Annotated in this window: 92 protein-coding genes and 2 pseudogenes (1 of these 94 cut by a window edge); 45 read left to right on the forward strand and 49 right to left on the reverse strand. The window is 62.0% G+C overall.

Translation table 11 applies throughout. From position 1 onward, the window contains the following. The first annotated feature begins 1114 nt into the window (after positions 1-1114). Positions 1115-1246 carry a hypothetical protein gene (locus G8767_RS36295; protein WP_277346868.1) on the forward strand — a complete coding sequence of 44 codons (132 nt, stop codon included), beginning with the start codon at positions 1115-1117 and terminating at the stop codon, positions 1244-1246. Positions 1247-1691: 445 nt separating this feature from the next. Then, positions 1692-2042, forward strand: coding sequence for a hypothetical protein (locus G8767_RS09745; RefSeq protein WP_206029135.1), 351 nt, complete (start codon positions 1692-1694; stop codon positions 2040-2042). 256 nt (positions 2043-2298) lie between these two features. Here G8767_RS09745 and G8767_RS09750 read toward each other — a convergent pair whose 3' ends face one another. Both G8767_RS09750 and G8767_RS09755 read right to left on the reverse strand, forming a co-directional pair. Further along, positions 2299-3198 (reverse strand): ABC transporter permease, encoded by a 900-nt coding sequence (locus tag G8767_RS09750; RefSeq protein WP_206029136.1) that lies wholly within the window; start codon positions 3196-3198, stop codon positions 2299-2301. 92 nt (positions 3199-3290) lie between these two features. Continuing rightward, on the reverse strand, positions 3291-4871 hold the full coding sequence (locus G8767_RS09755) for a sugar ABC transporter ATP-binding protein (RefSeq protein ID WP_166810008.1): 1581 nt from the start codon (positions 4869-4871) through the stop codon (positions 3291-3293). A 237-nt stretch (positions 4872-5108) separates the two neighbouring features. Between G8767_RS09755 and G8767_RS09760 the strand changes: the two genes are divergently transcribed. Then, a complete protein-coding gene (locus G8767_RS09760) occupies positions 5109-5807 on the forward strand; it encodes a TetR/AcrR family transcriptional regulator (protein WP_166810009.1) in 699 nt (232 codons plus the stop codon). A gap of 371 nt (positions 5808-6178) precedes the next feature. Here the strand turns inward: G8767_RS09760 and G8767_RS36520 are convergent, their stop codons facing one another. The 6 genes from G8767_RS36520 to G8767_RS09790 all read right to left on the reverse strand — a co-directional run bounded on the left by G8767_RS36520 (position 6179) and on the right by G8767_RS09790 (position 15908). Then, positions 6179-6952 (reverse strand): VOC family protein, encoded by a 774-nt coding sequence (locus tag G8767_RS36520; protein ID WP_346842973.1) that lies wholly within the window; start codon positions 6950-6952, stop codon positions 6179-6181. Beyond that, positions 6940-8022: an amidohydrolase family protein gene (locus G8767_RS09770; RefSeq protein ID WP_346842975.1), complete on the reverse strand. Its 1083-nt coding sequence runs from the start codon at positions 8020-8022 to the stop codon at positions 6940-6942. The genes G8767_RS36520 and G8767_RS09770 overlap by 13 nt, the downstream gene beginning before the upstream one ends. 158 nt (positions 8023-8180) lie before the next feature. Further along, positions 8181-9917, reverse strand: coding sequence for a hydantoinase B/oxoprolinase family protein (locus G8767_RS09775; protein WP_166810012.1), 1737 nt, complete (start codon positions 9915-9917; stop codon positions 8181-8183). Between the two features lie 20 nt (positions 9918-9937). Next, complete coding sequence (locus G8767_RS09780; protein WP_166810013.1) at positions 9938-11992, reverse strand: hydantoinase/oxoprolinase family protein; 2055 nt, start codon at positions 11990-11992, stop codon at positions 9938-9940. Continuing rightward, positions 11992-12972, reverse strand: coding sequence for a sugar ABC transporter substrate-binding protein (locus G8767_RS09785; protein WP_166810014.1), 981 nt, complete (start codon positions 12970-12972; stop codon positions 11992-11994). The genes G8767_RS09780 and G8767_RS09785 overlap by 1 nt, the downstream gene beginning before the upstream one ends. 1190 nt (positions 12973-14162) lie before the next feature. After that, positions 14163-15908, reverse strand: coding sequence for an MOSC domain-containing protein (locus G8767_RS09790; protein ID WP_166810015.1), 1746 nt, complete (start codon positions 15906-15908; stop codon positions 14163-14165). 486 nt (positions 15909-16394) lie between these two features. Between G8767_RS09790 and G8767_RS09795 the strand changes: the two genes are divergently transcribed. The 4 genes and pseudogenes from G8767_RS09795 (at position 16395) to G8767_RS09810 (ending at position 18527) form a co-directional block, all read left to right on the forward strand. Beyond that, positions 16395-16733, forward strand: a complete 339-nt coding sequence (locus tag G8767_RS09795) for a hypothetical protein (protein WP_166810016.1) — start codon at positions 16395-16397, stop codon at positions 16731-16733. After that, positions 16730-17875 carry a DUF917 domain-containing protein gene (locus G8767_RS09800; RefSeq protein WP_166810017.1) on the forward strand — a complete coding sequence of 382 codons (1146 nt, stop codon included), beginning with the start codon at positions 16730-16732 and terminating at the stop codon, positions 17873-17875. Before G8767_RS09795 ends, G8767_RS09800 begins: the two co-directional genes overlap by 4 nt. A gap of 53 nt (positions 17876-17928) precedes the next feature. After that, positions 17929-18255: pseudogene (locus tag G8767_RS35735) on the forward strand (aromatic amino acid lyase); the annotation flags it as partial. A gap of 86 nt (positions 18256-18341) precedes the next feature. Beyond that, complete coding sequence (locus G8767_RS09810) at positions 18342-18527, forward strand: hypothetical protein (protein WP_166810019.1); 186 nt, start codon at positions 18342-18344, stop codon at positions 18525-18527. A gap of 1348 nt (positions 18528-19875) precedes the next feature. On the opposite strand, the gene G8767_RS09815 is transcribed toward G8767_RS09810, so the two are convergent. From G8767_RS09815 to rpsF, 6 genes are all read right to left on the reverse strand, one after another. Then, positions 19876-20472 carry a TnsA-like heteromeric transposase endonuclease subunit gene (locus G8767_RS09815; RefSeq protein WP_346842974.1) on the reverse strand — a complete coding sequence of 199 codons (597 nt, stop codon included), beginning with the start codon at positions 20470-20472 and terminating at the stop codon, positions 19876-19878. A gap of 719 nt (positions 20473-21191) precedes the next feature. Beyond that, complete coding sequence (dnaB, locus tag G8767_RS09820; RefSeq protein WP_166810021.1) at positions 21192-23429, reverse strand: replicative DNA helicase; 2238 nt, start codon at positions 23427-23429, stop codon at positions 21192-21194. Between the two features lie 508 nt (positions 23430-23937). After that, on the reverse strand, positions 23938-24393 hold the full coding sequence (gene rplI / locus G8767_RS09825) for a 50S ribosomal protein L9 (RefSeq protein ID WP_007735531.1): 456 nt from the start codon (positions 24391-24393) through the stop codon (positions 23938-23940). An 18-nt stretch (positions 24394-24411) separates the two neighbouring features. Further along, positions 24412-24654: a 30S ribosomal protein S18 gene (rpsR, locus tag G8767_RS09830; protein ID WP_003941245.1), complete on the reverse strand. Its 243-nt coding sequence runs from the start codon at positions 24652-24654 to the stop codon at positions 24412-24414. 39 nt (positions 24655-24693) lie between these two features. Continuing rightward, a complete protein-coding gene (locus G8767_RS09835; RefSeq protein ID WP_003941248.1) occupies positions 24694-25218 on the reverse strand; it encodes a single-stranded DNA-binding protein in 525 nt (174 codons plus the stop codon). Between the two features lie 64 nt (positions 25219-25282). Continuing rightward, on the reverse strand, positions 25283-25570 hold the full coding sequence (gene rpsF / locus G8767_RS09840; RefSeq protein ID WP_003941237.1) for a 30S ribosomal protein S6: 288 nt from the start codon (positions 25568-25570) through the stop codon (positions 25283-25285). A 210-nt stretch (positions 25571-25780) separates the two neighbouring features. Here rpsF and G8767_RS09845 point away from each other — a divergent pair, with 210 nt between their 5' ends. The 3 genes from G8767_RS09845 to G8767_RS09855 are packed head-to-tail and all read left to right on the forward strand — an operon-like array spanning position 25781 to position 28545. Continuing rightward, a complete protein-coding gene (locus G8767_RS09845; protein ID WP_166810022.1) occupies positions 25781-27136 on the forward strand; it encodes a hypothetical protein in 1356 nt (451 codons plus the stop codon). Beyond that, a complete protein-coding gene (locus tag G8767_RS09850; protein ID WP_166810023.1) occupies positions 27136-27720 on the forward strand; it encodes a GNAT family protein in 585 nt (194 codons plus the stop codon). The genes G8767_RS09845 and G8767_RS09850 overlap by 1 nt, the downstream gene beginning before the upstream one ends. Positions 27721-27765: 45 nt before the next feature. Beyond that, on the forward strand, positions 27766-28545 hold the full coding sequence (locus G8767_RS09855; RefSeq protein WP_124567269.1) for a DUF4190 domain-containing protein: 780 nt from the start codon (positions 27766-27768) through the stop codon (positions 28543-28545). 6 nt (positions 28546-28551) lie between these two features. Here G8767_RS09855 and G8767_RS09860 read toward each other — a convergent pair whose 3' ends face one another. Beyond that, on the reverse strand, positions 28552-32394 hold the full coding sequence (locus G8767_RS09860; RefSeq protein WP_166810024.1) for a helix-turn-helix domain-containing protein: 3843 nt from the start codon (positions 32392-32394) through the stop codon (positions 28552-28554). 187 nt (positions 32395-32581) lie between these two features. On the opposite strand from G8767_RS09860, the gene G8767_RS09865 reads away from it, so the two are divergent. Beyond that, positions 32582-32881 carry a LuxR C-terminal-related transcriptional regulator gene (locus G8767_RS09865; protein WP_166810025.1) on the forward strand — a complete coding sequence of 100 codons (300 nt, stop codon included), beginning with the start codon at positions 32582-32584 and terminating at the stop codon, positions 32879-32881. A gap of 2 nt (positions 32882-32883) precedes the next feature. On the opposite strand, the gene G8767_RS09870 is transcribed toward G8767_RS09865, so the two are convergent. From G8767_RS09870 to G8767_RS09880, 3 genes are all read right to left on the reverse strand, one after another. After that, positions 32884-34461, reverse strand: a complete 1578-nt coding sequence (locus G8767_RS09870) for a glycosyltransferase 87 family protein (protein WP_166810026.1) — start codon at positions 34459-34461, stop codon at positions 32884-32886. Positions 34462-34500: 39 nt separating this feature from the next. After that, positions 34501-36651 carry a transglycosylase domain-containing protein gene (locus G8767_RS09875; protein WP_124567301.1) on the reverse strand — a complete coding sequence of 717 codons (2151 nt, stop codon included), beginning with the start codon at positions 36649-36651 and terminating at the stop codon, positions 34501-34503. Between the two features lie 562 nt (positions 36652-37213). Next, complete coding sequence (locus G8767_RS09880) at positions 37214-37633, reverse strand: DUF5318 family protein (RefSeq protein WP_042448217.1); 420 nt, start codon at positions 37631-37633, stop codon at positions 37214-37216. Positions 37634-37761: 128 nt separating this feature from the next. Between G8767_RS09880 and G8767_RS09885 the strand changes: the two genes are divergently transcribed. From G8767_RS09885 to G8767_RS09910, 6 genes are all read left to right on the forward strand, one after another. Further along, a complete protein-coding gene (locus G8767_RS09885; RefSeq protein ID WP_166810027.1) occupies positions 37762-38601 on the forward strand; it encodes a DUF1707 domain-containing protein in 840 nt (279 codons plus the stop codon). A gap of 9 nt (positions 38602-38610) precedes the next feature. Then, positions 38611-39432 (forward strand): DUF1707 domain-containing protein, encoded by an 822-nt coding sequence (locus tag G8767_RS09890; RefSeq protein ID WP_166810028.1) that lies wholly within the window; start codon positions 38611-38613, stop codon positions 39430-39432. Positions 39433-39441: 9 nt separating this feature from the next. Further along, the gene (locus G8767_RS09895) at positions 39442-40212 is read left to right on the forward strand and encodes a DUF1707 domain-containing protein (RefSeq protein ID WP_166810029.1); all 771 of its coding nucleotides are present in this window, start codon (positions 39442-39444) and stop codon (positions 40210-40212) included. Positions 40213-40328: 116 nt separating this feature from the next. Next, the gene (locus G8767_RS09900) at positions 40329-40892 is read left to right on the forward strand and encodes a PadR family transcriptional regulator (protein ID WP_003946014.1); all 564 of its coding nucleotides are present in this window, start codon (positions 40329-40331) and stop codon (positions 40890-40892) included. Further along, positions 40885-41988: an inositol-3-phosphate synthase gene (locus tag G8767_RS09905; RefSeq protein ID WP_003945979.1), complete on the forward strand. Its 1104-nt coding sequence runs from the start codon at positions 40885-40887 to the stop codon at positions 41986-41988. The genes G8767_RS09900 and G8767_RS09905 overlap by 8 nt, the downstream gene beginning before the upstream one ends. A gap of 144 nt (positions 41989-42132) precedes the next feature. Then, the gene (locus tag G8767_RS09910) at positions 42133-43191 is read left to right on the forward strand and encodes a 2-oxoglutarate and iron-dependent oxygenase domain-containing protein (protein WP_240952073.1); all 1059 of its coding nucleotides are present in this window, start codon (positions 42133-42135) and stop codon (positions 43189-43191) included. Positions 43192-43198: 7 nt separating this feature from the next. On the opposite strand, the gene G8767_RS09915 is transcribed toward G8767_RS09910, so the two are convergent. Both G8767_RS09915 and G8767_RS09920 read right to left on the reverse strand, forming a co-directional pair. Next, positions 43199-45316 (reverse strand): FAD-dependent oxidoreductase, encoded by a 2118-nt coding sequence (locus G8767_RS09915; RefSeq protein ID WP_166810030.1) that lies wholly within the window; start codon positions 45314-45316, stop codon positions 43199-43201. Positions 45317-45375: 59 nt separating this feature from the next. After that, positions 45376-46761, reverse strand: coding sequence for a PLP-dependent aminotransferase family protein (locus G8767_RS09920; protein ID WP_166810031.1), 1386 nt, complete (start codon positions 46759-46761; stop codon positions 45376-45378). A 97-nt stretch (positions 46762-46858) separates the two neighbouring features. Here G8767_RS09920 and G8767_RS09925 point away from each other — a divergent pair, with 97 nt between their 5' ends. Continuing rightward, complete coding sequence (locus tag G8767_RS09925; RefSeq protein WP_166810032.1) at positions 46859-47566, forward strand: pyridoxamine 5'-phosphate oxidase family protein; 708 nt, start codon at positions 46859-46861, stop codon at positions 47564-47566. Positions 47567-47631: 65 nt separating this feature from the next. On the opposite strand, the gene G8767_RS09930 is transcribed toward G8767_RS09925, so the two are convergent. The 4 genes from G8767_RS09930 to G8767_RS09945 all read right to left on the reverse strand — a co-directional run bounded on the left by G8767_RS09930 (position 47632) and on the right by G8767_RS09945 (position 51080). Beyond that, positions 47632-48870, reverse strand: coding sequence for an HNH endonuclease signature motif containing protein (locus G8767_RS09930; protein WP_166810033.1), 1239 nt, complete (start codon positions 48868-48870; stop codon positions 47632-47634). 60 nt (positions 48871-48930) lie between these two features. Then, a complete protein-coding gene (locus tag G8767_RS09935; RefSeq protein ID WP_166810034.1) occupies positions 48931-49746 on the reverse strand; it encodes a slipin family protein in 816 nt (271 codons plus the stop codon). Continuing rightward, entirely contained in the window at positions 49743-50213 is a 471-nt protein-coding gene (locus tag G8767_RS09940; RefSeq protein WP_166810094.1) for an NfeD family protein, read from the reverse strand. Before G8767_RS09940 ends, G8767_RS09935 begins: the two co-directional genes overlap by 4 nt. A gap of 117 nt (positions 50214-50330) precedes the next feature. Beyond that, on the reverse strand, positions 50331-51080 hold the full coding sequence (locus G8767_RS09945; RefSeq protein WP_166810035.1) for an IclR family transcriptional regulator: 750 nt from the start codon (positions 51078-51080) through the stop codon (positions 50331-50333). Between the two features lie 247 nt (positions 51081-51327). Between G8767_RS09945 and G8767_RS09950 the strand changes: the two genes are divergently transcribed. The 9 genes from G8767_RS09950 to G8767_RS09990 all read left to right on the forward strand — a co-directional run bounded on the left by G8767_RS09950 (position 51328) and on the right by G8767_RS09990 (position 60543). Next, the gene (locus tag G8767_RS09950; protein ID WP_166810036.1) at positions 51328-52380 is read left to right on the forward strand and encodes an NrtA/SsuA/CpmA family ABC transporter substrate-binding protein; all 1053 of its coding nucleotides are present in this window, start codon (positions 51328-51330) and stop codon (positions 52378-52380) included. Between the two features lie 4 nt (positions 52381-52384). After that, a complete protein-coding gene (locus G8767_RS09955) occupies positions 52385-53242 on the forward strand; it encodes an ABC transporter permease (RefSeq protein ID WP_095971660.1) in 858 nt (285 codons plus the stop codon). Further along, positions 53239-54081: an ABC transporter ATP-binding protein gene (locus G8767_RS09960; protein WP_095971774.1), complete on the forward strand. Its 843-nt coding sequence runs from the start codon at positions 53239-53241 to the stop codon at positions 54079-54081. The genes G8767_RS09955 and G8767_RS09960 overlap by 4 nt, the downstream gene beginning before the upstream one ends. Beyond that, a complete protein-coding gene (locus G8767_RS09965) occupies positions 54065-55108 on the forward strand; it encodes an ABC transporter substrate-binding protein (protein ID WP_166810037.1) in 1044 nt (347 codons plus the stop codon). Before G8767_RS09960 ends, G8767_RS09965 begins: the two co-directional genes overlap by 17 nt. Then, positions 55105-56214 (forward strand): LLM class flavin-dependent oxidoreductase, encoded by a 1110-nt coding sequence (locus G8767_RS09970; protein ID WP_166810038.1) that lies wholly within the window; start codon positions 55105-55107, stop codon positions 56212-56214. The genes G8767_RS09965 and G8767_RS09970 overlap by 4 nt, the downstream gene beginning before the upstream one ends. After that, complete coding sequence (locus tag G8767_RS09975) at positions 56211-57365, forward strand: LLM class flavin-dependent oxidoreductase (protein WP_003946051.1); 1155 nt, start codon at positions 56211-56213, stop codon at positions 57363-57365. The genes G8767_RS09970 and G8767_RS09975 overlap by 4 nt, the downstream gene beginning before the upstream one ends. Beyond that, a complete protein-coding gene (locus G8767_RS09980) occupies positions 57362-58069 on the forward strand; it encodes a class II aldolase/adducin family protein (protein WP_166810039.1) in 708 nt (235 codons plus the stop codon). Before G8767_RS09975 ends, G8767_RS09980 begins: the two co-directional genes overlap by 4 nt. 41 nt (positions 58070-58110) lie before the next feature. After that, positions 58111-59052 carry an ABC transporter substrate-binding protein gene (locus G8767_RS09985; RefSeq protein WP_166810040.1) on the forward strand — a complete coding sequence of 314 codons (942 nt, stop codon included), beginning with the start codon at positions 58111-58113 and terminating at the stop codon, positions 59050-59052. Positions 59053-59292: 240 nt separating this feature from the next. Further along, positions 59293-60543 carry a reverse transcriptase family protein gene (locus G8767_RS09990; RefSeq protein WP_166810041.1) on the forward strand — a complete coding sequence of 417 codons (1251 nt, stop codon included), beginning with the start codon at positions 59293-59295 and terminating at the stop codon, positions 60541-60543. Positions 60544-60556: 13 nt separating this feature from the next. Here the strand turns inward: G8767_RS09990 and G8767_RS09995 are convergent, their stop codons facing one another. Genes G8767_RS09995 through G8767_RS10005 form a run of 3 tightly spaced genes read right to left on the reverse strand, consistent with a single transcriptional unit; the run spans position 60557 to position 62577 of the window. Further along, positions 60557-60943: a RidA family protein gene (locus G8767_RS09995; protein ID WP_003946047.1), complete on the reverse strand. Its 387-nt coding sequence runs from the start codon at positions 60941-60943 to the stop codon at positions 60557-60559. A gap of 42 nt (positions 60944-60985) precedes the next feature. Next, positions 60986-61798: an alpha/beta hydrolase gene (locus tag G8767_RS10000; protein WP_095971654.1), complete on the reverse strand. Its 813-nt coding sequence runs from the start codon at positions 61796-61798 to the stop codon at positions 60986-60988. Beyond that, entirely contained in the window at positions 61795-62577 is a 783-nt protein-coding gene (locus G8767_RS10005) for a helix-turn-helix domain-containing protein (protein ID WP_095971653.1), read from the reverse strand. Before G8767_RS10005 ends, G8767_RS10000 begins: the two co-directional genes overlap by 4 nt. 195 nt (positions 62578-62772) lie before the next feature. Between G8767_RS10005 and G8767_RS10010 the strand changes: the two genes are divergently transcribed. The 5 genes from G8767_RS10010 to G8767_RS10030 are packed head-to-tail and all read left to right on the forward strand — an operon-like array spanning position 62773 to position 67197. Beyond that, positions 62773-63777 (forward strand): ABC transporter substrate-binding protein, encoded by a 1005-nt coding sequence (locus G8767_RS10010; protein WP_166810042.1) that lies wholly within the window; start codon positions 62773-62775, stop codon positions 63775-63777. 10 nt (positions 63778-63787) lie between these two features. Next, on the forward strand, positions 63788-64570 hold the full coding sequence (locus G8767_RS10015) for an ABC transporter permease (protein WP_200313044.1): 783 nt from the start codon (positions 63788-63790) through the stop codon (positions 64568-64570). 2 nt (positions 64571-64572) lie between these two features. Beyond that, on the forward strand, positions 64573-65355 hold the full coding sequence (locus G8767_RS10020) for an ABC transporter permease subunit (RefSeq protein WP_206029191.1): 783 nt from the start codon (positions 64573-64575) through the stop codon (positions 65353-65355). Next, positions 65355-66161, forward strand: a complete 807-nt coding sequence (locus G8767_RS10025; RefSeq protein WP_124567288.1) for an ABC transporter ATP-binding protein — start codon at positions 65355-65357, stop codon at positions 66159-66161. The genes G8767_RS10020 and G8767_RS10025 overlap by 1 nt, the downstream gene beginning before the upstream one ends. Before the next feature lie 25 nt (positions 66162-66186). Beyond that, on the forward strand, positions 66187-67197 hold the full coding sequence (locus G8767_RS10030; RefSeq protein ID WP_095971648.1) for a YdcF family protein: 1011 nt from the start codon (positions 66187-66189) through the stop codon (positions 67195-67197). Between the two features lie 6 nt (positions 67198-67203). On the opposite strand, the gene G8767_RS10035 is transcribed toward G8767_RS10030, so the two are convergent. The 11 genes from G8767_RS10035 to G8767_RS10085 all read right to left on the reverse strand — a co-directional run bounded on the left by G8767_RS10035 (position 67204) and on the right by G8767_RS10085 (position 82908). Then, complete coding sequence (locus G8767_RS10035) at positions 67204-68037, reverse strand: NmrA family NAD(P)-binding protein (RefSeq protein WP_166810045.1); 834 nt, start codon at positions 68035-68037, stop codon at positions 67204-67206. A 14-nt stretch (positions 68038-68051) separates the two neighbouring features. Continuing rightward, the gene (locus G8767_RS10040) at positions 68052-69992 is read right to left on the reverse strand and encodes a hydantoinase B/oxoprolinase family protein (protein ID WP_166810046.1); all 1941 of its coding nucleotides are present in this window, start codon (positions 69990-69992) and stop codon (positions 68052-68054) included. Beyond that, positions 69992-72091, reverse strand: coding sequence for a hydantoinase/oxoprolinase family protein (locus tag G8767_RS10045; RefSeq protein WP_166810047.1), 2100 nt, complete (start codon positions 72089-72091; stop codon positions 69992-69994). Before G8767_RS10045 ends, G8767_RS10040 begins: the two co-directional genes overlap by 1 nt. Before the next feature lie 281 nt (positions 72092-72372). Further along, on the reverse strand, positions 72373-73044 hold the full coding sequence (locus tag G8767_RS10050) for a carbon monoxide dehydrogenase subunit G (RefSeq protein WP_166810048.1): 672 nt from the start codon (positions 73042-73044) through the stop codon (positions 72373-72375). Next, positions 73041-75563 carry an aerobic carbon-monoxide dehydrogenase large subunit gene (gene cutA, locus G8767_RS10055; protein WP_166810049.1) on the reverse strand — a complete coding sequence of 841 codons (2523 nt, stop codon included), beginning with the start codon at positions 75561-75563 and terminating at the stop codon, positions 73041-73043. Before cutA ends, G8767_RS10050 begins: the two co-directional genes overlap by 4 nt. After that, on the reverse strand, positions 75560-76204 hold the full coding sequence (locus G8767_RS10060) for a (2Fe-2S)-binding protein (protein WP_029256750.1): 645 nt from the start codon (positions 76202-76204) through the stop codon (positions 75560-75562). Before G8767_RS10060 ends, cutA begins: the two co-directional genes overlap by 4 nt. A gap of 2 nt (positions 76205-76206) precedes the next feature. Further along, the gene (locus tag G8767_RS10065; protein WP_095971642.1) at positions 76207-77109 is read right to left on the reverse strand and encodes an FAD binding domain-containing protein; all 903 of its coding nucleotides are present in this window, start codon (positions 77107-77109) and stop codon (positions 76207-76209) included. Positions 77110-77198: 89 nt separating this feature from the next. After that, positions 77199-78638 (reverse strand): solute carrier family 23 protein, encoded by a 1440-nt coding sequence (locus G8767_RS10070; protein WP_166810050.1) that lies wholly within the window; start codon positions 78636-78638, stop codon positions 77199-77201. A gap of 292 nt (positions 78639-78930) precedes the next feature. Then, the gene (locus G8767_RS10075) at positions 78931-80154 is read right to left on the reverse strand and encodes an aminotransferase class III-fold pyridoxal phosphate-dependent enzyme (RefSeq protein WP_166810051.1); all 1224 of its coding nucleotides are present in this window, start codon (positions 80152-80154) and stop codon (positions 78931-78933) included. 40 nt (positions 80155-80194) lie between these two features. After that, positions 80195-81673 carry an amidase gene (locus G8767_RS10080; RefSeq protein WP_166810052.1) on the reverse strand — a complete coding sequence of 493 codons (1479 nt, stop codon included), beginning with the start codon at positions 81671-81673 and terminating at the stop codon, positions 80195-80197. A 125-nt stretch (positions 81674-81798) separates the two neighbouring features. Next, positions 81799-82908 (reverse strand): ring-opening amidohydrolase, encoded by a 1110-nt coding sequence (locus tag G8767_RS10085; protein WP_095971639.1) that lies wholly within the window; start codon positions 82906-82908, stop codon positions 81799-81801. Positions 82909-83131: 223 nt separating this feature from the next. Between G8767_RS10085 and upp the strand changes: the two genes are divergently transcribed. The 4 genes from upp (at position 83132) to G8767_RS10105 (ending at position 88548) form a co-directional block, all read left to right on the forward strand. Further along, on the forward strand, positions 83132-83755 hold the full coding sequence (gene upp / locus G8767_RS10090; protein WP_095971638.1) for a uracil phosphoribosyltransferase: 624 nt from the start codon (positions 83132-83134) through the stop codon (positions 83753-83755). Positions 83756-83846: 91 nt separating this feature from the next. Continuing rightward, entirely contained in the window at positions 83847-85544 is a 1698-nt protein-coding gene (locus tag G8767_RS10095) for a PucR family transcriptional regulator (RefSeq protein ID WP_166810053.1), read from the forward strand. Between the two features lie 269 nt (positions 85545-85813). Continuing rightward, a complete protein-coding gene (locus G8767_RS10100; protein ID WP_124568446.1) occupies positions 85814-87040 on the forward strand; it encodes a CoA transferase in 1227 nt (408 codons plus the stop codon). Next, positions 87037-88548 (forward strand): carboxyl transferase domain-containing protein, encoded by a 1512-nt coding sequence (locus G8767_RS10105; protein WP_166810054.1) that lies wholly within the window; start codon positions 87037-87039, stop codon positions 88546-88548. The genes G8767_RS10100 and G8767_RS10105 overlap by 4 nt, the downstream gene beginning before the upstream one ends. A 92-nt stretch (positions 88549-88640) precedes the next feature. On the opposite strand, the gene G8767_RS10110 is transcribed toward G8767_RS10105, so the two are convergent. From G8767_RS10110 to G8767_RS10120, 3 genes are all read right to left on the reverse strand, one after another. Next, on the reverse strand, positions 88641-90074 hold the full coding sequence (locus G8767_RS10110; protein WP_095971634.1) for a solute carrier family 23 protein: 1434 nt from the start codon (positions 90072-90074) through the stop codon (positions 88641-88643). Between the two features lie 148 nt (positions 90075-90222). Then, positions 90223-91866 carry a PucR family transcriptional regulator gene (locus tag G8767_RS10115; RefSeq protein ID WP_124568448.1) on the reverse strand — a complete coding sequence of 548 codons (1644 nt, stop codon included), beginning with the start codon at positions 91864-91866 and terminating at the stop codon, positions 90223-90225. A 102-nt stretch (positions 91867-91968) separates the two neighbouring features. Continuing rightward, complete coding sequence (locus G8767_RS10120) at positions 91969-93084, reverse strand: XdhC family protein (protein WP_166810055.1); 1116 nt, start codon at positions 93082-93084, stop codon at positions 91969-91971. Positions 93085-93366: 282 nt separating this feature from the next. On the opposite strand from G8767_RS10120, the gene G8767_RS10125 reads away from it, so the two are divergent. From G8767_RS10125 to G8767_RS10135, 3 genes are read left to right on the forward strand one after another with little or no spacing between them, the layout of a single operon-like run. Continuing rightward, a complete protein-coding gene (locus G8767_RS10125; RefSeq protein WP_166810056.1) occupies positions 93367-94554 on the forward strand; it encodes a CoA transferase in 1188 nt (395 codons plus the stop codon). 43 nt (positions 94555-94597) lie between these two features. Next, positions 94598-95257 carry a helix-turn-helix domain-containing protein gene (locus G8767_RS10130; protein WP_166810057.1) on the forward strand — a complete coding sequence of 220 codons (660 nt, stop codon included), beginning with the start codon at positions 94598-94600 and terminating at the stop codon, positions 95255-95257. Continuing rightward, the gene (locus tag G8767_RS10135; RefSeq protein ID WP_166810058.1) at positions 95254-95913 is read left to right on the forward strand and encodes an enoyl-CoA hydratase-related protein; all 660 of its coding nucleotides are present in this window, start codon (positions 95254-95256) and stop codon (positions 95911-95913) included. The genes G8767_RS10130 and G8767_RS10135 overlap by 4 nt, the downstream gene beginning before the upstream one ends. Here the strand turns inward: G8767_RS10135 and G8767_RS10140 are convergent. Continuing rightward, entirely contained in the window at positions 95881-96426 is a 546-nt protein-coding gene (locus G8767_RS10140) for a hypothetical protein (RefSeq protein ID WP_166810059.1), read from the reverse strand. The genes G8767_RS10135 and G8767_RS10140 overlap by 33 nt on opposite strands. 114 nt (positions 96427-96540) lie before the next feature. Here G8767_RS10140 and G8767_RS10145 point away from each other — a divergent pair, with 114 nt between their 5' ends. Further along, entirely contained in the window at positions 96541-97272 is a 732-nt protein-coding gene (locus G8767_RS10145; protein WP_166810060.1) for an MBL fold metallo-hydrolase, read from the forward strand. On the opposite strand, the gene G8767_RS10150 is transcribed toward G8767_RS10145, so the two are convergent. From G8767_RS10150 to G8767_RS10175, 6 genes and pseudogenes are all read right to left on the reverse strand, one after another. Then, complete coding sequence (locus G8767_RS10150; protein WP_166810061.1) at positions 97264-98655, reverse strand: amidase; 1392 nt, start codon at positions 98653-98655, stop codon at positions 97264-97266. The genes G8767_RS10145 and G8767_RS10150 overlap by 9 nt on opposite strands. Positions 98656-98830: 175 nt before the next feature. Beyond that, positions 98831-100243: pseudogene (locus G8767_RS10155) on the reverse strand (carboxylesterase family protein); the annotation flags it as partial. A gap of 166 nt (positions 100244-100409) precedes the next feature. Then, a complete protein-coding gene (locus G8767_RS10160; RefSeq protein ID WP_166810062.1) occupies positions 100410-101264 on the reverse strand; it encodes an ATP-binding cassette domain-containing protein in 855 nt (284 codons plus the stop codon). Then, a complete protein-coding gene (locus G8767_RS10165) occupies positions 101261-103072 on the reverse strand; it encodes a dipeptide/oligopeptide/nickel ABC transporter permease/ATP-binding protein (RefSeq protein WP_206029138.1) in 1812 nt (603 codons plus the stop codon). The genes G8767_RS10160 and G8767_RS10165 overlap by 4 nt, the downstream gene beginning before the upstream one ends. Beyond that, positions 103069-104010 carry an ABC transporter permease gene (locus tag G8767_RS10170; RefSeq protein WP_166810063.1) on the reverse strand — a complete coding sequence of 314 codons (942 nt, stop codon included), beginning with the start codon at positions 104008-104010 and terminating at the stop codon, positions 103069-103071. The genes G8767_RS10165 and G8767_RS10170 overlap by 4 nt, the downstream gene beginning before the upstream one ends. A 109-nt stretch (positions 104011-104119) precedes the next feature. After that, complete coding sequence (locus G8767_RS10175) at positions 104120-105601, reverse strand: ABC transporter substrate-binding protein (RefSeq protein WP_166810064.1); 1482 nt, start codon at positions 105599-105601, stop codon at positions 104120-104122. Between the two features lie 570 nt (positions 105602-106171). On the opposite strand from G8767_RS10175, the gene G8767_RS10180 reads away from it, so the two are divergent. Beyond that, positions 106172-108409 carry a hypothetical protein gene (locus G8767_RS10180; RefSeq protein WP_166810065.1) on the forward strand — a complete coding sequence of 746 codons (2238 nt, stop codon included), beginning with the start codon at positions 106172-106174 and terminating at the stop codon, positions 108407-108409. 67 nt (positions 108410-108476) lie between these two features. Here G8767_RS10180 and G8767_RS10185 read toward each other — a convergent pair whose 3' ends face one another. Next, entirely contained in the window at positions 108477-109949 is a 1473-nt protein-coding gene (locus tag G8767_RS10185) for an AMP-binding protein (RefSeq protein ID WP_166810066.1), read from the reverse strand. Between the two features lie 407 nt (positions 109950-110356). On the opposite strand from G8767_RS10185, the gene G8767_RS10190 reads away from it, so the two are divergent. The 4 genes from G8767_RS10190 to G8767_RS10205 form a co-directional block, all read left to right on the forward strand. Then, positions 110357-111358, forward strand: a complete 1002-nt coding sequence (locus G8767_RS10190) for a LacI family DNA-binding transcriptional regulator (RefSeq protein ID WP_166810096.1) — start codon at positions 110357-110359, stop codon at positions 111356-111358. 124 nt (positions 111359-111482) lie between these two features. Next, entirely contained in the window at positions 111483-112649 is a 1167-nt protein-coding gene (rhaI, locus tag G8767_RS10195; protein ID WP_030003070.1) for an L-rhamnose isomerase, read from the forward strand. An 8-nt stretch (positions 112650-112657) separates the two neighbouring features. Then, positions 112658-114703: a bifunctional aldolase/short-chain dehydrogenase gene (locus G8767_RS10200; RefSeq protein WP_166810067.1), complete on the forward strand. Its 2046-nt coding sequence runs from the start codon at positions 112658-112660 to the stop codon at positions 114701-114703. Positions 114704-114707: 4 nt separating this feature from the next. Then, positions 114708-115343, forward strand: partial view of a rhamnulokinase family protein gene (locus tag G8767_RS10205; protein ID WP_166810068.1) — the 5' portion only. The gene runs 777 nt beyond the window's last position; 636 of the gene's 1413 nt are visible here — the first part of the coding sequence; it begins with the start codon at positions 114708-114710; its stop codon lies off the right edge, out of view.

Here is a 115343-nt window from a genome sequence, read left to right on the forward strand (position 1 = left end):
TGTCAGGCAGACTTCCTTGGCTAACAGCACAGACCATCTTTTCCAGCGCCGGGGTCAGCATGCAGTTCGTGTGAGAGCGGTCGCAATGGTGGTGGGTGTGCGATTTCGGGGAATTAGCCGCTCAGTTCGCGACGCTTCCGAGCGTCGAAACTTGTCGCGCCTGTTCGTGATTCGTTCAGGATGGAGTCATCGCGGGCGCGGAGCGTGAGTGGCCGGGCGGCTCCTGCCGCACTGCAACGGCCACTTTCCTCCGGCGGTGTATGTACCGGATCGAGCAGCTGACTTGGATGGTCATCGCGATTCAAGGCGAGGGTCAACGGTTGGCAGGTTCTTGGGAGGTTAGTGGGTTCCCTGAGGCGATCGAGTAACCCGTTTTCAACGGGCGACCAGGCTGAACATGGCTGAACATGGCTGAACTCACCTGATCCTCGCAGAACACCCTCAACACATCGAAGATCGAGTCGATTGCCGCAGCGCTATTTTCCGCAGTGGTCCGCCTCAGAGCCCGAACGACTTCTCCAAACTCGTCGATGACGAGTTCCAATGCCCCCTCCTGTTCTTAGGAATTGACAGAGTTATGTTTCGGGTTTCATCGTTTCTCACGGCTTTTGGCGGGAGACCGAGAGTCACGTTCACCTTGTCAATGCTGAACAACAGCAACGGCGGTGCAGCATAGAAGCCGAAGAATCTGGGCGCTCGTGCGGACCGTCGCATGGCTGTCACCGTCATCATGCCGACGCGAAATGGTTGCTGATCAATACATTCTGGGTTTGCAGTCACAGTTGACCAACCATGTCAGCCTGCAACAAAAGACAGGTTCGTCGCGAAGTCCATGACTTAGCCCGCTGAGACGCACACCGTCATCAAACCGACTCTGTGCGGCGCAAGTTCCAGGTCCTGCTCCCCAAGTTGCTGACTCTCCAAGGGCAAAGCCAGGGCAGTCGGCGGCTGCGGCCGCGTCCGCATCGCGCACAACTGAGGAGCAGAGTTCGCGGGCCTTGAGCTAGGTAGTACGAGTTCTTGACCCGGCAATGTGACCCGGATAACATGGGCGTGTTACATTCTGCGCCTTCTGCGCATCGTCTAATTCCCTTCCTATACAAGGAGATAACTCATGGGTTCATCAGATTCCGACCTCCAGCTGCTCGATAACGCCATCACCGTAATCGGCGGCATTGCGGGGGTCCTCGGCGGCGTCGTTGCCGCACTCGGCTTGGCAGCTTTCGTTGGTGCCGGCGGCTCCTAGCTGGACCATCGGTAGTGCGGCCGGGGAGGTAGCTACGGCACTTCCCCTGCCGCACTACGGATCCCGAACGGATGTAGATTTTCTGGCGCACACCGAAACACGCAAACCGCTGGCACTTGCTTCACACGCTGGCTCAGAAGTAGAGAAAGTCGTTGCAGCCGGGCCCAATTGACTAGGAATGACAGGTGCAGAATTGAATCTACAATCGACCGCGCCACTCCAGAACTACTGAAGCCGGCGCCGACCCGGCGCGTGTCACGCACCGGAGATCCGCGCTCGACCGTTCTGACGAAGTGTCGATTCGAGGTGGTCGCCGCCTTCCAGAGCGAAGATTTGGGACGGAAATTGACTTCATTTTCAACACAACTCGGATCGGCCCGACAGACGATCTGAGTCTAGCGCGGAGCTGGGAATGACATGCACTCCCACGACTGTATTCCCCTTGATGGCAACAGTTTCCATTCATGCATGCGCCGAACGCTCACCTGAACGCCTGCACTGTCTGGACGATATTCACGGCGCTCCCGATGCTTGCGAGGGTCGTGACAGGTCGGCGCGAGAAGATTTGTCAGCAGTTGATACTCCCGGTGAACGCATGCCGGCGAAGAGCTCATGGTTAGATATCGAGCAGAATCTTGGTATCCGTGCGGTGGCCTTTGGTCGTCCGATCCTCGGATCCATTGGTGCCCAGCCGGTTTTCGTTTCGTTGGTCGTGGCCCTCTTGGCCACCTCCGTCTACGTCGTCGTCTATGCGTTCTCTCGCCCGACCGTCGTCCTCGCAGGTCGAGGGTCGTGAGGGCGACGATCGGGGCAACGGTATGTTGCAAGAAAGCGTCCGCTTCCGGGAGCGCCTGCTCCGGAGATCGTTTCGTTCGGATCGCAGCCCCTGGCCGGCTTCTACCTTGATCTAGGTATCATTCCGCAACTGACCGTAAGAGTTCACCGACCGTCCTCAAACTGGCAGGCAGGCGTCTTCATCGCCTCACTAAAGGATTGCAACTCAAAACGCTGGGGCGGTCTGCCCGCGCCCGCTCCAGGGCGGCCGCCTCCAACTAGGATCTCGACTTCCTGCTGAAGGAATCCCCAGCGACGGCCAGCACGATAATGATTCCGAGGATGAGCTGCTGGTAGGCAGGATCGACATTGATGAGATTGAAACCGTTGCCGATCAGAGCCAGGATCAAGACACCGATCAACGCTTGAACGATGGTTCCTTGGCCGCCGAAAACGCTCACTCCACCGATGACCACTGCCGTGATGACCTGGAAGGCGAGGGCGACTCGAAGGTCCGATTGCCCGCTCATGCTTCGGCTCGCGGACAGCACGCCGGCCAGACCGGCCGAAAACCCAGAAACTGCGTAAGCAAAGACTTGCACTCGACCAACCGAGATTCCGGAAAAACGTGCTGCCTCGTAATTGCCACCCACGGCGTACACGCGCCGACCGATTGTAGTCCGTGCCAGAAGCACTCCCGAGACAAGAGCGAAGGCTATGAATACAAGACTAGTAACGGTGAACGGGCCAATCTTGCCGCTACCGAGCCAGCCAAATCCTGGTTGATCAACCGTAATGATCGTTCCACTCGTTATGAGCTTTGCGATCCCCAGAAACACCACAGAAGAGGCGATCGTGGCGATGAAGGGATTGATTTTACCTACTGTCACCAATAGTCCGTTGAACACCCCGAGCAAGACGCCTGTTGCGAGACCCGCCAGGAGACCAATATGGGGCTGGTCGAATCGGGTCGCCACCCAGGCTGACACCACGCCGGCGAGAACGAAGATTGCATCTACCGAGAGGTCGAACCCGCCCGCGAGGATGCATATCGTCGTTCCACAAGCAATGATCGCCAGACCCGACCATTGGTCGAGGAGATTGAGCTGGTTTGAGGTCGACAAAAAGGGACGGGAAACGATCGCAAGGGTGACATAGAGAGCTATCGCACTGATCAAGACCGTGTAGTTGCCGACTGACGCTGTGCGCAGACGAGTCCGGAGCATCGCAGAGATCTCGGAGGAACTTCGCTCAGCAGTATCGATTGTTTTCATGGGTTCACCTGACCGTGAGTGTCGTAATTCAGCATGGCTTGTAGGATCTGGTGCTCGTTGATTGCTTCGCCCTCAAGGACCGCCTCGATTCGCCTTTCCCTCATCACGAGGACTCGATCGGCAAGCCCGATGACCTCATCGTTGTCTGAGGACACGAAGAGAATCGCCATCCCTTCGGATGCCAGCTGTCTGAGAGTTGCGTACAGAGTGGCCCGAGCGCCGACGTCCACACCTCGGGTGGGTTCGTCGGCGATAAGCACATCCGGCCTGGAGAGGAGCCACTTGGCAAACAGGACCTTCTGTTGGTTGCCGCCCGAGAGGTCGCCGACGGGCGAGTCGATCCTTCGGGGATCCATCGATACCGATCGCAAAGATTCCTTCACGGCCTCACGTAGGCGCCTTTTCCGCATGAACCCGCCTCGGGACATACTGCTGAGGTGGGGTAGTCCTACGTTGTCGAGGACGGAAGCTCGGAGAATCAGCCCCTGATCCTTTCGGCTCTCGGGCACGAGGACCATCCCGGATTTCTGTGCCTCGCGTGGAGACCGGAACGGTCCTGAACACCCGCCCACCTCAACCGTGCCGGCGCTCACGTGATCGATACCTACGAGTGCACGCAGCAGTTCCGTTCGTCCCGAGCCGACGAGCCCAGCGACACCGACTATTTCGCCGGGGAAGACATCGAACGAGATATCAGTACTGCCCTGGTCAGTCGAGACGCCGTTGACATGAAGGGCCGGCCTAGAGCCTCTTGCGGAAGACTTTTCCGGAAACATCGAGCCAAGCGGCTGTCCGAGCATCTTGGTGATCAAGGAGTCCGCCGACTCCTCTTCCGCGTTGCTCGTGCCAACGATTTTGCCATCCTTCAACACCGTGATGCGGTCAGCAACCGCAAGCGCTTCGGAGAGGAAGTGCGTAACGAAAATGACTGTGACACCACGTGATCGAAGATCGCGGATGACATCCAGGAGTTGGTTAGTGTCGGACGGCCCTAGCGCGGCAGTGGGCTCGTCCATCACGACAAGCTTGGCCTCTCGGGCAAGGGCTCTCAGGATCTCGACCTTTTGCTGGTCGCCCAGTGCCAGCGTGCCCGCAGGGACATCCGGATCCAACAAGAAGCCGGTGCGTTCCTGAAGCTCGTCGAACTTCGCCTTCATTGACTTCGTCGAAACCAACCCCCGGCGCGTAGCGGGAGACCCGAGAAAGACGTTCTCCACGACAGATCGATGAGGCACGATGGATAGTTCCTGCGCGATGAAGGCAGTACCGGCGGCGATGGCGTCCTTCGGCGAGCGGAAGTGGACCTCGTGACCCTCAACGCGAATACTTCCGGAATCCTGCATCTGAACGCCTGCCAAGATCTTTCCCAGCGTCGATTTGCCAGCCCCGTTCTCGCCGACCAGGCAATGCACCTCAGCTCGTCGAAGTTCGAGGGTCACATCTGCCAGTGCCCGCGCTCCACCAAATGACTTGCATATCGAGTCAACCTGCAGGTGCACCGGATGCTGGCTCTCGACATCCTCGTCCGATCCGGCCGGGTGCTGTCGTGCCGTGACATCGGCTTCCGTAGCGCTCATCACATGATTCTCATTTCTACGAGATCATTACTTCAATCCCGATCGTTTGATAGAGGACTGGGCAGGGACTCTATCGAATGATAGAGACCCTGCCAAGGATTTGGACGAAAATCGGCATTCGGCAGAACTTCAGAGTTCATTGCCTGTCCAGGGCCGTAGCAGTACCCGCAGGTCTGGATTCACGCGTTCTCAGGGACGGACTTTGCCAGCTAGCCTATCAAGCGATAGGGTCCGCGCATGCAGCCGAAAGACGTTTCCGAATCTACGAGGTTCCGCATCCTGCGAGAGGCCGCCGCGCTGTTCGCAGCAAAGGGGTACCACGGCACAAGTACTCGTGACATCGCGGTAGCAGCCGAATTGCGGCAGCCGACCCTGTACTGGCATTTCCCGACCAAGCAATCGATCATGATTGAACTCATCGACACAGATATCACTGCAGCGGCCCTTGCCTGCAGTGAGATCGTAAAGGCGGACGCCAGCGCAGGTGCCCGTCTGTTCAGATTCGTGCATTTCGACATGACCCAGTTGGCGCTATCGCCCTACAATCTTGTCGCCATCTATGACACCCAGGTCTTGGATGCACCTGAGTTTGCCGAGGTCAACCGCAAGGGAAAACAGATCACTCGAGGCGTACGATCTCTGCTCCGTGATGGAATCGAGAGCGGACAGCTCGCGCACACAGACCTCGCTATGGGGCGCGAGCTGATCTATGCGGTGGAGCTTCACGCAGGTCGCGCTGCTCGTTCGCTTCGCGCCGCTGAGCGCAAAAGGCTGCCGGGTGCCTTTTCTGAGTTCGCGTTGAGAGGGCTACTTGCTGATCCGGCGACGCTGGAGGACGTTCGCGACGAGGCCATGAGGATCATATTGCCTGAGTCCGTGACGCAGGGGGCCTTTGACGAATATTTCAGGAAGGGTGCGCCGAAACCTGTCGGGTAGGGGCAATCCCGGCTGGGGCGATTACATCTGCGCGAGCGGACCTTCACCAAATCCCGCGACAGCGAGTGGATTCGACCGATCTTCACCGCCCAAGTCCCGCACTGATAGTGACGCATAGGATCGCGGAACACTGTTGCCGGTCAACTACGTCGGAACTGCGGCCATCACCGACCACTGCATCGTTTTCGGATGCAGTGGTCGGTTCGGCCTGTTGCAGGCTCGGGGCGGATGACAGAGCGAAAGCCCAGCGGTATCGCCTAGGGGGACGACACCGTTCATCGTCTCCCCCATGGTGCGAATGCCCCGTTCGCTCACGGCGTGGGTGGCGCGCTCGATGGATTCCCGTGTCGGCAAAGATCAGACCTCACGGCCTAAGTGCCTCCGACCATGGCAACTGTGCGTAGCCGAAACAGTGCACCGAGTGGATCCGCAACGAGAGGTTCGTCCTCTGCTTCGCCCGTCAGTACGCTCCCGCCAAGCTCGGCAACCCTGCGACAACTCGTACGAACGTCGGCCACGGCGACGGTAGGAGTCCACACGTTAGCCTGAAGGTCTTTTTGAACATGGGCGACCATCCCACCGCATTGCATCGTCACTGATCCATCATCTTCATCGCGTGAGTCCCATCCGAATGCCTCAACGTAGAACCGGGAGGCGGATTCGGGATCCACCGTCGCGAGACGCGCGCCTACCAACTTTCCCTCGACGATTGGGATGTCAGCAGGTGAATACTCCTGTGGTTCCCACAGTCCGAAGACCGTACCTTCCGGGTCACGAGCCATCGCCATCCGCCCTAGGTTCAGAACTTGCGCGGGCGGTATCGTCATGGCACCACCGTGTGTCTCGATGGATTGAGCTGTCGCCCGGAGGTCAGTTGTCGACACGAATATCGTCCAGACGGCGGGCCCCTTGGACTTGTCAATGGGGTCGACACCAGCCATGATCTGATTCCCCGAGCGCATGACTAGGTAGCCGGGCGCCTCCGCGATCTCGATGGGCTCTGACTTCCAGCCGAACAAGTTCAGGTAGAACTCCTGCGAGATATCGATCTGTGTGCTTGTCACGTCGAACCAGGCCAACCGACCCGATCCTCCAATGGCGAGTGCCGATACGTCCTCAGAATTTTTCGTTGCTACTCGGACCACCGGTGGACTCCTCCGTGCTTCAACACACCTACGACAGCGGAGTCGGACCCGAAGACGGCGAGGTCTGTCGGGTCTTGACGAAGCGCGATGGCATCAAGGACGTAGCCAGGCTCGATCCTGCCGTAAGTATCCGCCACGCCACACAGCTCGGCACCGTTAATCGTCGCGGCCAGAAGTACCTGCTCCGGTGTCATTCCGGCATCTCCCAGGTGCTTGAGTTCCCTGAGATTGCCCTCCTGCGCGACAAGGTCTGAGCCCACTGCGATGCGAACGCCGGCGTCCACGGCAATCTTGACGGCGTCGCCGATGATCCGACCGACATCTCGAACACGAGAGGCCGACGCATCATTCACGTCCCCGCCCTGTTCTAGGTTGACGAGTTGATGCATGATCGCCAAGGTCGGGACCAGCGAGCAGCCCCGGTCGGCCATCAGGCTCGCTTGTTCCTCGGAGAGCCTGACCCCATGCTCGATGGAACGGACACCTGCAACGACGGCGTTGGTCAGACCATCACCGCCATAGGCGTGAGCCATCACAGGACGTCCTGCCTTTCGAGCTTCGGCGGTAATGGCGTTGATCTCCGGGGCGCTGAACTCTTCGGTGTCCGGGTCGTCGTGGTTGAGAGGACCCAGTAAGCCACCGGTTGTACATACCTTGATCCAATCGGCTCCGGCTCGGAGAATCTCTCGCACCGCGCGAACCACCCCATCGGGGCCATCTGCCACGTAGGGCGGTCGGTTCGGGTAGTCGTGCAGAATGAATCCGTTGGAGGCCGGGACCCCGAGGCCTGCGAGGAAGCCGTCCGTGTGCCCCCCAGTTTGTGAAAGTGCGGAGACCGCGACCTGCAGGGTGGGACCATCGACCAGTCCAGCCGCGAGAGCATTCCTCACTCCCGCATCGGCTCCCCCGGGGTCTCGGACAAAGGTGACTCCCATGTCCAGAAGGGCCCGCGCGTTCGCAGCCATATGAAGGACCCACTCGGAGGTAGGCATCTGCAGGTACTTCAGAGTGTCGTCTTCGAAGCACGAGAGATGGGCATGGCAATCAAATATCCCTGGCATCAACCACATTCCCGTACCGTCGAGCTCGGGAGTGTCCCTCCTGCCACCTATTCGGGTTCCGACTTCCTCGATGATGCCGTCCACAGCCGCTACATCGCACGGCTTGGAGAATCGACCATCGCGGCCGAGGACTCGTGCGTTCCGCACAACGAGCGAACTGTTGGGCCTCACGTCAGCCCCAGCTTCGGAGCGGCAGCCGCGATCTCGTCACGCAGTCTTCGTGTCGCATCCCAGTCGATCGCAAGTGGGTCCGAAGTGACGACCACTGCGTAGTCTTCTCTCGCTGAACCCGAAGAAACCGCGTGTGTCATTACGTCGTGGAGCACAAGCTCGGGGTCGCGAAGATGCGCTGCGCCATTACCCCCACCACCACCTCCGACGAAGGCGACCCGGTCCCCGGCGATCAACCGGGCAGCACCGACCTTCCCAACATCCTTCGCGTTGTCGGACCCAGGATTAATCGTGATGCTGTTTCTCACGCTGGACGGCAGTCCGCCGCCGACGCCTCGCGCCATCGACGCCACCGTTTTCTCAGCGAAAAGCGTCAGTTCGACATCTCCCAAGAACTCCCACTCGGTCCTGGTACCAAGACCTCCGCGCCAACGACCCGGGCCGCCAGAGTCCATCACAAGAGAAGTGGAAATCTTCCTGATCGGCATACGGGTCTCCCAGATTTCCGCCGAAGTCAGTTCAGACCCCGCAACGGGAGCGTGCAGAAGTGCGTCCATCCCGTCTGCTTGTGCGGCGGCACCGAATCCCTGTGGGGGGCTGTCCGCGAAGAAGGTCACGCGCCCCGTGGTCGAATCTTCATGACTACCGATGACAACTACGGCGTCCCCGCCGCTCTGGGCAGGAAACAGATGCGGGTGCGCACTGGCGACAGCCTGAACGATCATGTCACCGAGTCGACCCCCACTCCAGCCCATCAGGTAGGTAGGCGCCGGTGCGTCCGGGTTGAAGATGGAGCCGGAAGGTGCCACCACGGTGAGCGGTCGAGAATCACCAGAGTTGGTCGGCAGCGAACTCTGAGTGGTCAATCTTTTGAGAGCCAGTCGGCATGCCGCGGTCGTTGCCGGCAGGGTCGAATTGATCGGGCCCAGCTGTTGCCCCGCAGAACCCGAGGTGTCGATCGTCATCTGCGAACCGCTCACGGTCACGGTGACACGGAGTAGGACGCGCCCATCCGTCACGCCGTTGTCATCGAAGTAGTCCTCATGCTGATAGATCCCGTCGGGTACGAGGTTGATTGCCTGGCGAACCTCTCGCTCGCTCTGGTCCATGAGTTGGTCGATTGCCGCGTGGTAGACGTCAATTCCGTACTTCTCGACCAGCCCCGTCAATCGCCTCGCACCCGAGGCCAACGCTTGACCTGCGGCGACGATATTCCCGAAGGTCTCGCGCGGAGCCCGGGAGTTCGCGGAGATGATCGCGTGCAGCTTCGGGTCCATCTTCCCTGCCTCGTAGAGGCGGACCGGAGGAAGGATGAGACCCTCTTCGAACATCGACTGCGAGTCACAGGGATACGAGTCCTTCGCTCCCATGTCGCCGACGTGCGCCCGGATTCCGGTGTACCCGATCAGGGTGTCGCCGAAGAATGCAGGAACGATAATCGACACGTCAGAGGTATGTGCACCGGTCGTGAACGGATCGTTGACGATGACGATGTCTCCAGGCACGAGCGGATTGTCGCCGGCGAACTCACCTGCCACCGAGCGGAGAGCAAAATCCAAGGAGCCTACGAACTCAGGGAGCCCCGGTGCATCACCGATGAGATTCAACCGATCGTCGAATACCGAGACGCTGAAGTCGTTGAGCTCGTAGATGACTGGCAACAGCGCCGTCCTCTTGAAGGTCCCGAATATCTCCCGTGCGATGGAGACAACACTCGATCGCACTACTGCCATGCTTACTGGATCCATGGAATTCACGGCCTTGCCTCCAAAATCAGATTGCCCCACGCGTCAACGTGCACCACTCGCTGGGGCGTAACCACTGTCGTTGTCGTGAGTTCTTCGATGATTGCCGGTCCGGCCACCTCGACACCGGGGCCGAGAGATTCCCTCCGATAGACGGGCCACGACTCGGCGGTCGTATCGCTCGCCCTGTGAGTGACCTGTCGATGGGAAATCGGTGTGGGCAGCGAACCTTCGGCCGCTGCCTCCGGAACGTCCGGCTTCGGCAAGGAGCCGAGTGCGCGCACGCGATAACCGACGATCTCGAGATCACCGACCAGGCGGAATCCGTACGCATCCTCATGCATCGATTCGAAGCGCTCACGCAGAGTGTCACTCGACTCGTCATCTGCGAGGACTGGAACGGCAAGCGTGTGCTCTTGTCCGTCATAGCGGAGTTCGACGAACCGCATCACTGCGCGCCGGTCCTCTTGTATGCCTTCGGATTCGAGTCGTTCATGAGCTTCGACAAGCAATTCGGCAAACGTGTTCGCCGCACCAATCGACTCCGTGCTTCGCAAGACGCGAACTTCGCTTCGCGAAAACTCGTGCGCTACATCAAGTGTCTGCATGCCCCACGCTGAGAAGACTCCCGGATGCCGCGGTACGACCACACGAGTGATTCCCAACAGGTCACCGAGTGTTGATGCCACCAAGGGGCCACCCCCGCCGTAGGCCAATAGATCAAAGTCTCGAGGGTCGTGCCCCTTGCCGATCGTGATCTCTTCCAGGAGCCGTGCCATCCGGGCCTCAATCAACGTCACCACACCACTGGCTGCCTCTCGCGCATCCATCGATAGTGGCGTCGCAACCTCCGATACCACCGCGTCGGTAGCGAGCTGAGTCGAAAGCTTCATCGCCCCGTCCAGGAGCGAGTCGGGTAGCAGCCCGGACACGAGCGCCGCGTCCGAGAAGGTGGGACGAATACCGCCCCGGCCGTAGGACGCTGGGCCCGGCGTGGAGCCAGCGCTTTCCGGTCCCACGTTCAAGCCGCCCAGCTCGTCGACCCATGCGATCGAGCCGCCTCCAGCGCCGATCGTTGCGAGCTCGATCATCGGGAGGAGCAAAGTCAGTCCGGCGATCTCGGACTCATTGGACATCTCGGCCACACCATGACGCACAATCCCTGCGTCGAAGCTGGTCCCGCCCATGTCGATACAGATCAGGTTCTTGTACCCGCAGGAAACGCCCAAAGATGCGGCTCCAGCGATGCCGCTGGCGCAGCCCGATACAAGCGTCCTCAACGTCTGACGCTGAGCCCGTTCGAGGCCCATCACGCCCCCATCGCTGGACGTGATGTACAGCTCTCCACCGAACCCTGCCGATGCGAGCCCATCCGCCAGCCCGGAGAAGTACTCCGTCATCTTGGGCCGAATGTATGCCTCACTCACCGTCGTCACTGCGCGCTCGTACTCTCGATACCGTCTGGTGATCTCGTGAGATACGACGACGGGCATATCTGGATACTTGGTTTGCACCAAGTCCACGATCTGACGCTCGTGCTTGGGCTCGATATAGGCATTGACCAGGCATACAGCCAACGCTTCGATACCATCGGCCACGAGAGCGTCGACGGCCGCCACTGCGGACGAGACGTTCAAGGGCTTGACGATCGAGCCGTCGGCGGCAATTCGCTCATCGATTTCACGACATAGCTCGCGCCCGACCAGAGCTTTCGGCTTGTCCCACGACAATTGGTACGGCGGCCAACTTCCTCGACGAATCTCGAGCATGTCCGCGAAGCCGGCCGTGGTCAGGAATCCGACCCGCGCACCCTTGTGCTCGAGTAACGCATTGATTCCGACAGTGGTCCCGTGAAGAAAACGTACGGCGCGTGTGAGGTCGGCGTCCGTTTGACTCAGGGCCGCAATGATCCCCTCAGCGGGAGCGTGATGAACGGTGGGACTCTTTCCCACCACCACGTCTCCGGTCTCTACATCGACTCGGACAACGTCGGTGAATGTCCCACCTACGTCGGCCGATACAGAGATGGCGCCATCCGAAACAAGAGATCGCAAATTGTTCACTATTTGTACTCCGCCGTGAAATTCGAGACGTTCTGCTGGTTGATAAGACCGCCCACAGGACTGAGGTCCGAGGTGTTGATACTCGTCTCGCTGACATCGTTCCCCTGTGCAAGCTTGATGCCGATCTCCCCGGCTTTATAGCCCCAGGATCGGGGTACGGAGGCCCCTTCACTGAAGTAGGTGCCGTTACGGACGGCCTCGACGGCCGCCTCAGTCGCACCGTTCGAAATGATCTTGACGTTGCCGAAACGTCCAATCGCTTGGAGTGCTTGCACCGCGCCCTGAGTCTGCTGGTCCGAATAGCTGACGAGCACATCGATGTCAGGATCACGCTGGAACATGTCCTGGACCGCCTTCCTGCTGGTGGCGGCGTCGTACTTTCCATCCTGTGAAGCGACGAGGGTAATTCCGTCCGCTTCGGGAGTCTTGAAGGCCGAATTCACTGAATCGAGTGCAAGTCGATCTGAGGTGAAGGTGACATCACCGTTGAGATACGCAACTTTGCAGGGCCGCTTGTCCGCGCACGCGTCGATCGCGCTCGTTGCCAGCACGGTCGCGACCTGTTCGAAGTTCATGGCGACCACGCCGGCTTGGCCATCGAACTGCTTGTCCAACGATGAAGGGTCGGGACCGCAGGCCACGAACATGCAGACCACCTTGATGTTCTTCGCGGCCGCTGACTTTAGCGCTGGTACTACTGCGACGGCATCGACCGGTTCGATCACGAAGACATCGAATCCGCCCGACGTCACCGCGTCTTGAATCTGGGCAACCTGCTTCGTTGAGTCGAAGGCTCCGTCGAAGGCGGTGACCTGTCCGCCGTCGAAGTCCTTGGCGGCCGCTTCGACGCCGGCGAGCTGAGCCTGCTCAAAGGCATTTGCCGACGCACTCAGGAATACGGCCACATTTGGCTTGCCATCTGCCGAGCCCTCCGAAGAGTCCAAACTGCCGCAAGCACTGAGGAACATCAGCGAAGCCATCGAAACGGCAAGACTGAGGATAGTTCTCCGGTTCATCAATCACACTCCTATTGAGATCACGCCACCGCCGCCAGAGTGCGGCGACAAATGGAATACATCGCGACTTCGATGCACCACATTTGCCAGGGATGAGACGGACTCTATCGCCCGATAGAGAGCAAGGTCAAGGTTTCTCTATCAACAGATAGAGCGACTCGATCGCGATCACTTTGGACGCCATCGTCACTGCCCAATTACCCAGTCGCGGCACGCCCATCGAGTAGCTGCACCCTACGCTTGTGATCCGTCGAAATCGCCGCGAACAGTCCATGCCGCGACTGCACGGCCGCGGAGATCTCCAAGTAAATGCCGACTCCGGCATGGTCGGACGTTTCAGGTCTGCTCTACGTCCATGAACAACTCGAAGGCACTGAAAATGTCGACGGCGCTTGAATTCCGTCCAGTTCCGATGCGTTGTAAACGGTTTAGAACACCCCAGTTCTGACCATCAGGCATTGTGGCGCAGGCACCGGGAAAGCAGTCGACGCCTCGTCGGCGGAGTCTGTAGCTGACGCCTGAGGGTGAGGACGACGGTGTGGTGAATGCGGCCGATCCTTGCGCCAGTGAACGGCTCAACCTTCGAACACGTTGCCCCCCCATAGAGGAACGGTAAATTCGACTCCAGGAACAGATGCATGTACGGAGCATGAGGACACGCTCGCTGGAAACAGGTTCGTGGTGTCCCGCTCGAACAGGAGAGGTAGCCGACCTTGTCGACGATGATCAGCCCGAAGCTCCGCTGCCTGGCCAGCTCTGCGAGAGGCGGACTTCGAGGGGTGGGTTTCGGTCAACCGGGTGGCCCGTTCGATTGCGGTCCCGAACGGCACCCGACACCTGTCTCTCACCGCGACGATCCCAAGCTCAGCGACTAGCCACGTTGCCGGTTCCGACGAAAATCCTCCAATGCCTTGTGGGTGCCGAACCTCCGACGTCTTTCCGCTAACAAGCATCAGAGGTGTTGCACAAGAAGGCTTCTCGTTCAGGGGCCGCGGCGGGGTAGTCGTCGTGGACCAGGCCGGCGTCGCGCGCCCGATCGGCCATCCGAACCGGGTCACGGCCTTCGAGACAGTTGGGATGCCGGAACCACAGAGCGTTAAGTCGCTTGAGCGCATGGACTGGCAGCCGTGTGGACGCTCGGCGCCGGCCCACAGCTAAATGTCAAGATCTATCTCGCCTGTTGACGGTTGCGCACTGCACAGCTTGACCCGTCCGGGTCCAGGGTCGCTGATCCTGTCGTTTATTTGGACAACTGAACCTCCGAGAATTTGCACCTCACAGGTGCCGCACGTGCCGATGCGGCAGGAGCTGTCGACGTGCACGCCGTGACTCTCAGCCAACTCGAGGAGCGTCAGGTCGTCATCTCTGACCCACTGAACCGTGCGGCCTGACCTGAGAAAGCGGACAGCAGCCTCGGCAGGGCGCACGAGGCCGGCAGTATCCCGGGTGTCGGGTACGAACAGCTCGGAGTTGATCGCCTCGTAGTTGACACCGCGGCGGATCAATTCGTCCCTGACGAACTTCTCGAAAGCGGACGGTCCGCAGATATAGAAGTCGGAGTCCGCCCCTGGCAGGCGTACTTCACGACCGGACAAACTGAGGCGATACTCTTCCGAGGCGACCTCACGAATGTCGTCCGGGCCAATCCTGCCTGATCGGTCGTAGTGGTTCCCAAGTTCGTCACGAACGCCTGGTGCCGAGTAGAAAACTCGACGGGTTGCTCCCCTTATGGTGTTCATGACGACGTCGACCTCGTCGGCGAAGGCATGTTCGGCCCGGCTTCGCGCCACGTGAAGCCACAGCACAGGCGGCGCTTCGTTTCCCCGCTCCGCATGCGCCTTCAGCATCGCGACAAGGGGCGTCACCCCGATACCTGCACTGATAAGAACTGTTCTGAGAATGCTCCCGCGGTCGAGCACGAAGCGCCCGGTAGGGGGTCGGATCTCGAGGGTGGAGCCCTCTGTCAACTGGTCGTGCATCCACCGCGAGGCATCGCCGTCGGGGTGGCGTCTGATCGAGATACGGTAGGAACCATTATCCGAACCGAAGTCAGAGATGGACCAGTTCCGTACCAGGCCGCCCGCGTCCTCGGGTAGCCGGACCGTCAGAAACTGACCGGCTCGGTAACCAGCTACCGGGCCACCTGTGGCAGGCGACAGATTGAACGACGTTACGTCGACCGTTTCCTTGCGGATCGAGTCCACGACGAAGGATCGCCAGCCAATCCAGCGGTCGCGGGTGGTAAGATGCCCGTCGCGCAGCGAGCTGATGCGTTGTCGGACCATGGTGGTGGCCTGGTCTCCGAGCCCCGGGGTAGCAAGCACTCGACTCAAGGCATCGATGTCCGTGTTGGTTGGGTCATGCAACAACTTGGTCAGCTCTGCCACCGTGATAGACGAGTTCGCGTGAAACGTCCGGTGAATCTGATCTCCCGCCGTGATCGCTCCCGGTTTCACCACGCGGAAATAGCATCCCATCCGCCCGTCGGCAATCAGTTCGTGTAGGAACGCCTCGGGTTGCTCCAGCCGCCAGCTCAACTTGAAACAAGGGATGCGTGGTGAAGAGACCTCCAGCAACACAGCCCCGATACGGAAACGGTCGCCGATGTGCAACTCCTCCTCGCTCGGCATCCCCTCAACCATGAGATTTTCACCCCAGTGGCAAGGAAGCCAAGAACTGCGGTCAACGCGCAGACGGTGCGCCCACAGGTCGTACGTTTCCCGCGAACACGCGTATACCTCCTCGGTATGGACAGCGGTCTCATTGCCCTCGGGACCTCCCAACGCAAAAAAAACGGAGCCCTCGCTGGCGGTGCGCACGATCGAGCTGAAGACTTGCCGCCCGTACATCTCCTGCCACTGCGGACGGGCCACGCTGACAGCGACTACCTGGCCAGACATCTCGGCCCTGCCCCTCTCCGCTGCGAGTGTTTTACCACCCGAAAGTGCAGGTACGGCGCTGTCTCTGCGTCGACCGAGCCGTTTCGCGTTTCCAACGCGGCGGGGATGCCCCACCCCTGAAACGCACTGAGGAACACCCGCGAAGCCATCGAAATGAAGAGGCTGAGAGTAGTTCTTCGGTTCATCGATCACACTCCTATTGAGATCACGCCACCGCCAGTCTGCGGCGACAAACGATGCACTGCGACTCGGGTTTCTCTCTGCCAACCCGCCAGGACAGAAGGAATCTATCGCCCGATAGAGAACGAGGTCAAGACCCCTCTATCTACCGATAGAGGGGTCTTCACCTCGTTGCGAAAATCGGGCGACAGCTCACTGATTGGCCATATAGATGATTCGCTAGTCACGCAAGCACTCGGATATATCGATCAGACAGTATCCGAAACGATCGACCGGATCCGCACATCATCCGAACCGCTGCCTGTCGTGGCCGTCGGGGGCGGCGCGATCCTGCCTCCCCACCGACTCGACGGACTCGGGCACGTACACCGGCCCGAGCACTCCGGGGTCGCAAACGCCATCGGCGCGGCGATCGCCCAAGTCAGCGGTGAAATCGAACGGATGATCACTACCACCGAGAGCACCAGAGAAGCCGTCATCTCCGAGGTCAGGCGGGAAGCCTGCAATCGGGCCGTCGCCGCCGGCGCGAAACCGGACACCGTCACTGTCGTCGACCACGAAGAAATTCCCGTCCCGTACACCCCGGTGGGCACCATACGAGTCCGCATCAAGGCCGCCGGCGATTTGTTCTTGGAGGAGAAATGACCACCTCGATACGCGCTGCGGCCACACGGGCCTCCCTGACGAGCGGGGATATCGAGCACCTGACCGCTGGCGCTGCGGTCCTCGGTTGCGGAGGAGGCGGTGGCCCGTACATCGGCGGACTGATCGCGGCGAACGAGATCGACGATCACGGACCCGTCCGACTGACGCAGCTCAAAGACCTCCCCGACGACGCGTTCGTCATTCCCGTCGAAGCGATCGGTGCGCCAACCGTTTCGGTAGAGAAACTCCATGACGTCGACTGTCTACTCCGCGTGATCGACATGGTTGCGACACACTACAACCGCGCGCCCACCCACATCAGCCCGGTCGAAATCGGCGGGGTGAACTCGACCTTGCCGATCGCGGCAGCAGCGCGACTCGGGCTACCGCTGGTCGATGGCGACGGAATCGGACGCGCGTTCCCCGAACTGCAAATGTGTTTGCCGAACCTGTTCTGGATCCCTGCTTCACCAATGTCGTTAGCCGATGAAACCGGCAACACCGTGCTCGTTGACGCGACCAGCGCTCGGTGGGCTGAACGACTCGCCCGCAGCATCGCTGTGGACATGGGATGCAGCGCCGCGCTGAGTATGTACTCGATGACCGGTAGGCAGGCGCGAGAGTGTCTGGCGTGCGGAAATCTGTCTCTCGCCGTCTCGATCGTACGCACGATAGCCGATGCACGCGCCGGAAGCGGTGACCCGTCCGAAGCTCTCGCACATACTCTCGGTGGACGAATCATTCACAGAGGGAAGGTGACTGATGTGATTCGACGGACCGAGTGCGGGTTCGCACTCGGGCAGGCCCTCGTGGAGGGGACCGGACAGCATGCTTCATCGAACATGAGTCTGCACTTTCAGAACGAGAATCTGATGGCAATGTGTGACGGTGTGGTGGTCACTACGACACCCGACATGACCATCGTCGTCGATGCTGCGACCGCCGAACCGATCACCACCGAGAATCTCCGGTACGGCCAACGCGTCCATGTCCTCACCGCTCCCTGCGATCCGCGCTGGCATACCGTGGAAGGACTTGCCGTCGTGGGCCCCGCCTACTTCGGATACGACACCCCCAGCTTGCATTGGGATGGAACCGAATCCATGGGAACGGAACATATTTCGATTTCCGACGAGCAGTGACTGCGCAGTACTCACCGCTCCCTCAACATAAAACAACCGAAAGGAGGAGGCAAGTGAGTGCCTCCCACTACGCAACGACCACCTCGACCGTCGACAACGGTTCCGAACCAGTCGTCGTGGATATCGGCCCCGTCAGTTTCGACGAAGTCGTCCGCGTTGCACGCCATCGCGCAGCGGTCACCCTGTCCGATCACGCCTTGGCAGCCATCGCCGAAAGTAGCTCCACGATCAACGAACTCGCCAACTCCCCGACACCGGTCTATGGTGTCTCGACCGGATTCGGCGCGTTGGCGACCCGGCAAATCCCACAAGAATTGCGCACCCAACTCCAACGCAGCCTCGTCCGCTCACACGCCGCAGGATCAGGACCAGAAGTCGAGCCGGGTATCTCGTCGCGCCCGGTTGCTGCACTGCCAGGCTTGCCGGACAACATCGCTCGGCGCGGTGCCGAACAAATCTGAAGAAAGTGAAGGCGCCGATCCTTCGCAGCGGGAGAGTGCTTCGCGCACAGGACTGGATCAACACACGAATTGACGGATCAGAGCCGGACTCCGCGGTTCGCGACGCACTTGTCGATCTCAGTTCGATAGTGGGAAGGATCTTCAACCAGCATCGCGCGGACCTGATGTACGGCGTCGGGAAACGTCGGTGATAGACGGTGCGGATCCAGTTCCGGATGATCTGCTCGAGTTCATCGACGAAGTAAAATGCGCCCACTTCGGCATTCTTGCCTCGTGAGTACACATCCGGGCCCTTGTATCCGTCGAGATGTTCGAGCAAGCCTTCCCTCAATGTGCGGAACCACCGTTCCAGTGGTCCTTTGTCCGACCCCTGGTAGAGACGCGCCGGTTGGATCGAAATACCGAATCGTTCCAAGACTGATCTGACGTGCTGGGACATGTAGACCCGACTGTGGTCGATCACGACGCACTCGATTGGTATCGACGCAGAGCCGTGAGGGTCGGGGTCGAAACTAGTCGGCACCAGCAGAGACTCGGGGAACCCTATGTACGGCATGACCTTCGGATCCGACTCGGAGCGCGGACAGATGACCTCGTAGAGCACGGATGCGACATCGATACTGCGAGTGGATATGGGTGCGAGCCGAAGTCCGCACACGATCCGCCCGTACAGGTCGATCGCAACCGTGAGTTCGGTGTTCACCCAGCGATGGGTGACGTTCTCCATGGCGTATACGTCCAAACGAGTCGTATCGAGAATGACGTACTCACCGAGCCTGGTTGCTCGAAGCTGACCGTATAGTCCGTCAGGGCGGGTGGCGATCTCTCGTCGACCTTTCGCACTTCCTCGGAACATGTTGGTGCCCTTTGTTATTTCATCAAGGGCGCGATATGCGGCTGTCTTCTTCGGGACCGTCACGACGCCGGGTCCGAACTCGTCGATCAAGCGGCCCTGGACAATGCGCAGAACGTAGGATTTCGAATGACTGGCTTCGGAGATCAACTCCGCGCTGACGGTCGAACACATCTCTACCCAACGCCGATCGCAGGAGTCGAGCACCCCCTTCGCTCGGGTGCGACGGTGATCGACGAGTGCGCCGGAACCTTCGCACCGATATTTGTGCACCCAGCGAGCTATCGTCCTGACTGATTTTCCGATCTCTTCGGCCTTCGCCCGGTATCGGACATCCATTTCGACGTCGGGGAGGTAGCAACGGCGGGGTTCACCAGCGCGAGCATCCGCGGCCTCGCCCGATCGAAATCCAGTGAGCACCTCCTGTACGTGACCAACCACCTCGAGCCACTGCTGCCTCTGCGCGGCGGTCAGGTCATCGATTGTTGCGCCAATATCGTTGCTCGCCAATGACTGGCAATCAACAAATCCGGTATGCGGATCATCAACCAACTCATCGACCGAGACCACAATCGCCGCAGACCCGGATCGAAGCTGCACACGATTCGCATGCAACTCTCCCACAGTCCACAACTGGCCATCCCGTTGAATCCTCGTTCCGATCCTCAAGGCAGCTGTACTGACCATCATGGCGGCGCCTCCAGAACAGTGCGGGTCGATAAGGGCACATCCAGATCGGCTACGAGCCTGTGCAACCAAAGAAGGTGCAGGATCGCTGCACGCACTTCTCTCCGATCCCAGCGAGGGGCGACCGCCAGTTCGGCTTCAGGAAAATTGCGGCCTGGGGCTCCACCTTCGATAGCCTCCAATAGGGCAACCGAGTAGTGCGCGCGGCGAAACCCTGCGAGAAACCGCACATTCGCGAGGAACGTCGAATTGCTTCCCGTCCACACCTCGTGATCCCAACCCCGTCCGGACAAGACTCTCGTAACCCACTCGAATGTTCTTCGTAATTTTGCTTTTTCAAGTGCCACCTCAGTCTTGACGTTCACTACCGTGACAGTCTGATCCCCACGTACCAGCAGAAAATCAGGGACATGCCGACACAGCTTGCACCCAATTGCCCCGACAAGCTGAAAGGGCTGCGCAACAATGATTTCCACCGAGCAATCGAAGTCGGCTAGCAAAAGCCGTGCGAGCTCCAAACGCGAGTCGTACGGGACATGCGCCCCACCGTCGATGACCAATACCACCCCGGGAAACTCCGCTGACCGGAGTACCACGACAAGGCGCGGATGGGGCGCGCGGCGGCAATCTCGTCTACCGACACACAACTCAACGGCGACTCAATTATCGAGTCGCCATCCAAGATCCGAATGATTGGATCGCCGCCGTACCCGTCCATGACTAGCCTCACTGTAATCAATTACAGCACACCAACTGGGCCTAAACCGGAAAAGTCATCATGCCGGATACTGCCGACTCAGCAAGCCGGCCAACAAAATTCACGACCCGAACTCTGCAATCCCTATGATAGAAGGGACATTTCACATATCGATAGACTTTATTGCGTTGCAGAAGCAAATATTTGACAAGTACGCGAAACAAATTGATTCGAAATTTGCTCTAAACTTGCTTCGGCATCGCGAGCTAATTCGGCGCAAGCCTGGAGGTTCATCCATCGCCAGTCGAGGTCACTGCGTCGCCTACAGAACCTGACGGTCGCCGATCCAGTCAGTATTGAGTCTCCAGACACTGGCATGCATGCGACCACCGATGATTAAACACACCCAACCGGACATCCCAATCACGGATGCAAAACCAAGGCAACCGAGCCACCTGATGTTTATCGCTACACAACGGCACTGCATGCCGGCAAGAGATTCGCGACCGTTACCAAAACAAGTCCAAAAATGACATATAGGACGTAACTATGCCAAATACGGAATACATAGGTCCGGAATCTGTCATTTAGATCCGGAATCTACAGCGGCAGCAGCAGCTATCCCCGCGCCATATCGACGAACTTCGAGAGGTGAAGTTGGTGCGCCACAGTGATTGTCGCGGTCGGGCCGTTACGGTGCTTACCCAAAATCAGGTCGGCTTCACCGCCACGCGGATCGTCTCGCTCGGTCGCGTCAGGGCGATACAGCAGGATCACCATGTCGGCGTCCTGCTCGAGCGATCCGGACTCACGAAGGTCGGCGACCTGGGGACGCTTGTCGGTTCGCTGCTCAGGACCACGGTTGAGCTGACAGATCGCGACAACCGGAACTTCGAGCTCCTTCGCCAAAAGCTTTAGGCTACGGGAGAATTCGGAGACTTCCTGCTGACGGGACTCGACCTTTTTACCTGAGCTCATCAGCTGGAGGTAGTCGATCACGATCAGGCGAATGTCATGTTTCTGCTTGAGCCGCCGCGCTTTTGCGCGAATTTCCATCATCGTGAGGTTGGGGGAGTCGTCGATGAAGAGCGGCGCCTCACTGATCTCACTCATACGACGCGCGAGCTTGGTCCAGTCGTCGTCGGTCATCTTGCCGGAACGCATGTCACCGAGCTTGATCTTTGCCTCTGCGGACAGCAGACGCATGACGATCTCGGTTTTGCTCATTTCCAACGAGAACATGACGCTGGCCATGCCGTGCGTGATGGAGCAGGAACGCAAAAAATCCATTCCGAGCGTGGAGTTGTGCGTCGGGACCATCGAATGACCGGCCAGGTACATGTGGTCGGCATTGTCGACCTCGACGCAGCGAACCGGAACACTCGCAACTGGCCGAACGTCGACAATGTAGCGCGATCCGTGATCCTCGGCGCGCAGTTCCTTGTGGAACAACATCTTTCGAGAAACGCGGAACACATCTGCGTTTGCAACAATCGACAGAACTGATTCGCCTGCAATTGTTACTCCAAAACCGAGGCCAACAACCAACTCCGCGATATCGCCTGACAGACCTTGATGTGCAATCGCCAAGGCAATCGAACCGTCGTCGCCGACAACACCCGCAACATCGAGGATGCCTGCCAGCAGGTCGCGTCGCTGCCCGATGGGGCCACGGAGGTACTCGGCCGGAATGCGCTTGTCTTCCAAGGACACCTGGGCGCAACCATCGCCCTCGAGGAACATGGCAATCTCGGGGTCAACCGAATCGAGAGCACCGTCGGTGCCCAACCACACACCGAAGGTGTAAGCGGGAGTCACGAGTTCCTGGGCCGCAAAATCCAAGGCAGCAGTGTTGGCAACTCGATGCCCGGAATCCAGATGGGCGTAAATATCGGCGGTAGTGCGGACCGAAACACTGGAGGTCTCCGTCAACCACTGATGCTGCTCGTCGGCAACCAACACAGTTCCGTCGGAAAACTCGACCTCGTAGCAAGGGCGGTCGACCATCACATCGGTAGCGGCAACAACCCGCGTCGGCTTGCCGTGGTTGTCGATCAACAGATCACCGACAGCAACGTCACCCATCGTGGTCCAGCCACTGGGGGTCGCGAGGGGAGTGTCGAGGGCGAGAGCCTTACCGACACCAGGTCTAGCCGCGACGATGATCATCTGACCTGCGTGAAGGCCGTTGGTGATCTCGTCGAGATCCTTGAATCCGGTGGGCACACCGAGGGAAATTCCGCCGCGGCTGGCGATGGAGTCGATCTCGTCCATCGTGGGCTGGAGGAGCTCGGTGAGGGGTACGAAGTCCTCGGTGGTTCGACGCTCGGTGACCTCGAAGATCTCGGCCTGCGCGCGGTCGACAACCTCGGCCACGTCCTGACCCTCGGTGCCGGCGTAGCCGTACTGGACGATGCGCGTACCGGCATCGACGAGACGACGCAGCACGGACTTCTCCGCCACGATCTCGGCATAGAAGGCGGCGTTGGCCGCTGTGGGCACTGTCTGGGTCAACGTCACCAGGTAGGCGGCACCGCCGATACGGCGGAGCTCACCTCGACGGTCGAGCTCGGCGGAGACCGTCACCGGGTCGGCGGGCTCGCCGCGGCTGTAGAGGTCCAGGATCACGTCGTAGACGGACTGATGGGCGGGCCGGTAGAAGTCACCCGGACGCAGTACCTCGAGAACGTCAGCGATGGCGTCCTTGCTCAGCAGCATGCCGCCGAGCACCGACTGCTCGGCAGTCATGTCCTGAGGTGGCTGGCGTCCGAACTCCTGGTCGGGCTCGGCCTCGGGAGGGCCTGGGTAATCCGGCCCCGAGAAGTCGGAAGGTCCTCGATCATCTACAACAGCCACAAGCGAGACCTTCCCGTAAAACACTCGACGACACTGCCAGAAACCGCAGCGCCCTCATCATTTGTACCTGCCCCCACCGACATCCCCTAGCCGCATTCGGCCGGGCTGTAGATAGACGCCGAGATGACGTTAGGGACTAGTAGGTCCGCATACAAACCGGACTGTGGATAAACCTGTGGATTTTTTGTGGAAACTCCCGCCCCACGGTGTGCACCGCCTGTGGAGCATTTGGGGACTACTTTGCATAGTTACTATAAAAGGCCAGGTAGATGGCTATCCACAATTTCACAGGCCTGTTGATGAAAATTGTTTTTCCACAGTCGGCGCGTCGGCGTGTCGGGCGTGTTGCCTCGCCCGATTCATCACTGATCACCGAAGGCGAACATCACAGTGTGAGAGTTATCCCCAGGTCCGATTCGGGACGCTGACAGTCGGCAGACCGCACCCCGAACAAAACGTCGGGCCCCGCACACCGAAGTGTGCGGGGCCCGACGGGACGAACAGTCGACTATGCGCCGACGACGTTCAGGTTGAACTTGGCAACCACATCGGGGTGCAGGTTCACGACCACGGCGTGCTTGCCCGTGTTCTTGATGTGAGCCTTCGGCAACACGATGGAGCGCTTGTCGACAACCGGTCCACCGGCAGCCTTGATCGCAGCAGCGACGTCAGCGACGGTAACCGAACCGAAGAGCTTGCCCGAGCCACCGGCGGTCTTGACCGTCAGTGTTACGGACTCGAGGCCCTCGATAGCTGCCTTGAGCTCCTTGGCGTGATCCAGGCCGCGCACAGCGCGCGCTTCCTGTGCACGACGGATGCCCTCGACCTGCTTCTCGGCGCCACGGGTGGCGACGATTGCCAGTCCGCGGGGGAGCAGGTAGTTACGGCCGTAGCCGTCCTTGACCTCCACGGTGTCGCCAGGCGCACCGAGGTTGTCCACGTCAGCGGTGAGGATGAGCTTCATGTTCTTTCCTCCCTTTCCTTAGCGAGCCACGGTGGCGTAAGGCAGCAGTGCTACCTCACGTGAGTTCTTGACGGCAATGGCAACGTCGCGCTGGTGCTGGACGCAATTGCCGGTGACACGGCGAGCACGGATCTTTCCGCGATCGCTGACGTACTTACGAAGCAACGTCGTGTCCTTGTAGTTGATCTGCGTGTTCTTCTCTTTGCAGAAGGTGCAGACCTTCTTCTTCATAACCTTGTCGCGCAAGGGCGGCTTCGGCATGTCTTTGCTCTTTTCTGGATGTTCCTGATCAGGTACGGATCAGAAGGGCGGTTCGTCGCTGCCCGCACCACCGAAGGAGCCCGAAGCCTGAGGCGCACTGCCCCAAGGATCGTCTCCACCCGAAGGTGCAGCACTCGGACGTCCGCCACCCGATCCGCCGGAGGAACCGCCGAAGTTGCCGCCTCCACCGCCGCCACCACGGTTGGCCTTGTTGACCTTTGCCGTGGCGTACTTCAGTGAAGGACCGATTTCATCGACTTCGAGCTCGACGACAGTTCGCTTTTCGCCCTCGCGAGTTTCGTACGAACGCTGCTTGAGCCGGCCGCTCACGATTACTCGTGAGCCACGGGTCAAGCTCTCCGCGACGTTCTCGGCTGCTTCGCGCCAGATGTTGCAACGCATGAACAGTGCATCGCCGTCTTTCCATTCATTGGAATTACGGTCGAAGGTGCGGGGCGTGGAAGCAACCGTGAAGTTTGCAACCGCGGCACCCGCCGGGGTGAAACGAAGTTCAGGATCAGCCGTCAGGTTTCCGATGACGGTGATGATGGTGTCGCCAGCCATGTGGTTCCTCCTGCATTGATGTAAGACCGTTGGGCGCGAGAGTAGAGCTCGCTACCGACAGTAATTACTTGTTGTGGCGCAGAACCTTCGTGCGCAGAACCGACTCGTTCAGACCGAGCTGACGATCGAGCTCAGCGACGGTGGCGGGAGTGGCGTTGATGTCGATCACCGCGTAGATACCTTCAGCATGCTTCAGGATCTCGTAGGCGAGACGACGCTTACCCCAGACATCGACCTTGTCGATCGTGCCGCCGTGCTGGCGCACAACATTGAGGAACGTATCCAGTGAAGGAGCGACAGTGCGCTCGTCCAGGCTGGGGTCAAGGATGACCATCAATTCGTAATGACGCATAAGACCTCATCACCTCCTGTGGACTAAGTGAAAACGGCCACGGACTATCCGTGGCAGGAGGGTCGTTGCGTCAGCAACCCTCGTAGGTTACACGAGGGGCCTTGACCAGGGAAATCGTCCCGCCCATCCGCGAAGACCGCCAGGTCGATACGCGACGCGTGGCGCACACGTGTCACCCCGCGAGGCACTGCGCCCCCTAGGGTGAGAATCATGCGAACAGACCGCAAGACCCCGGCGTCGATCCTGGCGTTGGTCGTCGGATTGTGCGGGCTGACGATGGCGCTGGGCTATTTCAACAAGGCCAGATGCGGCGGTGCACCGTTCGCGCCCGACGGCCGAAGCCTGAACTTCGACGTCAACAAGAACATCGACGTCTGCTACTCCGACATTCAGTTGCTCTGGCTCGGACGAGGCATCGATCAGCATCTGTTCCCCTTCGTCACCGGCGGCATAACGCCCGAAGGATTCCTGACCGGCGGAACCGTCGAATACCCGGTGCTCAGCGGAATTCTGATGTGGCTGGGCGGTATCGGCTCACACACCGACACTGATTTCCTTCTGCACTCTGCACTGATCCTGGCTCCTTTCGGACTGCTCACCGCGTGGATGCTCGGCAAGATGAGCGGCGCATACGCGCTCGTGTGGTCGGCGACACCGCCGCTGGTTCTGTACGCATTCCACAATTGGGAGCTCCCGGTGGTGGCCACCAGCGTCGGCGCGATCTTCCTGATGACGTTCGAACGGATCCCGCTGCGCACGCGCGCGGTTCTGGCGGCCGTCATCCTGGCGATCGGTTTCTGTTTGAAGCTGTACCCGGGAATGTTCGTCCTGCCGCTCATGGCCTTCGTGCTCCTACGCGGCACCGAAGGCAAGCGTTACGACGTTCGTGGAGCGCTGATGACGGCGGGAGCGGCGATCGTCACCGTCGTCCTCGTCAACCTCCCGTTCGCCCTCATCTCGTACGAAGGCTGGCGCGCGTCGTTCAGCTTCCAGGAGAAGCGAAGCGCAGACATCACCACCAACTCACTGTGGTTCTGGGGGCTGCGCCCGTTCTACGGTTTCGGGGTTCGCGAACTCAACGCCGACTACGACGCACTGGTGAGCATTCTGTCTCCGGTGATGATCCTGGCGTCGTTCGCGCTCGCGATGTATCTGGGTTGGCGACGCTACGTCCGCGACGGCTACTTTCCGTGGATTGCGGTCAGTGCCGCGATGCTGTGCGGATTCGTGTTGCTGCACAAGGTCAATTCACCGCAGTACACGCTGTGGATCCTGCCGTTCCTCGTCCTGTTCAAGATCCGGTGGTTCTGGATCGTCGCCTATCTGATCGCCGATGCGGCGTTGGGCATCGGCATCTTCCGGTACTTCTACCAGCTGGACATGAATCTCGATCCGAGCAAGTACGAAGCCGTCGTCCAGGCGAGCGTGTGGGGCCACGTCATCCTGCTCGCCGTGTTCTTCGTCCTGTTCCTGCGAGTCCCGCTGCGGTATCCGCTTGCCGGCGGGACCGATCAGATTGCCAACTCCGACAACAACCTTCCGACACACTCACGGGAGCACGCCTGATGACTGCCTCATGGTTCGAATCGCCGACGCTGACCGGTGATCGTGTCCGACTCGAACCCCTGGGCGTCGCGCACACCGACGCTCTGCTCGCGGCTGCCGACGACCCGGCCATCTTTCGTTGGACCGCGTCGCCCATCACCGATCGGGACCAGGCACGGAAGTACATCGCTGCAGCCACCGACGACCCGAATCGGATCGCCTTCGCGCAGGTGAACATCGCGACGAACGCCGTGGTCGGTACCACGTCGATGTACCAGATCGACCCGGTAAACCGCAGTCTTGCAATCGGATACACGTGGTTGTCGCGATCGGTTCAGGGAACCGGGATCAATCCCGAATCGAAACTGCTCCTGCTTCGTCACGCCTTCGACCAGCTCGAAGCCGTACGCGTCGAGTGGCACACGGACGAGTTCAACGAACAGTCCAGGGCAGCGATCGCAAAGCTCGGCGCTCAGTTCGAGGGCCTGCTGCGCAAGCACCGACGCCGCGCCGACGGCAGTTGGCGGACAACAGCGCTGTTCGCGATGACCGACGACGATTGGCCGGCCATCGCGCCTCAGCTGGAGACACGTACCCGAAACTAGCCATCACCTGCACTCTTCGGCGAAGTCCATGCCAAGATTCACCTCATGAGCGATCAGGGTGGGTACGGGTACCAGGGCAATCAGAATTGGCAACCGGCTCCGTACGGGCAGCCCGATCCGTACGGCAGGCGCCCGACCAACACACTCGCGGTACTCGCTCTCGTCTTCGCGTTCCTCATCGCGCCGTTGGGGATCGTCTTCGGGCACATCGCACGCGGACAGATCAAACGGACGGGCGAGGAAGGCGACGGACTCGCCCTTGCCGGTCTGATCATCGGTTACATCTTCACCGCACTCGGCATCCTGGCCGTGATCGTGTGGATCGCGTTCTTCGGGCTGCTCGCGGCCGCTTTCGGCAACGCCGCCGATGAAGCGAGTTCGCGGAGTTTCACCTACACGACGCCGTACTCGTACTCCACGACCACGACTCGGGCGCCGAGCGCACCCACCACAGCGCCGAGAACGACGACACCCCCACGCGTCACAACCTCGATCGGTCCGGCGCCGACCGTCTCGGGCACCGACCGTCAGGGCTTCGTCTCCGGCGGACCCAGTTGCAACTCGACCAATCCTGCCGTCGCCATCGCCGTCACGACCGGATCACGAATCGTGATCTGCGAAACCGGAGTCGGCCGTTACTACTACAAGGGTCAGCGGCTGAGCGACGGCGCCACCATCGAACTCGACGATCCAACCCCCACCGGCAACGGATTCACCGTCACCAACAAGGACGTGACATACAAGCTCACCTCCGCCGGACTGGTCATCACCGGCAGCGGAGGCGAACTGGGTCGGGAAGCGGCGCTCGAGTTCTGGATGAACTGACCTGCGTCAGCCGGCGCACGGATCCTGGTAGGGAACACCGGGCAGGTAACGCTCCCACTCGGCTTCCGTGATGGGAGATCCTGCGGTGCGGCACAATCGATCAACGACGCTGTCGGGGTCGATTCCCCACAAGCGAACCGTCTTGTCCGACCCACTGCCCGCGATCATGTCACTCTCGCCGGCGAACTGCGCATCGTTGACGCGGCCCGGGTAGGCGGACAGCGTCGCAAATCGTGTTGACCGCGAGGGAGTCTCGATGTCCCAGAGCCACACGGTTCCGTCGCCGACACCCGCAGCGAGCCGATCACCGGCGCGGTTGAACGAGATCGAATAGATTGCGCCCTCGGGGCCGACAAGACGAGCGAGCTCCTCGGGTGCCGACGGTGTGCGTACGTCCCACACGGCGACACTGTGATCCGCACTTCCAGCGGCCAACAGGGTTCCGTCGGCACTGAAAGACACTGCTAGTGCGTAACTTTCGAATCCGCCGACCGTCGCTGCCACGCGGGGCGACGCTGCGTTCGACACGTCCCACAGATCCACTTCGTTCTTGGCGTTCGCGATCGCGAGGATATCGGCACCCGGCTGAAATGCCATCATCTGCGGGTAAGAGCCGACATCGGTCGACGACAGCAGCTTCGGAGCCGACGGGTCGGAAACGTCGACCAACGCAATGCTGTTGTCGTCCTGCGAGGACACCGCCAGCAGATCTCCGGCGGGATTCAGTGCGACAACCGCCACGATGCCCTGCACGTACACCGCAGGTTCGCTGTAGATCCGTGGCGACGCCGGATCACTCAGGTCCCAAAGATAGGCACCGCCGCCGCCGGTGCCGCTCACAGCCAGGTTCCCGTCTGCCGAGACCGCCGATGCTCCGGTGAAGGAGTCGGCCCCTTGCGGTTTCAGCTCCGGCATCATCGCGGGGCGATCGAGATCCTCGGTGTTCCACGCCAACATCGCGCCGCCCCTGGCGCCGACGCCGGCCACCAGACGCGAGCCGTCCGCGGCGAAGGGACCGGTGAAGATCGTGTCCCGAGGTCCCGCCCAGACCGGACCCGGCAGAGCCCACACGCGAGTGACGCCGTTCAGACCTCCGGTGATCAGGTTGCGGCCGTCGTCGCTGTAGTCGACGGTGGTCACCGCCCCACTGTCCGGAAGTGTTTCGATCAACGCCCCGGTTCGTGGGTCCCATACGCGCACGGAGTTGTCGGAACTTCCGGCAGCAAGGCGTGTTCCGTCTTTACCGTAGTTGAGTTCGTTGACGTAACTGGAGAATCCCGTCAGTGCAGGCAGGGGAGCGGGGCGCGCCGGGTCGCTCATGTCCCACCGAACCACTTCCCTGCCAGTCGTTCCCGCCGCAAGCTCACGCCCGTCCGGGCTGAAGGCGACGCCGAGATAATGGACCGTGGTGCCGTTGGGCTCGGTCGCGAAGATCGGCGCCGATTCCTCACCCCACTTCGCGACGTCCCACACGCGCATTGTCGCTTGACGCCCGCCCGCCACGAGGAAGCGTCCGTCGGGGCTGAACGTCGCGGTGACGATGCCGTCAGCTGGATGCGGAAGAGCAGGCAAGGCAACGGCATTCGTGGAGCTGTCGATGTTCCATCGCAGGACGTCGGGCGTCGAGGTACCGGCAACCAGCTTGGTTCCGTCGGGGCTGAACTCCATGTCCTGCACGACTCGTTCACCGTCGACCGGAAGAGTTCCACGCACCGGGTTCCTCGGATCCGACACGTCCCACAGTGCAGCACCGCCCGCACCACCGGTGGCAAGCAACCGTCCGTCCGGGCTGTAGGCGACGGCAAAGAGGGCCGTGCCCTCCGAGACTCCGAGGAACTCCGCCTGCGGAACAGCTGAGGCCACACCGTCCACCATCGGATACAGTCTGACCTTCCCGTCCGAACCACCCACCGCCACAACAGTTCCGGCTGGGTTTATCCGCGCCTTCATCGCGCCGGGCGGTCCGATGATGCGGGTAGCCGAATGAACGCCGGATGCATCCAGCAATGCCGAGCGGGCTTCGGTCGTTTCGTTGACCGCAAATGCCGCCAGAGCGAGCTGCGACGCCAGCGACGGATCCCGTTCACGCATCCTTATCGACTCGGTGGCAACCTGCCGCGACATCGCCTCGTCGCGCGCGGTATCCGCCTGGACACGTTGACGGTTCGCTCCGATACCGGCGACGGTGGCAACCACCGCCAACACAAGAGCGATCACCGACGCTGCCGCCAACGCAGTCACGAGCCGTCGTAGCACGCGTGTACGTCGTCGATCGGCGAATTCCTGCTGATCACGATGCTCGATGCTCGCGGCGAGGTACTCCCGTTCGGTGGCGTTGAGGTCGGCGGAGCGGGTCTGGCTCGGCTCCAACGGGAGACCGAGTTCGCCCGAGTTCAGCCATTCTTCCGTCAGGTGAAGACGCGCGGGTCCGAGCAGCGCGCCAGGGTCGCGTCCACTGTCTTCCCACACCTGCGCCGCGTAGGTGAACCGGCGATGCACCGCCAGGCCGGCCCGGTCCGAGTCGATCCAATCGCGAAGCCGACTCCACGCGGACAGCAAGACCTCGTGCGAAACCTCGACGGTCTCCTCGTCGACGGTGAGAAGGCGTCGTAAGGCGAACCGGTCGATGACGGTGTTCACGTCGTCGACGTCGTCACCGAGGAAGAGTTCGGTGCGCGGTGCGCGCCGTCGCGTCTGCGTCACTTCGTCGACGTTGACCAATCGCAGGAAGATCCTGCGCGCCAACTGCTGCTGCCTCTCTGTGAGCTCGCCGTACACTTCCTCCGCGCTTTGCTGGACTGCTCCGGCAATCCCGTCGGTGGCGTAGTAATCCGAGACCGTCAGCGTCTTACGCGTCGACCGTTGCCAGGTCCCCAACAACGCGTGTGAGAGCAAGGGCAAAGCGCCGGGGTCGCTCGCCGCGCGCGAACCGCGTGGTGTCAGCTCGGAGATCAGAACCTGAACCAATTCGCTCTGCACGGTCATCCCGGCCTTGACCGCCGGCTCGACGATCACCTCGCGCAACTGTTCCTCGGTCAGCGGCCCGACCACCATCGGCGAGTCGTCGAGCAGCGGCACCAAGAGCGGTTCCTCCGCTGCGAGCCCGTAGAAGTCGGCACGCATGCCGATGACGGCAATGGTGTTCTCACCGAGTTCCGCGAGAGTCTGCAACATTTCCTCGCGTCGATCGCCGTCACACTGCGTCCACAGTTCCTCGAACTGGTCGAGGATCAGGACGGTTGATTCGGCGCCGATCGACGACGGAATTCCTCCCGTACCCGGCTGCAGGATTTGCACCTGCCAGCCGTCGAACCGTGGATCGTCGCCGGCGATCTTCGGGGCGAGCCCGGCCCGCAGCAACGACGACTTACCCGATCCGGAAGCGCCGATCACCATGAACTGACGGCGACCTTCACCTCGTATCGCCGACGCCACCCGTTCGGCCAAGTTGGCAGTGAGTTCGTCTCGACCGAAGAACCACTCGGCGTCCTCCTGCCGGAACGATTCGAGACCTCGATACGGAACGGTGGCGTCGCCGCGTCGTCTGGCCGTCAACTGCCTCACTCGTTGCACCGCACTGATCCAGCGCTGCCGCTCATCCTCGGAATCGACGCCGCACGCCTCGAGGAGCGCGAAAAACATCGGGGTACTCGCCGGCGTCGGCAGGTGTTGGCCGGCAAACCATCCGCTGACGGTTCCGTGCAAACCACCCGAACGCTCGACCGCTTCGCGAACCGTCAGTCCGGCTGCCTTCCGCAACGCCGTGAGCGCCTCAGCAAACTGTCCACGCGACTCGATCTGGCCCGGATCGACCTGATTGTGCCTACCGGCTTCCGCCTTCGAGTTCATAGCGACGCACTCTATCGGAGCAGGTAGGGGATTTGTCCGTTGTATGGACTCTGTATCGAGAGAGTTGCGCCCGTTCCACTCAGTCGCCTCGATCGAAATACTCGTTCTCAGTCGCGCCCGAAGTCAGCAGCCCTTCTGCAAATACGACAGTCGACGCCCATCCCCTCCGTCGAAAGGTGCTACTCGCATGTCTTCAATCGGCATTTCTTCGAAGATCGAGGCAAACGTGTCCCGAGTCGGCAACCCCAAGCACGGCAAGCACAAGCCGAAGCTGAGCGTCCGCGAGATCGAAGTACTACTCGCCTGGCTTCGTTCGGATTCCAAGTCCGAGGTCGCCGAGACACTCGACCTCCGCGTCTGCACCGTCAACACACACATCACTCGGATCCGCACGAAGTACAGCGACGTCGGGCGGCCGGCCCCCACGAAGGCGGCGTTGTTCGCCCGCGCGGTCCAGGACGGGTACACCACCCTCGAGGAGTGGTGACCTCAGACCGTGACGGGTTCCGATTCCTTCGCCTTGGACGGCTTCAGCCAACCGGGTAGCCAGGAGGGTTGTTTGTCCGGCGCCTGATCGAGAACACCGCCCGCGGGATCGTCGATGAACCCGTACCGCACGAGATCCTCCGACGGCCGGTAGATCTGCCGGAGCACCAGCGCGCACAGAACGAGTACCGCGATGTCGCGAATCACGACGGTGCCGGTGAACCACTGCTCGGGCAGCCCCTTGTTGGACACCCCGAGGTAATACATCATTCGAGGAACCCAGACCAGGGCGTCGATGGTCATCCACGCGAGCAGAAGTCGGCGGTGCGGCAAGGCCAACACGGCCAGCGGCACCAGCCACAACGAATACTGCGGGCTCCACACCTTGTTGGTGATCAGGAAGCCCGCCACCAACAGGAAGCACAGCTGCGCAACCCGCGGACGACGCTGCGCCGTCAAGGCGACGTAACCGACACCAATGCAGACTGCCACGAACAGCAGCAGAGACACGGCGTTGAGATTCGACGGCGACTCACCCTGTGCGAGAGGACCGTCGAGGCCCGTCCACGACGTGAACGACGCGATCACGTTGTAGAGGGAATCGGGATCGGCCCCGCGTTCGGAGTTGAGCCGGAAGAACTCGTACCAACCGTGGGGGTACAGCGCGGCGATCGGGAGGTTCACCGCAAGCCATGCCGCGACGGCGCTGAGAGCGGTCACCAGCCAGTCCCTCGTCTTGCCCGCGCGCAGACACAGGACGAATAGCGGTCCGAGTAAGAGCAGCGGGTAGAGCTTCGCGGCTCCGCCCAGGCCGAGCAAGATTCCCGCGAGCACGGGCCGCTTGCGTGCCCACGCCAACAACCCGCCGGCCGCGAACGCCGTCGCCAGAGGATCGAAGTTCGTGAACACGTGCACGATCACCAGGGGCGAACAGGCGATCAGCGCGCCGTCCCACACCCGTCGTCCGGCCAGCAGGGTGCTCGCCCACACGGTGACCAGCCACGCCAACGCCAACCCGAACGCGACGACGTTGAAATAGAGCGCCACCTGGATCGCGCCCGGCAGCCAGGTGATCGAATCCCACGCCTTGGCGACCTTCATCGCCCCGTACTGATAGAGCCCCGAGATGACCGGATACTCCATGTACCGCATCTGGATCGAACCGTCGCCGCGTACTTCTTCCCACGACGTCTTGTACGGAAAAGCGCCCTGATCGAGGCGTTCGGCTCCGTACAGCGGAACGGTGTCGGAGTAACACATCGCCACGTACTGACGGCTGCCACTCCAGTCGAGGCCGACCTGCCCGCTCTCGCCGACCGGCGCCTGCTGAATACAACCGGCCTTCGCGAACCAGCCGAAAGCCAAGAACACCACGGCGAGCAGAAGAATCACTCGCATCGGTGTGAAGAAGCGGGTGCGTCCGATCAGCGCGTGACGACCGACCGGACCACCGACGGTTCCCGACAGCGCAGACACCATCGCGTCGTTGCGACTGGGAACGTCCCGCCAATCCGCCGAACGAAGATCTTCGGCCAGCGGAGCGGGGGAGGTCGGTTCGGCATCATCAGCATTCGCGGCCACTCCGCGAGGTTACCGTCTTTCGAACCGACCACCCTCCAACTACTGGCCGGGGCTCACACCTGCCGGTTCTTCCTCGGTGGTCTCGCCTGCCCCCGGTACCTGCGGCGCGGTTGTCGTCGGCCGGGAGATGCCAGGAATCGGGATCGTGATGCCCGGAAGAACCTCGACCTGCGTCGTCGTCACCACGGGCGGCGGAGTGGTTTCCGTCGTCGTCGGTGTGGTGGTCGGCGGCGCCGACGTCTTGGGCGGTGCAGGTGCCGTGTACTCCGGAACGCCACCGGCTTGACCGTTGATCTTGCCGGGCGTCGGGAACTTCTCGTTGTCGGTGCCCTCGAGGGCGCCGTCCATCGTGTCCTTCCAGATGTCCGAAGGCAGACCCGAGCCGTAGATCATCGCGCCGCCCGAGTTGGTGATCGCCTCACCGTCGGGAGTTCCGACCCAGACCGCAGTCGAGAGTGACGGCGTGTAGCCGACCATCCACGCGTCCTTGTTGGCTCCGGTGTCACCGAGCTGCGCGGTACCCGTCTTCGACGCCGACAGACGTCCGCCGGCCAGGTTGTGACCGCGCGAATACGCCGCGATCGGCTGCATCGCGGCCGTCACGTTGTCCGCCACGGCGGCGTCGATGCGATCCTCACCCGCGGGTGCGCCACGGTCCAGCAGCACGGTGCCGTCGGCGGCAACGACCTTCTGCACGAAATGCGGTGCGTGATACGTGCCGGATGCGGCGAGCGTCGCGTACGACGACGCCATGTCGAGCACGCGGGCCTGGTACTGGCCGAGCACGATGCCGTTGTTGGGGCCGGAACCGTCAGCCTCGGTGAGCGACGGGCCGACGCCCGGGATGTCCTTCGGGATGCCTGCCTTGTGAGCGATGTCCGCGATTTCCTGCGGGCCGTTGCCGTCGAGGCTGAGCATCTGACGGTAGAAGCTGGTGTTCAGCGAACGCTTGAGCGCTTCGGCGATGGTGCAGGTGCCGCAGCTTTCACCTTCGACGTTGCCGATGGAGATGCCGTTGACGGTCAGCGGCGAGCTGTCGTACATCTGCGAGAGCGGGATTCCCTGATCCAGAGCAGCCGCGAGGCCGAACACCTTGAACGAGGAACCGGTCTGAAGTCCGGCATTCGCGAAGTCGTATCCCGCACCGTCTTCACCGCCGTAGTACGCCTTGACGGCTCCGGTCTTCGGGTCGACCGAGACAACTGCGGTGCGCAGGTTCTCCGGCTCACCTTCCATGTTGGAACGCGCGGCCTCGACTGCTGCGGCCTGAGCCTGCGGGTCGATGGTCGTGGTGATCTGCAAGCCCTCGGTGTTGAGCAACTGCTCGCTGATTCCGGCGTCGCCGATCTCCTTGAGCACCTGACGCTTGATCAGTCCTTCGGGTCCGGTCGAACCTTGACTGCTGTTGTCGACCTGAGCGAGCGGGACGTAGGCGGGGTACTGCATCGGCGTGCGCGCGGCCTGATCCAGCGTGCCGGCGGACACCATGCCGTCGAGCACGTAATCCCAACGGGACTTGGCACCGGTCGGGTTGGTCTCGGGATCGAGGAGCGACGGAAGCTGAATCGACGACGCCAGGACGGCGCCTTCTTCGATGGACAGCTGGTCGACGGGCTTACCGAAGTACGCCTTGGAAGCGGCTTCGATACCGTACGCACCACGACCGAAGTAAATGGTGTTCAGGTATGCGGCAAGAATGTCGTCCTTGGACCACTCGTTGGCCATCTTCGAAGAGAGAACGAGTTCCTTCATCTTTCGCGTCAGCGAACGCTCCGAGCCGACGAGCGCCGTCTTCACGTATTGCTGCGTGATGGTCGAGCCACCACCGGCGCTGTCGCGACCGAGGACGTTGTCTCGGGCTGCGCGCGCGAAACCGGAGATCGAGAAGCCCGGGTTCGAGTAGAAATCGCGGTCCTCCGCGGCCAGAACGGCATTACGAACGTGCATCGGCACCTGATCGAGTGAGACCTCGACGCGGTTACCTTCGTCCGGCGGGACGACGGTAGCGATCACGGTGCTTCCGTCGGCGGCGAAGACCGTCGCCACCTGATTGGTCTTTTGGTCACCAGGCTTGGGGACGTCCTGCACGATGTACGCGGCCATGAAGGCAAGGACGGGCAGAACAAGACCGAGCGCCACCAAGACGTAGGCCGAGCGGCGAACTGTGCGCCACTTGGACTTCTTCTTCACGGTGCTCTTCTTTCCCTTCGGAGGTTGTCCGTCATCGCCACCGCCACCGGAGCCACCTGTCGGCGGCTTCGTCGGCGGAGGACCGACCGGCGGGCGGGTGCCCGCATTGGTTCGGGAGGTCGCTGCTGCTGCCGCGACGCGCTGGGTCGGTTCGTTGGCCTGAGCGCCTGCGGCGCGATCTCGAGGCGGCGGGCCGGCAGGTCGGCCTTGCGGCGGACGACCCTGCGGCGGGGGACCGGCGGGGCGGCCCTGAGGAGGCGGCCCCGAAGGTCGGGCTTGCGGGGGACGACCCTGAGGCGGGGGGCCCATCGGACGTCCTTGCGGCGGACGACCCTGAGGGGGCGGACCCATCGGAGGGCGTCCCTGCGGTGGTGGACCCATGGGACGTCCCTGCGGCGGACGACCCTGAGGAGGTCCGGCGGGACGGTTGGGACCGACGGGACGGCCACCCGGGTTGTTGCCGCCCGGGTTGTTGTTGCTGGGGGAACTCACGAATCAAATCTCCAGTGGTCACGGACCGATCACGTGCAGACTTCGATCGGGCCCTTCTTCGGGTGTGGCGTTACTCGCTGGCGGTGCGCCGGCTTGGTGGGCGTGCTCGCCGCGGTCGCGGCGGCGCAGGTACTGCGCCGAGCACATAGGACTGCACCAAGTGGTTCCAACTGCAGGTACGGCACACCTCTACAACGTGCACCGTGAACTCCTCTGCTGTTTCCGCAAGCCGAGCGAGCTCGTCCGAGGTTCGGGCTGATCCCGAAACCTGACCGAGCTTGTCGCCGAACACCCAGGACACGAGCGTCAACTGTTCCTTGCGGCAAATAGGGCAGACGACGTCGCTGCCCCGGCCGTGGAACTTCGCGGCTCTGAGTAGGTACGGATCGGCGTCACACACTTGCTTGACGTCGGTCCTACCCGCAGACACTTCGGCCAGCACAGACCGACGCGCGAGCGCGTAGTCCACAACTTGCCGCTGTATCCGCACCTGACCAGCGTACGTGCGTCCGCTCCGCGACGGACGGTTCGGGAGGGTCACGATGAACACATTTCGGGGGCTGGAGGCATGGCGACCAGCCATTACGATCACTTCCTGTGAAGTCTTCCCGTTCTCCGATGACGCGCGCTCGTGATCTTGATCGCGTCGAAACGTGCAATGTGTTGGACGCCGCGTACGCCGAAGGGCAGTTGAGCGCGGACGACTACTTCGAACGGACCGAGAAGGCGAGGTCCGCGAAGACCCTGCTCGCACTCGCACGCCTGGTCAACGATCTGCAGGTGCCGAAGATCGAGACCAAAACGGTGCCTCGGACGTCGACGGCACGAAAGGCCGTGTTCATCGGCGGCGCTGCTCTGATCGTCGTCGGCGCGGTCGCCGCTGTGGCGTGGAGTCGCTCACCGTTGACGCCCTCGGAAGACATCACCGCCAGTTTTGCCAGCAGCACCTCCCTCGCCCCACCGTTGGCGACCACCACCCCGGTGCCGGAACCGACCGTCGAACCGATCCTGATCGCACACATCGACACTTTGACTCCCGAGGGTATCGGCGCATTTATCGAGAGGTATCGCGACGAGTTCGGCGACATGTTCATCGATGACGCCAGCTTCCACGGCGACTACTCCCTGGTGAGCCGGGCGGCCTCCGACACTCCTGCTCTCACCGAGTCCATCAGTTTTCGCGACGGTTTCGAGCGGAAAGTAACGTCCATTCCGCGGCGAACGGGCCAGCCGACCTTCGATCTCGGTTCCATCCAGATCGACAAACTCGCGCCGTTCATGGAAAACATCGCCGAATACGTCAAGGTGCCGGACGCCACGATCACGCACTTGATCGTGGACGCGAACTACGGCGTCCCGGAGATCGCGATCTATGCCGAGAACGACCGCAGCGAGGGTGGCCGTATCGAGGTCACGCCGTGGGGCGAGATCTCTCGTTCCTACCCGTACGGGAGCTAGGGTGAGCCGGTGAGTGGGTCCCCGACTACTACCTCTACGCGCACCCGTGCGCGCGACGTCGACCGTTCCGATACCTGCGCCGTTCTCGATACGGCTCTGTCCGACGGACAGATCACGGTCGACGAGCACGCGAACCGGACGGCTGCGGCCATGACCGCGACCACCCTCGGCCAGCTCGATCTACTGGTCCGCGATCTGCAGAAAGCGACGCTGCGGAACGCCGTCGCGAAAGTTCGTCGTATCGACAAGATCTGGTACCTCGCGGCCGCGTCGGCTGTCTTCGCAACCCTGATCGGGTTCCTCACCTTGTCCGCCGACGATTCACCTTCACCGCCTCCACCGGCGGCAGCCGAACCGGTCGGACCGCTTGCCCCCATTGTGAGTTCGACGCTGAACACGCTCACCGCAAGCGGGATCGGGGAATTCATCACCAGATACAGCGCCAAGTACGGCACGACGACAATCGATTCCGTCAACTTCTACGACGGCTATGCAAGCGTTACTCGCGCCGCCACTATCTCGCCGAATCTGGAGGAAGACATCGACTTTCGAGGCGGTTTCACACCACGCGACAGCACCTCGACTCGAGCAGCCAGCACTGTCACCTTCGACCTCGCTGCCGTCGACATCGACAAACTCGCCGGGTATCTGGCGGGAGCGTCCGCAAATCTCAACGTCCCCGAAGCCAAGGTCACACACATCAGCATGAGCTCATCGGGTCAGGATCCACGCGTTTCCATCTACGTGAGCAACGACCTCGGCGCGAGCGGCTCGATGGAGTTGAGCCCGGATGGCCGCCCGATCCGCTTGTCTCCCTTCACTCCTCGATAGGCCCCGGACATGCCGAACGATCTGACCAGGACCACCCGCGCTCGCAATGCCGATCGCGAGGCCACCTGCGCCGTGCTGGACTCCGCCTTCGCCGACGGGCAACTCACGGCGACCGAGCACGACGAATTGACCGAACTCGCCTCGGTAGCAGTCACTCTCGGCGATCTCGAAGACTTGACGTCGGATCTGCAGACCGAGGCGTCTCTGCCCATCCTGCGGAAGGAACCTTCGCTCGACACGCGTTGGATCGCCCTTGCGATCATCGCTCTGTCACTGGTGTCGGCAATCGGCTTCGGAATCAAATATGTGGCGTCGGACGTCACGATCTTCTCAAGCCCAGAGCCACAGCTGCACACCGTCGACGGCCTGGGGGCGATGTTCCGTGCCATCGAAACGGAGTACGGCAGCGGACTGGTCGACGAGATGACCATCTATCCCACTTATGCACGCATAACGCGCGCCGATCCTGCCGCACCGCGCAAGGCCCTCGACAGCTACTACCGAGGCGACCTCGAGGACACGACTTCGGGAGGATCGCGCGAACTGGACGTGGCACAGATCGACGTCACACAGCTCGATCCTCGCATCGTGATCGCCCTGCTAGACGGCGCCGGAACCACGACGTCGGTGCAGAATCCGACCACACGATACGTCTCTGTCGAGAGCACCGACACCGTGCCGACCATCGAGATTCACGTCGGCAACGACCTCGAAGAGAGCGGGTACCTGACAGCCGGCCTCGACGGGGAAATCATGTCGATCTACCCGTTCACCCCCTGATCTAGCCGTGACACCTTGGTACACGTATCGGGCCGCAGTGTGGTTTTATATATCGGCGCGATATAGTTGGTTATCGCATCAGGCGGTTAGGTTCAACGACTCGGGAGGTTTGTCAGTTGCTCGAACTCGCAATCCTCGGGCTGCTCCTCGAGTCACCGATGCACGGATACGAGCTGCGTAAGCGGCTCACTGGTCTGCTCGGCGCATTCCGCGCGTTCTCGTACGGATCGCTGTACCCGGCACTGCGGCGCATGCAAGCCGACGGATTGATCTCGGAAGACGTCGACACTGCCACCGGCACTCTCAAGCGTCGGGCGCGTCGCGTCTACCAGCTCACTCCGGAAGGTCGGCAACGGTTCACCGAACTGGTCGCCGACACCGGGCCGCAGAACTACACCGACGACGGTTTCGGCGTTCACCTCGCCTTCTTCAGCCGCACCCCCGCAGAAGCGCGGATGCGGATCCTCGAAGGCAGGCGACGCCAGGTCGAGGAGCGCCGCGAGGGGCTCCGCGAGGCCGTCGGTCGGGCCAGCGGATCGCTGGACCGCTATACCCGTCAGCTCCATCAGCTCGGACTCGAATCGAGTGAGCGCGAAGTGCGTTGGCTCAACGAATTGATCGCAGCCGAGCAATCGACAACAGGAACATCCCGGAAAGAAGGAGAACCCGACCATGGGTGAGAACAGCACCGCGGTGCGCGTAGCCATTGTGGGCGTGGGTAACTGCGCCTCGTCCCTGGTTCAGGGCGTCCACTACTACAAGGATGCCGACGAGACCCAGACGGTCCCCGGCCTCATGCACGTCAAGTTCGGTAAGTACCACGTCCGCGACGTGCAGTTCGTCGCTGCGTTCGACGTCGACGCGAAGAAGGTCGGCTTCGACCTCTCCGAGGCGATCCTCGCGAGCGAGAACAACACCATCAAGATCGCCGACGTTCCGCCCCTGGACGTTCCCGTTCAGCGTGGCCCGACACTCGACGGCATCGGCAAGTACTACGCCGAGACCATCGAGCTGTCCGACGCCGAGCCCGTCGACGTCGTCAAGGCACTCAAGGACGCTCAGGTCGACGTCCTCGTTTCCTACCTGCCTGTCGGTTCCGACGACGCTGACAAGTTCTACGCACAGTGCGCGATCGACGCAGGCGTTGCGTTCGTCAACGCTCTGCCCGTCTTCATCGCTTCCGACCCGGAGTGGGCTGCCAAGTTCAAGGACGCCGGCGTCCCGATCGTCGGTGACGACATCAAGAGCCAGGTCGGCGCCACCATCACCCACCGCGTGATGGCGAAGCTGTTCGAAGACCGCGGCGTCGTGCTGGACCGCACGTACCAGCTCAACGTCGGCGGAAACATGGACTTCAAGAACATGCTCGAGCGTGATCGTCTGGAGTCCAAGAAGGTTTCCAAGACCCAGGCCGTGACGTCCAACCTGACCGGCGCACTTGCCGGCAAGGTTCACGACCGCAACGTCCACATCGGTCCCTCGGACTACGTGGAGTGGCTCGACGACCGCAAGTGGGCATACGTCCGCCTCGAAGGCCGCGCCTTCGGTGACGCTCCCCTGAACCTGGAGTACAAGCTCGAGGTCTGGGATTCGCCCAACTCTGCCGGCATCATCATCGACGCCGTCCGCGCCGCCAAGATCGCCAAGGACCGCGGCATCGGTGGACCGGTTTACCCGGCTTCCGCTTACCTGATGAAGTCCCCGCCGGTCCAGATGGCCGACGACAAGGCTCGCATCGAGCTCGAAGCGTTCATCATCGGAGCCGACGAGGCCTGATTTAGGTTCACGCTGATTCGGGGTCTTGCGCCAACGGCGCAAGGCCCCGATTCTGTTATCCACAGGGTGTTTCCGCATCCGCGCGGGTAGTCACGCCTGCGGCTGCCGAATCGCCGTGCGGGTCCGGGTGCCGATCAGCGTGGAATGATGGACATCAGAACCATCACACGGATCGAGGACCCCATGTCGATTACGTCGCTGCCAGTGCTCGATCTGTCGCTGGCGCAGAACCCCGACACCGCCGAGCAGTTCCGCACTCAGCTCCGCGAGGCCACCCACGAGGTCGGATTTTTCTATCTGGTGGGCCACGGTATTCCCGACGACCTGCAGCGACGCCTCCTCGCCGTCGCACGCGAGTTCTTCGCGCTTCCGACTGCCGAGAAGCTCGCGATCGAGAACGTCCGCAGCCCGCATTTCCGTGGGTACACCAGGCTCGGCGGCGAACTGACCGAAGGCAAGCAGGACTGGCGCGAGCAGATCGACATCGGCGCCGAACAGCCCGCGGCCGAGCGCACCGACACCTCACCGGCCTGGGAGATCCTGCAGGGCCCCAACCAGTGGCCCGATGCCCTTCCCGAACTCCGCGACGTCATCACCGAGTGGAACGACACGCTCACCTCGATCGCATTGAGCCTCCTGCGCGAATGGGCGGTAGCCCTGGGGCAGGATGCGAACATCTTCGACGACGCGTTCGCTCACGATCCGTCGATCCTCATCAAGGTCGTGCGTTACCCGGGCCGCCCGAAAGGTGCCGGCTCCCAGGGCGTCGGCGGGCACAAGGACGCGGGTGTGCTGACTCTGCTCTATGTCGAACCGGGCAAGGGCGGTCTGCAGGTCGAGCACGACGGCGACTGGATCGATGCACCGCCGATCGACGGGGCGCTGGTGGTCAACATCGGCGAACTGCTCGAGGTCGCTACCGGCGGTTACTTGAAAGCGACTGTGCACCGGGTAGTTTCACCCGAGGGCGACGGCGAACGTATCTCGGTGCCGTTCTTCTTCAACCCGAACTACGCAGCGCAGATCCCGGAGTTCGACCTGCCGCCCGAGCTGGCGGCGCGAGCCACCGGCGTCACCGTGGACGCGAACAACCCGATCCACGATTCCTACGGGGCGAACGCCCTCAAGAGTCGACTACGCGCGCACCCCGATGTCGCGGCCCGATGGTGGCCGGACATCGTTGCGGCACAAAGCGCTACCTGAAGCTGAATTACAGGTCCATCGCAACTTTCCACGCCGTGTGCATCGCGCCCTCGATGTAGTCGACGTTCACCGCGTCACCGACCACGTGCACGTCCGAGACGACGCCGATCAGTGCGTCGGCTAGAGGTGCTTGCGCAGACACTCCCGACGCGACGACAACCATGTCGGCCGGAGCTGTCAGTGTTTTGTCTCCGGAACGGAATTCGACGTGCTCCTTGGTGATTCGCTGCACCGTTGAATTGCGGTGAATGTTCACACCGACATGCTTGGCGTGGCGCACAGCCGTCCAGCGGCGCGGCATCGCCATCGGAATGCCCAACTGCTGGCCTTCTTCGATCAGCGTCACAGTGCGACCGCGCTCGGCCAGGAACTCCGCAAGCTCGAGTCCGACAAGCGAACCACCGATCACGACGACGTTCTTGCCCATGGGCAGAAACTTGCGGGTCACCGCCCGGATCGCGGCGGGACTCTTGGTGATACCGGACAGCTTGCCCAACTTGGCCATCGTACGAAGAAACGGCGGCACTTGGGAGACGTCGCCGACTCCGGTCATCAAGGCGCGCAACGAGTCACCGGTATGTACGTGCGGGAGATCGCCGCCCGGAACGCTCGGCCGCTCGCGGACTGCACCGGTAGCCACTACTACGGCGTCAGGGTTCAGTGCCCGGATCGACGCAACCGAGGCTTCGGTCTTCAGTCGAACATCGACACCGAGACGCTCGATTTCCACTTTCAACCAGTTGAGCAGACGCCCGTTGTCCGGGGTAGTGAGGCTCGAGAACCACAGGGTGCCGCCGAGGCGATCGGACTTGTCCAACACCGTGACTCGGTGCCCACGTTCAGCTGCCACACGAGCCGTCTCGAGACCGCCGGGGCCCGCTCCGACCACAACAACATGTTTCGGAGTGCTCGTCCGAACGAAGGGGAGAAGCGCTTCGTTTCCCAGAGCAGGGTTCACCGCGCACAGCGGGGTCTCGTCCCAGAAGTTCTCCTGCACACAGACGTAGCAATTGATGCATGGCCGAACCCGCTCGGGTGCACCGTCTTTGAGTTTGTTCACCAGCTGTGGGTCGGCCAGGAGCTGACGGCCCATTGCGGCGAAGTCCGTGCGACCTTCCGCGATCATCTTCTCGCCGACTTCGGGGAGCATGCGTCCGACCGTGATCACGGGGATCGATATCGCCTGCTTGATTCGCGTTGCATTGTCGGTGTAGTAGCCGACCTTGTCGGGCAGAGGTCCGTCGGTGAAGTTGGCAAAAGCATTCAGTGCGGTACCGGTGACGTGGATGGCGTCAGCGCCGGCCTCTTCGAACATCGTGGCGGCCGCAGCGGCCTCGTCGACGGTCAGCCCGTCGGTTTCGCCATACTCTTGACCGGCCAGACGCACGATGACGGCAAGCGAACCGCCAACCTCCGCCTTGACTGCGCGAATGACCTCACAAGCCAGGCGAGCACGATTCTCCATGGAACCGCCGTACTCGTCGCTGCGCTGATTGGTGTACCGACTCAGGAACGCTCCGAGGACGTAGTTGTGGGCGCAGTGAATCTCGACGGCGTCACCGCCTGCCGCCTTCACCCGTCCGGCAGCCTCGGCGAACATGCGGACCAGCCAATCGAGATCTTCCTGGTCGGCCTCGTGGTAGGTCGCCTTCTTGCCCTCGTTGATGGCAGCCATCTTGCCCAGTTCTTCGGGTGTGCAATCGGCCATCGCACTCATGTCACCCGGCGGCTTCGGCATGGACGGCACCAGCTGCGGTCGGCCGTCGAGAGTGTCGATGCGCGCCACCTTGCCGTGGTGTGTCATCTGTACACAGAGCTTGCTGCCTGCGTCGTGCACCGCGTCGGCCAACGCTTTCAGTCCGGGGATGAACCGGTCTTCCGAGAGCCCCGGTTCCTTGCGGCTGGTGCAGCCCAGCGGATACGCAACAGCGCAGCAACCGGTGATGATCAGACCCGTTCCACCGGCCGCGCGCGCCACGAAGTGGTCGATGTCGCCCTTTTCGATTTCCCCGTCTTCACACAGATTCATGTCCATGGCAGGGAGAACGACGCGATTGGGCACGGTCATCGGGCCGATGGTGCCTGGTGCGAGCAGGTGCGGAAAGGTCTGGCTTCGGATCGTCACGAGTGGACGCTAGAACTGGACGACGCCCATCCGTTGCCGCACTCCCGATCAACGAGACTTCACGCGCTGTGACGTGCGAGGCACTCGGCTACCACCTCGAGCGCATATTCGAGGTCTGCGGAATCCACTCGCCCGTAGCCGATGACCAATCCGCCGGGGTCTCCGTGCGTTCGGGTGGACTCGACCAGGGTGGGCACTTCGACGCCGTGCTGGAGTGCCTCGCGAGCGACGGTGGCTGCCAGATCCGCGTCGAGCATGAGCGTCGTGTGCATGCCGGCGCCGAGACCCCGCAGTTCACCGAACGGTGACAGCGCTTCCTCGACCGCCCGATCGCGCTCGCGGTACCGGCGCCGCGCGGTACGTACCGCCCGATCCCATTCGCCGTCACGGAGCAGGGACAGGAGTGCTTGCTGTAGCGGAACCGACGGGAAGTCGCCGATTCGCTTGCGGTGTACTGCTATGCGGTCGACCAGGTCGAGAGGAGCCACCAACCAGCCCAATCGAATTCCGGCGCCGAGCGTCTTGGCAACCGTTCCGAGATACACCACCCGGTCAGGAGCCAGCTGGGCAAGCGCAGGCAAAGGCGCTACGTCGTAACGGAATTCGGAGTCGTAATCGTCCTCGAACAGGACGACGTCGCGGGCGCGTGCGAACTCGATCAACTGGTTGCGCCGACCTACTGGAAGCAGCCCACCCGTCGGATACTGATGGGACGGTGTCACGTACACGCCGCGAACATTCTCCGGCGCCGATCCGAGTTGGTCTACACGGAGACCGTGCGCATCGACCGGTACGTCCAGCAGAGACCATCCACACGCTGTTGCCGCCGAGGACGCATACCGGTACCCGGGGTCCTCCATCGCCAGGACTGCGCCACTGGTACGCAGCGCCGACAAGGCCAGTCCGAGGCCGTGGGTCGCACCCGAGGTGATCAGGATTCTCTCGGGTTCAACCGACATTCCGCGAGCCCTTGCCAGCAATTCCGATAGTGCCGAACGCAATTCGCAGTCGCCCGCAGGATCGGGATCCTCGAATGGTGGCGGTTTGGCCCCGACGTCACGCCACGCCCGCCGCCACGCTGCCGATGCACGCGGCGGCGTCCACGGCACGCCCGGCCGGAGCTGCACCCTGGGTGACATCTTGTCGGCGGCCTTCTTCGGTGTAGTCGTGGGAGTGACCGCGGGAGAGGGCGCCTCGGCAACGAAGGTGCCCGAGCCGTGCACAGCGACAAGCCAGCCCTCGGCGATCAACTGCTCATACGCCCGTTCCACGACGCCCCGCGCCACCGCGAGTTCCGCCGCCAGCTTCCGCGAGCTGGGTAACCGCAGACCCACCGCAGCCTGGCCACTGCGAATGTCGGCTCTGAGGTGGTCGGCGACCTGGACCGGAAGCGCCCGCCGATCCGTCCGGTCGAGGACTACAGCTACCGCCGAAGGAAGAAACATTCAGAACCCTCTCGGAAGTGACCAATCGAAGTGGCCTATCGAAGTCTCCCTTGATTGGACCATGACTTGAAGCCACTTTGCCAGCAGCATTGTCTGCATGACAGATTCCGTTGTCTTTGCTGCCCCTGCTCCTGCCCCCACCGCACCTGTTCCGCTGTCCCCGACAGCACGCACGACGCACAAGCGCGCCCGCCACCACGGCGTCGCAGAACGCGCGGCACTCGTCGACGTCTTGCAGTCCGCGAAGCTGTGCCACATGGGCGTGACCGTCGGCGGAGTTCCCATGGTGTTTCCCACCGCGTACGGGTTCGACCTCGACGGCCCTGACCGTGACGGGTCCATCTACGTCCATGGTTCGGTGGCCTCGCGGAGCTTGGCTCCCGACAGCGAAATCTGCATCACCATCACGATCCTCGACGGGCTCGTGCTGGCTCGGTCGGGGTTCCATCACTCGATGAACTACCGCAGTGGCGTCATTGTCGGATCACCTCGAGTCGTGACCGACAACGACGAGCGGGTGAAGGCTTTGAATCTGATCGTCGACCAGGTGGCCCCCGGACGTTCCCAACACTTGCGGGATCACACGCGCAAGGAAATGGCGGCAACCGTCGTTCTTGCACTGCCGTTGTACGAGGCTTCCGTCAAGGCCCGCACCGGCGGGCCCGGTGACGATGCCGCTGACATCGGCGTCGAAACTATTTGGGCCGGAGTAGTTCCCGTGTCGAGCCAGTTCAGTCAACCGATTCCGTCTGACGATCTCGACTCCGGTATCGAAATACCGGAACATATCTCGACGATGCTCTGACCGCACGCACCGCACGCACCGGGGCATGGTGATTCCCCGGTGCGTGCGTATTCAGTTGTCGCGGGTCACGCTGCTGTCGGTGGGCTGTTCCCGCCGACCGGCTGCTGATACGGGTCGATCGACATCGGCGGATAGAACACCGACTTCCGATCGGGGCCGATTTCCACTCTCCACTCGGTGTGGTGCAACGTCCGGTGATGGTGTCCGCACAACAAGATCAGATTATCGAGATCTGTTGGGCCACCATCATTCCAGTGAACGATATGGTGAGCATCGCACCACCCCGATGGTGTTCCACACCCCGGAAACGCGCACCCACCATCACGCACCGCCAACGCCCGCCGCTGCGGCACCGTCGCTGTTCTCGCTTCCTTACCGCAGTCGAGCGGAACACCATTCTCATCCAACAAGATCCGGGTGACGGTGCAGTCGCAGGCGAGCATCCGGGCGGTGTCGATACTGATCGGGCCCACCCAATCCGTCCACGCGAACCCGAGTTCCTCCGTCGACGGCAACAGATCCTTCAAGGCTTTCAGGTCGGTCATGTCTTTGGCGCTGGCGGTGACCGTGATGTGCGGTTTCACCCCACCTTCGATCGGACCCAATCCCGCCCGCTCGTACCGGCGCAGTAGTTCGCAGAACCCGTCGGCCCGGCGTAATGCCGGCGTGCGGGTGTCTTTGACGCCGTCTTTCTCCGGCGTCGGAGCGGACAGGCTAGACAACAACGTGATCAGACGGGCCCCGTTGATCGCATCCAAATCACCTTTTACCGTGACCCGCCCGTACAGGCCTTTCGAGGCGTAGAACTCGTTACGTTCGGAATCCTCGCCGACCGGAACTCCGTCCTCACGGTTTCCGTACTGCTTCTCGATCCGCCGAATCGCCACCCGCACCGCATCACAATCCGCAATGTTCTTCGACGCCAATCCCAACAAGATCCCGCGGGCCTTGTCCACATCGGCCGGGGTCATGTTCTTCGGTGGGTGCTGACAAAACGACGCCACCTGCCGGGCTTTCAACGCATCGACATCACCCCGGTGAAACGCATCCGCCACCACGGGTTCGAGCATCAACAACCGCGCCAACCCGACCAGCAGGCTGCACTCACCGATCTCCAGATTCGTCGAACCGTGCAGCCACTGCGCGATCGCCCGAAAACCCTTCCCGCCGAGAACCTCCCGGGAAAACATTTCCACGATCAGCAACACCATCCGCGACTGCAACTCGTGCCGGGCGCGCACCAGATCCAGAACCTCACACTTGAGGCCCTCGCCATCCAGTTGCCACGCTTCCCGACTGTCCATGCAGCAATCATATTCGAACACAATTTCGAATACAAGAGGGGGATTGATTGAAACTATTTGCTAATCAACGACTTTCGCATTCCAGACAGATCGGGCATGCTCTTGGGTGGCTGTGGAAACCTCCGCCTGGCCGCCCATGAAGGGCCGGACAAGATCCAGCGGCAAGGGGAAGACAACGGTGGAGTTGTTCTCACTACCGATCTCGTGAAGCGTCTGCAGATAACGCAATTGCAGAGTGGTCGGATTGCGACTGATCACCTCGGCCGCCTCGGCGAGCTTGGCCGAAGCCTGAAATTCGGCGTCGGCGTTGATGATCTTGGCTCGCCGTTCACGTTCGGCCTCAGCCTGCCGGGCGATGGCGCGCTGCATGTTGGCTGGGATCTCGACGTCCTTGATCTCCACGGTGGTGACTTTGACTCCCCACGGCTCGGTCTGCTGGTCAATGACCTTCTGCAAGTCCTCGTTGAGGCGTTCACGTTCGGATAGCAGCGAGTCCAACTCGGCCTTACCGAGAATGGAGCGCAGTGTGGTCTGGGCGATCTGCGAGGTGGCGGCCAGAAAGTCCTCGACCTCGACTATCGAACGGTCGGCGTCGACGACCCGAAAGTACGTGACGGCGGTAACCTTCACCGGAACGTTGTCGCGGGTGATCACTTCTTGGACCGGTATTTTCAGCGTGACGGTTCGCAGACTGACCCGCTCCATGCGATCGATCGCCGGCACCAGAATGACCAGGCCAGGACCCTTCAAGGTGATCAGTCGACCGAGGCGGAACACCACCGCGCGCTCGTACTCACGCAGGACTCTCACCGACATACCCACAAGGACTGCAATCAGCACGACAAACACGGACAAGACGACAAGCGCGGTGGTCATAGCGGCAGCTCCCACGGTTCACGACGGCGCACTTTCAGAGTCAGGCCTCGAACCTGCTCTACGACGACGGATTCACCGACGACGGGAACAGAATCGTCGTACCCGAATTCCATTCGTGCACGCCATAATCCGCCGTCAAGCTCGACCTGACCCTGCGCACCACCCCAACTGCGAACGGTCGCGTCGGAGCCGACAAGAGATTCCTTCCCGGTACGCACGGGTGCTCGGCGCGCGGTGAGCGCTTTTCGGCTCGCAACCGCCACCACGCCCAGGCCGACCACCGCGACCCCCGCCGTCACCGGGATCGCGATCGATTGGCCGATACCGTCGGACGTGAAGAGCATCCAGACGCCCGCACCGATCATGAGTGCTCCGAGCGCACCGAGCACCCCCGCGGTTGGGGCATGCGCCTCGACCACGATCAACAGGACGCCCAGCAGCAGGGCAACGACACCGATCGTCGTCATCACTCGTCTCCACGCTCGCGAGGACGCGGTCACGTCGCGTAGCCATTGTGCGATCGCGCCCTCGACTTCAACGGTAATCACGTTCGGCCGGATCTGCCACAAACGCTTCACGCCAGCTCAGAGAAGCACTTCACCGATCTGTCGCGCAGTCACCTTGGCAAGATCGGCGAGGAACGGAATCCGTTCGTCGATCATCAGCTCGACCGGACCACGAAGTCCGAGAGCGTAACGCACAGAGCCTGATCCATCGATGATCGGAATTCCGATCGTTCGGAAATCCGGGGTCAACTCCTCGTCGTTGAATCCGTATCCTCGCTCGCGGGTCAACTCCAGTTCCCGGCGGATACCGGCAACATCGGTGATCGCGCGCTGGGTGGTCGCTTCACGTGGCAGCGCAGCGAGCTCGGAATCGTCGACATCGGACCAAGCCAGAAAGGCTTTCCCCAGGGCGCTCGCGTGCAAGGGAAGTCGAACACCCTGCAGCACATGTCCGTCGGCCTCGCGCCACCGACTGAACCCGAGCAACACCACCTCACTTCCGCTTCGGACTGCCAGGGAGGCGGATGCTCCTGTCGTCGCGGCCAATTGCTCCAAATAGGGCTCGGACAGATAGATCCGATGCTGCCGGTAGGAGACCTGTCCGTAAGCCGCCAGCGCCGCGCCGATGCGATACCGACTGGTTGCGTCGTCCTTCTCGAGGAACCCCGCGTCGACGAGCGACTGCAGCAATCGATGCGTGGTGCTGACCGCAAGCTCTTGTCGCCGCGCAACTTCCGAGACTCCCAGTTCTTCGCCACTGCGAAAACATGTGAGCATGGTCAGGGCACGGGTTACCGTCTGAACTCCCGCGCCGCGTGCGTCCGTCACGAACGATCCTTTCGCTGTGGCCTGATCGACCTGAGAATCGGACGCTAACACGGACCCAGCAGTCCGGCCATTCTTTCCATCAGATGGAAAGGAACTACGCCAGGACCTACAAAAGCCCAGATGAACAGACTTCCGATGTTGTCAAGATTTCCAATCTCCAGAAAACAAACGGGGGTAAAACGGACACGCACCCAATAGCGTCATCGTCGTCAGTTCTGACGAATCAACGCCTGAAGGAGCCACATACATGTCCCGCTTCCGCCGACTGCCACGAGCTGCCGCTGCGCTCGCCATGATCCCGCTGGCCGGGTTGGCGGTGGCGTGTGGGTCTTCCGATTCCGACAGCGCCGCAGGCAGTTCCAGCGCCGACTTCACGCTCAAGGTCTTCGATCCCGGAAACTCCGGTGCCATCGCCGTCGGCAAGCGCGACGGAACCTACGACGAGGCGCTGGCACCGCTGGGCGCAAAGATCGAATGGGTCAAGACCACGCCGGGATTCAGCTCCAACCTCAAACTGTTCAACAGCGGTGAGCTCGACATCCAAACCGGCGCATACAGTCCCGTCGTCGGCGCACTGTCCAAGGACGTGGGTGTCCGCATCTTCGCCACATCGGACCCGTACAACAAGGACCAGGCCGGCATCATCGCCACTCCGGAATCCGGCATCAAGACCGTCGCCGATCTGGCCGGCAAGCGCATCGCCGTCAATCCTGCAGGTAAGGGCGAGTACATCACGCTGAAGGCCCTGACACAGGCCGGAGTGCCGATCGATTCCGTCGAACGCGTTCCGCTGCAACAGGCAGACGCCGCGTCGGCGTTCTCCACCGGACAGGTCGACGCGTGGGCATCGTTCCTGATTCCGTACCAGGAGGCCAAGGCCAAGGGTGCGGTCGAGATCGCAACCGAGGCGAGCATCGACTCCGTGGACAGCACCATCATCGCCGGCCGCACCGCGATTCTCGAAGAGCATCCCGAGGTGGTCCAGAAGTTCCTCGAGGTCACCCAGGAACTCACCGCGAAGCAGCAGGCCGACCCGGCAGCATTCGAGAACGTCTTCGAACAGACCGGTCCGCGCGCTCTCTCCGGACAGCGACTCGACGACGCGATCACCCTGGGCGGCCAGATCACCAACTTCCGCTACCCGACTGCAGCCGACGCTACAGACCTCGAATCCATCTCCACGCTGTTTGCCGAGAACAAGGTGATCCAGCAGCCGCTCAAGGGCAGTGACGTGATCTTCGACCTGCAGGGCGCTGTGGCAGGTTCAGCAGCGGCAGCGCCCACCACCGAGGGGAAGTGACCCGATGGTGACGCTGACCCGCCCCGCTCGAACGGCGCCGCAGTCAGTGGAGCATCCACAACTCGAAACGCCGCGCTACCGGCGCAATCGCACCCGACCGAAGTGGATTTCGATCCCCCTCCGCTTCCTGGTTCCGGCTCTGTTGGTCGCCGGATGGTGGATCGGGTCGGCTACCGGACTGATTCGAGAGGAGATCCTGGCCGGACCTCCCGCCGTGTGGACGGCCTTCGCCGAGCTGTACCAGTCGGGCCAGTTGGTCGACTTCGGTCTCGCGTCGCTTCAACGTGCTGCACTCGGTGTTTCGGTCGGCGTGATCGTCGGATTGGTGCTCGGGGTTCTCTCCGGCCTCTCCTCGCTCGGCGAAGAACTGATCGACGGGGCCATGCAGATCAACCGCGCGGTTCCGTTCCTCGCGCTCGTTCCGCTGTTCATCGCCTGGTTCGGTATCGACGAAACCTTCAAGGTGGTGCTGATCGCGGTCGCTACCGTCGCCCCCATGTACGCGTACACCTACCTGGGAGTGCGCGGGGTCGATCGCAAGATGGTCGAAGCGGCACAAGGTTTCGGCCTGACGGGTTGGCGACTGGTGTTCGGAGCAATTCTTCCGACCGCCCTCCCCGGCGTTCTCATGGGGCTTCGGATCTGCCTCTCGCTGAGCATCACCGGATTGATCGCAGCCGAGCAGGTCGGCACCCGCGAGGGCATCGGATATCTGGTGACCCTGGCGCAGGAATACAACCGCACCGACTACATGGTTCTGTGCATCGTCATGTATGCGGCGCTGGGCCTGATTTTCGACGCCGTGGTCAGGTTGATCGAGCGGTACTCCATGCCGTGGCGGAGATTGTCGGTGGCACGATGACGAACACAGCCATCGGCTCGCTGCCATCCACCGAAGCACCTCTGCCGCCGTTGGCGACCCGTGAGCGGACCGGCACCACTGCGGCCGAGCGACGGGCCGGTTCACCAGTAGCGGTCTCACTGACCGGGGTGCGTAAGTCGTTCGGCGACAAGACCGTTCTGGGTGGCATCGACCTCGAGATCACTCGCGGCGAGTTCGTCGTCCTCCTCGGCCCCAGCGGAACGGGCAAGACGACACTGCTGCGCGTGCTCTCCGGACTGGAAGCACCGGACAGCGGTGAGGTGCTGGTCCCGCGCGACCGCACAGTCGTCTATCAAGAACCACGATTGATACCGTCGAAGCGAGTTCTCGCCAATGTCACAGTCGGACAGAAGCGCTCACGGCAGGTGACCGACAACGCACGCAACGCACTCTCCGAGGTCAACCTCGCGGACAAGCACCGTGCCTGGCCGGCCACGCTCTCCGGTGGTGAGGCCCAACGCGTCGCATTGGCTCGCGCCCTCGTTCGCGAACCTGAACTGCTGCTACTCGACGAACCCTTCGCCGCACTCGACGCCCTCACGCGACTCCAAATGCAGGATTTGGTAGGCGATCTGGTCGCCCGCCACCGTCCCGCGGTATTACTGGTCACGCACGACGTCGACGAAGCCGTACGACTTGCCGACCGGGTACTCATTCTCGACAAGGGCGGGTTTGCCGTGGACGTCGACATCGATCTGCCACGCCCCCGCGACCGGAACGATCCCGAATCATTGCGCTACCGAGCGAGCTTCCTGAAGGAACTCGGCGTCGGACGCACCTTCCCCGACGGACAGGACAGTCATGACATTGATCGCTGATTCCGCAATCGACACACTCTGGTACACCCGCTGCCCTGTTCCCACCGCCAGCGGCCTCGCGAACAGCCTCGGATGGCTCGACCGGACGGCAACCGAATCCGGAGTGCGTTTCGGCGTACTACAAGATGCCGGACCGGAATTGGCAGTGCGCCATTTCGACCACCATCTCTCCGGACTCATTCGCGAAGGTGGCAATGTCCCGGCACTGGCCGCGCGTGCCAGTGGTTCTCCGACGAGGCTCATCGGGCTCACCTGGATCGACGAGGCCCAGGCGATCCTGGTGCGTGGAGACTCCGACATCCGAGAAGCAGGCCTGCTGGCCGGCGCCCGGATCGGAATCCCGGCGTGGGCGGCCGATCAAGCCAGGAGCTTCCCCCGCGCCATGGCCTTGCACGGGTTCGCCTCCGCGCTTCGACTGGGCGAGTTGAGTTTTGCCGACGTCACCCTCGTCGAGGTTGCAACGACGGCAGCACCTGAGGTCCGCACCGCCTCCTCGACCCGCAACACGACGTGGGGTGTCGAATCCTTGCTGCGCGGTGACGTCGACGCCATCTACGTCAAGGGCGCCCGCGCCCAGGAAGTTGCCCGCGAACACGGCCTCGCCGTAGCTGTCGACCTCGATTCCACTGCATCCCTTCGTGATCGCGTCAACAACGGCACTCCGCGTCCGATCACGGTTCATGCCGATCTCCTCGAACAACGCCCGGACGTCGTCGTGGGCTTCCTCGCCGAGAGTCTGCGGGCGGCAGACTGGGCGGCGGCCAACATAGACGAGGTTCGAGCCGTTCTGCAGACCGAAACGCAGTCGGGGCCCGAGGGCGTCGTGGCAGCGTACGGCGAGAATTTCCACACTGGACTGCATTTGAGCCTGTCGGACGAGCGTGTCGATCTGCTCGGCGTGCAGAAGCAGTTCCTCTATGCGCACGGCTTCCTCGCCGCCGACTTCGACCTGCAGTCCTGGGTGGCGCACGAACCCCTCGAACAGGCCCGCGCACTGGTCGCTGCTCAGAAAGACACACTCAAATGACCGAGGTCTACTGGGAGCTATCCTCGCGCGGCGACGGGCGCCGGGCAGTGGCCGCACTGAACAGTCGAGGCGGATTCGGCGCACAACGCCCCACCACAATCGCGACCGATGTTCGCCCCGGAAACTTCGGGCCTTTCGACGAACTGGCGCAGATCGTTCTCGCCGCCGAACTGTCTGGCGTCGACGGCGTTGTCGCACCGTACGATCCGAATGGGGAAGAATCCTGGATCGTTGCCGCCGCCGCACTACGTCAGACGCGTCATTCGCGAGTGGTCGTGGAATTTCATCCCACTTTCGGCACTCCTGTCTACGCCGCCAAAATGTCCGCGACACTTCAGCGTCTGTCGGCAGGTCGTCTCGAGTGGCGAGTGAGGGTCGATACTGACGCCGAAGATGCCACCGCTCGCGGAGACGTAGTTCGAGGAGCCGACCGCTACGCGCGCGCCGCGGAGTTCCTGACCGTTGCCCGTGGCGTATGGAACGAGGAACAAATTCTGCCAGGCGGATTCGGTGGCACGGGTTACGACTTCGACGGCGAATACTACGACGTGCTCGGCGGCGGATTCCGAGGCATCTTGTCGGGACTCCCTTTTCCCCGAGTACATCTGACCGGCGATTCTCCGGAAGCTCTGGAACTGTCCGCCCACCACGGCGACGTCCATCAGTTCACGCTCGCCGGTGACGAGCTCTCGACGAGGATCACGGCCCTCGACGACCGAGCGTCCGAACTCGGCAGGACTGTCGAGAAGCTCCTGCGCATCCCGATCATCGCGAGGGAGACAGCCGACGAAGCCTGGGCTCGCGTCGAACGGCAACTGAGAGAATCCGATTCCACTGCGTTCGAGATCGATCGGGGCGGCATCCTCTGGTCCGGATTCGACCGCATCGGTTACGAGCACAGCATCGGTCTTGTCGGAAGCTACGAGGAAGTGGCACAGCGACTCTCGTCGTATCGAGATCTCGGCGTGGACGGTTTCGTCCTGTCGGGTCGGCCACACATCGAAGAGCTGCACCGGGCGGGCGAACATCTCCTGCACCTGGTCGATCCCGAGGGTCGGATCCGCAAGGAAGAGAAGGCCACCACAGAAGAGAAGGCCACCGCATGAGCATAGATTTCTACTGGCGGATCGGAATGGAGGGCGACCACGCGTCGCTTCGTACACCGCGTCGCTACAACCGCGGTGACGCCGGTGGATACGGGCCGGGCAACATCGCTCCCGCGATCCGGGGCGGCGAGTTGGACGGATACAGCTACATCGACCACATGGCCGCGGTGGCAAAGGCTTCCGAATCCGCCGGCTTCCTCGGTGGGCTGCTGCCGTCCTTCCCGATGACCGAGGATCCGTGGGCGACCGCCGCAGCGTTGGCCGCCGAGACCACCACGTACCGTTTCATGGTTGCGTTCCAACCGGGGTTCCTTCACCCGGTCCAGGCCGCGCGGATGTCGGCCAGTCTGCAGCGCGCAACCGGTGGACGTCTGGTCTACAACATCATCAGCGGCGGAGGTGGAGCGCCTCAGCTGTGGTGGGGCGACAAGGTCGACCACGACGATCGCTACACCAGGACATCCGAGTTCCTCGATGTCCTCAAAGGTGTGTGGGACGGTGAACCTTTCGACTTCGACGGTCGCTTCTTCCAGACCCACGGCGCCGCACTGCCACCCGGACTGGCCGGCCAACCGTTTCCCGAGGTGTACTTCTCCGGATCTTCGGCCGCAGCCGTCGCCGCCGCCGGACTGCACTCCGATTACTACCTTTCCTGGCTGGAGCCGTACGCCGATCTCAGAGCCAAGATCGACGGCGTGCGGGAGAACTCGGCCAAACTGGGACGCACGCCGAAATTCGCCGTACGCATCGACGTCGTAGCCCGGCACACCGAAGAAGCTGCGTGGGCCGAGATCGAGAAGGGGTGGGCCTTCGTCGACAAGGGCGCCGCCGACCGAGCAGCGCAGGGCGATTCGGTAGGAGCCGCCCGCATCAAAGGCTGGGTACCCGAACACATCACCGGTTACCGGGATCTGGAGGTGCAGCCTAACGTGTGGTGCGGTTTCAGCCTGATCCGCGGAGGCCCGGCGTTCGGACTGGTCGGCAGCTACGAGCAGGTCGCCGAAAGACTCGACGAGCTCCGCGAGCTGGGCGTCGACGCCTTCATCCTCGCCGGCAACCCGCATCTCGAAGAGGCATACCGCGTCGGCGAAGAAGTTCTTCCCCTCCTGCAGCGCACCCCGATCACACCTTCTGGACTGGAGACTCGATGACCACCACCGAAACTCGACTCGACGCCGATACTGCAGCATTCGTCGAGGAAGCGCGCAAAGTAGCAGACAAGGCATTCGACGTCTTCCGTAAGACCGGAACGGTTGCAGCCAACGGGACCGTCAACTTCGTCGAACGCGTGCCCGGTACCGAAATCGCAGTCGCCCTGAACGATCCGGGACCGTGGGCGGACGATCCGTCGGTGGTACCGGTGGTCGCCACCTTCGACGGAGAAGTGCTGTCCGGCAACGGATCGGCCGGTTTCGTCACCGGCTACGCGTCCGTCTTCCGTCAGCATCCGGAAATCACCAGCGTTGTCCACATCCACACTCCGTGGCTCGGCGGTTGGGCACAGACTCATCGGACGCTCCCCATCCGCTATGCGGCTTCGCAGAGGCTGACGCTCTCCCGAGAGATTCCGCCGCACATCGATCGGTCCCGTTCTGCCGGCGATTTCATTCTCGAGCGTCTCGAACACGATCCCGATCTGGTGGCGATCTTCGAAGCCAACGGCGGGGTCAACGTCATCGGCCGCAGCGGATTGTTCGACCTCGCGAAGTTCGTCGTCCTCCTCGAGGAAGGCGCACAGTTCCAGGCGATCGCCGAATCCCTCGGCGGTTCGGTCGAATTCGATCCGTCCAACCTCGCCGTCCAGTGGGGCCGTAGCGGGCTCGCCGACGAGGCGCGCCGACGCGGCCTCATCTAGTCACCTCCATCACTGATTCAGAACAGGAAACCGTAGATCTCATGACCGTTCGCGTCGGATACTTCCCACACAACAATTCACTGTTCGTTCTGCGCCACACCGGAATCCTCGAACGTCGTCTCCCGGACGTCGAGTGGGTGGACCTGCGCGAGCTTCCCGCCAAGCCCGCAGTCAACCCGGAGAACGCCTTGCCGACCCTGCACTCGGACTGGCTGTTCGAGGAGGGCGGATACGACGTGATCGGAACCGGATTCACGCCGCCCGTCACCGGATTGGCTCAGGGCCGCGATCTCGTCTACATCGGAATTTCCGGCCCCCGCGTGGAGAACGGGCGCCTGGTAGTCAAAGCAGAGTCCGAGATCAACACGGTAGAGGACCTGCGCGGCAAGCGAGTCGGCATCGCGCACGGATCGTGGCAGACCACACTTCTGTTGTTCGCCTTGGACCAGGCGGGGCTGACCTGGTCCGACATCGTCCCCGTCGATACCGACGTGCGCGGTGGTGGAGCGGATCTCGTCGACGGCACCATCGATGCCTGGGTAGGTGCGTACCCGGGGCTGACGGACATCGAAGCGAACCACGAGCTGCGCACGCTGATCGCCACCGACGGGCTCTTCAGCCACCCCTCACTGTGGTTCACCCGGCGCGATTTCGCGGAGACCAATCCGGAGGCCCTTCAGGCGATCATCGAGGCTCTGCAGGAATCCGATGCGTGGATCGAAGCCAATCCCCGCGAAGCCGCGCAGATCTTCGTCGACGACGTCGAGAAGCGTGGTGGGTCCGCAAGCCTCGAGGCCTGGGAAGCTGCACTGCGCGGACGTCCTTTCGGCGTCAACCCGGTCACCGACGAGTTCCTCGACGAACAGCAGCGGGCGGCCGATCTCCTGCTGAGCAACGGACTACTGCCGAAGGCGGTCACCGTCCGCGAAGCAGTCGTGCCGTGGATCAGCGAGTTCGTCGGTTCGGATCGTTCGTCGATCTGATGACCCACACCTGACAGATCAGCTTCACACGTGACAGATACCGGACGGTCTGCCATTGTGAAGAGATGCGGCGGCGCGTGGGTGAGAGTTGGTCCACGCGACCAGTCTCAGGGGCAACCCCTGGGTCGGCCAGAAGAATTGGATACTGCGTCCACCGGCGCTCGGCACGCTCCGCGTGCTTGCCGCCGCTCCGGACAAAGGATTTGGTCACCCCACGCCGCCGCATCTCGGGCTCGATCCATGCGTGACTTCGAGCTCGATCCCGAGTTGGCGCGGCGTCTGGCAGTTGCAGCCGCTGACGCTCCATGGACACTCGGTGGACTCGAGGAGGCGTTCGGAACAGTCCACGGTGTGTCGGCGACATCGCTGGCCGTCCGGGTGCTCGATCTCATGCCCGCTCCACCGTTCGAACCTCAGACTCTGTACCGATTGCTACGCGAACTGCCGCGGCTTCGACCCGTCCCGGTCTCGATGGACACCAACGAATCCTCGGTGTGGCGGTTCGACGTCCCGCGCTACAACACCAGTGCGGACCTGGCGCGTTCACTGGATCTGACGATCTCCGAACTCGAGTGGTTCTCCGACCGTGGGGAGTGGCTGCGCACGAAACCATTGCAACTGCGCCACTACCGGCCGATGCAGATCAGCAAGAAGGCCGGGGCTCGCCTCCTCGAGATACCCAAACCCCGGTTGCGGGAAATCCAGCGCAAAATTCTGCGCCGCATCCTCGACCAGGTGCCCGCGCACGACGCAGCTCATGGGTTTGTTCGCGGACGAAGTCCACTGACTTTTGCAGCGCCGCATGCACAATCGGAAATCGTGATCGGCGTGGATCTCATGCAATTCTTCCCGTCGATCACCGGAAACCGTGTTCACGCGGTCTTCGCCGCTCTCGGTTACCCACCCGCCGTGGCAGGAGTGCTCACCGGATTGTGCACTGTTGCAACACCTGCCGATACTCTGCGCGGTCTACCTTATGCACAGGCATCACAGCTACGCACCGCGCATCTGCCACAAGGCGCGCCCACTTCGCCGGCACTGGCGAATCTCGTCGCGCGCACATTCGACATCCGCTCGAGCGCACTCGCACAGGCGAACTGGCTCACCTACACCCGATACGCCGACGACCTCGCCTTCTCCGGAATCGAAATAGCCGACGTCAGCACCCTCCTCTGGACGATCAAGCAGATCGCCCAGGACGAAGGATTTGCCATACATCCGCGAAAGACCAAAGTGATGCGCCCTCATCGACGACAACACCTCACCGGGCTGGTGATCAACGACCAACCGTCGTATCCGCGTGACGACTACGATCGCCTGCGCGCTCTGCTGCACAATGCAGCCAGTACTTCTGCACAGGAACAGAATCGAGCGGAAATCGAGCACTTCCGCGCCCACATCTACGGCCGGATCGCGCACATCGGCGAAACCAGCACTACGCGCCGACGCACATTGCTGCGCCTGGCTGAACGTGTGGACTGGGACGACTAGTGCCCGCGAGCAGTCAGACCCTCGGGGTGTACGCCATGCATTCAACTTCCATGTGCGCACCCAGCGCCAGTCCGTCTGTTCCGAACGCACTGCGGGCCGGCAGTCTCGACGCCGGGAAGTACTCGAGATAGACCTTGTTGAACTCCTGCCAGCGTGACATGTCGTCAAGCATGACAGTGCATTTGAAGATCGCTTCGACGCCGGAACCGTAGGCGATCAGCGAAGCCACGATGTTCTCCATGGTCTGGCGGGCTTGCGCTTCGAAGCCGTCGGCCAAGGTCCCGTCGGGAAGCATACCGATCTGACCCGACAGATACAGGACGTCTCCGACGCGAACTCCGGTGGAGAACGGTGTATCGAAAGCGGGTGGGATGAACTCGACGGTCTGAGATGAATCCATTAGATCTCCTCGGAAGTGGGATATGCGTGACGAGTAGGCGCTTCAGAGCACTGGACGGGCGCGCACATCGGCCAGGAAGTGCGCCACCAACTCGTTCCACGCGTGTGGGTCCTCGAAGTAGGGGGAGTGGCCGCGGTCGGCAAGTTCGACGACTTCTGCGTGAGGCAGGAATTCGGCGGCGCTGCGAATCCGATCGGGTGTCATCAGATCGTCCAGCTCGCCCGCGATCAACAGAACCGGTGCCGCCACCGCGGCAAGCTCTTCCGGCGAGTAGTTGTGGGCCTTGAGAATTCGGAAGAACTCGGTGTCAGGTGGCCGATGACCGAAGGTGCCGAGGGCTTGGTACAAGTATGCCCTAGCCATGTCCAAGCTCGGCAACCGTCCGCCCACCGCGGGATGTTCCCCCAGGGGACGCGCGGTGACGGGCGCCGCGGTGAGGGGCGGTGCACTGTCCGGACCGAAGCCGACGGGAATGCCGCCGGTCGTGCAGGCCAGGACTACCGACTCCACTCTGTCCGGAACAGCGATCGCGGTTCCCAATGCGGCCCAACCGCCCATCGACTGGCCGACCACATGCGCTCGATCGACGTCCAGCAGGTCCATGATTTCGATCAGATCCGAGACAGCGGCTACCGGGCCGTGGTTGCCGTTCTCGTTGGTAGACCGGCCGAATCCTCGCTGATCCCAGCTGATTACCCGATAATGCTGAGCGAAGTACGGTACCTGTTGGTACCAGACCGCGGCATTGCCCCCGAGACCGTGCGTGAGAATCAGATCCGGGCCCTCGCCGGCAGTCTCGTACCAGACCCGTTCGCCGTCTGCGACGGTGATGAAGCCCTCGGTCCGTGGAATCATCCTTCTTCTCCTGCGTCGGACGGGCGCTTGCCCGAAGTGTGGTCAGTAAGGAGTTGCTGCACTTCATCGGTCGCCCGCAGCAGGTGTTCTTCGACCATGCGCGTCGTTTTCGCGTCGAAGTCGGTGTCGAAACCGATCACCGTCAACGCGCAGAGGGGAGAGCCCTTGCGAGAGGACACTGCCCGCGAGACCGAACCGATGATGTCCTGAGATCGTTTGTGGACGACAGCGAATCCGGTTTTCTGCGTCTCGGCGATGTCGGCGAGGAACCCGGTGGGGCCTTCGAGTGGATAGCCACTCTTTTCCACCATTGCCAGGTAAGGCGCCCGGGTGTTGTCCTCGAGTGCCGCCACCAACGCGAGCGGTCCCGCGAACCGGTGCGGCGGAAGTAGATCCCCGAGCATCCGAGTGATCATCTTGAGTCGCTCGGGACGCAGCGCCGCGATGATCCGAGTCCCGCCACTCTCGAGAACCTGCAGATTCACCATCATGTCCGTGCTCTCGGACAGTACTCGCATGGTCGGATCGCACAAGGCCGCCAACGAATGCGCTGCCGCTTCGTGAGAAACCTGCAGTGCAGCCGGGCCGGGGAGATAGCGACCGTCGTAGCGGAAGACCCAACCACGGTTCGCGAGTTCTCCGAGTACTCGGTGCGCAGTCGGGCGGAGCATCCCGACTTCTTCTGCCAGCTCACTGAGCTTCATCGGCGTGGTCGAGCGCGCGATGGCCTCGAGTAGATCCAGCGCTTTGTCGACGGCGGACGCAGAACCCTTCGTCATCCGATCCCCTCCCGGTGCCGTGTGAGTACCCGGCGATCCGAAATCTCGTGTTCTTGGAAAACCCTTGGCATTCGCCTAGGAAATTACTATAGTCACAACAATCGTTCCGGCGTACGGAATTCTTTGAGCGTCTTCACCTTCCCACCGGATTACCGGCAAGGAAGTCCTATCTTTCCCAGCGAGAGGCTTTCGGACATGACGGTTGGACATACCCTTCGGTCGACACCACGGTTCAGAGTTGTTGCCCTGGCAGCGGTCGCGACGGCTGCCTTGGCACTGACCGGCTGTTCGAGCGACGCCACGGCCTCCGACGACGGGGGCACCCAGACCACCACGATTCGTATCGCACCTCAACCGATCGCGGACTTCGCACCGATCTGGCTGGGTATGGAGCAGGGATTCTTCACCGCTGAGGGACTCGACATTCAGCTCGTCGAGGGCGGAGCCAGTTCCTCGGCTCAGATTCCGTTGCTGCTCAGCGGAAATGCAGATATGGCAGCCACGACTGCCGCTGCCGCAATTCAGGCACGCAGCCAGAACATGCCCGTCACCATCGTCGGAGGGCTCACGAATTTTGCCGCGAATGACGATGTCGACCAATCCGGTCTCGTTGTCGCCAAGGACAGTTCCATCAGTGGATTCCGTGACCTCGAAGGCAAAACCGTTGCGATCAGCGGTTTGAAGTCTGTCAGCGAGGCGGTCATCTCTGCCGCGGTGGAGAAATCCGGCGGAGCAGCCGACAAGGTCTCGTTCATCCAAGCGCCCATGCCCAACCTCGGTGACCTCGTTTCCACTGGCGGAGCCGATGCAGCATTCCTCATCGATCCGTTCCTGAGCAAGGCAACCGACTCCGGGCTGAAGATCCTCGGCCACCCCTTCCCCCTGGCCGCACCCGGCGTGCCCGGAACCTCGCTGGTCGCTTCGGAATCGTTTGTCGACGCGAACCCCGACTCTCTCGCTAAATTCCGTACGGCGCTTGCCAAATCGGTCGACTACGCCAATCAGAATCCGGGCGCGGTCAAGGCTGCACTCTCGACACAAGCCAAGATTCCGCTCGAAATGCTGGCCAACAGCAAGAATCCTCAGTTCGTCGCAGTAGTGGAACCTGGCACTCTCGGCACGGAGATCGAACTGTTGGTCAAGTACGGGGTTCTGACGGAGTCGGTCGATACCGAATCCTTGCTGACCCCGGCCAACTGAGTTGTCCGCCTTGACAACACCGAAAACACGCCGCAGGCAGGTACTGCTCGGACGGCTGCTGACGCTCTTCGCGCTGGCAGCCGCCTGGCAGGTCTTCGGAATGCTGGGCGACGAGAATGTCAAGGGTGTTCCGAAGTTCAGTGACGTGGCAGTGGCGTTCGTCGACGAACTCGGTACCTCTTCGCTGTGGACGTCATTGGGACAGACGTTGACCACAACCGCCATCGGCTTGGCGCTGTGTCTGGTGATCGGAATCCCGGCAGGACTGCTGCTCGCCGCGCACCCGTTCCTGACAGTCTCTTCGCGCTTCGTCATCGACTTCTGCCGGACCGTTCCGCCGCTCGCGATCATTCCCCTCTTTCTGTTGATCATGGGCCCGACGCAACGTATGGCGGTTGCGCTGATCGTGGCGGTGAGCGTGTGGCCGATTCTGCTCCAGACCATCCACGGAGTACGCAACGTCGATCCGGAACTACTGGCCACCGCACGATCCTTCCGACTTCCACTGTGGCGCAGACTCGCTCTCGTCGTCGCGCCCGCGTCGATGCCCTACATCTTCACGGGAATTCGTATCTCGGCAACACTGAGTTTGCTACTGACCATCGGTGCCGAACTGATCGCCGGGGTTCCCGGACTCGGCAAGGAAATCCTGCTGAGCCAATCCGTCCCCGACCGAATGTTTGCACTCATCGTCGTCGCCGGAGTGCTCGGCATGCTACTCGCGTTCGCTGTGATGGCAATCGAGAATCGTTTACTTGCTTGGCATTACATCCCGAGGAGGATGACGACGTGAAGATGATGTCCGGGATTCGACTCCTCGCGTGGGAGTTGTGGCTGCCGATCTTGATCGTCGTCGTGTGGTACTTCGGATCCGCGTCGAGTAAGTCGCCGTACTTTCCGCCGTTGTCACGAATCTGGAAAGCATTTGTGGACAACTGGTTCGGTGCAGGCTTTACTCGAGATGTCGTACCCAGCCTGACCAATCTTGCCTTCGGCCTCACCGTGGCAGTGGTGCTCGGCATCGGGGCGGGTCTGCTTCTTGCTCTGTTCCCACTGGCTGCCGACATCGCTGATCCGTTCCTCCAGTTCTTCCGCGCCATACCCGCACTCGCTGTACTGCCGGCCCTGTTCATCGTCTTCGGTACTGGTTCCTCGGGCAACGTCGCCGCCATCGCTTTCGGCGCGGTCTGGCCGATACTCCTCAACACCCTCGACGGCATTCGCTCCATCGACCCGAGTATCCGCTTGGTGGCGCGCAGCTATCGCATCCGAACGCCCCTGCTGGTCACGCAGGTACTCCTCCCCGGAGCGATGCCTCAGATAACGGTCGGCATCCGTACCAGTCTCGCGATCGGCGTCGTCATCATGGTCGGCAGCGAAATGTACGTCTCCACTGCAGGAATCGGCCACTTCGTGATCGTCGCGCAACAGACGTTTGCCATCGCAGACATGTGGTCCGGAATCCTCCTGCTCGGAATCATCGGGTACGTGCTCAACGTCGGCTATGGCGTGATCGAACGTTGGTTGCTCAGATGGCAGCCTCGGACCCACGGCGCACTCGCAGTGAAAGGAAACTGATGTCATCCACAGAATCTGCGGCATCCACCCCCGCAGTCGAACTGAACGGCCTCGGGGTGACCTACGGCGGACCTACCGGCCGCGAAGTGCTTCGCGGGATCGATCTCTCGGTTGCCCCAGGAGAAATCGTCTGCATCGTCGGACATTCCGGTATCGGCAAGAGCACCCTGATTCGGTGCATCGCCGGTTTGCAGAAGCCGACCACGGGTGAGGTCCGCATCGCCGGGATCGCGATCGACGCTCCGCCCGCCACTCTTGCGCTCGTGTCACAGGATTACGGACGCACACTGATGCCCTGGCTTCGAGTGGGCGAGAACGTCCGCCTGCCGCTGCGGGGCAACGGCCTGGCACGCAAGGTTCAGAACGAGAGGGTAACCGAGGCGCTCGCCGTCGTCGGTCTGGAAGGAGCTGCGCGTTCCTACCCCTGGCAGTTGTCCGGCGGAATGCAGCAGCGGGTAGCGATCGCTCGCGCCCTCGCTTATCGGCCGCAGGTACTACTCATGGACGAACCCTTTGCATCGGTCGACGCCCAGACCCGCGCGGAACTCGAGGACCTGCTGCTGACGCTTCAACGTGATCTTGGCATCACCGTCCTCCTCGTCACCCACGACGTCGACGAATCGGTGTACCTGTCCGATCGAGTGGTCGTCCTCGGCGGTACGCCGGCGTTGATGCAGGACATCGTCGACGTTCCGTTGATCGGTGCTCGGGACCAACTGACCACCAAGGCGGACCCACTGTTCATCGAGTGTCGTACCAGGGTTCTGTCCGCGATCCAGCAGTCGAAGGTGGTGGCGCCCGTGTAGTGGGCGCCTCGCTTAGGCTGGCTCCGTGATCCTTCTCCTCATCGGCCTCGCGCTGCTCGGATTCTGCGGCTACCGGTTCAGGCAGGATCGGCGGAGGCTGAGCAACGGCGTCTATCTACTTCTCGGACTGATCTTCACCGGTCTGTGGATGCTGCAGTCGGGTGCGCCGGGAACCGAGGTTCCGTCGTTTGTCATCGCGACGATCGCTCTGCTCTCACCGTTGCTGGTGCTCCTGCTCGCGGGATTCCTGATCGTCAACGGGGTCACGATGCTGCGACGCGAGGGATTCAGCGTCGCGAATCTGCTCTCACTCGTCGCGGGTCTCGGACTGCTCGTTCCCTATGTGCTGCTCGCATCTGCGTTGCTGACGCAGAGGTACTGGCTCGCAGTCGTTCTCGGATCGTTCAGTCTGGTCGCGTCGTACCTGGGGTTTCTGTTCACGAGCTTTCTGCTCTACTCCTACGTCTACGGACGCCAGAAGTACCAGCCCGGGATGGACGCGATAGTGGTGCACGGCGCCGGACTTTCGGGTGCCGACGTGACGCCCCTGCTGGCCAGCCGTCTGGACAAGGCAGCGGACGTCTTTCGCGCCGAGGTGGCCGAGGGACGTTCGCCGTTGTTGGTCGTCAGCGGCGGGAAGGGATCGGACGAGGTGGTCAGCGAGGCCGAGGCAATGTGCGTCTACCTCGTCGATCACGGGATACCGCGTGAGAACGTGATGCTCGAGGACCGCTCGACCACCACGCTCGAGAACCTCGAGTACACCAGGGACCTTCTCCGTGCCAACACCACGAAGCCTCGAATGGTTCTGGTCACCAGCAACTTCCACATACTGCGAACCGCGACGTTTGCCCGGAGCCTCGATCTGGATGCGGAAGTCATCGGTTCCCACACCGCTCGGTACTACCTGCCGAGCGCGACCTTGCGCGAGTTCGCCGCCGTCACGGTGGAGCACAAGTGGCTCAACGGAACGGTCTGCCTGATCCTCGCCGCCCTGCCACCGCTGGTGGTCTGGGCGGCAGGAGGCATCGCGTAGCAAGCGTCACCGAATCAGGCTCTCGACGCCCATCGGTCGGCGACCCAAAAGCAGTTCGACGGCAGCACTGCCCGCAAGGAAGTCGTGGTGGTTGTAGAACTCGAACATCGCAGCCAATCGTGAACTGGCGTTGACATCCAGACCACTGCCGATCTGCTCGCGCCACCGATCCACGCTGATCTGATCTATCGCGACGGTACGTGACGTCTGCTTTTCCACCATCTGTGCCACCTCCATGACACTGAGCGATTCCGGGCCGCCCACTTCGTACGTCGCTCCGTGATGCTCGCCCGGGCCCTCGCTCAGAACAACCGCGGCCACGGCCGCCACATCTGACAAACTCACGAACGAGAACTTCGTGTCCGCGCTGTACGGCAGGACGATGGTGTCGGATCGACCCGTGAGTACCGCTTCGAAATTCTGCGCGTACGCACACGGCTGCAGCACAGTCCATTTCAAGGGCGAACGATGCAGTTCGTCCTCACACCTGGCTTTGTCCAGGTGATGCGGCATGGACGGGCTGAACGGCCACGCCACCGAATGATAGACAAAATGTTCCACTCCCGCCGACGCCGCTGCCGTCAGCGCATTGCGAAGCAGTGCGGGCTCGTCGGGATGGACGTTCGGGGCGATGAAGTACACCCCTCTGCACCCCGCAAGTGCCTTGCGCAACCCACTACCCGTTTCGAGTTCTACCTCGTAGTCGCCCTCGACTCGTGCCTTTCGCACCAGTCGCCGCACTGTCACGCTCGGCGGCAGTGCAGCGACGACGGCCTCACCGGTCTTACCCGCGGCGCCGATCACCGCGATGTCGGCGCCGCGAGCAATTCCGTTCTCCATGAGAGTTTTCCGTCCTAGACGTAGTCGTAGACCGCTGAGGTGGCGCCACCGGAAAGCTGCGCGTAGCCCGGACCCCGATCGAAGAAGGGTTCGTTCTCGCCGCGCTCCGAGCGCAACTGATCCCGCAGCTCCGTGGTAGCAGCCTCGTCGACGGACGGCTCGTCACCGTCGATCACGACTACACCGTAGTCGTCGCGTGCACCTTCGACGGAAACCTTGCGCCACTGCATGTCTCGCAAGACCTCTTCGATCGGGCGCTCCAGTGGATCTCCCCAACCGCCGCCACCGGTGGTACGAATTCGTACGACCTCGCCGGCCTTGATCGGCTCGGCGTCGGTCAGTGCGTCGAACTCACGCTCGTTCGGTCCACCCGGATCCAGGACGACGGAGAACGGCCGACCGGCCTTGCCGCCCTTGACTCCCCAGCAGGCGAGGATCGAACGGTCCGCGATGGACATGAAGTGCGCATCCTTGAGCATGCGGATGTGCTTCTCGTATCCCAGGCCGCCGCGGTAGCGTCCGGCTCCGCCGGAATCCATGGCCAGACCCAGCTTCTCGACGATGAAGGGGAAACGGCTCTCGGTGAATTCGGTCGGCAGGTTCCGTGAGTCGGGAACGACGTGAATCGTGTCCTCACCGTCGGCGTAGTAGCGTCCGCCGGAACCGCCGCCGAGCACCTCACGCATGAGGTACGAGTGACCCTCGAAGTCCTCGCCGTACACACCGGTGTACCTGATGGTCTCCTGATCAGCAGGCATGTTTCCGTCCACAGCCTTGGCGACGACGCCGGCCAGCACTCCGAGCAGACGGAGGATGACAAACGTGCGAGCGTTGGTGGGGGCAGGGAAGATCGGGGTGATCAATGTTCCCTTCTCGGGGAACTTCATCTCGATCAGCGGTACGACGCCCTCGTTGACATCCAGTTCGGCCATGCGCTCCGGGGTGTCCGCGAGGTTACGCAGAATCGGGGCCAACCACTTGATGAGGAAGTTTCCGTCCGCGTAGTCACCGCAGTGGTTGATCGGACCCTTCGCCTGCGGTCCGGTTCCGTTGAAGTCCAGGATGAGTCGCTCGCCGCCCTCGTCCTCCGGCCTCGTCTTCGTGAGCGTGATGCGCTGAATGTGGAGCATCGGCTCGTCGACGCCGTCGTGCTCGGCGTAGTCCTCCCACGTGTACTCACCGACCGGGATCTTACTGAGGATCTCGCGGCGGTACGTCTCGGTGGTCGCGTCCATCATCGCGTCGAAGCACGACTCGACGGTGTCGACTCCGTATCGCTCGAAGAGTTCGGTGAGTCGACGCGCACCCATCAGGCACGCCGAGCACTCGGCGTCGAGGTCAGCGGCGAGTGCATCCGGCATGCGGGAGTTACGCGTCATGATGCGCAGCGCGGCCTCGTTGGGAACTCCCTGGTCCCACAGTTTGATCGGCGGAACCATCAGTCCCTCTTCGTACACCGTGGTGGCACCGGACGGCATGGAGCCGGGGCAGCAACCGCCGATGTCGTCGTGGTGACCGAACGCCTGGACGAACGCAACAACTTTCGGCTCGGCATCGGGAGTGACGCGGGCGAAGACAGGCACCGTGACGCACAGGTCGGGGAGATGTCCGATGCCACCTTCGGACAGGTAGACGTCGTTGTGGAAGTACACGTCTCCCGGCTTCATCGTCTCGAGCGGGAAGTCCCGGGCGATCGGATGGACCAGCGCGGAATACGAACGGCCCGTGAGCTTGCGGAGGTTCCGGTCGTGAATACCCGCGCGGAAGTCGTGAGCGTCACGGATCATCGGTGAGCGCGAGGTGCGCGAAATGGAGGTCTCGACCTCCATTTCCACGCTTGCGAGGTAACCGGCGACGATCTCGACCAGAATCGGATCAGGTGACGCGCCGTCGGTAGCGGTGAGTCGGTACGGCTTGGCCGCGGTGGCAGCAGCAGCATCGAGAATGGCGGTCATCACTTCACTCCGTTCGAGTCGGAAGACTTCGAGATACGAATGTTCCCGAAGGTGTCGATACGTGCCGAGAATCCGGGATGGATCGGGACAGTCGAGCTGAACTCCTCGATCACGGCCGGTCCTTCGATGACGTCACCCGCACCGAGCAGCGTGCGGTCGTAGGTAGCCGTTTCGACCCAGCTGTCGAAATACGATTGACGCGAACCGGTTAGAGCCGAGTCGGCGCCGGTGCCGGCGGGGATCTCCTTGAGCGTCGGACGCTTGATCGGGCCGATGCCACTCACGCGCAGGTTGACCCACTCGACGTGCTGCGACGGGTCTCCCCGGAAGTCGTAGCCGTACAGCTCGCGGTGCGCCTGGTGGAACGCTTCGGCCGCGTCGTCCATGATCTGCGCCGTGACGGTACCTTCCGCCACCGGGACGCGAACCTCGAAGGCCTGACCGAGGTAACGTAGATCCGCAGTACGGGAGTACTTGCGCTGCGTCTCGTCGAATCCTTCTTCGGCGAGCGCGATCTCGGCTTCGCCGGCCAACGCGTCGAACTGGCTCTGCAGGTCTTCTGCCTTCAACCGGTCGTGACGACTCACATGCGTCTGGACGTAGTCGTTGCGGACATCGACCGTCAGCAGACCGAACGCGGAGACGTTACCCGGATTGAGCGGGACAAGAACGTCTTTCAGTCCCAGGATGTCGACGAGACGGCAGGCGAGCAGGGAGCCGGAGCCGCCGAACGTCACGAGGGTGAAGTCACGAACGTCGAGGCCACGCTTGACCGTGATCTGACGCAGGGCGTTGGCCTGGTTCCATGCCGAGACCTCGAGGACGCCGACCGCACACTCCTCGAAGCCCAGACTGAGCTGTGTTGCAAGCTCTTCGAGACCCTTGCGTGCCAGTTCTGTGTCGAGAGGGATCTCGCCACCGAGCAGGTGGGGTGGGATGCGTCCGAGCAGGACGTGCGCGTCGGTGATGGTCGGTTCGCTGCCGCCCTTGCCGTAGCACAACGGGCCGGGATCGGCGCCTGCCGACTGAGGGCCGACTCGGAGGGTGTGTTCCGGCGTCATCCACGCGATCGAGCCACCGCCGGCACCGACGGTCACGACGTCGATCATCGGGATCTTCGACGGGTAGTTGCCCACTCGCCCTTCGGTGGTCAGCGCGGGCTCGCCCCGAACCACGACGGTGACGTCCGTCGATGTTCCACCGCCGTCACAGGTCAATACCTGCTCGACGCCGGCCGCATCGGCGATCAGCGCGGCACCGAGAGCACCGGCAGCCGGTCCCGAAAGTACTGTCGTAATAGGCTGGTGAACAACCTCTTTGGCCGAGAGAACACCGCCGTTGGACTTCATGACGTAGAACGGAATGTCGCGGGGTTCGCCGTCGGTGGTCGAGAACTCACGCAGGCGATTCGCGATGTTGTTCACGTAGTTGCGGATGTTCGGCTTGACCGCGGCGTCCACGAGTGTGGTGATGGACCGCTCGTACTCGCGGTACTCACGCAGCACCTGGCTCGAGATGCTCACCGTCGCATCGGGGAAGACTTCGAAGAGGATGTCGCGTACGCGCTCCTCGTGCGTCGGATCGGCGTACGAGTGCATGAGGCAGACGCCGATGGTCCGGATGCCACGGTCCTTGAAGAATTGCGCTGCGCTGCGGACGCTCTCTTCGTCGAGCGGACGAATCTCGCTGCCGTCGAAGGAAAGGCGTCCACCGACGGTGCGTACACGATCGGCGGGGACGATGCGTTCGGGCTTGACCCAGAAGTACGAGTTGCCGTAACCGTCCGGCACCGACTGACGAGCGATTTCGAGAACGTGCTCGTAGCCCTCGGTGGTGATGAAGCCGAGATTCTCGACCTTGCCTTCGAGCAGCTTGTTGGTCGCAACCGTCGTGCCATGGCTGACGGCGCCGATCGAGTCGCCACTCTCACCGAGCTTGGCGAGTACCTTCTCGATACCGGCGAGAAAGCCCTCGGCGGGGTCCGCCGGGGTGGACGGGGTCTTGGTGGTGACGATGGCGCCGGTTTCGTCGTCCACTGCCACGATGTCGGTGAACGTTCCGCCGGTATCGATACCGACCCGAATCTTCCTGGGTTCCACGCTTCCTCCTGGGATCTTTGGCTCGTCTCGTCTGGTACCGATCGACGGTTGTGGCCTAGCCGGTAAGTGGCTCGTACCTGACGTGTAGTGCTATTCCACAGGTTCGGAAGAGCGGATTCTTTGTCACAATTCGCCGAATCGGGGGACCAAGGTTCGGCGCACGATCACGAGCGGATCTTCGCCGGCGCCCATGTGGGTTACGCGGACGTGAAAAACGCCCCGAACCTGGTCGGTTCGGGGCGTTTCCCTCATCGTGAAACAGCTGCTGACACTCCGGTGAACTACTCGCGACACCCAGAACGGGCCAGGAATCCGCCTATAGCAACACCTGACAAAGCAATCGCCGCACCGACGACGGCGCTGACCATCACCGTGCGAGCATCGGTGCCGCCCGCTGCCGGCACACCGGCCGGAAGAACCGCTGGCGCCGTGACGGCGCCGGAAACTACCGGCGCCCCCTCGACCGCAACTGCCGGTACGGCCGCCGCCACGGCGGCAGTGACCTTCTCGGGGATTCCGTTGGCAATGACGCCGTCGATGCTCTTGAAGAACACCCCCGCCATTTTCTTGGCGACACCGGTGATCATGCGCTGCCCGACACCCCCGACCATCCCGCCGACCACGGCGTCGGCGTCGTACGAAAGCAGCGTGCCACCCTCGTTCTCCGTCAACGTGACCGTGACGTCCGCCTTCACCGTGCCGGGAGCACCAGCCCCCGAAGCCGTCATGACAAACGAATTCGGCCGATTCTGTTGCGACAGAACAACCTCGCCGTCGTACACGCCCTTGATCGACGCGACTCCCGCCATGATGGAGAGCTTGTAGTGATTGTCCGTGAGCTGCTCGAGCGACTGCACACCGGGAATGGTCGCGGCCAGTACACGACCGTCCTGGAGCTTGTCGTAGACCTCTTCGCGAGGTGCCGTCAGCTGCGCGGTGCCGGCGATTCTCATGCATTCTCCTCTGATGACGAACCCGCATGTGCGAGTCGAAGTTCGAACAGTTCGGACGGTGAAATGGGCATGGACGTGATCGAGATTCCTTCGGCGTCCTCGATGGCGGCCGCGATGACGGCGCTGGTCGGGATCACACCGGCTTCACCGGCGCCCTTCATTCCGAGTGGGTTGAGTCCCGACGGCGTGACGGTGTGATCCATCTCGAGCGAATCCGGCATCTCGGTGACGAACGGCATCAGGAAGTCCATGTACGACGCATTGAGCATCTGGCCGTGCTCGTCGTAGACGATCCGCTCGTAGAGTGCGCCGCCGATACCCTGCGCGACGGCGCCCATGACCTGGCCTTCGACGATGCGGGGGTTGATCACGTTTCCGCAGTCGTGGATGACGACGTAACGACGGACAGTGATCTCGGCTGTCACGGGATCGGTTTCGACGATCGCCGCGTGCACTCCCGAGGCGAAGGTGGAACTGGGCGGCGAGTAGTAGCCTGTGGCTTCCAGGCCGGGCTGCTCACCCTCGGGAATCGGCGGCTTCGACATGTCCGTGTCGGTCTTGGCGAAACCGGTAGCCAGCTTCGACTCACGGTCGAATGCATATCGTAGCGGGTTCGACAGCACGGCAACAACACTCAGCGGAACGGATGTACCCTCCACGCCGGCCTCGGTGCCGATCTTGCACACGTGGCCTTCCCGGAGTTCCAGGTCGGTTTCCGGCAGATCCAGGATTCCGGATGCGATCTTCTTCGCCTTCTCCGCGACCATCTGCGCCGCGACATGGAAGGCCGAACCAGACATGACTGCACCACGCGAGGCGAAAGTGCCGACGGCATAACCGAACCGGCGGGTGTCACCGGTGACGATCTCGACGTCGGAGACCTTGACTCCGAGGTCGTCCGCAACGATCTGGGCGAACGCGGTCTGGTGGCCTTGGCCCTGCGTCGTCAAGCCTGTTGCGGCCTTGACCTTTCCGGATGTCTCGACCACTACGTGCGCGCCTTCGTAGGGTCCGGGTCCGGTTCCCTCGACGTACGCACCGATACCGATGCCGACCGACCGACCTTCGGCGCGAGCCTTCCTCTGGTACTCGGGAAATCCGTCCCAGTCGATGAGCTTCTTGAGCTTGTCGATGCCTGCCTGGTAGTCACCCGTGTCGTAGATCAACGGGCGTCCGTCCTGGAACATCAGGCCGAAGTCGTACGGCATGTCTTCGGGGCGAATGAAGTTCGCCTCCCGCACCGCGATCTTGTCCTTGTTCAAGTACTTGGCGATGGCGTCCATGGATCGCTCCATCGCGAACACGGCCTGCGGACGTCCGGCGCCTCGGTACGGGGTCACGATGACCGTGTTGGTGTACAGCGAATAGGCGTTGACCCGGAACGACTTCGGCTTGTACGGCCCGAGAACCTGCGTCGCGGTGTTGATCATGACGATGATCCCGTACGGCAGGTAGGCACCGTTGTCGTGCCAGAACGTGAAGTCGAACGCCAACAGGCGACCCTCGTCATCGAATCCGATGTCGACCTTCTGGATCTGCCCACGCTCGTGCGCGCTCGAGATGAAGTGCTCACGGCGATCCTCGACCCACTTCACCTCACAGGAGATACCGGCCTGGCCGAGGCGTCGAGCGGCCCACGTGATCATCACTTCTTCGGGCCACGGGTGAACGATCTTGACGCCGAATCCGCCGCCGACGTCAGGAGCGATGCAGTGAACCTTGTTCAGCGCCATCCCCAATCGCGCGGCGATTGCGGCGCGGGCGGACGTGGAGGTCTGGGTGGAGGTCCAGAACGTGAGGGTGTTCTCGTCGCCGTCCCAGCGCGCGTAGACACCCTTGCCCTCCATCGGCATGGAAGCCGAACGCTCGATTTCGAGATCCAGCGTCAGTCGGTGCGGCGCGGCGGCCAGTTCGGCATCCAGATCTCCGAACCCGTGCTGCAGGTGGGCGGCGACGTTGTCCGGAACGTCGGCGTGGACGGCGTTGGCGGCGGTGCGAGCGACGTCGATCCCCACTACAGGCTTCAGCGCCTCGTAGGTGACGTCGATCTTCGCGCAAGCGTCCTCGGCGATGTACCGGTTGTCGGCGACCACCATGGCGATGGCTTCGCCGACATGCTTCACCTCGTCCTTCGCGAGGGGATACCCGTTGCGCGGAGCGATGATTCCCGGATGCGGAATGAGCAGTGGCAGGTTCTCCGCCATTTCCGGCGTATCGGCCAGGAGATCTTCGTAGGTGTAGATGGCATGCACACCAGGCACTTCCAGCGCCTGGTCGATGTCGATGTCGATGATTCGCGCATGAGCGTGCGGCGACCTGACGAATGCCGCGATCAGCGCGTTGTGGCCCAGATCGTCGAGATATCGCCCCTGACCGCTGAGCAGACGCGTATCTTCCTCGCGCGGAATCGGTTTACCGAAGAACTTGCCGTCGTCGGCAACCGAATGATCGGCCGTCGAATGATCGGAAGCGGGGTGTTTCGCCCCGTTACGCTTTGCTGGTTTGACCGGAGTACTCATGCCTTACCCGCCCGTCCTCCGACGGGATTCGTCGTTCCCCGCACCTTGCGATCCAACGCCTCCCGAGTGGACGCGTCGTCGATTCCGAGCGGGAACTGCCCGGCCCGTTCACGCTTGATCTCGGCTGCGCGCAGAACCGACGCCCTGATGTTCTGGTATCCCGTACAACGGCAGAGGTTTCCCGCGATCGCGTCGGTTGCTTCCTCACGTGTGGGATTGGGGTTCTCCTCGAGAAACGCCGCGATGGTCGTCACGAATCCCGGTGTGCAGAATCCGCACTGCAAACCGTGACAATCCTTGAACGCCTGCTGAACCGGATGCAAAGTACCGTCCGGCTCGACGAGGCCTTCGACGGTCGTGATCGATCGACCTTCGAGGCTGGCAGCGAGGACGAGGCAGGACCGAACCGGCTTTCCGTCGAGCAGCACGGTGCACGCACCACACACGCCGTGTTCACAACCGACGTGCGTGCCCGTCTTACGGAGGTGGTGACGAATGGCATCCGAAGCCAAAGTGCGGGAGGGAAGAACGACGGTGCTCGTCACCTCGTTGAGCGTGAACGTCACGGCCACATGGTGCTCACCGGTGTCTGCTGCCAACTCGGCAAGTTGATCATCGATGGAGCGATCGTTTTTGGACATTGTCACCACTTTCCTGCCAGTACTGCGTTCTCACTGAGAGCATCCGTTGCCGCCGCGAAGCCGACCCGCGCCGTGAGCGCGGACACCAACTGCGAGCGGTACGCCGCCGTCCCGTGAATGTCTGCCTCGGTATCTATCTGCGCGCGGGCGCATTCTCCGAGAGTGCGCCATCGCGGGTCTCGCTGATCCGTCGCCGACGCCCCCGCCAGCACGTCCGTGTAGTCCACGACCTGACCCAGTTCTCCGGCGGACACGTACGTCATGTGTGCTTCGGCCACCAGACCGTCGACCACGCGAATACGCGCAACGACGCCGACCAGTGCGTAGTCACCGTGACGACGCGCGATCTCGTCGATGGCGGTTCCCACGCCGGGCTCGGCGGCCGGCACCGACACCGACACCGCGATCTCGTCCGATTCCAGGCTCGACTCGAGAGGACCGGCGAAGAGATCCGTCGACGCGATCTCGCGGGTGCCACGCACCGACTGGACGGTCACGCTGCCCCCGAGCAGTGTCAGGACTGCCGGCATCTCCGCCGACGGGTCGGCGTGGACGATGGAGCCGACGCTCGTCCCGCGGTTACGGATCGTGGGGTGCGCTACCAACTGCAGAGCACGGTTCAGTAGAGGCTGAACTCGACGAGCACCTTCGTCAGCCGCCAGCACCGAGTGCGTGGCCAAGGCCTGGAACCGCACTCCTGTGTCTTCGGACGAGGTCACCGAAGCGAGGTTCGGGATCGATCCGATGTCGACGATGTGGGCGGGGGCGGCGAGGCGCATGGACAGCAGCGGCACAAGCGACTGCCCGCCGGCGAGCACCTTCCCCTCGTGAGAGACCTCGGAGAGGATTCGGCACGCGTCCTCGACCGAGGACGGTCGGTGATAAGTCAGCGGCGACGGTTTCATTACTCAATCCTGCCTCTATGAGTCACTTCACGTTTTGTGCAGATGTGACAACGGTCACGGGTCATACCTGGCATACATTCAACTTGGCATCACGTGAGCTGCGCCACGGGCTCTTCCCGTTCGTCATCTGACGCATTCGCCCCCGGGGTCGTGCTCGGCCGTCGGCCGGACGTGGGCCGGTTCAGTTCGGGGTTCCAGGACCCTACGAGCTGGCAGAAGTGGTACATCACGATCACGACGATGGTGCCGAGCGCGATGCCTCCGAGCGAGAAGGTGTCACTGAACTTCAGAGCCGTATCGCCGATACCGATGATCAGGCCGGCGGCGATCGGCATCAGATTCAGCGGATTCCCGAAGTCGACACCGTTCTCTTTCCAGATCTTGGCGCCGAGCAGACCGATCATGCCGAACAGAACCACAAGAATTCCGCCGAGAACGCCGCCGGGCGTCGCTGCCATGACTGCTCCGAACTTGGGCGAGAAGCCGAGCAGGATCGCGATGAAACCGGCAATCACGTACGCGGCGGTCGAGTACACCCGGGTCGCTGCCATGACACCGATGTTCTCGGCGTGTGTCGTCGTGGGGGAGCCGCCTACTGCGCTGGCGATGGCGGTGGCAAAACCGTCACCGGCAATTGCGCGTCCGATGTACGGGTCGAGATCGTCGCCCGTGATCTCTGCGACTGCCTTGACGTGGCCGGCGTTTTCCGCGACCAGTGCGATGACACCGGGAAGGACCAGGACGATGAACGTGAGACTGAACGAGGGAGCGTGAATACCGACGATTCCGTTGGCTTCGTCCGAGAACGGCGGCAGGCCGAACCAGGACGCCGAGTGCACCGAATCCCAGTTGACACGAAAGTGCTCGGTGGGTGCGCCACTACCACTGGCAGACGTGATCGGACCGGAGACCCGGTCCAGGACCCACGAGAAGATGTAACCGAAAACCAGCGCGACCAGAATGGCGATACGTCCCAGGAAACCGCGTAGCGCAACGCTCATCACGATCAGTGCCACCATCACGATCAGTGCCACCCACTGGTCCTGCGGCCAGTACAGCCCCGCGACAACCGGCGCCAGGTTGAAACCGATCAACATCACCACTGCGCCGGTGACCACCGGCGGTAGCGCTGTACTGATAACGCCACCGCCGAGAAAGTGGATGGCGATACCGACGAATCCCAGAACCAACCCCGACACCAGAATCGCACCGGTCACTTCCGCCGTCGTTCCGCCCTGGGCACGAATAGCGGCGACACCGCCGACAAAGGCCGCGGACGTACCGAGGTAACTGGGGACGTGCCCCTTGACCACCAGGAGGAAGAAGAGCGTACAAAATCCCGACATCATCACGGCAAGTTGAGGATTGAGGCCCATGATGATCGGGAACACGAACGTCGCGCCGAACATCGACACGACATGTTGACCACCCAACCCGATGGTTCTCGCCCAACTGAGTCGCTCGCCGGGAGCAACCACTTCACCGGGCCCGATGTTCTTCCCATCTCCGTGCAACGTCCAGATCGGCATGACGAGACCTTTCGCGAAGGAGGAAGGTGTTCGAAATGCTTTGTGCCCCAGCTCACAAACACCGTGTCTGGAGTGAAACGCTAATACAGCACCAAGATTTGGACGTGATGACAATCTGCCAGAACCCGCTCACCGAGATTGGCAACAATGGTGACAGATGATGCGGGCAGGGGTCATCGTCAGTGCTGGAGACAGTTTCGACGAAAATTGGGACCACGATAGGACGGGCCCCAACATTTTCGCCGGCTTAATGATTCCGTAACACGATGTCTGTCAACGGAAAACGAGGTAACTAACCGAGGGCTGCGAGGATCCCTGCTGCCATCTCCGCGACCTGATCATCGGTCATCACGAACGTCGGCGAAATCTGCATCGCACCCTGACCCGCAGCACGCCCCGAAATACCGTGCTCACGCAACGTCTTCACAAACGGCAACGCCTCAGCCGGATCAACCAACTGCACCGCAGCGACCGCACCGAGCCCACTACGAACCTCCGCCACCCGCGGATGCTCCGCCAACGGCTGCAGATGCCTATGCAACGACGCCTCCAGACGCTTCGACTCCCCAAGCAAATTCTCACGCTCGACAATGTCGAGGTTCGCCATCGCCGCCGCAGCAGCACCGGCATGCCCGCCGTACGTGTAACCATGACGCCACCACGAACCCGCATAAAACGGCTCCGCCACCCGCGGCGCGATGAACACCGCACCCATCGGAACGTAACCCGACGTCAAACCCTTTGCCGTGGTCATCATGTCAGGCTGCAAATCGAAACGAGTGGACGCGAACCACTCGCCGCCGATACGACCGAAACCGGTCACCACCTCGTCGACCACAAACAGAATGTCGTGCTCGCGGCAGATGTCACGCACCTCCGCCAGATACCCCTCCGGCGGAAGATACACCCCACCCGCACCGATGATCGGCTCCGCGAAGAACGCCGCGATCTTGTTCGCACCGACCCGCTCGATCAACTCGAGCAGACTCTTCGCATCATCCCAACCGACCGTCGCCGCATCCGCCATCAGCTCGCCGTAACCCTCACGGTTCACCGGAATACCCGCCAGAGCCGTTCCCGCAACATGCATTCCGTGATACGCCTTCTGACGACCGACAATGATGGCCTTATCCGGCTGCCCCACCTCATGCCAATACCGACGAGCGAGCTTCGCCGCAGTGTCCACCGAATCCGAACCACCCGAAGTGAAAAAGATCTTGCTCCCGGCAACCGGCGCAATCGTCGCCAACCGCTCCGCCAACACCTGCGTCGTCTCGGGAACGAAATCACCGAAATTCGAGAAATGCGCAATCTTCGACAACTGAGCCGCCACCGCATCCGCGATCTCGGCGCGCCCGTGCCCGACATTGGTGAACCACAAGCCCGCCGTCGCATCCAGATACCGAGTGCCCTCGCGGTCCCAGATGTACGCCCCCTCACCGCGAGAGACGACAAACGCGCCGTTCTTCTCCACAGCGCCCATGTCCGCGAACCCGTGCCACAATGCCGAAGCCATCGTCGTTCTCTCCCAACTGGATACGTTCGAAATAGATGAGTCAGTTCACGTGGAGTGCGGGCGGAAGAACCCGCTCGACCCACTGGGTTGCCTGCTCGAATGCGTAGGCGAGTTGGAGTACGTCCACGTCGGCGCCGTGCCGACCGATGATCTGGATACCCATGGGGAGCGAACGATCGTCGAAGCCGACCGGCATCCCCGCAACCGGAACTCCGGCCATCGTCCAGGGAACAACCGTCTCCATCCACCGGTGATACGTGTCCATCGACCGCCCGTCGACGGTCTCGGGCCAGTGAGTGTTCTTGTCGAAAGGAAACACCTGAGCACTCGGCGCGAGAATGTAGTCGTACGTTTCGAACATCTTGGTAATGGCCGACAGCCAGCCGTTGCGGGCCTCGGCAGCCTTGGTCACGTCGAGTGCCGAGAGTGTGACGGCATGCTCGAGTTCCCACAACAGTTCGGGCTTCATCAACTCACGCAAGCTCGGGTCGTTGTACTGATCGATCAAGCCGAGCTGCGCCCACCAACGCCATCGCAAGAACAGTTGCCAGATGTCCTCGGGTTTGAAGTCGGGAAGCGCCGCCTCGACGCGGCATCCCAACTGTTCGAAGACCTCGAACGAGGATTCACACAACTCGAGAACTCCAGGTTCGGTTGCCAGGTAACCGTTCCAGTCACCGACCCATGCGATCCGAGAGCCTTTCAGATCACGTGCGAGGCTTTCGGTGAACACAGCGGGATCCTCACGAATCCCCAGCGGTGCATAAGCATCCGGCCCTGCCATCGTGGAGAGCAGGTGAGCCACATCGGTGACGGTTCGGCCCATCGGGCCTACAACCGCGCCTTGCGCGATCCATCCCGTCTCCGGTATCCGACCCCACGATGGTCGAAACCCCACGACGTTGTTGAACGCCGACGGGTTTCGGAGCGAACCCATGTAATCGCTTCCGTCAGCGACCGGCAGCATGCGAAGCGCCAGCGACGCTGCGGCGCCTCCGCTGCTACCGCCGGCAGTGCGCGAATTGTCGTACGGAGACACCGTAGTACCCCACACCGGGTTGTACGTCTGGGATCCGAGCCCGAACTCCGGGGTGTTCGTCTTGCCGATCACAATGGCACCGGCAGACTTGATCCGCTTGACGAACAGGTCGTCCTCTTCGGCGATTCGGTCCGCGAACATCGGCGACCCGGAGGTGAACGGCAGACCCTTGGCTGCCGAAAGATCCTTCACTGCATGCGGAAACCCGTGCATCCAACCGAGATACTGCCCACTCGCCAACTGCGAATCACGCTCGCGCGCCTCCGCCGCCAACGCTTCCCGATCCCGCAAGGCAACTATCGCGTTCACCGCCGGGTTATGTGCTTCGATCTGGTCGAGGAAGCTGTCCATCACCTCGACACATGACACTTCACGCCTGCGTATCAGACCACTGAGCGTGACCGCATCGGCCATGACGAGCTCGCGATTTTCGGGCGCACCGGAAACGCTCTCGTCGACAGGGTCAGCAGCATGAACCATCGTGAATCCTTTCAAGCAGTGAAGTGGGGTGCGCCGGAGCGGACTCGCCGCCACCGGCAACTGATTCGAGGACGAATTACCGGTGGCGGCGCGACTGTCGAGGTTTCCAGCGAGGTTCTTGCCTGTTACTGACCGAGGTCGACGATCGCGGCGACAGGGCCGCCACCCTCGGGGCCCTGATGCGCTGCCGAGACCGACACGAACACAGCCGGATCACCGGTGACAGCGGCAGTGACTCCACCGACACACGACTTGATCTGGCGGTGCCAGTGCACGTCGGAATCGTCGAGCATCGCATTACGACGGCCACGGACCGTTCCGTCCTGACTGGCCTCGCACTTCAAGAACACGTTGACGAGTTGACCGTCCAGGTCGCTCGAGTGCGGCCGCTCCGGAAGTTCGAGCCCGGCGTCACGGATCGCCGCCCAGATTCCGTCCTGGTCGAGCGGATCCTTCATCACGCTGTGGCCGATCCGGTAGCGTCCGCCGACGCCACGTGCATTACCGACGACGACGATCTGAGCCCGGTCCAACTCGACGCCGGACGAGCAGGATGCGACAGAAGAGAAGAGTTCGCGGCTGTGCATGACATCCTCGTCGGACGGCATGTCGATTTCGCCGAGCGCAACCGCGATCCCGAGGGCCGTACCGCCGTTGGACAGGTCCATCGACTCGTGAGTTTGTTCGGTCCACACCGTCTTGCCGCGACTCTTGGCGTCACGGATGGTGTGGATTGTCAGCAACGGAGTCTTGGTCTGTACGTAGTGCACGTCGGCGGGATCGGTGATGCCGGCATTGGCCATCGCATCTTTCACTGCCGCAGCCACTTTGGTGATCATCGCCGTACGACCGATGTCCTCGGGCAGCAACTGCTCACTCATCGCGACACCCACGGTCAGGCGCGGCTCGTCGGTCTTGGTGACCTTGTCTGCCGGTACCGTCGCGAAGATCGTCGCGTGCGGGCTGATCACACCGTCCGTGCCGCCGGACCAGACGATCGGCACCTCCGCCACCTCTTCGGGGCTGCGATTACCCTTGGCGGAGAGAACCTCTCGAAACGCTCGGTCCGCGATGATGCGCGTGTAGTCGTTGACGCCGCCGTTACCCTCGGTTTTGCCGATGACTGCAATGACGCGGTCGGCCTCGAGGACACCGTCGTCGATCAGCTTGGCGAGCTCACTGGCGTCGGAGACGCTGTGTAGCGGAACCTTACGGACCTCGATTGCTTCGGGCATTGGCATCTCCTTGTATAGGGAATCGTGGAGGCAAAATTGGGCCTTGACAGCTCCCGGCGCCCAGTCCAGCCGAGCGGTTCGGAACTGCCATGCCGACCACGCTATGACGACTCGAACCCTTCGGCATCGTCAATACTTGCCCAAACGAAAACCGTGATTGGTTATTTCGACTCCGATTCACCGGTTGCACGCCGCCCCATCGGTTCTCACTTACGATTCGTCCATGGACACCACTGTTGTCGACCATCCGCTGGCGGCGTCGCTGCTCACGACCATGCGCGACGCTCGCAGCGACAACGCAACGTTCCGGTCCGCCCTGCGCAGACTGACCCATATGTTGGTCTACGAGGCCATGCGCGGCGCAGAAGTGGAACAGTTCGACATCGAGACGCCAGTTGCTCCGACGCTGGGAGTGCGGCTGGCAAATCCACCGCTCCTGGTACCGGTCTTGCGAGCGGGCCTCGGCATGGTCGAACAGGCGAGTGCCCTCATTCCGCAGGCAGGCGTAGGTTTCGTGGGAATGGCACGAGACGAGAAGACACACCAACCGGTTCCGTATCTCGAGTCCCTGCCTGCCGATCTGTCGGACACCCCCGTCTACGTCCTCGATCCGATGTTGGCGACCGGTGGATCCATCATCCGCACAATCGATCTGCTAATCGCACGCGGAGCCACCGACGTGACTGCAATATGTGTCGTCGTGGCTCCGGAAGGGATCGAAGCGCTGAGGAAGTCCGGCCATCCAGTCAGGCTCCTCACTGCGAGCATCGACGACGGCCTGAACGAAAATGCTTTCCTGGTACCTGGACTCGGAGACGCGGGCGATCGCCAATTCGGACCTCGATAGTTGGCAGACATCCGAGATCTACTCATTTCGAGAGGACATTTTCGTCAACTGTTGACAATGTTCGCAGCGTGATCGCGCGTAGTCTCGCGACATGGATAGATCTGCCAAATATTCGAGCGAAGAGCTTCAACATTTGCCAGAAGGTGGCGACTACAGGTTGACGGTTCGGGATGTCCTCGAGCTGCCCAGTCTGCATGGAGCCGAAGTCCTTGCCGGGCACGGGGGGTTGCGCCACCTCGTCCAATCGGTGAACGTGATGGAAGTACCGGACATCCTCGCTTGGGTGAAGCCGAACGAACTGTTGGTGACTACCGGGTTCCCGCTGCGCTACGGGCGAACCGGAGAGCTTCTCGACGATACCGATCTCAGCGACCTCGTCGACGGTCTTGCACGCCGAGGGGTCGCGGCACTTGCCGTGAAAACCGGCCGCTATCTCGACGAACTGCCGGAAGCCATGCTGCACATGGCAGAGCAGCGAGGGCTGCCGTTGTTGGTTCTTCCCGTCACCGCAGGGTTCGACGAGGTGATCTCGGAGGTCTTCACCAAGTTGGTGGCGAAGCAGTCTGCGGCACTCGACATTGCCGACCGTCTTCACCGCTCGTTGACTTCGATCGTCTTGGAAGGTGGCGATCTACCCCAGATTGCAGCAGAATTCGCCGCGCTTTTCGACGTCAGCGTTCTGATCTGCTCGCCGGACGGAAGGGTATTGACCGAGGCCGGGGATTCAGCTGCACTGAACGCGCTTCCGTTGTTCGAAAGCACCGGAAGATTCCTGACCGAACGGGTCGCTGTCGGTTTACAGAACGCGCCCAAGGGATTTCCTGGTCAGTTGGCGCTCACCCGCGTGGTGGCCGGCGGCACCGACCATGGCCGAATGGTTGCGTACGCCGGCACCCACGAACTCGGAGCAGTCGTCGTTCAGGCGTTGGAGCGAGCAGCCACCGTTGCTGCTCTGGCCGTCACCAAGCAGCTGGCAGTTGCGGCAGTGGAATCCAAGTTCCGCGGCGACTTTCTCCGCGACGCACTGATAGGCGAAGCCGGCTCGCCGGCGGAAGTGAGCGCGCACTTCACTCAGTTGGGGTGGGATGTCACTCGTCCACTTGTCGTTGTAGTTGCAGAACTCGACGTCGATCACCCGGAATCCCAGCACGCGAACTCCACTCGCACGGACCAGGATCGACTCAGTGACGGCTGGCAACAAGTGGTACGCACACACGAGCGGACGGCGCCGTCCGTCGGGTTTCGACACGAGGTGGTCACGCTTTTGCCGACCAGCACCGACCGTGCGGTTCGGGACATCGAAGGGTTGGTGCGCAAGGTTGCCGGAGATCGCACCAGCGGCCGCCGCTCCTTCAGCACGGGAGTGAGCCGGGTGATCTACTCCCTGGCCGATCTACCTGCTGCGTACGACCAGGCCTGTACGGCCGTGGTCGTCGGCCGACGCATCAACGGGCCCGGACGGATTGCACACTTCGACGAACTCGGCGTACACCGACTCCTCTCGCTCCAGACGGACAAGAGCGAACTACGTTCGTTCACCGATGACGTTCTGAAGTCCCTGTCGGCGGACAACGCCGAAGCCGCAGACTTACGTCTGACACTCCAGACGCTGCTCGACTGCAATTGCAACGTCGCCGAGGCGTCGCGGGCTCTTCATATGCACTACAACACGTTGCGATACAGAATCGGAAAGCTGGAGAGTGTCGTCGGATCGTTCACCGACGACCCCGTCCTTCGATTGAACGTCTCACTCGCCCTGCAGGTCATGAAGATGCACGAGATGAGCTGACAGAACGCCCCAATTACGGTTCGATACAACCGCAATCCAGCCGTGCGGTGAGCGTTCGTCACTTCTTACCCACCACTGATACCCGTCATCGGCAAGGTTACCCATGTGCCGCTGACCGGTGCGCGCTTACGGTTCGAAAGACGGGCCGCACATACCTCCTTCAGTGGCCCTGGCCGATTTCTCGGTCCAGCGGACCGGAGTCGACCGAACTACGGAGGCCTCAACCACCAACTGGCTCAGCCAATTACACCAGAACACGGCGGTGCGACATGAACTCGACTTCGAAGCCTCACAACACAAGTGCTCGTAGTGGTCCGTTACACGACGTGATTGTCGTCGACCTCACGCGCGCACTCGCGGGTCCTCACGCGGCAATGATGCTCGGCGATCTGGGTGCCGACGTGATCAAGGTCGAATCACCTCACGGCGGCGACGACACCCGTGGATGGGGGCCGCCATTTGTGAAGCCACCGCTGGAACCACCGAACACGCAACGGGAATCGACGTACTTTCTTTCCACGAACCGAAACAAGAAGTCGATCACGCTCGACCTCAAATCCGACAGCGGGCGCGCAACCCTCGAAGATCTCGTCTGCCGCGCCGACGTTCTCATGGAGAACTTCCGCACCGGAGTTCTCGATCGACTCGGATTCTCCACCGAGCGGCTGGCCGAACTCAATCCTCGACTGATCGTCCTGTCCATCAGCGGTTTCGGCCACGACGGCCCGGAAGGTGGCCGCGCCGGCTACGACCAGATCGCCCAGGGGGAGGCCGGACTCATGTCGCTGACCGGCTCGAGTCCGGACGACGTTCAACGAGTCGGAGTTCCGATCGCCGATCTTCTCGCCGGGATGTACGGGGCGTTCGGCGTCGTCGCGGCTTTGAAGGAACGTGAACAGACGGGGAGAGGCCGTGTCGTTCGAACGTCGCTGTTGGCCAGCGTAGTCGGTGTTCATGCGTTTCAAGGAACGAAGTGGACCGTCGCCGGCGAGGTAGGCACAGCGCAGGGCAACCACCATCCCTCCATCGCACCGTACGGACTCTTTCGTACCGGCGATGGCGCAGTACAGATCTCGGTCGGCAGCGAAAGCCTGTGGAGAAGATTCTGCGAAGGATTCGAACTCGATCCAGACGCACCGGGTATGGCAACAAACGCCGAACGCGTCGAGAATCATTTCCAGGTAGTCGAATTGATCGAACGTACCTTCAAACCGTATTCGCGTGACGAGCTTCTGACCGAACTCGACCGCATCGGAATACCGGCAGGACGGGTTCGGACGATCTCCGAAGTGTACGAATGGGAACAGACCCGATCACAGGGATTGCTCGTCGACGTCGACCACAGCACGCTCGGCAACATCACTCTGCCCGGTCCGCCGCTTCGATTTTTCGATCCGGACGGAACCGAGGTGACGGAGACCCGGCACACGGCACCGCCGGTGCTCGGTGAAGACACTGACGAAGTCATGTCGTGGCTACAAGGATTCACCCGATGAACCGCCTGACGGCTCGCGACTTGCTCGACCTGGTGATCGATGCCGGCACCTGGGAGTCGTGGGATACCCCTCCGATCCCCGTCGCGACCGACTCCGATTACGCCGAAGCACTTCTGCGGGCGCAGGAGAAGACCGGGCTCGACGAGTCCGTCCTGACCGGAAGCGCCTCCGTCCGAGGCCGCCGTGTGGCAATCATCGTCTGCGAGTTCGGTTTTCTCGGCGGATCGATCGGCGTGGCGGCGGGCGAACGCCTCGTCGTCGCCATCCGTCGAGCGACGCAAGAGCAGCTGCCCCTTCTTGCGCTTCCCACCTCCGGAGGAACGCGTATGCAGGAGGGGACAACGGCATTTCTGCAGATGGTCAAGATCACCGCGGCGCTCATCAAGCACAAAGAAGCGCACCTGCCCTACATCGTCTACCTCCGAAACCCCACCACCGGAGGCGTATTCGCGTCCTGGGGGTCACTCGGTCACGTGACGATCGCGGAGCCAGGAGCCCTCGTGGGATTCCTCGGCCCCCGGGTGTTCGAGGCTTTGTACAACTCACCTTTCCCCGTCGGTGTCCAGACAGCGGAGAACCTTCACGAGCACGGACTCATCGATGCGGTGAGGCCGCCAGACCAGCTCGCCGAAATCGTCGACCGCGCATTGCGCATCATCACCTCGAGACGTCGTGGGTACTCGTTGCCGAGTGACCCGTGCTCGTACGACTGCCCACCCGATACGTCAGCCTGGGAATCCGTCGTCGCATCCCGGCGCGAAGATCGACCGGGGATCCGCGAGGTGCTGCTCAATTCCGCCTCGGACATGCTCCCGCTCAACGGAACCGGCCAAGGCGAGAACGATCCCGGCATCATGCTCGCGCTCGTTCGCTTCGGCGACATGCCCTGCGTCCTTCTCGGACAGGACCGACGCGGACAGACTGCGCACTCCCCACTCGGCCCCGGCGCTCTGCGGGAAGCTCGGCGAGGGATGCGGCTTGCCGCAGAACTTGACCTGCCGTTGGTGACGATCATCGACACGGCAGGCGCGGCATTGTCGAAGGAAGCCGAAGAAGGTGGATTGGCCGGCGAGATCGCTCGGTGCATAGCCGACATGATTTCACTCGAGGTCCCCACCATTTCCCTCCTGCTCGGGCAGGGCACCGGCGGCGGCGCCCTGGCACTGATTCCGGCCGATCGAGTGCTGGCGGCCCGCCATGGTTGGCTGTCGCCCTTACCTCCCGAGGGGGCGAGCGCGATCATGTTCCACGACATCACGCACGCTCCGGAGATGGCGGCCAGTCAAGGGATACGGTCCTTCGATCTGCTCGCAGGCGGCATCGTCGATCGGGTCATCCCCGAATGTCCCGATGCTGCGGACGAATCCGCCGCATTCTGCACTCGTGTCGGAGCGGTACTGCACTACGAGCTGAGCGTGCTCACTGCTACCGATGCGACCGAACGGCTCATCACCCGCACCGAACGCATCGACCGTATCGGCCTGGTCGAAGCCAGCACCGCCGTCTGATCGATCAGTACACAGAACACACACCGCGAAAGGCCGGACATCCTCCAAGGAGGATGTCCGGCCTTCGACAATCGAGCGCACTCAGCCAAGCGTCACGTGAGCTGCGGGGCGGGTTCTTCCCGTTCTCCGCCGGGAGCCTTCGAATCCGGCTTGTTCGGTTCCGGGTTCTTCGCATTCAGCTCCGGGTTCTTCGAACCTATGTACTGGCACAGGTGGTACATCCCGATCACGACAATGGTGCCGAGCGCGATACCGCTGAGCGAGAACGTGTCACTGAACTTCAGGGCAGTGTCGCCGATACCGATGATCAGGCCGGCCGCGATCGGCATCAGGTTGAGCGGATTGCCGAAGTCGACGCCGTTCTCCTTCCAGATCTTGGCGCCGAGAAGGCCGATCATGCCGTAGAGCACCACGGTGATTCCGCCGAGAACGCCGCCGGGCGTCGCCGAGATGACGGCACCGAACTTGGGGGAGAAGCCGAGCATCATCGCGACGATGCCCGCGACCGCGTAGGCGGCGGTGGAGTACACCCGGGTCGCTGCCATGACACCGATGTTCTCGGCGTACGTCGTGGTGGGCGAACCGCCGACGCTGCTGGCGATAGCGGTGGCGAAACCGTCACCGGCAAGCGCGCGTCCCATGTACGGGTCGAGATCGTCGCCGGTCATCTCTGCGACTGCCTTGACGTGGCCGGCATTCTCCGCGATCAACGCGATGACACCGGGAAGAACCAGGATGATGAACGTCAGGCTGAACGACGGGGCGTGGATGCCGACGATTCCGTTGGCCTCGTCCGAGAACGGGGGCAGGCCGAACCACGACGCCGACTGCACCGAATCCCAGTTGACGCGGAAGTGCTCGGTGATCTGACCGGTGCCTGCGTCGTACGAGGTGATCGTGCCCGAGACCCGGTCGAGGATCCAGGAGAGGACGTAGCCGAAGATCAGCGCGAGGAAGATTGCGATGCGCGCCATGAAGCCGCGTAGCGCGATACTCATGACGATCAGGGCCACCATGACGATCAGAGCCACCCACTGGTCCTGCGGCCAGTACAGCCCCGCGACAACGGGTGCCAGGTTGAATCCGATCAGCATCACCACTGCGCCGGTCACCACCGGGGGAAGAACCTTGAATACGACCCGGCCACCGAGGAAGTGGATCGCGATACCGATGGCTGCCAGGACCAGTCCGGACACCAGGATCGCGCCGGTCACCTCCGCAGAGGTTCCGCCTTGGGCACGAATAGCGGCGATACCACCGACGAAAGCCGCCGACGTACCGAGGTAGCTGGGAATGCGTCCCTTGACCACCAACAGGAAGAAGAGCGTACAAAAGCCCGACATCATCACGGCAAGTTGAGGATTGAGCCCCATGATGATCGGGAAGACGAACGTCGCGCCGAACATCGACACCACGTGCTGGCTGCCCAGCCCGATGGTTCTTCCCCAGCTGAGCCGCTCGCCGGGAGCGACCACTTCACCCGGTTTGATGTTCTTTCCATCTCCGTGCAACGTCCAAATCGGCATGATGGGACCTTTCGTGCAGAGGAAGGTGTCCGAACGCTGAGTGTGCTCCAGCTCACAAAACACCGTGACTGGAGTGAAACGCTATTACAGCGCAGGGGTATCGACGTGATGACAATCTGCCAGAACCCGCCGACCCGGATTGGCAATATTAGTGATTGATGCCGCGCATCGCGGTTATCTTCAGTGCTAGAGACAGATCCAACCGGAGTTCGGGTTGCGCCGTGAAGGGTCCCAGCATTTTCTCCAGCTTAACGACCCTGTAACGCAGTGTGTTGTAATGGAAGTGGAGCTTGCGCGCGGTCTCGGCGATGTTGATGTTGGTCGCGAGCAAGACTTCCAATGTCTTGCGCATGTCCTGCGCTTCGGCAGTTTCCTCCGTCAGTTCCCGCAATGTCTCCCGGGCGAACGTCTCCAACTCGTTTTCGTCCTCGACCAGACTGAGCAGTCTGTACACGCCGAGATCGTCGAACTGAGTCACCGTCCACGGACCGGAGATCCGGCGTCCGACGGTCAGTGCGGTCCGCGCCTGACTGTAGAGCGCGGGGACGGCGTCGATCGCCGCTGCCGGCCGGGACACCCCGACACTGAACGGCCTTCTCCCGCCGCCACCTTCACCGCGAACGACTGTGACGAGATCCCGCACCAAGGCCATCGTGTCGGTGCCGACGCCCATCACGATCACCGTCTCACCCGTCAGCGCGGTCACCGCCGCACCGGGATCACGGTGGGCGATCGCGCCGGAGAACGCCATCGCCTGACGGTCGACGACGGGCAGCCGAGCGGGCGCCGCCGAGGCCGGTTCGTCGACCGGGTCCGGTTCGATCGAGACGATCACCAGCGGGCGATCGAAGTCCCACCCGAACGTCTTGGCGTGGGAGACAACGTGATCGTGATCCCCGGCACGGCCGAGGAGCAGGTCGTGAACGAAGTTCGCACGATGGCGCTCTTCCACCGATGCCACGGCTTGTTCACGGGTGATCACCAACGCGCACACCGACGCGGCCCGCTCGACCAGGTACTGGTCGTAACTCGTCATCACGCGCTCACCGGTGAACAACGCGAGACGCCCGTGGTCGATGTGATTGGCGGAAATCGCGGACACCGCGATGAATTGACCGTCGAACTCGTGCAGACCCAACCCGCCCTCGACGGTGTCGGTCCGCAGACGACCGGTGGAATCGACAGCCGGACAGGCCGACAGATTCTTGCGCTCCGCGGCGTCCCCGGCCCGGCAGATCTCGCGTCCGTCCGAAGTGGTGATCAGGGCGGCGCCCTTCATCTCCCGTGCGATGACTTCGGTCAATTGCGGGAGGCCGCCGCCGCCCATCACGACGTCGACCAGCAACCGTCGCAACCGCTCGGCCCCGAACATGGCGTCGATCTGGGCCGACTCCGTCTGCTCCCGGCCTCTGGCCGCAGGGTGATCGCATGCACCGTGAAAAACCAGGAGCGGGAAGCCGGCGCTTTCGGCCGCGTCGACCAGTTCCGGCGCGAGAGTGTCACCGTCTGCGCCGAATTGGACGGCAAGTGCCGCAACTCCACGCGTCGACAACCGTCCGACAAATGCTTTGAAGGTTTCGGTCACCCTGGCGAGGGTTTCCGGCGTGGTGATCAGCAACTGTCCGTGTCGCAGCCACGGTCCGATGTCCGGAACCGCCATGAATCCCACCCGGGCCACCGTCGGGTCGTCGGAGCCGCCGGCAACCTTTCGAACACCAGGAAGGAGCGAGGTTCGAAGAAGTTCGGAGAGAACAGCATTCACCTCGGATGCCGGTACGGCCGGGTTCGCCACTTGGCAGGCACCTCGATTTCATTCGGATCACGGAAGATGGTTCACGAAAGAAACGATCCTATCCCCACCGAACACAAGATGTCCGAATTCAGCGCAGTCGACTCAGGCCGTTCGATGCAGGGCGGTCGGATTCTCCTGAGGTGGCGGGTGGATCGGCCCCTGCAGATCCCGCAGTTCCAAACCGGAGGCATTGCGCAGGGTCTTGGTCATCTCGGCGAGGATCGACACTGCAGTTTCTTCTGGCGTCCTGGCGCCGAGATCCAACCCGATCGGTGAGTGCAGGCGCCCCAACTCCGCGTCGGTGACGCCTCGCTCCTTCAACAGCGCCACCCGACGCTCATGCGTCGCACGACTTCCCATCGCACCCACGTACGCAGCCGGCGAACGCAGCGCGATCTCGAGCAACGGGATGTCGAACTTCTCGTCGTGGGTGAGCACGGCCAGGACGGTTTTGTTGTCGATCGGTGCGGTTGCGAGGAACTTGTGTGGCCACATGACGACCAGATCATGGGCGTCGGGGAAACGCGCTCGAGTTGCGAAGACCGGCCGTGCGTCCACGACGGTCACGCGGTAACCCGCAAAGGCGCCCAACGTACACATCGAGGCGGCGAAGTCGATGGCTCCGAAGACGTACATCCGCGGTAGCGGAGCGAATATCTCGACCAGCAGGTCGTGCTGCGAATCGATGAGAGTTCCCGCGGGCGCGACAAAAGCTACGGACTCACCGGTCTCCATCGTGCGCAGCAGGATGGCGACCTCGTCCTCCGTGGCATCCAGATCCCCGCTGCGTCGGCCGTGCTCGACGACGAGGTGCCGTGCCGGTGCGCCCGGACGCACTTCGGTGACCACGACGACGGGCGTATCGGCCTCGATCCGTTCACAGACCTGACCGAACTCGGTGAAATCGGCTCCGACGGCCTGGACAAACACTTCGATGGTTCCGCCGCAGGTCAGGCCTACTCCGATGGCGTCGTCATCGGAGACACTGAAGACCTCGACGCGGCTGGTGCCGTCGGCGAGAACCTCCTGGGCGATCTCGTACAGCGCACTCTCGATGCACCCGCCCGAGACGCTGCCGACCACCTCGCCGGAGCGTGAGACGGCCATGGAAGCACCGGGCATGCGTGGTGAGGATCGCCAGGTACGGACAACCGTCGCCAGTGCAAAATCCTCGCCACGGGCGTGCCACTGCGCCAGCTGAGTGGAAATGTCGCGCATCGCCTCGCCTCCCGCTTGCATCGCCGTACGTAGAGAGTTCACGGTATCGGCCCACCGCAATCCTGCCTGTCACACAATGCGCCTAAATCCGGGCCCTGCAGTTGTGCAATGTCGCCGTCGCATCACCTTGCGCTCTCGACCAGTGTTGTCACCGAGCCCAGCCGAAAGCAGGCCTGACCTTCATTCTTCCCCTCTCCGACGATCACTGCAGCGGTAATTCACGCAGATGGTGCGACGGATCGAGTGGGCGACGTTGCACACCACAGAACCGAGGTTTCTACGATGGACCAATTGCTCAGCGGTATCAAAGTTATCGACCTCACCCGCGCTCTCGCGGGGCCTTTGTGCACGTCGCTGCTGTCGGACTTCGGCGCCGACGTGGTCAAGGTCGAAACCCGTGGCTCCGGCGACAGTTCGCGCCAGTGGCCGCCGTTCGACGGCGATCGAAGCCTCTACTTCGCGTCCGTGAACCGCGGCAAGAGGTCGATCGCCATCGACATGCGCAGTGACCGCGGACGGAAACTGCTTCGCAGCCTGGCCCTCGACGCGGATGTGCTGGTCGAGAATTTCCGTCCGGGAGTACTGGCCGACATGGGCCTCGATCCCGATTCGCTCGAGCAGGAGAATCCAGGGCTCGTCGTGATGAGCATCAGTGGTTTCGGCCCGGTGGGCCCCGACCAATTCGCGCCCGGACTCGATCAGGTGGCCCAGGGCATGTCCGGGTTGATGTCGGTCACCGGTGCCGGTGAACAGACCCCGATGCGGGTCGGAATCCCCATCATCGACACGGTCTCGGGCATCTACGCGGCGCTGGGAATCACGGCGGCACTTGCCTCTCGCGGTCGCGACGGTCGTGGGCACCGCGTGCAGACCTCGTTGCTGGAATCCGCGATCTCGATCATGACCTTCCAGGCGCAGGACTACCTGAGCACCGGGCGGGTTTCGACGCCGAACGGCAATACGCACCCGACCATCACGCCGTACGGCGCTTTCGACACCGCGGACTTCCCGATCAACATCGCCACCGGGTCGGACAAGCACTGGATCGCGCTGTGCTCGGTTATCGGCGATCCCGACCTCGCCTTCCGTGCCGAATATGCCACGGGTAAAGAGCGTTTGGCACACCGAGACCAACTGACCAAAGAACTCGAGGAGCTACTGACCGCAAAAGGGGCGGCGCAGTGGATCGCCGAGATCCGCAGTGCCGGAATTCCCTGCGGCCCGATCCATTCGATCGATCAGGTGTTCTCCGACCCGCAGGTCGAGGCTCTGCAGATGGTCGAGCAGACGCACAGCGCGGACGGGACGTCGATTCCCGTTGTCCGCGGACCGTTCTGGGTGGACGGCAAGACTCTTCCTGTCAGAAATGCGCCACCCATGACTCTCGGCGGCGACGCCGACGGGGTACTCGCCGACTTCGGCCTTCGCCCGGAGGAGATCGAAGACCTTCGCGCGAATTCGGTGATCTAACCGAACACTAGTAACAGAGCAGACGCTCTGTTACTGTGCGTTCATGCCTCGGCCCCGCGTCCACGACCTCGACACACTGCTCGACGCTGCCGAAAAGCTTGCCGCCACTGCCGGGCCGAGCGCGGTCACGGTACGGGCGGTCTCCGACGCCACCGGTGTGTCCAACGGGGCGATCTATCACGCATTCGGCTCTCGCAGTGGACTGGTCGGTAGCTCGTGGCTGCGTGCCGCGCAACGATTTCTCGCGCTTCAGCAATCGAGAGTGGACGACGCTCTCGCGGACCCCTCGCCGACCTCCGCGGTTTCCGCCGTCGTCGCAGCTGCCGAAGTTCCGGCCGTCTTCGCGCTCGACTACCCACAATCCGCGTTGCTGCTGCTGACGATCCAGCGCGACGAACTGCTCGGCACCGACGTCCCAGCCGACATCGCCGAGAAACTCACACAACTCGACCGGTCTCTGGTCGACTTGTTCATCCGATTGTCGACCGCGCTCTGGGGTCGCACAGACGGCAGAGCCGTCGAGGCAATCGAGGCCTGTGTTGTCGGCCTGCCTACCGGGCTACTCATTCATCCCGCCGCACGCGCCGACGGTTGGCGAGTCCCCGACGCCGCAGCACGCGCGCGGTTGAATGCGGCGGTTCGCGCCGTTCTGAGTTTGGATCCACCACTCCCACAGTCCCGCAACAGGAAAGGCCCGTCATGACCGCAACTCTGCGCTTCGAAGACAAGATCGCCGTTCTCGATCTCGGCGAGGACGAGAATCGTTTCTCGCCGGATTGGCTCGATTCTGTCGACAAGCTGCTCGATCAGGCTCTGAGCGAAGGCGCACACGCTCTGGTCACCACGGCGACGGGCAAGTTCTACTCCAACGGACTCGACCTCGACTGGCTTGGCGCGAACGGCGACAAGGCGAAGTGGTATGTGCAGCAAGTCCAGTCGCTGTTCGCTCGGATGTTGACGTTCCCGATGCCTACCGTCGCTGCGATCAACGGCCACGCCTTCGGGGCCGGCGCAATGCTCGGCATCGCGCACGATTACCGCGTCATGCGCGATGATCGCGGTTACTACTGCTTCCCGGAGGTGGACATCAACATCCCGTTCACCGAAGGAATGGCAGCTCTCATCCAAGCCAAACTCAGCCCGGCGTCGGCAATCGTCGCCATGACCACGGGGCGGCGATACGGCGGAAGTGACGCATTCGCAGCCGGTTTGGTGGACTTCACCGCATCCGTCGATGCTTTGACCGCCAAGGCCATCGAAATGGTTGCACCGATCGGGCCGAAAAATCCGGGCACGCTGGGCGCGATCAAGTCGACGATGTTCGCGTCAGTGGTCACCGCTCTGAACACCGACAGCTAAGAGCGCTGGACTGCGTTCTCGCAGAGCCTCTTCCAGTTCATCGGCAACACTTTCGGCATCGCGACCTTCGGTGCTCAGAACCACGTCGACTCCACTGAGCGTCGGCATCGAACCGGCCAGCAGTTGTGACGCTTCCACCAGATCGTCCAACCCGGCCCAGCCGGCCGGTTCACGTTCGATGATTCTGGTGCGCAACGTATCCGGATCGGCCTCGAGGCGCGCCAACAGGTGCCCCTCGGCGCCGGTCGCGGCCAGCAGGGCACGCCCGTAGTCGTCGTCTTCGACAGTCGCCGTGAGGAAGAGGAGTTCATACCCCGCTTCCCGGTACGACGCGCACAGCATCCCGACGTGTGCGATTGCCCGTTCGGTCCCCAGCGGCGGGTAGCACCGCTCGAGTTCGTCCACCTCGATCATCGCGTTGCTCACCCCGACCTCGCCGAGTCGATCGTGAAGCGCGGTCAGCACGGAACTCTTCCCCGCGCCCGGCGGGCCTGTCAGCAGCAGTACGAACACGCCTCCACTATTCCAGAGGCGTGAGCATGTCCAGAGCCTTGTGCAGGCGCGGGGCGGCGAGAAGGCTGAAGAAGACAGCTTGACGTGTACAGCAGCCCTGATCGGAGCACAGCGATGACCACCACGATCACCGAAATCGCGCCGGACATCTACCGACTGTCGACCTTCGTGGACGAAGCCAACCTCACGATGAACCAGTTTCTCGTCGACGGCGAGGAACCCCTGCTCTTCCACACCGGGCAGCGCGCGTTGTTCACCTCGGCTTCCGACGCACTCTCCACGTTGATCGACATCGGCCGACTGAAATGGATCACGTTCGGTCACGTCGAGGCCGACGAGTGCGGATCAATGAACTCCTGGCTTGCGGCAGCCCCCGAAGCGCAAGTGGCACACGGCGCGATGGGGTGCTTCGTTCAGGTCAACGATCTGGCCGATCGTGCACCACTTCCCTTGCGGGACGGCGACGTACTCGAAACCGGCAGCCGCCGAGTTCGCCACATCGACACCCCGCACGTCCCACACGGGTGGGACGCGGGCCTGATGTTCGAGGAGACGACGGCCACTTTGTTCTGCGGAGATCTCTTCACCGCGTTCGGGCACCACCCCGCGACCACCGAGCACGAAATCGTCGGTCCCGCTTTGGAAGCCGAGGACTTGGGCCACGCCACCTGCCTCACCCCGGATCTCGAACCCACGATCCGTGCCCTGGCCGATCTCGAGCCGCGGATTCTGGCGACCATGCATGCACCGACGTACTACGGCGATTGCGTCACCACGCTTCACGACCTGGCCGACTCGTACGCAACACGTTTCGCAGCCGAAACCGAAAGATGGAAGTCAGACTAAAGCCTGCGCGTTCGACGTGATTCGCGCCGCCACGGACAGCGCAACATGCTCGTGGAACGGCCGCGCCACCACCTGCACTCCGATCGGTAAACCGTTGCGGGAGAGTCCTACCGGAACCACGACCGACGGAAGGCCGAGCACACTGATCGCCCGGCAACTCGCGAGCGCGTCCATCCACGTGAGTTCGCGACCGCCCACCTCGAAGCTCTCCACACCGAGCGGCGGAGCGAGCACCGACGCAACCGGCAGAATCAGGACGTCGCCCATCTCGTCGAGGAAGTCGGCGATCAACACCGCGCGATCCGCCCACAGCGCTTCCACCTCGGCTGAACTCCGATCACGGCCTGCCGCAAGCATGGCGGTGATGTCCGCGTCGAAAGAGTGCGCTGAACCTGCTGCGAGAGAGTGGATGTCCGCGTGGGTCTCGACCGATCGCAACGCACCGAAAAGCGCGTTGGCCCGCGACAGGGCCAGACCGTCGTACTCGCTCGCGTCCAGACTGCTCGCCACCGAGCGAACCGCCGACAGGATTTCGGCGTCGACGGGCATGGTTCCCTCGCCGGGTGCCCAGCGGATGTCGAGGTGTTCGACGTCGACCGAGTCCGGCTCGGTCCACGCGAGATGCGGCTTCGACAGGACGCGCAGCGCAAGCGTCGCATCACCGAGGTTGCGGGCCAGTGGGCCGATGGTCTGGATCGTGCCGTGCATCGTCGCGGGATTGGCGAGTACCCGTCCATCCGAAAGCACGCCGGGGTATTGCCCTTCTGGGTCGACACGGCCGAGCGTCGGGCGAACCGAAGTGAGGCTGGTGCAGTGTGCGGGCCAACGCACCGAGCCGCCAAAATCCGTACCGAGTCCGAGCACACTCATTCCGACAGCAACCGACGCGGACTCACCGCCACTCGATCCGCCGGGGGACCGGACGACGCCGTCCGGTCGCACCGGGCTGGCCGTGGTGCCGAACAGTTCGTTTCGAGTCAGCCCGCACGCGCCGAATTCCGGGGTGTTGGTCTTGCCGATCAGAATTGCGCCGGCAGCCTTGAACGCCGCAACGGCCGGTGCATCGACGGCCGGGACGTTGTCCGCCAGAGTGCGAGAACCGGCGGTGGTACGCACGCCGGCAGTAGCGATCAGGTCCTTGACCGTGAACGGAACCCCGGCAAGGGGACCGAGTGTCTCGCCGAGAAGGCGACGTTCGTCCAGGCTGTCGGCGGCCGCCAGAGCCTCTTCGGCGCACACGGTGACCAGCGCGTTGAGTTCGCCATTGCATTCGTCGACCCGTGCGAGATGGCCTTCGACGACCGTCCGCGCCGACGCCTGACCCGACCGCACGGCTTCGGCGATGGATCGGGCATCACTGCCCACCCAGCTCTCACGACTCATCGCATGCCTCTCCTCGCCCGACCCCTCTGCTGAGCGTAAAGACAGCAAGCAACGCGAGAAACGACCACATTGCACATACCGACGGCTCCGGCGATGTGAGGTTTTGCCACACATTGCGGCCGGAGGGATCGGTCAGTGCCTTGGTCGACGGGGACAGCGCTGCTGCGGAGGGAAACTAGGATGCCGATGTCAATGTGCGCCGACGTCGCTCCGTGGCGACAGCGAGTTCGCGGTAGCGATCGGGTTGAGGGTCATCGACCACACTGTTCGTGCCGCCGTCGAAGGTCTTTATCGAGCGAGCCTGCTGCCATGAGGACCAGCTGACAGAACCGACCTTGGCAAATTCCACCCACTCGTCGTTCATCACCGTCGCCAGGTGCGACGGGGCGCTGTCCCCGACCAACGTGCGACCCTGATCGAGCGTGTGGAATACGAACGGGAGGTCCACCGAGTGAGCTGCACCCAATTCCATCACGGGCGAGGGCCACGCGAATTCGTACACATACGTCAGCGAGCCTCGACGTGCTCTCGCTTCTGCGAGATCGATCATGGGTCCCCGAAGTGACAGGTCCGCCAGAACACCACCCAGGATCTCGCCTGGTTCCGATTCGGGAAATGAAACTTGATAGGCGGTGATCAACTCCGGCGAAAGACCTAGGGCTGTGGACGCCTCACCGAGTTGTCGTTTGTTCATCGTCACGAGCGGATCTCCCGGAGAGATCCACAATCGACGCTCGTCGGTGGTGACACCGATGAGGAGGTCGATACCGTCGGCGACTCCACCGCGGACGGCCTCCCACGGAATTTCGGGAACCATTCGCCCGTCGAGAGCAATCTGGAAGCTCGGCCCCCCAGTCATGGGCGATTCGTCCCCGACAACTCGCGTCTGTGCTGCCAGCAATGCATTGGGGCTGATGCGGGAAAAAGCTTCTCTCGTCGGCATTATGCCGATCTTGTGAGCTATGAGATCAGTGGTTTCCCGGACCGATTCCGTCGGCATGGCAACAAGAGGCCCACTCTGGATTATGGCGCGGCGCATCAGGCCTCGGGTCTCGGGGCTCGATACGAGCGCGGCAACCGCTGCACCTCCTGCCGACTGACCCATGACGGTAATCTGTGTCGGGTCCCCACCGAAGCTCGATATTTCCTCGACTATCCACGTCAAAGCGGCAGCCTGGTCCATGAGTCCCAGGTTCGTCAGCGCATCATCGAGGACGGAGAATCCTTCGATCCCGAGTCGATAGTTGATCGCGACGAACACGACTCCACTGCGGGCGAATCGCGTTCCGTCATACATTTCGAGAGCATTGGACCCGTGTGTGAGTGATCCACCGTGAATCCACAGCAGGACCGGCGCACCACCAGGTGGTGCGGTGCTCGGCGCCCAGATGTTCAGGTTGAGGATCTCGTCGCCCGGAATGATTCTTGTCGGGATCAGCTGTTCGAGACGGGGATCGTAGAGCGACTGAGGTGCCGTCGGCCCCATCACTGTTGCATCATGGGCGCGGTCCCACCGATCGTGCGGTTGGGCAGGGCGAAACCTGTTGGGGCCGAATGGCGGAGCAGCATAAGGTACACCGAGGAAGCGGTTGACCCCATTGGAGGTACGCTATACTACCTCGCCCGATCGTGTAGTGACACTGACCGGTCTGCGAGATCCTTCAGCCCTCATGGAGATTCCTTCCGTCTCTGGCGCCGAAAATATTTCGAACCAATCGCTTCGGGCGCCGGCTATAGCATTCGACAACGTATTCTCAGAGGCTCGTTGCCCGCTCACTTCGGGCGAACTCACGGCGACGCTCTCGCCGGGCCTTCTGCTCGACGGGATCTGCCACCGGTGCTGACATCTGCAGCTTCTGCGTGTACGGGTGCGCCGGCCGGTCTGAGACCTGCTCCGCGTCACCTACTTCGACTATCTCGCCGTTGAGCATCACCGCGATTCGGTGACTGACTGCGCGAACGACAGCGAGATCGTGAGTGATGAACAGGTAGGCAATCCCCTTTTCTTCCTGAATCTCGACGAGCAAATCCAAGACCTTTGCCTGGGTCGACAAGTCCAGCGCACTGGTGGGTTCGTCGCAGATCAGCACGCTCGGAGACAGGGCGAGTGCACGTGCGATCGCGATTCGCTGCCGCTGTCCACCGGAGAACTCGCGGGCGGTACGGGCGCCCGCGTCTGCCGGAAGATGCACCTGCTCCAGTAACGACCGCACCATTTCCCGGCCTGCCTTCTGCCCGCTCGCAAGCAAAGGTTCAGCGAGGATGTCCTCGATTGTCATCGACGGGTTGAGCGACGAATAGGGGTTCTGGAACACCACCTGGATGGAATTGGCGATGGAGCGTCGTTCCTTGCGACCCAAACGGCTGATGTCTCGGCTGCCCATGTGGATGGTCCCACCACTGACCGGAGCCAGTCCCAGGATCGCGCGGCCGAGAGTTGTCTTCCCTGAACCGGATTCACCGACCAATCCGACCGTCTCGCCCGCATGTAGGTCGAGCGAGACGTTCTTGATCACGTGAGCTTCCGGCGATCGGAAAGTTCGACCCGGGTAGCGGACATCGAGATCCCTGATCGACAACAGCGGGGTAGTTACGGTCGAGTCGCTCACGGCGCCACCTCGACTGACGTGGCCTCGAACGGGATCCGACTGGCAAACCGGTCAGGCATGGAGTCCAACAGCATTCGGGTGTATTCGTGCTCCGGTTCAGCGAACAATGTACGTACGTCACTGCTTTCCACTATGCGACCCTCCTTCATCACGCTCACACGATCACAAATATCTGCCACGACCCCGAAATTGTGCGTCACCAGAAGAACTCCGAAATCGCGCTCGTTCTGCAGATCACGAAGAAGGTCGAGGACGTCGGCTTGAACGGTGACATCCAGTGCCGTTGTCGGCTCGTCCGCCACGATGAGCTCGGGTTCACCGGCGAGGGCACCGGCGATCAGCACACGTTGAGCCATACCACCGGAGATCTGGTGCGGATACAGATCGAACATCCGACGTGGATCGTTGATTCCCACGCGTGCAAGGAGATCGAGCAACCGTGCGTGCGCATCATGTTTGCTGATGTCGGCGACAGCACGCAGGCCGTAGGTGAGTTGTTGCCCAACCGTGAAGGTGGGGTCCAGGTTGGTCATGGGCTCTTGCGGGATGTACGCGATACGCCGGCCACGCACCTTCTTCATCGCATTCGAATCATTGAGAATGTCCTGACCACGGAAGTACACGGATCCACCGACCACTGCGGCTTCCGGAGGAAGGATACCCAGAATCGAGTAGGCGATCTGAGACTTACCCGAGCCCGATTCACCGACCAGACCGTGTATTTCGCCGCTCCTCACCTCGAGATCGATGCCGTGAACCACAACACCGACCGTCTCATTCGACGAGGGGTACCCCAGTTCGAGTCCCTGGATCCGCAGCAGGACGTCGGATTTCGGCTTCGCGTCGGCAGGGAGCGCGGTTGACCGCTCACGGGTGCCCTCGCGCTCGGCCCGGATCTCTTTCACCTTCGACGCCGACAGAGCTGGATGGCGGGTGCCCGACGTTTCGAGTGTGTCGCGCAGTGTATTTCCGAGGATCACCAACGAGAGTGTGGTTGCACCGATGAGCAGGGCCGGCCAGACGACAGCGGTGCCGTTGTTGTAGATGTTCGCGAACGCTTCGTTGAGCATTCCACCCCAAGACGGTGTGTTGCTGTCTCCCAATCCGAGGAACTCCAGCCCCGCCTGAACCGAGATACCTGTCGCCAGAACGAATGAGCTCTGCACGATCAGTGGCCCACGGATCGAACGCAGGACATGCCGCGAAATTATCCTCCCGTCGGACAAGCCCGCGACTCTGGCGGCGTCGACGTACAACTCACTTCGGATACTCAGGACAAGGGAGCGGACCAGCCGGAAGAAGTTGGGGGCAATGAGCACGCCCAGAATCGCCATGGAGACAGTGATGTTCGGCCCCACGACGGTGTAGAGCGAGATGAGAAGAATGAGTCCCGGAAATGCCAGCACGATGTTCGACACCCAGTCGAGAACATCGTCGATCCGACCACCCCAGTAGCCTGCCACCAGGCCCGTCACGATGCCGATGCCGGCCGAGACGGCGAGAACCACGAGGCATGCCATCAAAGTGCCGGTCGTTGCGTACATCAAGCGGGAGAGAATGTCTCGACCCGAGCGGTCACCACCGAGCAGGAATTCCGTGTCGAACGGTGCCGCATTCGTCAGTTCGAGTTTGGCGAGATTGGGGTCGAACGGGGCAAGCAAGGGTGCGGCAACCCCGAAGATCACGATGGCGATGAAGACGACAAGCGAGCCCGCCGCCATCGGGTTCTTCAGAAGCCGTCGCCAAACCGACTTGTTTGTCGGCGCCGTCGATGCCGGACCGGCCGACATGATCGAATCAGTGCTCACGAAATCCTCACCTTCGGGTTGATCCAGCCGTTGAGCAGATCGGCGCAGACATTGACGACGATGACCACCAGCACGCTGAAAACGACACAACCCATGACGGCAGGAAGATCGCCGGTGATCGCCGCAGTCTGCGTCAACTGCCCGACGCCGGGCAAAACAAAGATTCTTTCGATCAGGACCGCTCCACCAACAAGTCCGATGGTCTGGAGAGAGAGAACTGTCAGTCCCGGACTGGCCGCATTTCGCAGTGCATGGCGAAGAACGATCGCCCGCTCGGATACGCCGCGCGAGCGAAGCGTGCGGATGTAGTCCTGCGAGAGAGTGTCGATGAGGGCGCCGCGAAACTGTTGCGCCGAACCTGCCACCAGGCCGACGAGTATCGCGGTCACGGGGAGCACCAGTGATGCAGCCCATTCGCCGGCATTCTCCTCGATCGGCACGTAACCGGTCGCAGGGAAGAGCGGGATCGCAATGGCGAAAGCAAAGACGAGAGCGATCGCAACGAGGAAGTTCGGAAGCGCGAGACCGCCGATCGAAAGGAACTGCAGGCCTTTGTCGACCCACCCGCCGAACACCGCCGCACAAACGCCGACGACCACGCTCAGGACCGCAGTCAGCAAGATGGCGAGCACGACCAGCGAGATCGTCACCGGTATACGCGTCGTCAACATGCTGCTGACGCTCTCCCCGGTGGCGAAGCTGGCACCGAGGTCCCCGGACAGCAAACCTTTGAGCCATTCCAAGTATTGAAGTACAACCGGACGATCGAGACCGAGTTGAGCCACGCGTGCGGCAACTTGTTCATCGGTTGCGGTCTCGCCCAGAGACTGACGCACACTGGCAGCTCCGTTGGAGAACACCATCATGAAGGTCAAAGCTGTTACTGCCAAGAAGAGTACGAGAGCGAAAAACAGTTTCCGCCCAAGGAAGTTCAACATATGGTGCCTCGGAATTCGTGATTTCGGAGTGCGGTCTGCCCAGCGTGATGCTTGTACGGGTGTATCCCGTGCGTGGTCGCCACTGTGCAGCGACCACGCACGGGCCGACTCACTTGAAGGTGTACAGATAGGGTGCAGAGTTTCCGGTCATCTTCTCTGCGGAGACGCCACCCTTGAACGCCCAGAAGCTTTCCGGGAAGGCCAGGACGCTGAACCAGGCCTGATCCGTTACGAACTCGTTGATCGACTGCACGATCTCTTTCTGCTTGTCCTCGGGGGCAACCTGCAGGTCGGCGATGAGTTGCGTGAGCTTCGGATCCTGAGTCTTGAAGACGTTCCAGATCGCGTTCGGAGCCAGTGAAGCATCGACGTCGGCTACTGGAGTGCCCGAGGGCAGCCCGAAGGGGATCACCGGGTAAACCCCCTTGAGGAACTTGTCGAGATACTGTGTCGCCGGGACGCTTTCGATATTCACATTGATACCGATCAGACCCAGCTGCTGCTTGATGATCGGGGAGAGCATGTCGGTACGTCCGGGGATCTCCGGGATCGTCAGATCGAAGCCGCCTGAGTATCCCGCCTCGTTCATGAGGTTCTTGGCGGCCTCAACGTCATAGGCCGATGCTGCAAGCAGGTCCGCTTTGTACGCGTCGCTGTTCGTGTTGAAGATCTGGTTGTTGACGACGCCGTGCCCTTGGTAGATAGCCTTGACGATCGCGTCACGGTCGAAGACCTTGTTCATGGCCTGGCGCACCCGGACATCCCCGAGCGCCGGAACTTGCTTGCCGTCGCGGTCCATGATGAACATGCCGTTCCAGTTGACGGCATTTCCCAGCAGCGTCAACCCTGCCGATTCAGCTTGGTCGGCATTCGCCGCCGAAACCGGGCCGGCATCGATCTGCCCGGATCGCAGAGCATTGAGACGCGCGGTCTCGTCTTCCATCACGCGGATGACGACGCGGTCGTACGGGTAAGCATCTGCATTCCAATAGTTCGGGTTGCGTTGGTAGACAAGCGAGGTTCCGCTGGTGCTCTCCTGGCTCACGAACGTGTACGGGCCACTTCCGACGGGATTGGTGGCGAGATCAGGCGATGCCAATGACGCCGGGCTCGCCAGGATGCCGGGCGCCCACGTCAGGAACTGTGCAAGCAACGCGTTAGGGCGTTCTGTCGACAGTTCGACAGTTCGATCGTCGAGAACTTCCACCTGGACCCCGGCCAGGCGTACCGAATCCGGTCCGGCGCTGTCCCGCATGTGTTCGAGTGAAGCCTTGGCAGCTGCGGCGTCGACTGCAGCGCCGTCCGTGAACGTCATCCCGTCCCTCAACTTCAAGGTGAGAGCGGTGCGATCCTCGTTGTATGAGAACGATTCAGCCGCGTTCGGCTCGATGGAGCCGTCGGGTGCGTATTTGAGAAGAGTGTCGTAAACCGGCTGCCACAGAACCACGCCCGTTCCGGCGCTGACTTGCTGTGCCGGATCCCAGGATCGAGGTGCCACGTCCACACCCAGTGTCAGTGTTCCTCCAGTCGAGTCCTTTTCGCTGCTCCCGCCACCGCAGGCTGCGACCAACATCGACGTTGCGGCAAGCACCGCAACCCCTTGAACGAGCCGCTTCAGCCTGCGCCTCGGCGCAGGCCGCCGTGGTCCGGAATCATCCGCACGGGTTCTCGACAACAATGTCCACCTCCGATTGCCCGGCGCGAACCGGAACTTTTGAAACGATCAATGTTGCCGAACAATACGTGTTCTGAGACACATTTGGCAAGATCTTGAACAAAATTCAATATTCGCCGTTCAAGCTGCATATTTGAAGCCCAGGAAGGCGGAAATTTCTTGACAGAAAGCACTATGGAGCGTTTCAATTATCCGGAAAAGTCACTCGCTCACACATCTCTTCGGCACGATCTGCCGCCGGCACTGCGCAGGACAGGACTTCCGTTGAACCCCATAACCGTTCCACCACGCTTTCCACTGCAGTGGCGTGGCCACTGGATCTCGCACCCGAACGGCGCACAGACAAATATCATCGTCGGTGCAATCCAACCGCCGCTACCGCCGCGTCCGTTTCATCGCGTGGAATTCTCCACCACAGTCGAACTGACGACTCCAGTCCCACACGCCCCGTGTCGGGTCAGCGCAGATTCACGATACGTACTCACAGTGGGCGGTGAAATCGTTGGACGCGGCCCCGTCAGATCACAGGCAGACCGCCTCCACTACGACGAGTACGACCTCGCAGAATTCCTGGCGCCCGGGACGAACCGCATCGAACTCCTGGTCACCTACTACGGACAGCCCAATCCACTCTGGGCACCCGCGCGTAGCGGGGCCGGCCTCGGCAATCAAGCAGTGGCGGTCTTCGAAGCCCGGATCGGTGACATCTGGGTGGCGACCGACGAGTCCTGGACTGCGCGCGAACTCGGCGAATGGAGTGCGCCGACCGATCTCGGCGCAGACGCTCGACTACCCCTCGAAGCGTTCGACGCCACCGCGGTGCCACGTGAGGACGTACCCGCACTCGTCCGGACGGTCAAGCACATGGGCGGGCTCGCCCGCTCGCAGCCACCGACGATGCCGTACGGACGCATGCTCCCCAGACCGATCGGCGCCCTCATCGAGAAGAATGTCCACGCGAAATCCATGTCGTCGGTCGATCAACTCGAAACCGATGTGCTCACGGCCGGGGCCCCGATTCGGCGGATCGGTGAGATATTCGAGCGTCACCAGCAATACCGAACACAGAACTACACCCCTGGCGATGTACTGACAGTGAAACCGCACAGTCCGGTGATCATCGAAGTCGACATGGGCGAAATAGTCGCCGGTCGGGTCAACTACCTGGTCGACTCGGAACACTCGGTGACCGTGCGGGTAGCACTTCTCGAGAAGGCATTCGGCTACGAAAGCGACTCGGGCGAAGCACACGTGGCCGGCAGTATGATGCGGTCCGAACCGGGCAAATCGAAGTTCGAGGCGATCGAGGTGAACGGATTTCGATACGCGCTGCTGCTCGTGGAATCAACAGAGCCGACACGATTCTCACTCGAGCAGTTCGACGTCGACGAATCTCTGTACGCACTCGCCGGTGACCACTTCTTCACCAGCGCGGACTCACAGATCAACGAGTTGTATCGGGCCGGACGTCGCACCGTCGAGTTGAACTCTCATGACGCCTTCATCGATTGTCCGACTCGCGAGCAGCGGGCATGGGCGGGCGACGCATACGTACATGCGATCACGCATTTGACGTGTTCGGACGACTGGCGGCTGGTACGGCGAAGCCTCGAACTCGGCGACTCACCCCGATCCGACGGTCTACTACCGATGGCCGCATCCGGCGATGTCGAATTCATCGACAACATCACGATTCCGGACTGGTCACTCTATTGGATCCACGGCTTGTCCCTGTACTACCGCTACTCCGGCGACACCGCCTTCGTTCATGCTCGAATACCGAGCGTCCAACGGATTCTTCGCTGGTTCCTCGCCTACAAAGTCGAGGACCGAAACCTGATCGGTCACCTGCCCGAGTGGGTACTCACCGACTGGTCGGCAGTCTTCCTCGACGGATGCAGTTCCATCGTGAACGGCTTACTCGGCCGGGCGCTGCTCGAGTTCTCCGAATTGAGCGAGGCAATCGGCAACAACGGCGATGCACGTTGGGCCCGTGACGAATACGACTCGCTGTGTATCGGTTTCGAAACATTCTGGGATGAGGAGCGCGGCGTCTACATCGACCATGTCGACGGAAAGAACGCACCGGATGCGTGTTCACAAATGGGTCAGGCTGCCGCTGTCGTCTCGGGATTTGCGCCGGTCGAACGCTATTCCGCACTGACGAAGGCACTTTCAGACGAGGATGCGACGGTATACCGCAACTGGATCGGTGGGGCCAGCGGTTACTCCAAGGAGCGACGGCTCATGCATCTGCAGGGCAGGCAGGAAATCGACTGGGACACAGGGACACAAATCACGCGAGCAGAACCGTTCGGCCAGGCGATGGTGCACGAGGCGTTAGGAAGGATGAACGCCATGGAGCCGCTTCTCACAAGCGTGCGCCATTGGAGTGAATTGCTGTGGGAGGGAAATTCGACCTTCGCAGAGTGCTGGGGATTCGGAACACCCTGCCACGGTTGGAGTTCCTCGCCGACTTCTGCACTGATAACCAATATCCTGGGGATTCGCCCAGCCGAACCCGGATACCGATCGGCAGTCGTCGCCCCTCGCTACGATCTACTGCCCGCGCTCTCGGGAAGCTGCCCCACCCCGTTCGGTGCAATCCGTTTGAAGTGCACCGAGTCGACGATTACCGTGCACAGCCCGGTCCCCGTCTCCTTCCGACGGCCTGGCGGTGACGTCGAAAGACTCGCGGCCGGATCCCACGAGCTGGCGCCGTAGGTTCGGTGACTACTGCGGGGTGCTGCTGGCCGATGAGGGCAAGCAGCACCCCGCTTCTTTCCGCCGACTACCCGTCGAGCGAATTCCTTTTCTGCACACGAGCATCGCGTAGAGCGCCGCGTCGCACCTTGCCTGCGTCGTCTCGCAACGGAGTCTCACTGAACTCCACCGAGCGAGGCAACTTGTAAGGCGCCAGGCGGTCTTTCAGATGTGCGAGAAGCTCGTCCGCGCCAGTTTCGTCTGCAACCTGAACGATCGCGTGGACGACGTTGCCGAGGTCCTCGTCGGGCAGTCCGATCGCAGCGCACGTCAGCACCGCCGGGTGTTCGGCGAGCGCAGCTTCGATCTCGGCCGGGTAGACGTTGGCTCCACCCACCAAGATCATGTCGCTCGTGCGATCGGTGAGATAGAGGAACTTGTCGTCGTCGAAATATCCCAGGTCGCCCAGGGATTCCCAATCGCCGTGAGTACGCGATTTTGCACCGACGTATCGATAGGTTTCAGGCGTGCCGGGTGCCCGACGCATCCACACCTCGCCGACCGTTCCACTCGGCAACTCGCGAAACTCTTCGTCCCGGATGGTCATTTCGCCAGACAGCACCGGCCCGACCGAACCCGGGTGAGTCAACCAGTTGACGCCGTCGATCATGCAGTTCGCCTGGGCTTCTGTGCCAGAATACAACTCGACGACCTTCTCCGGGCCTATCCAGTCGAGCCACCCACGTTTGACCACAGGCGGGCAGGGTGCCCCGACATGCAACACGGTTTCGAGCGTCGAAACATCGGCCGCACTGCGGATCTCGTCGGGAAGCCGCAGCATACGGCCCATCATCGTCGGGACCACGTAGAGCCAGGTGACGCCGAATCGGTCGATCGCGTGAAGGGTACGTTCAGCGTCGAATCGATCCATCAGCACCACGTGCTGCCCTTGTAACAAAGCCATCAGCGAGAACATGTTGGGCGCATTGTGGAACATCGGCGCCGTGTTGAGCATGACCCCGCCTGCCCTGAGTCGCAGAGCATCGGCACGACCGAGCACCGCTTCAGCGCTCGCTTCCTGCCCCGACACGATCAATTTCGGGCTTCCCGTACTTCCGCCTGAGGTCGGAGCTTTCCACGCCGGAGAGATCATGTCCGGCAACGGCTCAGCTGATTCGCCCGACACGTCTGCGCATGCGCTCATCCAAGCCCGTCCATCACCTGGCTCGAGTCCTACCACCAGCGACGGATTCGCGACTTCCAGTAGCCGGCTCAGCTCGTCGGCCGGCAGCCGGGCCGAGAGTGGTTGCGGAACAGCTCCGAGTTTCCATGCTGCGATGGATGATTCGATGTGACGCACACCGTTGGGCAGCGCGATGGATACCATCGAACCGGCAGTGACCCCCAGCGCTGCGAAGCGGCGTGCCAATTGATTCGTGCGGCGCTCCAGTTCACTGCGAGTGACGCTCTCGTGATCATCCGTCACAGCCAGTCGGTCCGGTGCCTCGAGTGCCAATGTCTGCAGTCGAGCAGGAAGTGATGTCGGTTCGTCGGTGCTCATGCCTCGCGCTTTCGAAGGTTGCATTATTTCGCAAGTGTGGTCAGTTCCGAGCTAGGTGAATCGCGATGTTTAATCGTTTCATTCGTTTCTTCGTGACAGTAGGCAGCGGCACCGGTCGAAGTCAAGGCTTGGCAGCCCCGATCGCCGGCGAGTCCTGACTCGCGCGAACGTGCGCAGGCCGTGTCGCAGAGTCGAAGCAGGTCCCAGCCCCACATTTACTTCCGATGCGCAGCAGGTGCACGTAGGATTTCCCGATACACGACCACACAGCGGTTCGGCGTTGCTGAATCATGCAGCCGCAAGGGCCTTGTAGGCTGGCTCAGTCCAGCGGACCGTACGCAATCGTTTCAATAGGAGTCTTGGTGACAGTGCACGACGGTCGGTCGTCTTCGAACCAGGTCATCGGCATGCGCGATGTCGCTGCGGCGGCAGGCGTCTCCATGGGCACGGTCTCCAATGTCCTCAACCGTCCGGAAATGGTCAGCGCCAAAACTAGGTCCCGGGTACAGGCAGCCATGTCCGAACTCGGCTTCGTCCGCAACGAATCTGCACGTCAGCTACGCGCGGGACACAGCAATACGCTTGCGTACGTCATGCTCGACGGCGCCAACCCCTTCTTCACCGACGTCGCCAAAGGCATCGAGGAAGCTGCCGAGGCCCATGACTTGTCGGTATTCCTCTGCAACAGCAACAACCGAGTCGAACGAGAACTGACTTACCTGAACCGGTTGGAACAACAACGAGTTCAAGGGGTACTCATCACGCCGATGGACCCGGAGGCCGCGATTCTCGACGAGTTACCCAAGCGCGGAACGCGTGTTGTCATCGTCGATCGACGTCGGGCACGCCCGACTCACTGCTCGGTGACGGTCGACGACGTCGAGGGCGGCGGGCTGGCCGTCGAGCATTTGCTCGAAATGGGCCATACCAGCATCGCATTCGTCGGCGGACCGCCTTCGATCGGACAGATCCGCGATCGACGGGAGGGCGCACTCAATGCCGTTGCGGAAGCCGGGCTCTCACCCGATCACCTGATCGAAATCGACACCGCAGGGCTGACAGTCTCAGAGGGAATCGGGGCAGGCGAGCGCATTCTCGGCCTCAGCGCGAAGAACCGCCCGACTGCGGTGTTCTGCGCCAACGACCTGTTGGCGCTCGGATTGCTTCAGCAATGTGTCGCCCTCGGAGTTCGAGTGCCGGACGATCTGGCCATCGTCGGCTACGACGACATCGAGTTCGCGGCAGCAGCAGCGGTGCCACTCACCTCGGTACGCCAGCCACGCAAACTCTTGGGCGAGACCGCGGCCAATCTCCTCTTTCGCGAGGTCGAGGACCCCGAACACGCCCATGAGCAGGTACTTTTCTCTCCCGAACTAGTCGTCCGTCGCTCGTCACGATCCACGAACTGACACGGGCTTACTACAGCCGCACCTCCGAGCGACTACTCCCTACTCAGACGCACTGGGGTTGACAGTTGTGGAGCCCATCACATAATTTGAATCGATTCAAACATTCTCGATTCAGTGGAGCGGCATGCCTACATTCAGTGAAATCTCGGAAGCGCTCGCGGACCAGTCCATCGAATTACCTTCGTGGGCGTTCGGTAACTCCGGAACTCGATTCAAAGTGTTCGGTTCCGCCGGCGCGCCTCGGGATCCCTACGAAAAACTCGCCGACGCGGCCAAGGTTCACGAACTGACCGGACTGGCACCGTCGGTCGCTCTGCACATTCCGTGGGATCTCGTCGACGACTTCGACAAGTTGGGCACCCACGCTGCCAACCTCGGAGTGCGACTGGGAACCGTCAATACCAACACATTTCAGGATGACGACTACAAGTTCGGCAGCCTCACACATGTCGACGAACGAGTACGTGCGAAGGCAATCGCACACATGCATCAGTGCATCGACATCATGGATGTCATCGGCAGTCGCGACTTGAAGATCTGGCTACCGGACGGCACCAACTATCCCGGGCAGGGCGACCTGCGTGATCGGCAGGACCGACTTGCCGATTCGCTACGCCAGGTCTACGACCGTTTGTCCGAGCATCAGCGACTTGTGCTCGAATACAAGTTCTTCGAACCCGCCTTCTACGCCACCGACGTCCCGGACTGGGGCACCTCGTACGCTCACAGCGTCGCCCTCGGCGAGCGCGCTTTCGTCTGCCTCGACACCGGACACCATGCACCTGGTACCAACATCGAATTCATCGTTGCTCAGTTACTGCGCCTCGGCCGTCTCGGCTCCTTCGATTTCAATTCGCGATTCTATGCGGACGACGACCTGATCGTCGGCGCTGCAGATCCATTTCAGTTGTTCCGCATCATGTTCGAGGTCATTCGTGGTGGTGGATACGGGCCCGACAGCGAAGTCGCATTCATGCTCGATCAGTGCCACAACGTCGAGGAAAAGATCCCCGGACAGATACGCTCGGTCCTCAACGTCCAGGAGATGACCACCCGGGCCTTGCTCGTCGACCGTGCCGCCCTCACCGAGGCGGAGAAACTCGGTGACGTGCTCGGCGCACACGAGATCTTCATGGATGCCTTCTACACCGACGTCCGTTCGGACCTGGCAGATTGGCGCGTATCTCGCGGTCTTCCCGCCGAACCCATGCAGGCATACCGCGAAAGCGGATATGCAGACCACATCAACTCCACCCGGACGGGTGGAATCCAAGCCGGTTGGGGAGCCTGAATCTCGCTATGACTGAATCGACGAACACCACTGTCGCGCAACTGCTTGCCCGTTCGAACAGGCTCGGATCGGATCCGAGGAACACGAACTACGCAGGTGGAAACACCTCGGCCAAGGGCCACGTCACGGATCCCGTCACCGGCGATACTGTCGAACTCCTGTGGGTGAAAGGGTCCGGTGGAGATCTCGGTACACTGACCGAAAACGGTTTGGCAACACTCCGGTTGGACCGGATGCGGTCTCTTGTCGACGTCTATCGCGGCGTCGACCACGAAGACGAGATGGTCGCCGCCTTCGACTACTGCTTGCACGGGAAGGGCGGCGCCGCGCCGTCGATCGACACCGCGATGCACGGTCTCGTCGGTGCCGCCCACGTCGATCATCTACATCCGGATTCCGGAATCGCCATTGCCACCGCCGCCGACGGGGAACAACTGACCAAGAACGTCTTCGGAGAGAAAGTCTTGTGGATTCCGTGGCGCCGACCGGGCTTTCAATTGGGACTCGACATCGCCGAGGTACACAAGACGCATCCTGAGGCGGTAGGCACCATCCTCGGCGGTCACGGAATCACCGCGTGGGGTGCATCCAGCGATGAAGCCGAAGCCAATTCTCGGTGGATCATCGAGACCGCTCAGCGGTATCTGGACGAGAACGGATCAGCCACACCGTTCGGCGAAACGGTCGACGGTTTCACACCGCTGCCCGTCGACGAAAGGCGCGCGCGGGCCGCCGCTCTCGCCCCGCATCTGAGAAGGATCGCATCCCGCGACCGGCCCATGGTCGGGCACTTCAGTGATGCCGACGTCGTACTCGAATTCCTTGCCTCCGAAAAGCTTGCACCACTTGCAGAATTGGGAACCTCATGCCCTGATCACTTCCTGCGGACCAAGGTCAAGCCGCTCGTTCTCGAGCTCCCGACTTCGGCGACGATCGACCAGTACATCGCCCGTCTGACCGAGCTCCACGAGGCATATCGCAAGGATTATCTGGCCTACTACAACCGCCATGCGACCGCGGATACTCCTCCCGTCCGCGGAGCCGACCCGGCGATCATTCTCGTTCCCGGCGTCGGAATGTTCTCCTACGGCAAGGACAAACAAACTGCACGCGTCGCCGGTGAGTTCTACACCAACGCCGTCAACGTCATGCGGGGTGCCGAGTCCGTGTCCACCTACGCGCCTATCGACGAGAGCGAGAAGTTCCGGATCGAGTACTGGGCGTTGGAAGAGGCGAAGCTTCAACGGATGCCGGCACCACGTTCGCATGCCTCCCGCATCGCGTTGGTGACAGGTGCTGCGAGTGGAATCGGACGAGCGATTGCGACTCGTCTGGCAGCCCAGGGCGCATGCGTGGTGATCGCCGATCTCGACGGCGAGAAGGCCAGAGCTGCTGCGGAGGCTATCGGCAACACGGACGTCGCGATCGGCGTGCAGGCCGACGTCACCGACAGCGCCCAAGTCCACGCTGCCGTGGACGCTGCACTCCTGGCCTTCGGTGGCCTGGATCTACTGGTGAACAATGCCGGACTGTCGATTTCGAAACCACTTCTCGACACCACCGAGCAGGATTGGGATCTGCAGCACGACGTGATGGCCAAAGGCAGCTTTCTCGTGGCGCAGGCCGGGGCGAAGGCGATGATCGATCAGGGCCTCGGCGGCGACATCGTCTATATTTCGTCGAAGAACTCGGTGTTCGCCGGGCCGAACAACATCGCGTACAGCGCGGTCAAAGCCGATCAGGCCCACCAGGTTCGCTTGCTCGCTGCCGAACTCGGCGAGCACGGCATCAAAGTCAACGGCATCAATCCCGACGGAGTTGTGCGTGGATCCGGAATCTTCGCCGGCGGCTGGGGCGCCAAGCGAGCTGCTGTGTACGGAGTCGACGAGGAGAAGCTGGGTGAGTTCTACGCGCAGCGAACCCTTCTCAAGCGTGAAGTCCTTCCGGAACACGTCGCCAACGCCGCCGCGATGATCACATCAGACGAGTTCAGTCACACCACCGGATTGCACATCCCGGTCGATGCCGGCGTCGCTGCCGCGTTTCTCCGGTAGACCGGTGACGGCCAGAATCTTCGCAGCGGTCGACATAGGGGCTTCGAGTGGTCGAGTGATCGCCGGCGTGATCGACGCAGGCACTACTACACTGCACGTCGTTCATCGTTTCGCCAACGGCGCGAGCGCGGTGGACAGGCACCTACGCTGGAGCCTCACTGATCTCTACGGTGAGGTGCTCGCCGGTCTGCGCGCTCTCGCTGCATCCTTTCCGAGCGTCGAGTCGATCGGAATCGACACCTGGGCTGTCGACTACGGCCTACTCGACGCGAACGGAAACTTGCTGTCCGAACCGATTTCTTACCGCGACAACCGAACTGACGCCGTGATCGACGATGTGCACGCACGCGTGGATCCGCAGGCGATGTACACCGTCAACGGGTTGCAGTTCCTACCGTTCAACACCGTCTACCAACTTGCCGCCGAACAGCGATCGCCCGACTGGGGGCGAGCAGCACACATCGTGCTCATACCCGACTTGTTGGCGTACTGGCTCACCGGAGAACTTCGTACCGAATCGACGAACGCATCGACAACCGGTCTACTCGACGTGCACACCGGCCGGTGGGCAACGGAGTTGTTCGAGAATCTCGGTATTTCAGAGAAGCTTTTCCCGACACTCGACCAACCAGGTTCGCAA

Source organism: Rhodococcus sp. IC4_135, assembly GCF_011602025.1.
GTDB classification, from domain to species: Bacteria; Actinomycetota; Actinomycetes; order Mycobacteriales; family Mycobacteriaceae; genus Rhodococcus_F; species Rhodococcus_F baikonurensis.

What these genes read in the sequence shown, in the direction of transcription:
- G8767_RS10035 (WP_166810045.1), bottom strand. Translation starts at nt 68,037, where the DNA reads ATGGAGAACGGAATTGCTCGCGGCGCCGACATCGCGGTGATCGGCGCC.
- G8767_RS10110 (WP_095971634.1), bottom strand. Translation starts at nt 90,074, where the DNA reads ATGCCGATTTGGACGTTGCACGGAGATGGAAAGAACATCAAACCGGGT.
- G8767_RS10040 (WP_166810046.1), bottom strand. Translation starts at nt 69,992, where the DNA reads ATGACCGCCATTCTCGATGCTGCTGCTGCCACCGCGGCCAAGCCGTAC.
- G8767_RS10020 (WP_206029191.1), top strand. Translation starts at nt 64,573, where the DNA reads ATGATGTCCGGGATTCGACTCCTCGCGTGGGAGTTGTGGCTGCCGATC.
- G8767_RS10070 (WP_166810050.1), bottom strand. Translation starts at nt 78,638, where the DNA reads ATGCCGATCTGGACGTTGCACGGAGATGGGAAGAACATCGGGCCCGGT.
- G8767_RS10150 (WP_166810061.1), bottom strand. Translation starts at nt 98,655, where the DNA reads ATGAGTCGTGAGAGCTGGGTGGGCAGTGATGCCCGATCCATCGCCGAA.
- G8767_RS09960 (WP_095971774.1), top strand. Translation starts at nt 53,239, where the DNA reads ATGACGAACACAGCCATCGGCTCGCTGCCATCCACCGAAGCACCTCTG.
- rhaI (WP_030003070.1), top strand. Translation starts at nt 111,483, where the DNA reads ATGCCTACATTCAGTGAAATCTCGGAAGCGCTCGCGGACCAGTCCATC.
- G8767_RS09855 (WP_124567269.1), top strand. Translation starts at nt 27,766, where the DNA reads ATGAGCGATCAGGGTGGGTACGGGTACCAGGGCAATCAGAATTGGCAA.
- G8767_RS09940 (WP_166810094.1), bottom strand. Translation starts at nt 50,213, where the DNA reads ATGACGACGATCGGTGTCGTTGCCCTGCTGCTGGGCGTCCTGTTGATC.
- G8767_RS10145 (WP_166810060.1), top strand. Translation starts at nt 96,541, where the DNA reads ATGACCACCACGATCACCGAAATCGCGCCGGACATCTACCGACTGTCG.
- G8767_RS09970 (WP_166810038.1), top strand. Translation starts at nt 55,105, where the DNA reads ATGACCGAGGTCTACTGGGAGCTATCCTCGCGCGGCGACGGGCGCCGG.
- G8767_RS09850 (WP_166810023.1), top strand. Translation starts at nt 27,136, where the DNA reads ATGACTGCCTCATGGTTCGAATCGCCGACGCTGACCGGTGATCGTGTC.
- G8767_RS10125 (WP_166810056.1), top strand. Translation starts at nt 93,367, where the DNA reads ATGGACCAATTGCTCAGCGGTATCAAAGTTATCGACCTCACCCGCGCT.
- G8767_RS10135 (WP_166810058.1), top strand. Translation starts at nt 95,254, where the DNA reads ATGACCGCAACTCTGCGCTTCGAAGACAAGATCGCCGTTCTCGATCTC.
- G8767_RS09965 (WP_166810037.1), top strand. Translation starts at nt 54,065, where the DNA reads ATGACATTGATCGCTGATTCCGCAATCGACACACTCTGGTACACCCGC.
- G8767_RS10100 (WP_124568446.1), top strand. Translation starts at nt 85,814, where the DNA reads ATGAACTCGACTTCGAAGCCTCACAACACAAGTGCTCGTAGTGGTCCG.
- G8767_RS10085 (WP_095971639.1), bottom strand. Translation starts at nt 82,908, where the DNA reads ATGCCCGAAGCAATCGAGGTCCGTAAGGTTCCGCTACACAGCGTCTCC.
- G8767_RS36295 (WP_277346868.1), top strand. Translation starts at nt 1,115, where the DNA reads ATGGGTTCATCAGATTCCGACCTCCAGCTGCTCGATAACGCCATCACC.
- G8767_RS09760 (WP_166810009.1), top strand. Translation starts at nt 5,109, where the DNA reads ATGCAGCCGAAAGACGTTTCCGAATCTACGAGGTTCCGCATCCTGCGA.
- G8767_RS10130 (WP_166810057.1), top strand. Translation starts at nt 94,598, where the DNA reads ATGCCTCGGCCCCGCGTCCACGACCTCGACACACTGCTCGACGCTGCC.
- G8767_RS10000 (WP_095971654.1), bottom strand. Translation starts at nt 61,798, where the DNA reads ATGATTCCACGGACCGAGGGCTTCATCACCGTCGCAGACGGCGAACGG.
- G8767_RS10005 (WP_095971653.1), bottom strand. Translation starts at nt 62,577, where the DNA reads ATGACGAAGGGTTCTGCGTCCGCCGTCGACAAAGCGCTGGATCTACTC.
- G8767_RS10120 (WP_166810055.1), bottom strand. Translation starts at nt 93,084, where the DNA reads ATGCGCGACATTTCCACTCAGCTGGCGCAGTGGCACGCCCGTGGCGAG.
- G8767_RS09920 (WP_166810031.1), bottom strand. Translation starts at nt 46,761, where the DNA reads ATGTTTCTTCCTTCGGCGGTAGCTGTAGTCCTCGACCGGACGGATCGG.
- G8767_RS09785 (WP_166810014.1), bottom strand. Translation starts at nt 12,972, where the DNA reads ATGGCTTCGCTGATGTTCCTCAGTGCTTGCGGCAGTTTGGACTCTTCG.
- G8767_RS09835 (WP_003941248.1), bottom strand. Translation starts at nt 25,218, where the DNA reads ATGGCTGGCGACACCATCATCACCGTCATCGGAAACCTGACGGCTGAT.
- G8767_RS09950 (WP_166810036.1), top strand. Translation starts at nt 51,328, where the DNA reads ATGTCCCGCTTCCGCCGACTGCCACGAGCTGCCGCTGCGCTCGCCATG.
- cutA (WP_166810049.1), bottom strand. Translation starts at nt 75,563, where the DNA reads ATGAGTACTCCGGTCAAACCAGCAAAGCGTAACGGGGCGAAACACCCC.
- G8767_RS09995 (WP_003946047.1), bottom strand. Translation starts at nt 60,943, where the DNA reads ATGGATTCATCTCAGACCGTCGAGTTCATCCCACCCGCTTTCGATACA.
- G8767_RS09845 (WP_166810022.1), top strand. Translation starts at nt 25,781, where the DNA reads ATGCGAACAGACCGCAAGACCCCGGCGTCGATCCTGGCGTTGGTCGTC.
- G8767_RS09860 (WP_166810024.1), bottom strand. Translation starts at nt 32,394, where the DNA reads ATGAACTCGAAGGCGGAAGCCGGTAGGCACAATCAGGTCGATCCGGGC.
- G8767_RS09905 (WP_003945979.1), top strand. Translation starts at nt 40,885, where the DNA reads ATGGGTGAGAACAGCACCGCGGTGCGCGTAGCCATTGTGGGCGTGGGT.
- G8767_RS09910 (WP_240952073.1), top strand. Translation starts at nt 42,133, where the DNA reads ATGATGGACATCAGAACCATCACACGGATCGAGGACCCCATGTCGATT.
- G8767_RS09790 (WP_166810015.1), bottom strand. Translation starts at nt 15,908, where the DNA reads ATGTCTGGCCAGGTAGTCGCTGTCAGCGTGGCCCGTCCGCAGTGGCAG.
- G8767_RS10095 (WP_166810053.1), top strand. Translation starts at nt 83,847, where the DNA reads ATGGATAGATCTGCCAAATATTCGAGCGAAGAGCTTCAACATTTGCCA.
- rplI (WP_007735531.1), bottom strand. Translation starts at nt 24,393, where the DNA reads ATGAAGCTCATCCTCACCGCTGACGTGGACAACCTCGGTGCGCCTGGC.
- G8767_RS09925 (WP_166810032.1), top strand. Translation starts at nt 46,859, where the DNA reads ATGACAGATTCCGTTGTCTTTGCTGCCCCTGCTCCTGCCCCCACCGCA.
- G8767_RS09985 (WP_166810040.1), top strand. Translation starts at nt 58,111, where the DNA reads ATGACCGTTCGCGTCGGATACTTCCCACACAACAATTCACTGTTCGTT.
- G8767_RS09770 (WP_346842975.1), bottom strand. Translation starts at nt 8,022, where the DNA reads ATGTGGTTGATGCCAGGGATATTTGATTGCCATGCCCATCTCTCGTGC.
- G8767_RS09895 (WP_166810029.1), top strand. Translation starts at nt 39,442, where the DNA reads ATGCCGAACGATCTGACCAGGACCACCCGCGCTCGCAATGCCGATCGC.
- G8767_RS09865 (WP_166810025.1), top strand. Translation starts at nt 32,582, where the DNA reads ATGTCTTCAATCGGCATTTCTTCGAAGATCGAGGCAAACGTGTCCCGA.
- G8767_RS10075 (WP_166810051.1), bottom strand. Translation starts at nt 80,154, where the DNA reads ATGGCTTCGGCATTGTGGCACGGGTTCGCGGACATGGGCGCTGTGGAG.
- G8767_RS09975 (WP_003946051.1), top strand. Translation starts at nt 56,211, where the DNA reads ATGAGCATAGATTTCTACTGGCGGATCGGAATGGAGGGCGACCACGCG.
- G8767_RS10170 (WP_166810063.1), bottom strand. Translation starts at nt 104,010, where the DNA reads ATGTTGAACTTCCTTGGGCGGAAACTGTTTTTCGCTCTCGTACTCTTC.
- G8767_RS09745 (WP_206029135.1), top strand. Translation starts at nt 1,692, where the DNA reads ATGGCAACAGTTTCCATTCATGCATGCGCCGAACGCTCACCTGAACGC.
- G8767_RS09955 (WP_095971660.1), top strand. Translation starts at nt 52,385, where the DNA reads ATGGTGACGCTGACCCGCCCCGCTCGAACGGCGCCGCAGTCAGTGGAG.
- G8767_RS10200 (WP_166810067.1), top strand. Translation starts at nt 112,658, where the DNA reads ATGACTGAATCGACGAACACCACTGTCGCGCAACTGCTTGCCCGTTCG.
- G8767_RS10060 (WP_029256750.1), bottom strand. Translation starts at nt 76,204, where the DNA reads ATGTCCAAAAACGATCGCTCCATCGATGATCAACTTGCCGAGTTGGCA.
- G8767_RS10050 (WP_166810048.1), bottom strand. Translation starts at nt 73,044, where the DNA reads ATGAGAATCGCCGGCACCGCGCAGCTGACGGCACCTCGCGAAGAGGTC.
- G8767_RS10185 (WP_166810066.1), bottom strand. Translation starts at nt 109,949, where the DNA reads ATGAGCACCGACGAACCGACATCACTTCCTGCTCGACTGCAGACATTG.
- G8767_RS09800 (WP_166810017.1), top strand. Translation starts at nt 16,730, where the DNA reads ATGACCACCTCGATACGCGCTGCGGCCACACGGGCCTCCCTGACGAGC.
- G8767_RS09755 (WP_166810008.1), bottom strand. Translation starts at nt 4,871, where the DNA reads ATGAGCGCTACGGAAGCCGATGTCACGGCACGACAGCACCCGGCCGGA.
- G8767_RS10025 (WP_124567288.1), top strand. Translation starts at nt 65,355, where the DNA reads ATGTCATCCACAGAATCTGCGGCATCCACCCCCGCAGTCGAACTGAAC.
- G8767_RS10190 (WP_166810096.1), top strand. Translation starts at nt 110,357, where the DNA reads ATGCGCGATGTCGCTGCGGCGGCAGGCGTCTCCATGGGCACGGTCTCC.
- G8767_RS09935 (WP_166810034.1), bottom strand. Translation starts at nt 49,746, where the DNA reads ATGACCACCGCGCTTGTCGTCTTGTCCGTGTTTGTCGTGCTGATTGCA.
- G8767_RS09885 (WP_166810027.1), top strand. Translation starts at nt 37,762, where the DNA reads ATGACGCGCGCTCGTGATCTTGATCGCGTCGAAACGTGCAATGTGTTG.
- G8767_RS09980 (WP_166810039.1), top strand. Translation starts at nt 57,362, where the DNA reads ATGACCACCACCGAAACTCGACTCGACGCCGATACTGCAGCATTCGTC.
- G8767_RS10010 (WP_166810042.1), top strand. Translation starts at nt 62,773, where the DNA reads ATGACGGTTGGACATACCCTTCGGTCGACACCACGGTTCAGAGTTGTT.
- G8767_RS10065 (WP_095971642.1), bottom strand. Translation starts at nt 77,109, where the DNA reads ATGAAACCGTCGCCGCTGACTTATCACCGACCGTCCTCGGTCGAGGAC.
- G8767_RS09990 (WP_166810041.1), top strand. Translation starts at nt 59,293, where the DNA reads ATGCGTGACTTCGAGCTCGATCCCGAGTTGGCGCGGCGTCTGGCAGTT.
- G8767_RS10080 (WP_166810052.1), bottom strand. Translation starts at nt 81,673, where the DNA reads ATGGTTCATGCTGCTGACCCTGTCGACGAGAGCGTTTCCGGTGCGCCC.
- G8767_RS10105 (WP_166810054.1), top strand. Translation starts at nt 87,037, where the DNA reads ATGAACCGCCTGACGGCTCGCGACTTGCTCGACCTGGTGATCGATGCC.
- G8767_RS09930 (WP_166810033.1), bottom strand. Translation starts at nt 48,870, where the DNA reads ATGGACAGTCGGGAAGCGTGGCAACTGGATGGCGAGGGCCTCAAGTGT.
- G8767_RS09775 (WP_166810012.1), bottom strand. Translation starts at nt 9,917, where the DNA reads ATGGCAGTAGTGCGATCGAGTGTTGTCTCCATCGCACGGGAGATATTC.
- upp (WP_095971638.1), top strand. Translation starts at nt 83,132, where the DNA reads ATGGACACCACTGTTGTCGACCATCCGCTGGCGGCGTCGCTGCTCACG.
- rpsR (WP_003941245.1), bottom strand. Translation starts at nt 24,654, where the DNA reads ATGCCGAAGCCGCCCTTGCGCGACAAGGTTATGAAGAAGAAGGTCTGC.
- rpsF (WP_003941237.1), bottom strand. Translation starts at nt 25,570, where the DNA reads ATGCGTCATTACGAATTGATGGTCATCCTTGACCCCAGCCTGGACGAG.